The sequence below is a fragment of the Pseudomonas sp. Z1-12 genome (assembly GCF_051132015.1).
Taxonomy (GTDB): Bacteria; Pseudomonadota; Gammaproteobacteria; order Pseudomonadales; family Pseudomonadaceae; genus Aquipseudomonas; species Aquipseudomonas zanjanensis.
This window is the reverse complement of record NZ_CP071647.1, coordinates 2,468,167-2,582,467: the sequence shown is the minus strand read 5'-3', so window position 1 is coordinate 2,582,467 and position 114,301 is coordinate 2,468,167. Positions and strand designations below refer to the sequence as shown.

At 62.2% G+C, this 114,301-nt stretch carries 99 protein-coding genes, 3 pseudogenes and 2 riboswitches (1 of these 104 cut by a window edge); of the genes and pseudogenes, 54 read left to right on the top strand and 48 right to left on the bottom strand.

Annotated features, from left to right (window positions below; genetic code table 11):
• Window positions 1–169: 169 nt before the first annotated feature.
• Together J3P85_RS11475 and J3P85_RS11470 are read left to right on the top strand one after the other, a co-directional pair.
• Window positions 170–667: a hypothetical protein gene (locus J3P85_RS11475; RefSeq protein ID WP_250963690.1), complete on the top strand. Its 498-nt coding sequence runs from the start codon at window positions 170–172 to the stop codon at window positions 665–667.
• 92 nt (window positions 668–759) lie between these two features.
• The gene (locus tag J3P85_RS11470; protein ID WP_434705865.1) at window positions 760–2,409 is read left to right on the top strand and encodes an ATP-binding response regulator; all 1,650 of its coding nucleotides are present in this window, start codon (window positions 760–762) and stop codon (window positions 2,407–2,409) included.
• Here J3P85_RS11470 and J3P85_RS11465 read toward each other — a convergent pair.
• The 3 genes and pseudogenes from J3P85_RS11465 to J3P85_RS11455 all read right to left on the bottom strand — a co-directional run.
• Window positions 2,390–2,863: pseudogene (locus J3P85_RS11465) on the bottom strand (methyl-accepting chemotaxis protein); the annotation flags it as partial. The gene J3P85_RS11470 and the pseudogene J3P85_RS11465 sit on opposite strands and share 20 nt — an antisense overlap.
• A 162-nt stretch (window positions 2,864–3,025) precedes the next feature.
• A pseudogene (locus J3P85_RS11460) lies at window positions 3,026–3,655 on the bottom strand (PAS domain-containing protein); the annotation flags it as partial.
• A 174-nt stretch (window positions 3,656–3,829) separates the two neighbouring features.
• Window positions 3,830–4,735 carry a transcriptional regulator GcvA gene (locus J3P85_RS11455; protein ID WP_434706355.1) on the bottom strand — a complete coding sequence of 302 codons (906 nt, stop codon included), beginning with the start codon at window positions 4,733–4,735 and terminating at the stop codon, window positions 3,830–3,832.
• A gap of 112 nt (window positions 4,736–4,847) precedes the next feature.
• Between J3P85_RS11455 and gstA the strand changes: the two genes are divergently transcribed.
• Window positions 4,848–5,447, top strand: coding sequence for a glutathione transferase GstA (gstA, locus tag J3P85_RS11450; protein WP_434705864.1), 600 nt, complete (start codon window positions 4,848–4,850; stop codon window positions 5,445–5,447).
• Window positions 5,448–5,811: 364 nt separating this feature from the next.
• Here gstA and J3P85_RS11445 read toward each other — a convergent pair whose 3' ends face one another.
• Window positions 5,812–6,768 (bottom strand): threonine dehydratase, encoded by a 957-nt coding sequence (locus J3P85_RS11445; RefSeq protein ID WP_434705863.1) that lies wholly within the window; start codon window positions 6,766–6,768, stop codon window positions 5,812–5,814.
• Between the two features lie 93 nt (window positions 6,769–6,861).
• Here J3P85_RS11445 and J3P85_RS11440 point away from each other — a divergent pair, with 93 nt between their 5' ends.
• Window positions 6,862–7,665, top strand: a complete 804-nt coding sequence (locus tag J3P85_RS11440) for a helix-turn-helix transcriptional regulator (RefSeq protein ID WP_434705861.1) — start codon at window positions 6,862–6,864, stop codon at window positions 7,663–7,665.
• A gap of 192 nt (window positions 7,666–7,857) precedes the next feature.
• Here the strand turns inward: J3P85_RS11440 and J3P85_RS11435 are convergent, their stop codons facing one another.
• Window positions 7,858–8,622, bottom strand: coding sequence for an SDR family NAD(P)-dependent oxidoreductase (locus tag J3P85_RS11435; protein ID WP_434705860.1), 765 nt, complete (start codon window positions 8,620–8,622; stop codon window positions 7,858–7,860).
• A 390-nt stretch (window positions 8,623–9,012) separates the two neighbouring features.
• Window positions 9,013–9,609: a TetR/AcrR family transcriptional regulator gene (locus tag J3P85_RS11430; RefSeq protein ID WP_434705859.1), complete on the bottom strand. Its 597-nt coding sequence runs from the start codon at window positions 9,607–9,609 to the stop codon at window positions 9,013–9,015.
• Between the two features lie 512 nt (window positions 9,610–10,121).
• Here J3P85_RS11430 and J3P85_RS11425 point away from each other — a divergent pair.
• The 8 genes from J3P85_RS11425 (at window position 10,122) to J3P85_RS11390 (ending at window position 21,060) form a co-directional block, all read left to right on the top strand.
• On the top strand, window positions 10,122–11,135 hold the full coding sequence (locus J3P85_RS11425) for an SDR family oxidoreductase (RefSeq protein ID WP_250963677.1): 1,014 nt from the start codon (window positions 10,122–10,124) through the stop codon (window positions 11,133–11,135).
• A 79-nt stretch (window positions 11,136–11,214) separates the two neighbouring features.
• Window positions 11,215–12,735 carry a class I adenylate-forming enzyme family protein gene (locus tag J3P85_RS11420; RefSeq protein ID WP_434705858.1) on the top strand — a complete coding sequence of 507 codons (1,521 nt, stop codon included), beginning with the start codon at window positions 11,215–11,217 and terminating at the stop codon, window positions 12,733–12,735.
• Complete coding sequence (locus J3P85_RS11415) at window positions 12,725–13,336, top strand: HAD-IB family hydrolase (RefSeq protein WP_434705857.1); 612 nt, start codon at window positions 12,725–12,727, stop codon at window positions 13,334–13,336. Before J3P85_RS11420 ends, J3P85_RS11415 begins: the two co-directional genes overlap by 11 nt.
• A gap of 3 nt (window positions 13,337–13,339) precedes the next feature.
• Window positions 13,340–15,103 (top strand): FAD-dependent monooxygenase, encoded by a 1,764-nt coding sequence (locus tag J3P85_RS11410; protein ID WP_434705856.1) that lies wholly within the window; start codon window positions 13,340–13,342, stop codon window positions 15,101–15,103.
• 118 nt (window positions 15,104–15,221) lie between these two features.
• Window positions 15,222–16,301 carry a phosphopantetheine-binding protein gene (locus J3P85_RS11405; protein WP_434705855.1) on the top strand — a complete coding sequence of 360 codons (1,080 nt, stop codon included), beginning with the start codon at window positions 15,222–15,224 and terminating at the stop codon, window positions 16,299–16,301.
• A 77-nt stretch (window positions 16,302–16,378) separates the two neighbouring features.
• Entirely contained in the window at window positions 16,379–19,780 is a 3,402-nt protein-coding gene (locus J3P85_RS11400; RefSeq protein WP_434705854.1) for a beta-ketoacyl synthase N-terminal-like domain-containing protein, read from the top strand.
• Between the two features lie 57 nt (window positions 19,781–19,837).
• Entirely contained in the window at window positions 19,838–20,305 is a 468-nt protein-coding gene (locus J3P85_RS11395; protein ID WP_434705853.1) for an SRPBCC family protein, read from the top strand.
• Between the two features lie 56 nt (window positions 20,306–20,361).
• Window positions 20,362–21,060: an outer membrane protein gene (locus J3P85_RS11390; RefSeq protein ID WP_434705852.1), complete on the top strand. Its 699-nt coding sequence runs from the start codon at window positions 20,362–20,364 to the stop codon at window positions 21,058–21,060.
• Window positions 21,061–21,152: 92 nt separating this feature from the next.
• Here the strand turns inward: J3P85_RS11390 and J3P85_RS11385 are convergent, their stop codons facing one another.
• The 4 genes from J3P85_RS11385 to J3P85_RS11370 form a co-directional block, all read right to left on the bottom strand.
• Window positions 21,153–21,653 (bottom strand): GNAT family N-acetyltransferase, encoded by a 501-nt coding sequence (locus J3P85_RS11385; RefSeq protein WP_434706354.1) that lies wholly within the window; start codon window positions 21,651–21,653, stop codon window positions 21,153–21,155.
• 827 nt (window positions 21,654–22,480) lie between these two features.
• Entirely contained in the window at window positions 22,481–23,725 is a 1,245-nt protein-coding gene (locus tag J3P85_RS11380) for a saccharopine dehydrogenase family protein (RefSeq protein WP_250963669.1), read from the bottom strand.
• Between the two features lie 25 nt (window positions 23,726–23,750).
• On the bottom strand, window positions 23,751–24,848 hold the full coding sequence (locus J3P85_RS11375) for a carboxynorspermidine decarboxylase (protein ID WP_434705851.1): 1,098 nt from the start codon (window positions 24,846–24,848) through the stop codon (window positions 23,751–23,753).
• 250 nt (window positions 24,849–25,098) lie between these two features.
• The gene (locus tag J3P85_RS11370; protein ID WP_434705850.1) at window positions 25,099–26,034 is read right to left on the bottom strand and encodes a Ppx/GppA phosphatase family protein; all 936 of its coding nucleotides are present in this window, start codon (window positions 26,032–26,034) and stop codon (window positions 25,099–25,101) included.
• 209 nt (window positions 26,035–26,243) lie between these two features.
• On the opposite strand from J3P85_RS11370, the gene ppk2 reads away from it, so the two are divergent.
• From ppk2 to yghU, 9 genes are all read left to right on the top strand, one after another.
• Window positions 26,244–27,161: a polyphosphate kinase 2 gene (gene ppk2 / locus J3P85_RS11365; protein ID WP_434705849.1), complete on the top strand. Its 918-nt coding sequence runs from the start codon at window positions 26,244–26,246 to the stop codon at window positions 27,159–27,161.
• Window positions 27,162–27,485: 324 nt separating this feature from the next.
• On the top strand, window positions 27,486–28,337 hold the full coding sequence (locus tag J3P85_RS11360; RefSeq protein ID WP_186707370.1) for a putative selenate ABC transporter substrate-binding protein: 852 nt from the start codon (window positions 27,486–27,488) through the stop codon (window positions 28,335–28,337).
• Window positions 28,334–29,131 (top strand): phosphonate ABC transporter ATP-binding protein, encoded by a 798-nt coding sequence (locus J3P85_RS11355; protein ID WP_186729085.1) that lies wholly within the window; start codon window positions 28,334–28,336, stop codon window positions 29,129–29,131. The genes J3P85_RS11360 and J3P85_RS11355 overlap by 4 nt, the downstream gene beginning before the upstream one ends.
• Complete coding sequence (gene phnE, locus J3P85_RS11350; protein ID WP_186707368.1) at window positions 29,125–29,952, top strand: phosphonate ABC transporter, permease protein PhnE; 828 nt, start codon at window positions 29,125–29,127, stop codon at window positions 29,950–29,952. The genes J3P85_RS11355 and phnE (J3P85_RS11350) overlap by 7 nt, the downstream gene beginning before the upstream one ends.
• Complete coding sequence (phnE, locus tag J3P85_RS11345; RefSeq protein WP_186707367.1) at window positions 29,949–30,716, top strand: phosphonate ABC transporter, permease protein PhnE; 768 nt, start codon at window positions 29,949–29,951, stop codon at window positions 30,714–30,716. Before phnE (J3P85_RS11350) ends, phnE (J3P85_RS11345) begins: the two co-directional genes overlap by 4 nt.
• A 370-nt stretch (window positions 30,717–31,086) precedes the next feature.
• On the top strand, window positions 31,087–31,845 hold the full coding sequence (locus J3P85_RS11340; RefSeq protein WP_250963663.1) for a substrate-binding periplasmic protein: 759 nt from the start codon (window positions 31,087–31,089) through the stop codon (window positions 31,843–31,845).
• A 1-nt stretch (window position 31,846) separates the two neighbouring features.
• The gene (locus J3P85_RS11335; RefSeq protein WP_434705848.1) at window positions 31,847–33,190 is read left to right on the top strand and encodes a GGDEF domain-containing protein; all 1,344 of its coding nucleotides are present in this window, start codon (window positions 31,847–31,849) and stop codon (window positions 33,188–33,190) included.
• A 28-nt stretch (window positions 33,191–33,218) separates the two neighbouring features.
• Window positions 33,219–33,953, top strand: coding sequence for a substrate-binding periplasmic protein (locus tag J3P85_RS11330; RefSeq protein ID WP_434705847.1), 735 nt, complete (start codon window positions 33,219–33,221; stop codon window positions 33,951–33,953).
• Between the two features lie 43 nt (window positions 33,954–33,996).
• Window positions 33,997–34,836, top strand: coding sequence for a glutathione-dependent disulfide-bond oxidoreductase (gene yghU / locus J3P85_RS11325; protein ID WP_434705846.1), 840 nt, complete (start codon window positions 33,997–33,999; stop codon window positions 34,834–34,836).
• A 296-nt stretch (window positions 34,837–35,132) separates the two neighbouring features.
• On the opposite strand, the gene J3P85_RS11320 is transcribed toward yghU, so the two are convergent.
• Window positions 35,133–36,239: a hypothetical protein gene (locus J3P85_RS11320; protein WP_434705845.1), complete on the bottom strand. Its 1,107-nt coding sequence runs from the start codon at window positions 36,237–36,239 to the stop codon at window positions 35,133–35,135.
• 339 nt (window positions 36,240–36,578) lie between these two features.
• Here J3P85_RS11320 and J3P85_RS11315 point away from each other — a divergent pair.
• Window positions 36,579–37,685, top strand: a pseudogene (locus J3P85_RS11315) (FIST signal transduction protein); the annotation flags it as partial.
• A gap of 3 nt (window positions 37,686–37,688) precedes the next feature.
• Window positions 37,689–38,606, top strand: a complete 918-nt coding sequence (locus J3P85_RS11310) for a methyl-accepting chemotaxis protein (protein WP_434706353.1) — start codon at window positions 37,689–37,691, stop codon at window positions 38,604–38,606.
• A 366-nt stretch (window positions 38,607–38,972) separates the two neighbouring features.
• On the opposite strand, the gene J3P85_RS11305 is transcribed toward J3P85_RS11310, so the two are convergent.
• Window positions 38,973–39,368, bottom strand: coding sequence for a DUF4280 domain-containing protein (locus J3P85_RS11305; RefSeq protein WP_003202818.1), 396 nt, complete (start codon window positions 39,366–39,368; stop codon window positions 38,973–38,975).
• 198 nt (window positions 39,369–39,566) lie between these two features.
• Between J3P85_RS11305 and J3P85_RS11300 the strand changes: the two genes are divergently transcribed.
• The 3 genes from J3P85_RS11300 (at window position 39,567) to J3P85_RS11290 (ending at window position 42,776) form a co-directional block, all read left to right on the top strand.
• Window positions 39,567–40,634 carry a phosphotransferase family protein gene (locus J3P85_RS11300; RefSeq protein ID WP_434705844.1) on the top strand — a complete coding sequence of 356 codons (1,068 nt, stop codon included), beginning with the start codon at window positions 39,567–39,569 and terminating at the stop codon, window positions 40,632–40,634.
• Window positions 40,635–40,658: 24 nt separating this feature from the next.
• Complete coding sequence (locus tag J3P85_RS11295) at window positions 40,659–41,426, top strand: SDR family oxidoreductase (RefSeq protein WP_434705843.1); 768 nt, start codon at window positions 40,659–40,661, stop codon at window positions 41,424–41,426.
• Between the two features lie 234 nt (window positions 41,427–41,660).
• Window positions 41,661–42,776, top strand: a complete 1,116-nt coding sequence (locus tag J3P85_RS11290; protein ID WP_434705842.1) for a Gfo/Idh/MocA family protein — start codon at window positions 41,661–41,663, stop codon at window positions 42,774–42,776.
• A 157-nt stretch (window positions 42,777–42,933) separates the two neighbouring features.
• Here J3P85_RS11290 and J3P85_RS11285 read toward each other — a convergent pair whose 3' ends face one another.
• Both J3P85_RS11285 and J3P85_RS11280 read right to left on the bottom strand, forming a co-directional pair.
• Window positions 42,934–44,376, bottom strand: coding sequence for an FAD/NAD(P)-binding protein (locus tag J3P85_RS11285; protein ID WP_434705841.1), 1,443 nt, complete (start codon window positions 44,374–44,376; stop codon window positions 42,934–42,936).
• A 17-nt stretch (window positions 44,377–44,393) separates the two neighbouring features.
• Window positions 44,394–44,957 carry a helix-turn-helix domain-containing protein gene (locus J3P85_RS11280; RefSeq protein ID WP_434705839.1) on the bottom strand — a complete coding sequence of 188 codons (564 nt, stop codon included), beginning with the start codon at window positions 44,955–44,957 and terminating at the stop codon, window positions 44,394–44,396.
• 12 nt (window positions 44,958–44,969) lie between these two features.
• Here J3P85_RS11280 and J3P85_RS11275 point away from each other — a divergent pair, with 12 nt between their 5' ends.
• From J3P85_RS11275 to J3P85_RS11245, 7 genes are all read left to right on the top strand, one after another.
• Window positions 44,970–45,974 (top strand): DMT family transporter, encoded by a 1,005-nt coding sequence (locus tag J3P85_RS11275; protein ID WP_434576540.1) that lies wholly within the window; start codon window positions 44,970–44,972, stop codon window positions 45,972–45,974.
• A gap of 361 nt (window positions 45,975–46,335) precedes the next feature.
• The gene (locus J3P85_RS11270) at window positions 46,336–49,260 is read left to right on the top strand and encodes a monovalent cation/H+ antiporter subunit A (RefSeq protein ID WP_434705838.1); all 2,925 of its coding nucleotides are present in this window, start codon (window positions 46,336–46,338) and stop codon (window positions 49,258–49,260) included.
• Window positions 49,260–49,604: a Na+/H+ antiporter subunit C gene (locus tag J3P85_RS11265; protein ID WP_003202835.1), complete on the top strand. Its 345-nt coding sequence runs from the start codon at window positions 49,260–49,262 to the stop codon at window positions 49,602–49,604. Before J3P85_RS11270 ends, J3P85_RS11265 begins: the two co-directional genes overlap by 1 nt.
• Window positions 49,601–51,286, top strand: coding sequence for a monovalent cation/H+ antiporter subunit D (locus J3P85_RS11260; protein ID WP_434705836.1), 1,686 nt, complete (start codon window positions 49,601–49,603; stop codon window positions 51,284–51,286). The genes J3P85_RS11265 and J3P85_RS11260 overlap by 4 nt, the downstream gene beginning before the upstream one ends.
• Window positions 51,283–51,771, top strand: a complete 489-nt coding sequence (locus tag J3P85_RS11255) for a Na+/H+ antiporter subunit E (protein WP_411384988.1) — start codon at window positions 51,283–51,285, stop codon at window positions 51,769–51,771. Before J3P85_RS11260 ends, J3P85_RS11255 begins: the two co-directional genes overlap by 4 nt.
• Window positions 51,768–52,046, top strand: a complete 279-nt coding sequence (locus tag J3P85_RS11250) for a K+/H+ antiporter subunit F (protein WP_018612749.1) — start codon at window positions 51,768–51,770, stop codon at window positions 52,044–52,046. The genes J3P85_RS11255 and J3P85_RS11250 overlap by 4 nt, the downstream gene beginning before the upstream one ends.
• The gene (locus J3P85_RS11245) at window positions 52,043–52,396 is read left to right on the top strand and encodes a Na+/H+ antiporter subunit G (protein WP_434705835.1); all 354 of its coding nucleotides are present in this window, start codon (window positions 52,043–52,045) and stop codon (window positions 52,394–52,396) included. Before J3P85_RS11250 ends, J3P85_RS11245 begins: the two co-directional genes overlap by 4 nt.
• A 185-nt stretch (window positions 52,397–52,581) precedes the next feature.
• On the opposite strand, the gene J3P85_RS11240 is transcribed toward J3P85_RS11245, so the two are convergent.
• From J3P85_RS11240 to J3P85_RS11230, 3 genes are all read right to left on the bottom strand, one after another.
• Window positions 52,582–53,019: a DUF3995 domain-containing protein gene (locus J3P85_RS11240; RefSeq protein ID WP_434705834.1), complete on the bottom strand. Its 438-nt coding sequence runs from the start codon at window positions 53,017–53,019 to the stop codon at window positions 52,582–52,584.
• Between the two features lie 128 nt (window positions 53,020–53,147).
• Window positions 53,148–54,158 (bottom strand): ABC transporter substrate-binding protein, encoded by a 1,011-nt coding sequence (locus tag J3P85_RS11235; RefSeq protein WP_434705833.1) that lies wholly within the window; start codon window positions 54,156–54,158, stop codon window positions 53,148–53,150.
• 154 nt (window positions 54,159–54,312) lie between these two features.
• Window positions 54,313–54,762 carry a hypothetical protein gene (locus tag J3P85_RS11230; RefSeq protein ID WP_053122788.1) on the bottom strand — a complete coding sequence of 150 codons (450 nt, stop codon included), beginning with the start codon at window positions 54,760–54,762 and terminating at the stop codon, window positions 54,313–54,315.
• Window positions 54,763–55,189: 427 nt separating this feature from the next.
• Here J3P85_RS11230 and J3P85_RS11225 point away from each other — a divergent pair, with 427 nt between their 5' ends.
• The 3 genes from J3P85_RS11225 (at window position 55,190) to J3P85_RS11215 (ending at window position 56,102) form a co-directional block, all read left to right on the top strand.
• The gene (locus J3P85_RS11225) at window positions 55,190–55,426 is read left to right on the top strand and encodes a hypothetical protein (protein ID WP_434705832.1); all 237 of its coding nucleotides are present in this window, start codon (window positions 55,190–55,192) and stop codon (window positions 55,424–55,426) included.
• 124 nt (window positions 55,427–55,550) lie between these two features.
• Entirely contained in the window at window positions 55,551–55,781 is a 231-nt protein-coding gene (locus tag J3P85_RS11220) for a hypothetical protein (protein WP_250965570.1), read from the top strand.
• An 84-nt stretch (window positions 55,782–55,865) separates the two neighbouring features.
• The gene (locus tag J3P85_RS11215) at window positions 55,866–56,102 is read left to right on the top strand and encodes a DUF2789 family protein (RefSeq protein ID WP_434705831.1); all 237 of its coding nucleotides are present in this window, start codon (window positions 55,866–55,868) and stop codon (window positions 56,100–56,102) included.
• 199 nt (window positions 56,103–56,301) lie between these two features.
• Here the strand turns inward: J3P85_RS11215 and J3P85_RS11210 are convergent, their stop codons facing one another.
• From J3P85_RS11210 to J3P85_RS11145, 14 genes are all read right to left on the bottom strand, one after another.
• Window positions 56,302–57,906 (bottom strand): methyl-accepting chemotaxis protein, encoded by a 1,605-nt coding sequence (locus J3P85_RS11210; RefSeq protein ID WP_434705830.1) that lies wholly within the window; start codon window positions 57,904–57,906, stop codon window positions 56,302–56,304.
• 175 nt (window positions 57,907–58,081) lie between these two features.
• Window positions 58,082–58,486, bottom strand: a complete 405-nt coding sequence (locus J3P85_RS11205; protein ID WP_003202859.1) for a TraR/DksA family transcriptional regulator — start codon at window positions 58,484–58,486, stop codon at window positions 58,082–58,084.
• 327 nt (window positions 58,487–58,813) lie between these two features.
• Complete coding sequence (locus J3P85_RS11200; RefSeq protein ID WP_186710404.1) at window positions 58,814–59,836, bottom strand: ABC transporter permease; 1,023 nt, start codon at window positions 59,834–59,836, stop codon at window positions 58,814–58,816.
• A 144-nt stretch (window positions 59,837–59,980) separates the two neighbouring features.
• Window positions 59,981–61,534 (bottom strand): sugar ABC transporter ATP-binding protein, encoded by a 1,554-nt coding sequence (locus J3P85_RS11195; RefSeq protein WP_186729056.1) that lies wholly within the window; start codon window positions 61,532–61,534, stop codon window positions 59,981–59,983.
• A gap of 73 nt (window positions 61,535–61,607) precedes the next feature.
• Window positions 61,608–62,531 carry a sugar ABC transporter substrate-binding protein gene (locus J3P85_RS11190; RefSeq protein WP_434705829.1) on the bottom strand — a complete coding sequence of 308 codons (924 nt, stop codon included), beginning with the start codon at window positions 62,529–62,531 and terminating at the stop codon, window positions 61,608–61,610.
• Window positions 62,532–62,582: 51 nt separating this feature from the next.
• Entirely contained in the window at window positions 62,583–62,744 is a 162-nt protein-coding gene (locus tag J3P85_RS11185; RefSeq protein WP_434705828.1) for a hypothetical protein, read from the bottom strand.
• Between the two features lie 142 nt (window positions 62,745–62,886).
• Window positions 62,887–63,939, bottom strand: a complete 1,053-nt coding sequence (locus J3P85_RS11180) for a Gfo/Idh/MocA family protein (protein WP_434705827.1) — start codon at window positions 63,937–63,939, stop codon at window positions 62,887–62,889.
• A gap of 404 nt (window positions 63,940–64,343) precedes the next feature.
• Window positions 64,344–65,354: a Gfo/Idh/MocA family protein gene (locus J3P85_RS11175; RefSeq protein WP_434705825.1), complete on the bottom strand. Its 1,011-nt coding sequence runs from the start codon at window positions 65,352–65,354 to the stop codon at window positions 64,344–64,346.
• 29 nt (window positions 65,355–65,383) lie between these two features.
• Window positions 65,384–67,315, bottom strand: a complete 1,932-nt coding sequence (iolD, locus tag J3P85_RS11170) for a 3D-(3,5/4)-trihydroxycyclohexane-1,2-dione acylhydrolase (decyclizing) (protein WP_434705824.1) — start codon at window positions 67,313–67,315, stop codon at window positions 65,384–65,386.
• Between the two features lie 152 nt (window positions 67,316–67,467).
• Window positions 67,468–68,289: a TIM barrel protein gene (locus J3P85_RS11165; RefSeq protein WP_434705823.1), complete on the bottom strand. Its 822-nt coding sequence runs from the start codon at window positions 68,287–68,289 to the stop codon at window positions 67,468–67,470.
• 36 nt (window positions 68,290–68,325) lie between these two features.
• A complete protein-coding gene (locus J3P85_RS11160) occupies window positions 68,326–69,828 on the bottom strand; it encodes a CoA-acylating methylmalonate-semialdehyde dehydrogenase (protein ID WP_411384999.1) in 1,503 nt (500 codons plus the stop codon).
• Window positions 69,829–69,858: 30 nt separating this feature from the next.
• A complete protein-coding gene (iolB, locus tag J3P85_RS11155; RefSeq protein ID WP_411385000.1) occupies window positions 69,859–70,668 on the bottom strand; it encodes a 5-deoxy-glucuronate isomerase in 810 nt (269 codons plus the stop codon).
• Window positions 70,665–71,558: a myo-inosose-2 dehydratase gene (gene iolE / locus J3P85_RS11150; RefSeq protein ID WP_434705822.1), complete on the bottom strand. Its 894-nt coding sequence runs from the start codon at window positions 71,556–71,558 to the stop codon at window positions 70,665–70,667. The genes iolB and iolE overlap by 4 nt, the downstream gene beginning before the upstream one ends.
• Before the next feature lie 190 nt (window positions 71,559–71,748).
• Window positions 71,749–73,686, bottom strand: a complete 1,938-nt coding sequence (locus J3P85_RS11145) for a bifunctional 5-dehydro-2-deoxygluconokinase/5-dehydro-2-deoxyphosphogluconate aldolase (RefSeq protein ID WP_434705821.1) — start codon at window positions 73,684–73,686, stop codon at window positions 71,749–71,751.
• A 312-nt stretch (window positions 73,687–73,998) separates the two neighbouring features.
• On the opposite strand from J3P85_RS11145, the gene J3P85_RS11140 reads away from it, so the two are divergent.
• Both J3P85_RS11140 and J3P85_RS11135 read left to right on the top strand, forming a co-directional pair.
• Window positions 73,999–74,922: a MurR/RpiR family transcriptional regulator gene (locus J3P85_RS11140; protein WP_003202885.1), complete on the top strand. Its 924-nt coding sequence runs from the start codon at window positions 73,999–74,001 to the stop codon at window positions 74,920–74,922.
• A 30-nt stretch (window positions 74,923–74,952) separates the two neighbouring features.
• Window positions 74,953–75,564, top strand: a complete 612-nt coding sequence (locus J3P85_RS11135; protein WP_434705820.1) for a glutathione S-transferase — start codon at window positions 74,953–74,955, stop codon at window positions 75,562–75,564.
• A 510-nt stretch (window positions 75,565–76,074) separates the two neighbouring features.
• On the opposite strand, the gene J3P85_RS11130 is transcribed toward J3P85_RS11135, so the two are convergent.
• Window positions 76,075–77,100: a hypothetical protein gene (locus tag J3P85_RS11130; protein WP_434705819.1), complete on the bottom strand. Its 1,026-nt coding sequence runs from the start codon at window positions 77,098–77,100 to the stop codon at window positions 76,075–76,077.
• 360 nt (window positions 77,101–77,460) lie between these two features.
• Between J3P85_RS11130 and J3P85_RS11125 the strand changes: the two genes are divergently transcribed.
• From J3P85_RS11125 to J3P85_RS11080, 10 genes are all read left to right on the top strand, one after another.
• A complete protein-coding gene (locus J3P85_RS11125) occupies window positions 77,461–78,330 on the top strand; it encodes an esterase/lipase family protein (protein WP_434705818.1) in 870 nt (289 codons plus the stop codon).
• 97 nt (window positions 78,331–78,427) lie between these two features.
• The gene (locus tag J3P85_RS11120; RefSeq protein ID WP_434705817.1) at window positions 78,428–78,709 is read left to right on the top strand and encodes a peptidylprolyl isomerase; all 282 of its coding nucleotides are present in this window, start codon (window positions 78,428–78,430) and stop codon (window positions 78,707–78,709) included.
• Window positions 78,710–78,913: 204 nt separating this feature from the next.
• Entirely contained in the window at window positions 78,914–80,782 is a 1,869-nt protein-coding gene (locus J3P85_RS11115) for an extracellular solute-binding protein (protein WP_434705816.1), read from the top strand.
• Window positions 80,782–81,840: a microcin C ABC transporter permease YejB gene (locus J3P85_RS11110; protein ID WP_207961961.1), complete on the top strand. Its 1,059-nt coding sequence runs from the start codon at window positions 80,782–80,784 to the stop codon at window positions 81,838–81,840. The genes J3P85_RS11115 and J3P85_RS11110 overlap by 1 nt, the downstream gene beginning before the upstream one ends.
• Window positions 81,840–82,862, top strand: a complete 1,023-nt coding sequence (locus tag J3P85_RS11105; RefSeq protein ID WP_186710437.1) for an ABC transporter permease — start codon at window positions 81,840–81,842, stop codon at window positions 82,860–82,862. The genes J3P85_RS11110 and J3P85_RS11105 overlap by 1 nt, the downstream gene beginning before the upstream one ends.
• 26 nt (window positions 82,863–82,888) lie before the next feature.
• Entirely contained in the window at window positions 82,889–84,469 is a 1,581-nt protein-coding gene (locus J3P85_RS11100; protein ID WP_434706352.1) for an ABC transporter ATP-binding protein, read from the top strand.
• Window positions 84,470–84,613: 144 nt separating this feature from the next.
• Window positions 84,614–86,020 (top strand): sigma-54 interaction domain-containing protein, encoded by a 1,407-nt coding sequence (locus J3P85_RS11095; protein ID WP_434705815.1) that lies wholly within the window; start codon window positions 84,614–84,616, stop codon window positions 86,018–86,020.
• A gap of 312 nt (window positions 86,021–86,332) precedes the next feature.
• On the top strand, window positions 86,333–87,724 hold the full coding sequence (locus J3P85_RS11090; RefSeq protein WP_434705814.1) for a GntP family permease: 1,392 nt from the start codon (window positions 86,333–86,335) through the stop codon (window positions 87,722–87,724).
• A 7-nt stretch (window positions 87,725–87,731) separates the two neighbouring features.
• Window positions 87,732–88,508, top strand: coding sequence for a 3-hydroxybutyrate dehydrogenase (locus J3P85_RS11085; RefSeq protein WP_250965432.1), 777 nt, complete (start codon window positions 87,732–87,734; stop codon window positions 88,506–88,508).
• Window positions 88,509–88,735: 227 nt separating this feature from the next.
• Window positions 88,736–90,691, top strand: coding sequence for an acetoacetate--CoA ligase (locus J3P85_RS11080; protein WP_434705813.1), 1,956 nt, complete (start codon window positions 88,736–88,738; stop codon window positions 90,689–90,691).
• A gap of 271 nt (window positions 90,692–90,962) precedes the next feature.
• Here J3P85_RS11080 and J3P85_RS11075 read toward each other — a convergent pair whose 3' ends face one another.
• A complete protein-coding gene (locus J3P85_RS11075; protein ID WP_434705812.1) occupies window positions 90,963–92,078 on the bottom strand; it encodes a PilT/PilU family type 4a pilus ATPase in 1,116 nt (371 codons plus the stop codon).
• Window positions 92,079–92,210: 132 nt separating this feature from the next.
• Between J3P85_RS11075 and J3P85_RS11070 the strand changes: the two genes are divergently transcribed.
• Both J3P85_RS11070 and J3P85_RS11065 read left to right on the top strand, forming a co-directional pair.
• Window positions 92,211–94,748: a PAS domain-containing protein gene (locus J3P85_RS11070; protein WP_434705811.1), complete on the top strand. Its 2,538-nt coding sequence runs from the start codon at window positions 92,211–92,213 to the stop codon at window positions 94,746–94,748.
• Between the two features lie 48 nt (window positions 94,749–94,796).
• Window positions 94,797–95,072, top strand: coding sequence for a peptidylprolyl isomerase (locus tag J3P85_RS11065; protein WP_003182808.1), 276 nt, complete (start codon window positions 94,797–94,799; stop codon window positions 95,070–95,072).
• Window positions 95,073–95,218: 146 nt separating this feature from the next.
• On the opposite strand, the gene J3P85_RS11060 is transcribed toward J3P85_RS11065, so the two are convergent.
• From J3P85_RS11060 to cobW, 15 genes are all read right to left on the bottom strand, one after another.
• Complete coding sequence (locus J3P85_RS11060) at window positions 95,219–96,136, bottom strand: sugar kinase (protein WP_434705809.1); 918 nt, start codon at window positions 96,134–96,136, stop codon at window positions 95,219–95,221.
• A gap of 60 nt (window positions 96,137–96,196) precedes the next feature.
• Window positions 96,197–97,414, bottom strand: a complete 1,218-nt coding sequence (locus J3P85_RS11055) for an amino acid deaminase (protein WP_434705808.1) — start codon at window positions 97,412–97,414, stop codon at window positions 96,197–96,199.
• A 40-nt stretch (window positions 97,415–97,454) separates the two neighbouring features.
• Complete coding sequence (locus J3P85_RS11050; protein WP_434705807.1) at window positions 97,455–98,219, bottom strand: IclR family transcriptional regulator; 765 nt, start codon at window positions 98,217–98,219, stop codon at window positions 97,455–97,457.
• A 165-nt stretch (window positions 98,220–98,384) separates the two neighbouring features.
• Entirely contained in the window at window positions 98,385–98,774 is a 390-nt protein-coding gene (locus J3P85_RS11045; protein WP_186706691.1) for a RidA family protein, read from the bottom strand.
• A gap of 37 nt (window positions 98,775–98,811) precedes the next feature.
• Window positions 98,812–99,618: an amino acid ABC transporter ATP-binding protein gene (locus tag J3P85_RS11040; RefSeq protein ID WP_434705806.1), complete on the bottom strand. Its 807-nt coding sequence runs from the start codon at window positions 99,616–99,618 to the stop codon at window positions 98,812–98,814.
• The gene (locus J3P85_RS11035) at window positions 99,615–100,277 is read right to left on the bottom strand and encodes an amino acid ABC transporter permease (protein ID WP_053121514.1); all 663 of its coding nucleotides are present in this window, start codon (window positions 100,275–100,277) and stop codon (window positions 99,615–99,617) included. The genes J3P85_RS11040 and J3P85_RS11035 overlap by 4 nt, the downstream gene beginning before the upstream one ends.
• A gap of 9 nt (window positions 100,278–100,286) precedes the next feature.
• On the bottom strand, window positions 100,287–100,949 hold the full coding sequence (locus tag J3P85_RS11030) for an amino acid ABC transporter permease (RefSeq protein ID WP_434705805.1): 663 nt from the start codon (window positions 100,947–100,949) through the stop codon (window positions 100,287–100,289).
• 54 nt (window positions 100,950–101,003) lie between these two features.
• The gene (locus J3P85_RS11025) at window positions 101,004–101,852 is read right to left on the bottom strand and encodes a transporter substrate-binding domain-containing protein (protein ID WP_207961909.1); all 849 of its coding nucleotides are present in this window, start codon (window positions 101,850–101,852) and stop codon (window positions 101,004–101,006) included.
• A 412-nt stretch (window positions 101,853–102,264) separates the two neighbouring features.
• Entirely contained in the window at window positions 102,265–102,549 is a 285-nt protein-coding gene (locus J3P85_RS11020) for a type II toxin-antitoxin system RelE family toxin (protein ID WP_186729016.1), read from the bottom strand.
• A complete protein-coding gene (locus J3P85_RS11015) occupies window positions 102,539–102,787 on the bottom strand; it encodes a type II toxin-antitoxin system Phd/YefM family antitoxin (RefSeq protein WP_024616638.1) in 249 nt (82 codons plus the stop codon). Before J3P85_RS11015 ends, J3P85_RS11020 begins: the two co-directional genes overlap by 11 nt.
• Before the next feature lie 66 nt (window positions 102,788–102,853).
• Window positions 102,854–104,500, bottom strand: coding sequence for a phospholipase D-like domain-containing protein (locus J3P85_RS11010; protein WP_434705804.1), 1,647 nt, complete (start codon window positions 104,498–104,500; stop codon window positions 102,854–102,856).
• Between the two features lie 199 nt (window positions 104,501–104,699).
• Window positions 104,700–105,257: a vWA domain-containing protein gene (locus J3P85_RS11005; RefSeq protein ID WP_434706351.1), complete on the bottom strand. Its 558-nt coding sequence runs from the start codon at window positions 105,255–105,257 to the stop codon at window positions 104,700–104,702.
• Window positions 105,258–105,358: 101 nt separating this feature from the next.
• Window positions 105,359–106,363, bottom strand: coding sequence for an ATP-binding protein (locus tag J3P85_RS11000; RefSeq protein WP_434706350.1), 1,005 nt, complete (start codon window positions 106,361–106,363; stop codon window positions 105,359–105,361).
• A gap of 173 nt (window positions 106,364–106,536) precedes the next feature.
• Complete coding sequence (gene cobN / locus J3P85_RS10995; protein WP_434705803.1) at window positions 106,537–110,310, bottom strand: cobaltochelatase subunit CobN; 3,774 nt, start codon at window positions 110,308–110,310, stop codon at window positions 106,537–106,539.
• 3 nt (window positions 110,311–110,313) lie between these two features.
• Window positions 110,314–111,378 (bottom strand): cobalamin biosynthesis protein CobW, encoded by a 1,065-nt coding sequence (cobW, locus tag J3P85_RS10990; protein WP_434705802.1) that lies wholly within the window; start codon window positions 111,376–111,378, stop codon window positions 110,314–110,316.
• A 96-nt stretch (window positions 111,379–111,474) separates the two neighbouring features.
• Window positions 111,475–111,689, bottom strand: a riboswitch (cobalamin riboswitch).
• A gap of 198 nt (window positions 111,690–111,887) precedes the next feature.
• Window positions 111,888–112,111, top strand: a riboswitch (cobalamin riboswitch).
• A gap of 101 nt (window positions 112,112–112,212) precedes the next feature.
• Between cobW and J3P85_RS10985 the strand changes: the two genes are divergently transcribed.
• The 4 genes from J3P85_RS10985 to cobM form a co-directional block, all read left to right on the top strand.
• The gene (locus tag J3P85_RS10985) at window positions 112,213–112,401 is read left to right on the top strand and encodes a CbtB domain-containing protein (protein WP_434705800.1); all 189 of its coding nucleotides are present in this window, start codon (window positions 112,213–112,215) and stop codon (window positions 112,399–112,401) included.
• A gap of 11 nt (window positions 112,402–112,412) precedes the next feature.
• Window positions 112,413–113,108, top strand: a complete 696-nt coding sequence (locus J3P85_RS10980; protein WP_434705799.1) for a CbtA family protein — start codon at window positions 112,413–112,415, stop codon at window positions 113,106–113,108.
• The gene (locus J3P85_RS10975; RefSeq protein ID WP_434705798.1) at window positions 113,105–113,512 is read left to right on the top strand and encodes a cobalamin biosynthesis protein; all 408 of its coding nucleotides are present in this window, start codon (window positions 113,105–113,107) and stop codon (window positions 113,510–113,512) included. Before J3P85_RS10980 ends, J3P85_RS10975 begins: the two co-directional genes overlap by 4 nt.
• 78 nt (window positions 113,513–113,590) lie before the next feature.
• Window positions 113,591–114,301, top strand: partial view of a precorrin-4 C(11)-methyltransferase gene (cobM, locus tag J3P85_RS10970; protein ID WP_434705797.1) — the 5' portion only. Its footprint extends 36 nt past the window's final position; the window shows 711 of its 747 coding nt (coding positions 1–711); it begins with the start codon at window positions 113,591–113,593; its stop codon lies off the right edge, out of view.

The window sequence follows — 114,301 nt, the reverse complement described above, 5'->3', positions numbered from 1 at the left end:
AACCAACGCGCCATACAGACGCCGTGCCGTATCACTGTGCCTATTGGAAAGTTACGGCGTGCCAAGCCCGTGGATTAAATAAATCGCTCGACGGCGCAATGCTGGATCAACTTCACCGTCTGCCCGGCTGAAGTGGAAGGGTCCTGACATTAACTCAAGGAAAGCCATTATGTCCTTCAACTATGGAAAAACACTTGGAAATGGATTGGCACTGTGCGTGCTGGCGGGCGTACTTAACGGCTGTGCGAACACCGGGGACTTGGGTAAGTTGATGAACACCCTGAACCAGGGAACCCAAAAATACGACGTCACCTACCTCAAGCAAACGATCATTCCGGGCAAGACGACAAAAGGCCAGATCACGCAGATGTTCGGTGCGCCGACCAACGAGGAACTCAATTCGACCAGCACCAGCAACGAGTCGAACTGGACCTACGAAAAGAATGATGAGGGCCTCGATAAGTACATGAAGCTGGCCCACAAGTACGTGTCGACCGAAACGAGCCTGAAGATGTATGAAACCTCGGCGCAACTGGCCAAGGCACAAACAGTGGCCAATGACGTCAGCAGCGTGACCGGCACGAAAACAGGCCAAAGCCAGACCCAAGGTTCGGTATTGACCATCTATTTCATCGACGATGTCGTGAAGTACTACAGGGTCTACTGACGCAATGGCGCCATCCGTTGGGGACAGCGCCAACCTGTCCCCAACCTTCACCGAGGCTAGCGGCTACGCTTGGAGGCATCAGACGTCATGAGATGCCAAAGCCGGTGGAAAAGAACAGTGAACTCGACCAGGCCACCTTACGCCTGACCGTCAGCGCTTGTGCGCTCTTGTATATCGTCATCCTGGTCGGCCTGAATCCAGAAGACGCCGCCAGCTACGTGCCCATCATCATTTACATCGGCACGTTCATTTTCGTCTCGGTGTTCCTGCGCATGATCATCAAGCGCTGGCCAGGACACTTCTTCTGGCGACGCCTTTTCACGATGCTGCATGACTACACAGGCATCGCTTTCGCCATGGTGCTGGGAGGTGAAAGTGCACTGCCGATCTACGCAGCACTGCTCTGGGTAACCTTGGGTAATGGCATGCGCTTCGGCTCGCGCTACCTGGCGCTGGCCACCGTTATCGCGCTGTCGACCCTGGTGCTGATTTTCTGCCTTCAACCCTTCTGGCGCACCCAGCCCTACATGTTCCTCATGCTGATCGTCACCACCATCGTGGTGCCAGCCTATGCGCACATTTTGCTCAAGCGCACACGCATTGCCTCCGAGGAAGCGATTTCGGCCAACCAGGAGAAGTCGCGGTTCCTCGCCCAGGCCAGCCACGACCTGCGCCAACCGATCCACTCCATCGGCCTGTTCACCGCCTGCCTGCGTGACGCCAGGCTGGGCATGGAAGAACTGCGGCTGGTGGACAATATCGACCGCTCGCTGCACACCGTCTCGCAGTTGTTCCGTTCGATCCTCGATATCTACACCCTGGATCACGGCAAGCTGGTACCCCAGGCCGACACCATTCACTTGGGGGCTTTATTGCAGGACGTGGTCAAGCAGAACACCGAGGCGGCTCGCTGGGCCGGGGTCGAGCTGCGGCTGCGCGCCTGCCCTTATTGGGTCAACGTCAATCCGGGCATGCTGACCACAATGATCCAGAACCTGTTGTCCAACGCCCTCAAGTACGCGCCCGGCCAACCGGTACTCATTGGTGTGCGTCGCCAGGGCAAGCGCCTGGCCGTGGTGATCTACGACAAGGGCCGCGGCATCGCCGCCGAGCATCTGCCGCAAGTGTTCAAGGAGTTCTACCGCGTGCGCCATGTACGCGACAAGGATGTCGAGGGTCTAGGCCTTGGCCTGTCCATCGTCAAGCGCATCAGCCAGATCCTCGGTGTCGATATACACATCCGCTCCAAGGTCGGCCAAGGCACCCAGGTGGCAATCAGCGGCTTGGAACTGGCGGCTCCAAGGTTCATGGAACCCAAGGTAGCGCCCGTCCAGAATCGCCTGGACGGATTGCACGTGTGCTTGGTAGAAGACGACGCCAACGTGCTGATGGCGACGTCGGCGCTCCTGGAAAAATGGGGTTGCGAGGTTGAAACCCACAGCGACGGCGAGGGGTTGACCAGCGATTGCGACATTGTCATCGCCGATTTCGACCTGGGCACGAAAGTCTCGGGCGCCGAGTGCATTGCCGCGATACGCGAGCAGCGCGGCTGGCAGGTGCCGGCGTTGGTCATCACCGGGCATGAGATCGAGCGGATACGCCAATCGCTGCACAGCCTGAACATCTCGGTGCTGGCCAAGCCCGTGCGACCGCCCGAGCTGCGAGCGGTATTGCTCGAGCTCGTCAAGCGCATGGATCGCAGGGGCGTGGACTCAGCTCACCTCAACCCACCCAGCCGATAGCCGTCTTGGGAATCACCTCGGACTCGTCGAGCTTGGACGCAAACATGCTCACCGCATCGAGGGCATCGGTGGTCCCGTTCCGGATCTGCACGATGACCGATCCGGCCTGGTCTGCCAGGGTGACGCCGCGCAAGGCGCCCTCATGGGTCACGTTCATGCTCGCGACGGCATCGCGGGTTTCGGAGAGGATCATGCCGATCATTTCGGCGATCTCCGACGTGGAGCGACTGGTGCGCCCGGCCAGTTGCCGGACCTCGTCGGCCACCACCGCGAAGCCCCTCCCCTGATCGCCAGCCCGCGCCGCCTCGATGGCTGCGTTAAGGGCCAGCAGGTTGGTCTGGTCGGCGATGCCGCGAATGGTGTTGACGATGGCGGTGATCTCTTCCGAACGCGCCCCCAGTTGCCCAACCAGGCGCGCGGAGGCGCCGATGTTGTCGGCGATCTCGCGCATTTCCTTGGCGGTCTGATGGATCACCTGGGCGCCCTGCTCGGCCACCCGTTCGGTCTCGGCGGAGATGTGGTACGCACGGGACGCGCCGCGGGAATCCTCTTCGAATTTCTCTACCCGCTCGGTAATGTCACTGGCGAACTTCGCGATTTTGCACAACTTGCCTTCGGCGTCGTAGACCGGGTTGTAGCTGGCTTCCAGCCAGACGACTCTGCCGTTCTTGCCGAGGCGCTTGAATTGACCGCTGAAAAACTCACCGGCGTTGAGACGACGCCAGAAATCGCTGTACTCCGAGCTGCCCACCAGGCTCGGTTCGCAAAAGATCCGGTGGTGCTTGCCCTTGAGTTCAGCCAATGAGTAATTCATGACATTCATGAAGTTGTCGTTGGCGGTCAGGATGTTGCCGCCCAGGTCGAACTCGATGACCGCCATGGCCCGGTCGAGGGCCGCCAGCCGGCCACGGGTTTCGGCCTCAGCGGTCACTTTGGCAGTGACATCGAGTGCGTACTTGACCACTTTTACGACGCGGCCCTGTTCGTCCACCACCGGGTTATAGCTGGCTTCCAGCCACACGTTCTGGCCTGACGCGCTGCGGCGTTGAAACGTGCCGGAAACGAATTGCCCGGCGCGCAACTGGTTCCAGAATTCGCGGTATTCGGCGCTGCCCGCCAGCGCTGGGGTGCAGAAATCCCGATGGGACAGGCTGGTCATTTGCTCCCCACGGTAGCCCATCGTTTTCAGAAAGTTCTCGTTCGCCCGCAGCACCTTGCCGTCGGGACTGAATTCGATAACCGCCATCGACCGCTCAAGGGCGCCGACCAATCCTTTGTACGTTGCCAATTCGGCCGTCCTAGCCGTCAGTTCGTTTTTTAGAGTTTTATTAAACATGACGTACCCTCGGTGAACCCTGAAAGTAACCGGACCTTCTATTCATATCGGCGGGTTGGCTGGGGCCTGAACGGTACGGCGTAATTATGTTTCGGCGCCAAAACCCACCGCATCCATCAACCAGCTTCTAAAGGCCTGCACTTTTGGCGAATCGGCCAGTTCATGGGGGGTGACGAAATAGAAACCCAGGTCGGACCTCAATCGCAGATCAAAGGGTGCAACCAGTCGTCCAGCCCTCAGGTCATCCTCGACATAGGTCGAGCGACCGATGCACACGCCCAGGCCGTCCACCGCTGCCTGTACGGCCATCATGGCCAGGTCGAATGTCAGCCGGCTGCCTTCGGCCAGTTTTGTGGGCTGGCCGGCGGCGCTCAGCCATGCGTTCCAATCGCCGCTGGTCACCCCGCTGACTTGCAACAACGTGTGCTGGGCCAGGTCGCCAGGGGTCCGCAACGCGGTCGGACCTTGCAGCAACCTGGGGCTGCACACCGGGAAGATGTCATCGGCCATCAGCCAGTCGGCCCGCACGCCCTTCCAGTTGCCGACACCGTAACGGATGGCCGCATCGACACCGCCCTTGCGAAAATCCACCCGTTCAGTTGACGCCGTGACGCGCACATCGATAGTGGGACACGCCCGCTGGAACGACGCCAGCCGCGGCAGCAACCATTTGGAGGCAAATGAAACCAGCGTACTGATCGTCAAGACACTGTTGTTGCGGCTCTCCAGCAACATCCCAGTGCAATAGCGCAACTCATGGAAGGCCGAACGAACGCCGGGGAAATAGGCCTGGCCTTCGCTTGTCAGGGCCAAACCATCCTTGAGCCGCAAGAACAAGCGCACACCCAGCTCCTCTTCGAGCCGGCGAATTTGATGACTGATCGCTGTCTGGGTGACGTTCAGCTCTTCGGCAGCCTTGGTAAAGCTCATGTGTCGAGCTGCCGATTCGAAGGCTTTCAGGCCGTTCAAGGAGGGGATTCTGTCGGCCATGATGGGGGGCATGCTCATGAGATTTTGTCATACGCTAGCACTGAAGATGTCCTTTGAAAATGTTCCGGCCTTCACGGATTCTGCCGGCATGTCCCCCAGCCTTGAGGAAACCATGAAACTGTATTTCGCACCCCTGACCTGCTCATTGTCCCCGCACATCGTGTTGCGGGAATTGGGCTTGCCCTTTGAATTGATCCGGGTCGACAACAAGACCAAGCGCACCGCCGACGGACGCGACTTCCTTAGCATCAACCCCAAGGGTTACGTGGCCGCTTTGGTGCTGGATAACGGTGAGGTCCTGACCGAGGGGCCCGCCATCGTCCAGTATCTGGCCGATCGGGTCCCCGGGAATACACTTGCGCCGGCCAATGGCACTTGGGAGCGAGTTCGTCTGCAGGAATGGTTGAACTTCATCAGCACCGAGATCCATAGCGGCTGTGCCCCGCTGTTCAATGCCGATATCGCCGAGTCAACCAAGGCAATCTTCAGGGCAAGACTGTTCAAGCGCCTGGACTACCTCAGCCAGGCCCTTGAGCAAAAGGATTACCTGATGGGCCGCTTCGGCCTGGCCGACGCGTACCTGTTCACCGTTTTGACCTGGTTGCCGTTGTTCGATATCGCGATCGGCGACTGGCCGGTACTGGCGTCGTTCACGGCCCGAATCGCGGCACGTCCCAGCGTCCGGGCGGCGATGGCGGCAGAAGCGGCATAATCCATCCCAGTGCAAACTGACCCACCGCTATCGCGAGCAAGCTCGCTCCCACAAGGGTCGGCGGTGGATTCCGATTTCTTCAACGCCTCGGAACCACTGTGGGAGCGAGCTTGCTCGCGATGACGGCGGCACAGCCAACATCCTGCAAGCTGACCCACCGCCTTCGCGAGCAAGCTCGCTCCCACAAGGGTCGGCGGTGGATTCCGATTTCTTCAACGCCTCGGAACCACTGTGGGAGCGGGCTTGCTCGCGAAGATGGCGTTACATCCAACGTCTCCACCAACTGACCCACCGCCTTCGCGAGCAAGCCCGCTCCCACAGGGGATTGTGATGCATGCAACGCATACAGCCGCTCTGAACCTGTTCAACCAATCAACTTGGCATACACCGGCCGGTCGATATTCCCCCCGGTCAGAATCACCCCCACCTTTTTCCCCTGCATCGCTTCACGCTCCTGCATGAGCGCCGCCAAGGCCGCGGCGCCCGCACCTTCGGCGAGGTTGTGGGTGTCGGTGTAATACACCCGCATGGCCTCGGCAATTTCAGCGTCGCTGACCGCTACGATCCGCGCCGCAGCGGCACCGTAGATGGCCAAGGCCTCGGGAATGGGTTTGCGCACGGCCAGCCCGTCGGCAAAGGTATTGGCCGAAGGGGTTTCGCAAAGTCTTCCCGTTTCAAATGACGACTTCGCCGCGTCGGCCTCGGTGGACACGACGCCCACCACTTGCGTTTTCAGGCCCAAGGCATCGCGGGCGGCGATGACTGCGCAAATCCCCGATCCGCAGCCTATCGGCACGTAGACCGTATCCAGGTCCGGCACCGCCTGGAACAGCTCAAGCCCGTAGGTCGCCACGCCCTTGACCAATTCGGGATGAAACGGCGGCACCAGGTAGAGTCCCTGGGCGTGGGCCAAGCGTAAGGCCTCTTCGCGGGCCTCATCGAAATCGCGGCCATACTCGACCACCTCGCCGCCAAAGCCACGCATGGCGTTGTTCTTTTCCACCGAGTTACCTTGCGGCACGACAATCAGCGCTTTCAAACCCAAGGCAGTGGCCGCCAGCGCCAGGCTCTGGCCGTGATTGCCGCGCGTCGCCGTGACGATGCCTTTTGCCTCCGGGTGTTCGCGCTTGAGCCAATGCACGAAGGTCAGGCCACCGCGCGCCTTGAAGGCTCCGGTCGGGGTGTGATTCTCGTGCTTGACCCACACCGTGCAACCCAACCGTTCAGCCAGCAACGGCCAGGCGTATTGGGCAGTGGCGGGCATGAATTGATAGAGATGGCGGGCAGCCTGTTCGATGTCGTCGCGGGTCAGTGTGTGCATGATGGACCTCCAGGTTTTTGCCCAGTCTAATCAGCGCGCCATTGGCGGGCTTTCAGAAAACTGACCTGACTTTCGGGCCCGCTCTTCATTACTATGCGGTTCATGAGCCCGCGAAACCGCCAATCGCCGCCCCCACCTGAACCGGTCCGTCGTATCGAGGCCGGTCCCTGGGCGATCGAATTGCTGCCCGGCTGCGCCTACGCCACTCGCTATGTCGCGGCCCAGTCAGCCATCGGCTTTGCCTTCGACAGCCAGCGTGGCCTGCACGCCATCGGCAGCGACCGGGTCCGGCCGTTTGACGCGTTGCCCAACGGCCTGGCATTCGTTCCCGTCGGATGCGACGTGTTCTCCGAATCTCCCGCTGGCGGTGAATACCTGCGAGTCGTGCGTACCGACGGTATGGCGTTACCGGGGACGCATGCATTCAACAATCGCATTGACCCGCAGGCCATCATCCTCGCGTCGAGAATGCGCAGCGCGCTGTTGCGTGCCACCGCTGAGGACGATTGGGAAGCCTGGGCGCTCGGTTTGGCTGAACGCGTGACCGACCACAAAGCGTTTTCACCACGCCCTCAAGGCTCCATCACGGACGGCCGAATGCGCCTGCTCGACGACTTCATCGACGCCAGTCTCGACAGTCCGCTGGGGGTCCAGGCCATGGCGGGGCTGCTTGGTTTGTCCGAGGGTTATTTCATCCGAGCCTTCAAGCAGGCGACTGGCAAAAGCCCGCACAGCTACCTGATCGACCGGCGCCTCGCCAAGGCACGGGCGCTGATGCGTGACTCAACCGCCCGGCTGACCGACATCGCACACACCTGTGGCTTCAACTCCCAGGCGCACATGACCACGCTGTTCAAGCAACGCCTTGGCATCAGTCCGGCGCAGTTGCGCGGGTAGTTGTTCGGGCCTGATACACCGTTATCGCGAGCAGGCTTGCTCCCACATTCGATCGCCAGCAGACAGAACAGCCGTGGGCAACACTGCCCCCTGTGGGAGCGAGCTTGCTCGCGATGAGGTCCTGCCAGTTGGCATTGATACTGAATGAAAGACCGCCATCGCGAGCAAGCTCGCTCCCACAGGGGCCCCAGGCTAGCCGGCGGTGACGGTCATGCCACCATCCGCCATGACCACCGCACCGACCACAAAACTCGCACGGTCCGAGGCCAGGAACGCCACCACTTCGGCAATTTCTTGCGGCTGTGCAGCCCGGCCGATGGGCGCAGCTTCACCGTGCCGGGCGAGAAACGCCGGACCGTCCTCGACCACGTCATTGAGGATGTTGGTGACCACATCGCCAACACCGATGGCATTGACCCGAATACCCTGCTCGATGACTTCCAGCGCCAAGGTGCGCGTCAGTTGCGCCAGGGCACCCTTGGAGGCGGTGTAGGCAGCAATGGTCGGGAAGGCAAAATAGGACGCGTAGGAGGCGATGTTGACGATGGCCCCCGACTGGTTGGGCATCATCGCCTTGACCGCTTCGCGTGAGTGCAGGAAGGCGGCGGTGGCGTTGACCGCCTGGATGCGCTCCCAGTCCTGGCGCGTCATGTCGATCACTAACTTGTTGATGATGATCCCGGCATTGTTGACCAGGATGTCCAGCCGGCCGAACTGCTCGACGGCCAGGCCGACGGCGCGCTCGGCGGCGCCATCCGCGGTGATGTCGGCCTCCAGCGGCACCAGCCCCGGACGGGCCAGCTCATGGACGGCGGGGTTGATGTCTTCAGCCACCACCTTGGCGCCGCGGGCATGCAACAGCAATGCGACAGCCCTGCCGATGCCACTGGCAGCGCCGGTGACCAGCGCAACCTTGCCTTCGACTTCGTGGGAAATAGTGGGTTGGATATCGGTCATGATCGCTCTCCTGCGTGAGCGGGCAGACGAGACATTCGCCGGCCCGGCGCCCATGGGCGCTGTCGTTATCGACGGCCTCACTGTCTCCCATCGGCGGATGCCGGGCTTTCGCAGGCTTGCTGGGACTGTCGGGGTTTTGCGCGAATCTGTCCGTGAGGGCCAAAACCGTGCTCTAGCTGAACCATCGCCATCGCGAGCAAGCTCGCTCCCACAGGGGGTTGGCGGTGGATGAGCAAGTTGCAGGCGCCCCAAAAAAATGTGGAGCGAGCTTGCTCGCGATGACGGTTGCACCGTCAACATCATTTCATGAGCTGTTGATCCAGGCAGCGGCATCAGCGAACCAGATGCTGGACGCCAATCGCTGGCCTGTCGGGGATAAATAGCGGCGAACTACAAAGATTCTGCAGTCTGGATGAGCGAATTGAGCACCAGCTTTATTTCAATCGCCGGATCTTTATGCCCTTGCAAGATCAAGCCTTCGGCCAAGGCCGTGAAGGTCTTCGCAAGCGCGGCATGTTCCAGCGGTGGTTTCTTGCCAGCATGGTTGAATATGACAGTAATCAACTTGCCCAAGGCCTCGCTGTTTTCCTCATGCAAGTCGTAGTAATGCTGCGAGAACTCTTCATCACGCAGGGCAATCAATTGCAACTCGGCATCGAGGATCGCACAGCGGGTATTGTTCTTCAGGGTGTCGATATAGGCATTCAAGCCATGGCTCAACTGCTCCGACGAATACCCCGACGTCAGGGTCGTACTCAATCGATCGATTTCAACGCGCTTGAAGCGTTGAGTCAGTTGCAGGAGCAAGTCCGATTTACTGGAAAAATTGGAAAAGAAGGCGCCTTTGGAGAAGCCGGCCTCCTCGGCAATGACGTTGACGCTGGCGGCATGAAAGCCTTTGCTGATCATCAGCTCAGTAGCGGTGTCGAATAATTTGTCTCTTGTTATTTGCTGGCTCTCTTCTCGACCTAGTCTCTTTTTAATCACGCCCTCGGCTCCTTTGGCCAGTCAAAATATGCACCTGTATCTGAATGCGACGAAGCGATTACTCACTGTAGTGAACCCGTGTTCGCCATCATATCTTATACGCGCCTCATTCAATCATTTACATTTTAACTTTCAAAAAGTGCCATGTATGTGCCATGTAACCGGGACAGCCTGCCGTGATGCAAGATGGACTATGCAGTCACGTTTTTCACACCGGGAACAGGTGAATCCAAACCATCGAGGCTCGTTGCTCGCGAGCGGGTTGGCCCCGCTTTGACCTTCCTCAACGCCGAATTTTTCGCACCTTCATGCCACGCTGGCGGGTGAAAAAATCCGCGTAACGGCCGGTTCAGAGCCGTCGATTCGCTAGCTTTACGAAATACCGCTTGATTTTCAGATACCGAATGGTTTTTACTTGCGCCGTTGGTGGAGCCCAACGCCTGATCAGGGCATCGAGTCAGTGACACCGATCTCGATGCAATGACAGGTCACCTCACAGGAGCGGGATTTTAATGGAATATGCCTTCGTTACAGGCGCTACTGGCCTGCTCGGGAATAATGTCGTTCGTGCGCTGTTAAAACGAAACATCAAAGTAAAAGCCCTGGTTCGTTGCGCCGAGAAAGCCAGGAAACAGTTCAGCGGCCTGCCCGTGGAATGGGTCGAAGGCGACATGCTCAATGTCGACGCCTTCAGTCATGCACTGCAAGGGTGCGATGCCTTGTTCCATACGGCGGCATATTTCCGCGACAGTTACAAAGGCGGGAAACACTGGCAAAAACTCTATGACACGAATGTGACCGGCACCGAGCGCTTGCTGCAAGCCGCTTATGACGCCGGCATCCGTCGTGCCGTACACACCTCTTCCATTGCCGTGTTGAAGGGTAATAAAGATCAAGTGATCGATGAAACCATGTCTCGCAGTGAACAGGAGGCTGATGATTATTACTTGAGCAAAATATTGTCCGAACAGAAAGTCCAGCAATTCCTGGCGCAGCACCCGGACATGTTCATTGCCATGGTATTGCCAGGGTGGATGTTCGGCCCGGGGGATATCGGCCCGACTTCCTCAGGCCAGTTCCTGCTGGACTTTGTCGGACAAAAATTGCCCGGCGTACTTCCCGGCAGCTTTTCCGTCGTCGATGCCCGGGATGTGGCCGAACATCAAATCGCCGCCATCACCCGCGGCAGGTCTGGAGAGCGTTACCTCGCCGCCGGCAATCACATGGACATGAAGAGCATCTTCCAGGCGCTGGCCAGCGTCAGCGGCGTAAAAGCCCCTGAACGAAAAGTGCCTTTGTTCATGCTGCGACTGATCGCACTGATCTATGAAGGCTATTACCGGATTACCAAGAAGCCGGTACTGATCAGTACGTCTACGGTCAAGCTCATGGCGCAAGAACAAGACCGCACGCATTTCAGCCACAACAAAAGCTCAAGGGAGTTGCAATGCCAATTCCGCCCTGTCGCTGAAACCCTGACCGATACCCTGGACTGGTATCGGAACAACAACTACACAGATGCTTAATTGAGACCATTCATATAAAGCCTGCCTCTGTAGTACTTTTTTGACACGCCCTATATCCAAGGATTGAAGAGGTTGGTAAATGAAAAGCCTTTCATATAAAGAAGGTTTTCTGCATCGTTTTGTCGGTTTTTCGGAATCCTTTCCCGAGCAAGTTGCTATCCGGCACTTGGACACGGAAGAGGACACCGTTACTTATCGCGAGCTGCGCATCAAGGCCGAAGCCTGCAACGGCGCCCTGACGGCACTCGGTGTATTGCCGGGCGATAAAGTCGCGCTGGTGCTGCCCAACGGGGTGGCTTTCATCGCTTATTACCTGGCGACTATCGGGCGGGGTGCCATTCCGGTCATCCTCAACTACAAGTTGACCGCTTTTGAAATGAACAGTGTGGTCAGCCTCGCCAGGCCGACCCTGGTAGTCACGACCGAAGCGTTATGGGTGCAACACGACGAGATATTCCAGCCCAACAACGGCGTCAGACACGCCCTGGTGCTGGACGACGGGAGCGAACCTTCATTGCCCCTGCCCGCCAATGCAACGGCCGCCTCTCAATTGCCTCAACAGCTCGAACCCTTGTTGCTGCCCGAAGGCAATCCGATCGTCTCGGTGCAGTTTACCTATCGAGGCATCGGCAGGCCCCTGGCGGTTTCTCACCGCTACCTCGACCTGACGCAATCGAGCGATGGGCTGCACGAGCATTTTCACCTGCAAGGCGTCGGCTCCGTGCACCTGGTGACACTGCCGCTGTATGCCATCTTCGGCCTGTCGGTGATGATGGTGTTTCCCTTGAGCGTGGGCGCCACCCTGCTCATGACCAACACCCTGCTCAACCGGGACCTGGCAGAAGTCCTGTCCGAGCATCAGGTCACCTTTGCCTGCCTGGTGCCCGATGTCATTCGCTACTTCAATACGCGGCTGGCCAAACGCAAAGGCCCGCGGTTGCCGTTGCACCCGCAACTGATGATCTACTCGGGCGGCAGCCACCTGCCGGCCGATGAAGCCGAAAAGCTGGGCACGCTGCTGGGCTGCAATCCAGTGCTCCAGGGCTACGGTTTGACCGAAAGCATGCCGGTGATCGTCCAGAGTTCGATTGGCCCGGCCCACCGCGGCGCCATGGGCCAGCCGATCAGCGGCGTGGAACTGCGCGTCGTCGATGCCGAGGGCCAGGACGTGGCACCCGGGCGCATCGGCGAGTTACTGATCCGCGGCGCGATGGTGATCGGCGGCTACAACGATGCCGAGGACACCAATGCCCGATTCTTCCGCGACGGCTGGTTCCACAGCGGTGACCTGGTCTGGCGCGACGACGATGGGCATGTGTTTTTCTTTTGCCAACGCCTGCGCATCTCGAAGATCAAGGCGCAGATGGTCGACCTGGTGGAAATCGAATCCGTCGCCCTCAAGCACCCCGACGTGGTGCGCGCCAGGGCCTATATCGTCCCGGATCACAAGGAAGTCAACGTGCTGCACCTGTGCGTCGAAGGGACCGGCGAGCTGACCCAGAACGCGCTGAGCACCCTGCTCTCGCGCGACCTGTCGGGCTTCAAGCTGCCCAAGACCATCGAGATCATCCCGCTCAAGGAAGAGGCACATGCACACTAACAACACCCAACCGGTACTGGCCGTTTTTGACTTCGACGGCACACTGACCGACCGGCACACCTTCTGGCGCTACATGCGCTATATCGTCGGCACCCGTTCGTTCTGGCTGCGGATCATTCCCCTGCTGCCCAAGATGCTCAGCGTGATCCTGGGCATCACCCCACTGATGCAAGCGCGCCTGGCCTTCATTGCCTGTTACCTGGGCGGGCTGTCGCTGGAGCAAGAACGCGAGCACGCCAAATACTTCATCAGCGAACAGCTGCCGCTCTGGCTCAGGCCCGAGGCGTTGCGGCGACTGCAATGGCATCAGTCCATGGGGCATATCACCGCGCTGGTCAGCAACTCGCCGGAAAACTACCTGATCCCTTGGGGCCAGGCCGCGGGGTTTGACTATGTGTGCGGCACGCGCCTGGCCACGGCAAAAAACAAACTCACCGGCGGGATCGCCGGTACCAACTGTGTAGAGCGAGAGAAAGTCACGCGCCTCAAAGGCTGCCTGAGCAATCTGGATGATTTTTATATTTATGCCTACGGCGATTCATCAGGCGACGCTGATCTGCTCGGCATTGCCAACTCTCCCTTCTACAGAAACTGGTACTGATCGATGAACACGCTGAGCAACTTGGCCCCCAAGCATTTCAAGCGCCCTGACAGCGCCCCGACCGTCATGATCGTCGGCGCCGGGCCCATCGGCCTGTCCCTGGCAATCATGCTGAAAAAATGGGGCGTGGCGTTTCGCATCATTGAAAAGAACACCGGCCCCTCGACCGCGACCAAGGCGATGGCGATCCATTCCCGCACCCTGGAAATCTTTCGAGACCTGGGCGTTGCCGAGCAAGCCATCCACGATGGTTTCACGATCAACCAGTTTTCCGTGCAGTCGAACGCCAAGCGGGTGCTGAACTACAACTTTTCCTACCTGGACGCGACCTATCCCCTGCTCTTGAGCCTGCCACAGCCGCAAACCGAGAAGATTCTCCTGGAGCGGTTGAAGGAACTGGGCGCGGAGGTGGAGTGGAACACCGAACTGGTGGACATCGAAAACCTGCCGGGTTCGGTGCGCATGACGCTCAAGCATGCCGACGGCACCGACGAAACCTTCGCCAGTCGCTGGGTGGCCGCCTGTGACGGTGCTCGAAGCAACATCCGAAAACGCCTGGACATGACCTTCGAAGGTTCGTCCTATGACCGCTTCTTCATGCTCGCCGATGCCGATATCCAATGGTCCGGCAGCCAGGATGAGGGCGCGTTTTTCCTCGGTGCACAAGACGGTTACGTGGCGGTTGCGCCGATCAGCGCCCAGTCCCGTTATCGGCTGTTCATCGAAATGCCCTACAACCTGCCGCCAGAAGGCGAGCGCCCGTCGCTGAGCCTGGAGAACTTCCAGCGCCTGTGCGAAGGACGTGGGCAAAAGATGACGCTGTCCAATATTTCCTCGACGACCATCGCCTCGTTCCAGCATCGCCGCGTGCAAACGATGCAACAAGGCTCGGTGTTCCTGCTGGGGGACTCGGCGCATATCGGCAGTCCCATCGGTGGCCAATGGATGAACCTGGGGGTTTCCGAGGCTTATAACCTGGCCTGGAAAATCGCCTATGTCGATCAAGGCCTGGCGGATCCGTCCTTGCTCGACAGCTACAACGAAGAGCGTTATCCGGTTGCCCTGGAAGTCGAGAACACCGCCCACCGGTTGACGGGGCTGATTACCGTCCGGCGGCGCGCCCTGGTCTGGTTGCGTGACAACGTCCTGCCGTTGTTGAGCAACCGGAAAAAGGTCCAGCGCAAGTTGCCGTCCATGATTTCCGGTCATCAGTATCACTACGAAAAGAGTGATTACATCCAGGAATCGCTGACGAAGAAACAGCGCTACAACTGGAACAAGAAAGGTAAAAAAACTGAGTTCCCGAGCGCAGCGCCTCGCGCCGGGCAACTGGCACCCGATGTCGAGTTGTGGCAACTGCAAGGGCTGCCCACAAAACACTTGATCGACCTGTTCCACGGAACGTTCACGCTGTTGATCTTCAGCGCGGCCGATCAGTTTTCACCTTCATTGCCGGGCCATTACGCCTTGGCCGAGTCGGTGGAAAAGGACTACCCAGGCATCAAGGCTTATTGCGTGATCGATGCCCTGAGCAGCGCCGGGCTGCCACCCTGGCACTCGACACTGCTGGACCCCGATTGGCGACTGCACAAGCGCTACCACGCCAAGGCAGGCACGTTGATGCTGATTCGTCCTGACGGCTACATCGCGTTCCAAGGTGCCGATGCAATAACACTGGCGACCTATCTGAACGTAAGGTCCGGGTTGCTCAAGGGCGCCAGAAAAACCACCTCGTGTGAGATCAACGCAGTGGAACTCCAACTTTAAGTCTCCCCATGGCTACAGCCAATTTGCTTCATTGATATAAACAAGGCCCAGTCCTGGGCCATGATTTTTGATCTTTCTTTTGTATAGAAATATCGACCGACTTGGTTAGGAGAACCTGATGCGTTTGCAACTTAACGATGTGGTGCAGGAATTCATCGTGTCCAACGGGAGAATAGCCCACAGCTATTTCTCTCTGTCTGAAAAGATCATTGAGTCATTGTGCGAATCCAATGTCGCGAAGGAAGCGATATTGCTGCGCGTGTTGGAACAGGCCGAAACTGTCACGGCCCATTACTTCAATGCTCATCAACAAGTTCTCGAGGGCGTTTATGCCCACGGGATCGAAACCTCCGTCAGCCAGAATGTTGCAGTGCTGGAGCCTGTTCACGCTAAACCGACCATATTGGCCCCGATGCCCGTCGCCGAAACCGTCGCAGAGACATCGGCACTCAGCTACGGGCAATGGTTGCGCGGCGAAATCAGCGCCGTCACCGGCTTCCAAGCGCAACAGATCGACTTCGATCAAAGCTTCGAGAGCCTGGGGATCGACTCGCTGGGGCTGGTGGATATTTTCGAGTCCCTGGCCCAGCACTTCCCGGAAAAGAAAGCGCTCACCGCGCAGCTCTTCGATGCCCCTACCCCGACCGCCTTGCTGGCACGGCTTGAAGCCGATCCACAGGCGCCGGCGGTGGATGTCCAGGGTTGGGTACTCGACCAACTCGCGGCGATCACCGGCTTTACGGTTGAGCAGATCGACCCGACACAAAGCTATGAAAGCCTGGGCCTGGATTCGCTCGTGCAGTTGGATTTCCTCGAGTCGGTCGTCGCCCTGTGGCCACAGCTCAAGGCTCACAGTTCCGAGCTGGCCAATGCCAAGTTCCCGCAGGCAACCATTGCCCTGATCCAGGCCGCCCTGGCCGATCCGCAACCGCAAGCGGCGCCCTCACCTGCCGCGACCGCCACTCAAGGGCAGGCGGAAAACCTGCTGCTCAACGCCCTGTCGCCGTTGATCCCGGACGCCGCGCAGTCCATCGATATCCAGACGCCGTTCGCCCAACTGGGCCTCAACGGCTTCGCCCGAGAAGCGCTCTGCCATTCCATGGCGCAACAGTGCTCGGCCAGCGAGTTTGCCGGTGAAGCGTTGATGTCCCGTCGCACCCCTCAGGATGCCTTGTCGCTGCTGGCCAGACTGAGCTGAGCCCAGCAACGAGCAACAGGAATGGAATCCGGGTGACGAACCCGTCACCCAGCAGTTTGGCGATCAGGAGACAGGGTATGAGTGGCGCAGCAACAACAGCGGGCGATTTTTGCTTCAGCGCGATGGCGGGCGAGTTTCCAGGAGCGCCGTCAACGGAAGCGCTTTGGCAGTTGCTTTCCCAAGGGCAGGTCGCACCGATCGAATCGATGCCGACACGCTGGGACGTGGACAAGGCGTCGATCTATTCAACCAAGGCCGGCGAGAAAGATCGCACCTACCTGGACAGCGCTTTTTGCCTGACCGACGACGCTTCGACCCCGTCACGGCACGAAGGACGACAGGTCGCCATTGGCAAGAAAGTGCTCCAGACGCTGTTCAGCCAGCTGGCCGCACAGGGCTCGCCATTGAGTAGCGAACGTACGGCATTGGTGGTCGCGACATCTTGGAGTGACGAGAGCTATTTCGTCACCGGCATGTCTGGAAAACCTGATGCACCGCCGGGCTTTACCCCGGGTGAACAAGTCGCCGCGCTGGCCGCGGCCTTTGCCTTGGGTGGGCCGGCGCTATCGGTGGACACCGCGTGCAGCTCGTTCCCCTATGCCTTGGACATGGCCCAGGCACTGGTCAATAGCGGCCAAGCGGACAACGCGATTGTCATGGCCCTCAACACCGTGCTGCCGCCGGCGCTGTTCCTGGGCTTCTCGCAGTTGACGGCGTTTTCCGCGCGGGCGCGGATGGAAGCCTTCGGCCAGGCCGCCGACGGCATTGTACCGGGCGAATGTGCCGTTGCGTTCCTGGTCGAACCGCTCGCCCAGGCCCTGACCGCGCAGCGCCGTCCAATGGGCGTCTTGCGCGCCTTGGGCATGTCCGCCGACGGCGCCGAAGGCTCGGTGTTTGCCCCCGGCAAACAGGCCCAATACTCGGCTTACCAACGTGCTTATCGCGGCCTTGACCCAAGGGACGTGGACTACATCGAAACCCACGGCACCGGTACACCGCTGGGGGATGCGACGGAACTGGCGTCGCTGGACAGCTTCTTCGCACCCCATCGCACGGGCGGCGAGAAAATCACCATCGGTTCTATCAAGTCGGTCATCGGCCATCCCCTGGCCGCCGCCGGCGGCGCTTCGCTCGCCAAGGCCCTGATGATATTGCGCCACAAAGGCATTCCCCCGCAGCCGGGCTACCGCCCCAGCACAAAGGTCGATGCCACCTGCCTGCGACTCGCCACCCAGCAGGTACATCCTCTGGAGGCGCGTCAGTCGGCGATCCGGATTGGCATCTCCAGTTTCGGCTTTGGCGGCGCCAACGCTCACCTGGTGGTGGATGAATACGTTCCCAACGAGCGGCCTGCCGCAGCCCCCGCCAACACCTGCGGCGTGGTGATGCTGGACCTTGCCATCGTCGAGGCTGAGGCCGCGCTGGGTAGCCACCGTTCGTTGCAGGCATTCCAGCAGCAGCTCGACCAACCCGCGGCGCCTTCGGTCGTGTTCCCTTATGGGCGCTTCGTCGATTACACCCCGGCGCCCGGTCAGCCGTTGCTGGGCAAATTCCTCGCCCAGGACCACGTCATCGATATCGATGGCTTCGGCATGGGGCCCAAGCCGCTGGCCCACGTCGACCCGTTCAAACTGTTGATCACCGATCGCGTCAACCACTTGCTGCGACGCTTGCCGGGCGTGGCCGGCTCGCCCGGCACCGCGATGGTCATGTGCTGCAACATGGGCGGCGAGCGCTTCAGCAATGCCTACAGCAGCGCCCACAACTTCTTTTCGCGGACACACGGCGCGGCGCCGGGCGTCGAAGTGACAGACGTGGCAACCATGCTGCCGAACATGTTGTCCGGCTATCCGGCACAGATTTTTGACTTCAAGGGTTTCCATCAGACCCTGGTCGGCACCGCGGGCCTGTTCTGGCAAACCTTGCTGGCTTCGCCGCAATGGTTCGACAACGGCATCACCACCCTCCTGCTCGGTGCCGGGCGTTTTCTCAGCGGTGAGATCGAGGTCGAGCGCGCCCGGCGTACCGCGACACAACAGGGTGAAGGACTGGGGCTGCTGGCGCTGCGTCGCCATCAACCGCAGGCTACTGACAACCCCTTGCTGGTGATCCGCGCGGCGGTCCTCGCCCATGCCGCCGGCTCGCTGGAAGAGGCTTGCCGCTTGCTGGGCAAAGCGCCAAACCACTATTCGCATGTCGAAATCTGCGAGTTGCAGCCGGTTGCGACACCTGCCAGCGGATCGCTGCGGGACATCACCGGTTTCCTCGCCGAAGCCAGTGGTATCGAGACCCTGTTGGCGGTGATGTTGAAGGGCGCGACCCATTCCGTGATCGAGGTACGCGACGCCGGCAAACCAGTGATGTGGTTGTTTACCGAGCAGCTTCGCCAATGGAGCCCGACCACGACCGAGGCCATCAAGCATCCGTTCATGCTGCGCTTTGCCCATTCGTCATCCCAGGAACTGCAGCAGGTCATCACGCCTGTCAGCCTGGTCCGCGAGCCGCAGAACGATGGCGTCGACGTGCAACAGCTCAGCGACATGCTCACCAGTACCCTGCTCTCCGGGCTGCGGGTGCGGGTGCGCGCCATGGAAAGCCTGTTCGCCCTGCACCGTGGCGATACCGCCCAGCGCCCGACGCCCTGGCAGCGCAGCGCGGAACATAGCGTGATCACCAACGCCCGGCGCAGCCCTCAGTCGCTGCACGCCCAACTGGTGGTGAATGAAGCGCACCCGTATTTCTTTGACCATCCGCTGGATCACATCCCGGGCATCTTGTTGCTGGAGGGCGTGCTGCAATTGCTTGAGCTGGCCATGCCGCCGCTGAGCGGGCGGGTCGCCTACATCAAGACCCTGACGATCAAGTTCCAGCACTACGTACAGAAGCACGGCACGATCGATCTGCACATCGAGCAAGGCGAAGACCCCCAGGTGTTCAATGCCAAGGTCATGCAGGCCGGAAAAGTAATGTGCACGTGCGTGCTCGGGATGGCCTACAGCTCGGCGTTCGAGACGTCGCCGGCCAGCGAATTCACCGCCACGCCCTGCCGCGACAAGGCCCTGTTGCACAAGGCCCGTGCGGAAAACGTCATCGTCAGTGACATGAGTGGCGTCGCCCAGGGCCTGAGCGTGGACACGGTGAAACTGCCGCCGGAGCACTTCTTCCAGGCAGGCGATCCCCAGCACTATTCGATGGTGTATTTCCTCGAAGTGGCTCGCCAGTGCTACATGCAGATCGCCCACAGCCATCTGCGGATCCCGCTCAACACCCCAATGAACTTGCTGGCCTTGAGCTTCACCCTGGATCGGCCTATCCCCAGGAACAGCCCGCTGTCATTGGCGCCGCAGGCCGGTTTTGACGCTGCGCTCCAGGCCTTCAAGACCAACCGCATCTACATCGACCTGTTCAACCGGGGCGAAAAAATCGGACAAGCCAGCATTACCGCCCAAGTGCTGAGTCAATCCGCACCGGCAGCCTGAGCATTGAATGGATCTGCCACCCCGCATGACCGTGCCCCCCACAACCAAGGTGTCACCGTGAACGACGTCAACGTGCAAGTCATAGTCAAATCGCCCCCTTCTGAAATCTGGAAGCTCTGGAGCAACTTTCCCGAAGCACCGTTATGGGATACCGATGTTCGCCAGTGCCAACTCGACGGTCCGTTCCAGGCCGGAACGCGCGGCAGATGTGTCCTCAAGAATGGCTTGAACATGCCCCTGAGGCTGGAAGCCGTGAGCCTGCACGAAAGCTATCGCAACAGCGCACGGCTGCTCTGGATCGACCTGGAATTCGATCATCGGATGCGCCGGCTTTCAGCCGATGAAACCCATGTCATCCATAGCGCGAAGATTTCGGGGCCGTTGAGTTTCCTGTACCGCGCACTGCTGCGCAAAGCATTGGCCAGCGCGATGACCACCGCCCTGGACAACCTCTGCAGGCTGGCTGAACAACGGGCCGCCGCCCCGGCGCGGGGGAAAACCGCGACGCCGCTGCACCTGGTGTGAACGCCCTCGGACGTGTTTCGCCTACTTATCGATAACAGCAACATTTCGGATCTAGCATGAACCTACAGAAAAACACCCGCTATCTCGTCATGGGCATCGTTGGCCTGGGTGTGATCGCCCCAATGTCGAGTTTCGCCGACACGCTCGGCCCTTATGTCAGTGGCATGGGCGGCGTGAACTGGGTCGCTGAACAGGACCTTAACCAGAACGATCTTGATTTCGTCGAAATGGAATACAACCAACCGTTGCATTCCGGCTTCGCCACCGGCCTCGCACTGGGCTGGAGCTTCCCGACCGGGCTACGGCCCGAAGTGGAGCTGAGCTACCGCCGCAACACCCTGACCCAGTTCAATCAACGGGTCTACGAGGGCGGCGGCAGCATCGACGGCAAAGGTGAACAGGAAGCCACCAGCCTCATGGCCAACCTCTGGTATGACATCTCGAACCTGCCGGCCCCCTTGAGCCGCTTCACCCCGTATGTCGGCGGTGGCCTGGGCTACGCCGTGCTGACCATCACCGGCCTGGAAGCCGGTGGCGTCGAGTTCGGCGACACCCATCGCGACACCGTCTCGGCCTGGCAACTCGGCGCCGGGGTCGCTTATGAACTCAGCGAGCATTGGTCCATGTCCCTGGACTATCGCTACTTCAAGACCGGCGAAGCGCACTTCGGCGACATCCAGGGCCTGCCCCAAGGCGATGTGCAAACGGAGTACAACGCCCAGTCGTTGATGCTTGGCTTACGCTATTGGTTGTAGCTGGTAGACGGATCGGCGCCTCAGGTGCCGATTCGTCTCTCACGGCTTCGCTGTCCAAGCCTGGGGCCATTTACTACGGGTGAAACGCATCGCTAGATCGAAAGCACAAAGCGGCTTCCACTCTCGATGTCCTCGCCATCCGACGGCGCTCCAGGCACAAACCCGCACCGTTCAAGGACCTTCCTTGAGCCGACATTGCTCTCATAAACATAAGCCACCAACCGCGTGAGGTTCCAACGCATCCGTGCCTCTTGGATCAGATGTTTCAGAGCCAGCGTTGCCAGCCCTTGCCCGCAAGCGCGTTGATCAATGCGATAGCCCACCTCGGCGCAACCGTGTGATGAATGGATGCCTTTCAGATTCGCTCGCCCCACTATCCTCCCGTTGGAATCTTCGATGACAAACGGGTGCCAGGCACCCTCAGCGAAATCGGCCAGATAGCTTTCGATGTGATCGGCGACGCCCGTCAATGAATAAAAAGCCGGGGCGCGTGGGTCGATCTGCGACTCGAACCATTCACGGTTGTGGATTTCGAAGGCCAGCAGCGCTTGCGCATCAGCGCTCTCCAACTCGCGAATTCTGAATGGTTTCACTGATTGTTTCTCCGGGGCCTGGAAGCGCAATCGTAAGGTCGGATGATCGTTCATGACCAGGGTTTCTGCTTGAGCCGTCTGGCGCTGGGGGCTGCTGCGCCCGAAGCGTCGGACCGGCCCAGCGGGAGCAAGCTCCCTCGCCACAAAAGCGGCGCAGGTGCGTCCGTGAGAACAGATAGATGGAAAAATCCGAAAGGCCTTTGTGGCTATGCAGATGGATAACTCACGACTCCCCCAAGCCAAACACAACTCCGTGGCGAGGGAGCTTGCTCCCGCTGGGCCGGTCCGACGCTTCGGGCGCAGCAGCCCCAAAAAGCCGAATGCGATCTGCCTGAAACACCACTGGGTCTGGCTTGAGGTCGCTTCGCGCCCCAGCGGGAGCAAGCTCCCTCGCCACAAAAGCGGCGCAGGTGCGTTCGAGACAACAGATAGATGGAGAAATCCGAAAGGCCTTTGTGGTTATACCGGTGGATGACTCACGACTCCCCCAAGCCAAACACAACTCCGTGGCGAGGGAGCTTGCTCCCGCTGGGCCGGTCCGACGCTTCGGGCGCAGCAGCCCCAAAAAGCTCAATGCGGTCTGCCTGAAACGCCACAGGGTCGGGCTTCAGGGCCGCTTCGCGCCCCAGCGGGAGCAAGCTCCCTCGCCACAGGGTTCATTTGATGGGGACCCTAAACGAAAAATGCTCCGTACCTTTCGATACGGAGCATTTCTTCAAGACTCCCACTGATTGCCAGGTATTCACGCCTGGTTCAATCGCCTGCGGAATTCAGAGGGACTCTGCAGTTCCTATCGGGGAGTCGGAATGGAACCGGCCTGGCGTCCTTCAGGCGTTCTGGTTCCAGGGACGGTCTCCATGCTCGTCCTTGATACGCGTCGGCAAGCCCATCGCATCCAGCGCCTCGAGGAACGCCTCGGCAGGCAGCTCCTCGACGTTGACCATGCGCTGCACGTCCCACTCGCCACGGGCCACCAGCAAGGCTGCGGCCACGGGTGGCACGCCGGCGGTGTAGGAAATGCCCTGGCTGTCGGTTTCGGCGTAGGCGTCCTCGTGGTCGGCTACGTTGTAGATGAACATCTCGCGCGGCTGGCCATCCTTGGTGCCCTTGACCAGGTCGCCGATGCAGGTCTTGCCGGTGTAGCCCGGCGCCAGCGAGCTCGGGTCAGGCAGCACGGCCTTGACCACTTTCAGCGGCACGACTTCCAGGCCTTCGGCGGTCTTGACCGGTTGCTCGGAGAGCAGGCCAAGGTTCTTGAGCACGGTGAACACATTGATGTAGTGCTCGCCGAAGCTCATCCAGAAACGCACGTTGGGCACGTCGAGGTTCTTCGACAGCGAGTGCACTTCGTCGTGACCGGTCAGGTACAGGTTCTGCGAGCCTACGACTGGCAGGTCGTCGGTGCGCTTGACTTCGAACATGGTGTTGCTGGTCCACTGGCTGTCCTGCCAGCTCCAGACCTGTCCGGTGAATTCGCGGAAATTGATTTCCGGGTCGAAATTGGTGGCGAAATATTTGCCATGGGAGCCGGCATTGACGTCGAGAATATCGATCGAATCAATGCGGTCGAAATGCTGTTGTTGCGCCAGTGCCGCATAGGCATTGACCACACCCGGGTCGAAGCCCACGCCGAGAATGGCGGTGATGTTCTTCTCCTGGCACTCCTGGAGATGGTTCCACTCGTAGTTGCCGTACCAGGGCGGCGTCTCGCAGACCTTGCCCGGTTCTTCGTGGATGGCGGTGTCCAAGTAGGCCACGCCGGTATCGATGCAGGCACGCAGCACCGACATGTTGAGAAAGGCAGAGCCGACGTTGATGACGATCTGCGATTCGGTTTCGCGAATCAGCGCCTTGGTCGCTTCGACATCCAGAGCGTTCAGTGCAAAGGCCTTGATGTCGGCGGGTTGCTTGAGGCTACCCTTGGCCTTGACGCTGTCGATGATGGCCTGGCATTTGGAGATGTTGCGCGACGCGATAGCAATACGACCGAGTTCGTCGTTGTGCTGCGCGCACTTGTGGGCCACCACCTTGGCGACACCTCCTGCACCAATGATAAGTACGTTCTTCTTCAATTTCTTTATTTCTCCTTCCGCCAGCTCAAGAGAGGCTGGACAAGTAGTCGTCGTAAACAAACTCGCGAACCACCTCGACGCTGCCGTCGAGTTGCTTCACAACGATGGACGGCATCTTCAGGCCGTTGAACCAGTTTTTCTTGACCATGGTGTAGCCCGCTGCGTCGATGAACGACAGCCGATCGCCGATGGACAACGGACGATCGAATTTGTACTCGCCAAAGATGTCTCCGGCCAGACAGGATTTGCCACACACCATGTAGGTGTGTTCGCCCTCGCTCGGTGCCAGCTTGGCGTCCAGGCGATAGATCAGCAGATCGAGCATGTGCGCCTCGATGGAGCTGTCCACCACGGCGAGGTGCTTGCCGTTGTAGAGCGTGTCGAGCACGGTGACTTCCAACGACGCGCTCTGGGTGATCGCGGCCTCGCCCGGCTCCAGGTAGACCTGCACGCCATACTTTTGCGAGAAGGCCTTGAGCCGTGCGCAAAAGGCGTCCAAGGCGTAGCCCTCGCCGGTGAAATGGATGCCGCCACCGAGGCTGACCCACTCGACCTTATGCAGCAAGTGACCAAAGCGTTCTTCGATAGTGCCCAGCATCTCGTCGAACAGGCCGAAATCGCCGTTCTCGCAGTTGTTGTGGAACATGAAGCCGGAGATGTGCTCGATGACTTGCTCGATCTTCACCGGATCCCACTCGCCCAGGCGGCTGAACGGTCGCGCCGGGTCGGCCAGCAGGTAATCGGAGCTGCTCACCTGCGGATTGACCCGCAAGCCACGGACCTTGCCGGCGGACGCTTCGGTGTAGCGCTGCAATTGGCCGATGGAGTTGAAGATGATCTTGTCGCAGTTGGCGAGCATCTCCTCGATCTCATCGTCGGCCCAGGCCACGCTGTAGGCATGGGTCTCGCCGGCGAACTTCTGCCGGCCGAGCTTGAGCTCGTAAAGCGACGACGAGGTGGTGCCGTCCATGTACTGCTGCATCAGGTCGAACACCGACCAGGTGGCGAAGCACTTGAGCGCCAGCAAGGCCTTGGCCCCGGACTGCTCACGCACATAGGCGATCTTCTGCATGTTCGCCAGCAGCTTTTGTTTGTCGATGAGGTAGTACGGCGTTTTGATCATTTTCGAGGCCTCCGGGCAAGGCGAGCCAAAAAAGGATGCGCATTGTGCCTTCACTGACTGCAGATCGAAAGAGCGAAAAGCCCCGTTCGCGCAATCATCCCGATCCAGGCCGACGCTTTGCGATAACCGGACGTACCGGCCGCCCAGGCGACAAGAGGCTGGATCTGGCAACGGAGGGATAACCAAGAAGCGCTGACGCTCGACCTTGAGCCGTCACGGATAAGCGGCACGGCGGTACAACCGTTCGTGATCAGCTTTTATGCATCAGGCCATGAAGCACACCGAACCTGAGGCCCGCTTCGCTAGCGAGCATGTCTGTAATACCGAAGACCTTGAACGCCGCCAGCATGATCGCCAGGCCACCGGGCAGGATCCCCAGGCGATGGCGCTGCAAGCCGGCCAACCTGAGTTGATCGACATGCCCGACTTCCAGCAGCCGCAATGACAGGCGCAGCAACCCGCCGTAGGTGATGCCGCCTTGTCCGAAGTCGTTGAGGCCATTGGCCTTGAGCACCTTGGCCAACATCCGCGCTGTACCGGATGAGCCGATCACCTGCTGCCAGCCCTGCGCGCGATAACGCGCCGCCACTGCTTCAAATTGCAGGACGGCCACGCGTTCAGCCTCCAGCAGCGCCTGAGCGGTGATGCGTCCGCCCGGAAAGTAATGCGCGCCAAAGGTGCCACTGCCAATGGCAATGCTTTCCGTCAACAACGGTTGGGCGCCCTGCCCCAAGATCAGTTCGGTCGAGCCACCGCCGATGTCCACCACCAATCGCGTCTGTTCAACGCCGGGCACCGTATGGGCCACGCCGGCATACACCAGCCGGGCTTCTTCATGCCCCGACAGCACGTCGATCCGAAACCCCAGGTGCCGTTCGGCACTGGCCAGGAACAGCTGGGCATTGGCCGCTTCGCGCACGGCACTGGTCGCCACCGCCCGCACCCGTCCGGCTTCAAAGCCGCGCAGTTTCTTGCCGAATCGGGCCAGGGCCTGCCAGCCTCGATCCAGCGCCAGCTCGTCCAGCGCCCCGGCCTGCAAGCCCTCGGCCAATCGGACCGGCTCGCGCAAGGTTTTCACTTCCTGGATCACCATCTGTCGATTGCGCCTGACCGACTGGCCAATCATCAGGCGAAAGGCGTTGGAGCCCAGGTCAATGGCCGCGAACAGGGGGGCGTCGCCTTTCATAGCGGTATTCCTTGATTCATCAGCCAGCAGGCACAAGCGCTGCCGAGCATCCCACGATGATTTGCGAGGATCCTGCCACGGGTTCGATGACACCTGGATGACACTCCCTGTTTTAGCCAACGACAAACTCATGAAGCGTAGATGACGTCACTACTATGTAACAAACTGCAGATAGCGTGGATCGCGCCTCCACGACCGAGTTCTCCACCATGCTTTCAACCCAGGACACCTTGGTACAGCGCATCCACCGCGAGTTGCTCGATCACAGTGACGAAGAACTGGAGCTGGAATTGTCCGAAGACGGGCATGACCTGAACGCCCTGTTCGATGAACACGCCCCGCAAAGCAGCGAGAAGGAAAGCCGCCGACTGTATTTCAGCGAACTGTTCCGCCTCCAGGGCGAACTGGTGAAGCTGCAAAGCTGGGTCGTCAAGACCGGGCACAAGGTCGTGATCCTGTTCGAAGGACGGGACGCCGCCGGCAAGGGTGGCGTGATCAAGCGCATTACCCAGCGGCTCAATCCGCGGGTGTGTCGCGTTGCCGCCCTGCCCGCCCCCAACGACCGTGAACGGACTCAGTGGTATTTCCAGCGCTACGTTTCGCACCTGCCGGCGGCGGGTGAGATCGTGCTGTTCGACCGCAGCTGGTACAACCGCGCCGGGGTCGAACAGGTCATGGGCTTCTGCACCGACGACCAGTACGAAGAGTTCTTCCGTACCGTGCCGGAATTCGAGCGGATGCTCGCCCGCTCCGGCATCCAACTGATCAAGTACTGGTTCTCCATTTCCGACCAGGAACAGCACCTGCGCTTTCTCAGCCGCATTCATGACCCGCTCAAGCAATGGAAGCTCAGCCCCATGGACCTGGAGTCCCGTCGGCGCTGGGAGGCCTATACCAAGGCCAAGGAAATCATGCTTGAACGCACGCACATCGCCGAGGCTCCCTGGTGGGTGGTGCACGCCGACGACAAGAAAAAGGCCCGGCTCAACTGCATCCATCACCTGCTGGGGCAAATGCCCTATGAAGAAGTGGAACTGCCGACCATCGAGCTGCCGCAGCGGGTACGGCAGGAAGACTATTCCCGCAGCCCGACGCCCCCGGAGCTGATCGTGCCCCTGGTCTATTGAGACCCGCCTGGCAGGGACGCCCACCGGGGTGTCCCAAACTGCTCTGCCCTCGCGCATCTCCTGCCCGCCACATACCCATGTGGGAGCGAGCTTGCTCGCGATGGCGGAGGATCAGTTGCAAAGTTTGTGACTGACACCCCGCCATCGCGAGCAAGCTCGCTCCCACAGGAGTCTCCGCTATCAAGCCCCCACAAGGGGTTTGGGTGAGTTCATAGCCAGAAACGGTTAACATCCCTTTCCTTCGTCTACCCTCACAGAACGGCGTACCGCCCCTGTGGGCTGACGCTTCAATATTTCCTTGCCTTCCTGTATCGGAGATCCTTCATGCTCAAGCCGTCCTTGGCGTTGGCCGCTGGTGTTGCCCTGTCGTTTTGCAGTTGGCTGGCGCAGGCCGCCGACACCCTGAAAGTCAGCGCGATTCCCGACGAAGCCCCGACCGAGCTGCTGCGCAAGTTCAAGCCACTGGGGGCTTACCTGGAACAGCAGACCGGCATGAAGGTCGAGTTCGTCCCCGTGAGCGACTACCCGGCCGTGGTCGAGGCGCTGGCCACCGACCGGATCGACATGGCCTGGCTGGGTGGCTTCACCTTCGTGCAGGCGCGCCTGAAAACCGGCAACGCCATCCCCCTGGTCCAGCGCGAACAGGATGCCCAGTTCACCAGCAAATTCATCACCGCCGACCCTGCCGTCAAATCCCTGGCCGACCTCAAGGGCAAGAGTTTCGCCTTTGGTTCGGTGTCGTCGACGTCCGGCAGCCTCATGCCGCGCTATTTCATGCTCCAGGACGGCATCAAGCCGGAAACCTACTTCAGCCGCGTGGGTTATTCGGGCGCCCATGACGCCACCGTCGCCTGGGTCCAGGCCGGCAAGGTCGACGCCGGGGTGCTGAACGCCAGCGTCTGGGAAAAACTGGTCGCGGCCGGCAAGGTCGACACGGCCAAGGTCAAGGTGTTCGCCACCACCCCCACCTACTTCGACTACAACTGGACCGTGCGCGGAACCCTCGACCCGGCGTTGGCGGCCAAGATCAAGGCGGCCTTCCTGGCCCTCGATCCGGCCAACCCGAAGGACAAGGAAATCCTCGACCTGCAAGCCGCCAGCCGCTTCATCGAAACCAAGCCTGAGAACTACAAGGGCATCGAGGAAGCCGCGCGCGCCGCCGAACTGCTCAAATGACCCTGCAACTGACCCAGGTCAGCGTGACCCATGCCAACGGCGTCCAGGCGTTGCGGGGCATCGACTTGCACATCGGCGCCGGCGAACAGGTCGCGGTTATCGGCCCGTCCGGTGCCGGCAAGTCGAGCCTGCTCAACCTGCTGGCCACCGCCCTGCGCCCGGGCAGCGGCGAGGTGCAGCTGCTCGGCGAGCGTGCCTGGCAGCTGCCTGCCCGTCAGCGGCAGCGCTTGCGCGCGCGCATCGGCCTGATCCACCAAGCGCCGCCCCTGCCGCCACGCCAAAGGGTGGTCACGGCGGTCCTGGCCGGAAAGCTCGGTCAGTGGGGCATCGGTAAAAGCTTGTTGAATCTGCTGCACCCGCTGGACATTCCCGGCGCCAGGGCGGCATTGGCCCGGCTGGACCTGGGCGACAAACTGTTCGCACAATGCCAGCAACTGTCCGGCGGTCAACTGCAACGCGTGGGCATCGCCCGGGTGTTGTACCAGGCGCCGGAGGTGTTGCTGGCCGACGAGCCGGTTTCGGCCATGGACCCTGTATTGGCCGAACACACGCTGTCGGTGCTTTGCCAGCACGCCCGGGAACACAACGTGACCCTGGTCGCCAGCCTGCACGCGGTGGAACTGGCCTTGGCGCATTTTTCCCGGGTCATTGGCCTGCGTGAGGGGCAGATCCTGTTCGACCTGCCCACCGAGGCGGTCGACCGTCCGCTGCTCGACACGCTCTACGCCAACGATCAACTGCAGCCTTCACCAACGCCCCCTACTACCTTGAGCGTGCAGATCCCCCGATGCTGACACGCGATACCCGAGACCCCGCCACCCGCCCTCGCCTGCTGCTCAGCCTGCTGGCCCTTGTGCTGCTGTGGCCGGGCATCCGGTTCAGCGAATTGGACCTCAGCGTATTGGTGGCGAGTGACAGCCAGAGCGAGATGGGCCGCTTTGTCGCGGCCTTCTGGCCGCCCGCCCATGGCGACGAGTTCGTTGAACTGCTGTGGCAGGCCACCCTGCAGACGCTGGCCATCGCCACGGCGGGCATGGCCCTGGCGTTGCTGCTGGCGGTGCCCGCAAGCCTGCTGGCCAGCCGCGCCCTGTCACTGTCGGCGGCCTCCCGCGCCGGCCACCCGGGCTATTGGGGCCAACTGCTGCGCTGGCCGGTACGCGGCCTGTTGATCTTCTTGCGCAGCGTCCCGGAAATCGTCTGGGCACTGCTCTTCGTCCGCGCCGTCGGCCTCGGCCCAACGGCCGGCGTACTGGCGATCGCGATTACCTACAGCGGCATGCTGGGCAAGGTCTACGCGGAAATCTACGAATCGGTCGACCAGCGTCCGGCCCACGCACTCTTACAGTCCGGCAGCAGCCGACTCGCCGCCTTCTGCTACGGGATCCTGCCCAATGTCGCGGCGGAACTGTTGTCATACACGGTGTATCGCTGGGAGTGCGCGATCCGCGCTTCGGTGGTGATGGGTTTCGTCGGTGCCGGGGGCCTGGGCCAGCAGATGGACCTGTCGCTGCGCATGTTCGCTGGCGGAGAAGTGGCGAGCCTGCTGCTGACGTTCCTGGCACTGGTGCTGCTCGCCGATCAACTCAGCCGCCTGCTGCGCTGGAGGCTGGCATGAATCGCCTGATCAACGCGGCCATTGTCCTGTGCCTCGGCGCGGCGGTCATCGCCTCGTTCGTTTACCTCGGCATCGACCTGGGCGAACTCGGCGACAGTCGCAATCTGCACCAGATGGGCGCTTATGCGCAGCGTTTCTTCAGTCCAGACCTGAGCCCGGCCCATTTGAAGGCGATCGGTCACGGCGCCCTGGAAACCCTGGCCATGTCGGCCCTGGGCACCCTGCTCGCGGCGGTGTTCGGCCTGCTGTTGGCCTTGCCGGCAGCCGGGCGCTTTGGCTGGCCCCTGCAGAGCGCATCGCGCCTGGTGCTCAACGCCTTGCGTGCCGTTCCAGAACTGGTGTGGGCCGCGCTGATGGTCCTGGCCGCGGGGCTCGGCCCGAATGCCGGCACCCTGGCCTTGGCCCTGCACACCACCGGCGTGCTCGGCCGGCTGTTCGCCGAAGCCCTGGAAAATACCCCCTCGGAACCGGCCGACGCCATCCGCCTGCAGGGTGGCAACGCCGTGTTGGCGTTCTGTTACGGCACGCTGCCCAATCTCCTGCCGCAACTGCTGGCCTATGTCCTGTATCGCTGGGAAAACAATATCCGCATGGCCAGCGTGCTCGGCTTCGTCGGTGCCGGGGGCTTGGGGCAAATGCTCTACGTCAGCCTCAGCCTGTTCCAGGAAGCCCAAGGCAGCACGGTGATCCTGGCGATGCTGTTGCTGGTGTTGGCCGTCGATACGTTGAGCGGTTGGAGTCGCCAGCGTTGGGTCAAGGCTTGAGGGCGGTTACCTTGCGTTGATGTGGCATGAGCACAACTGCGCTCCCACAGGGTTACAGGCTCAGCCAAACCTACTCATCGTCTCGCCCACATAACCGTGGCGAGGGAGCTTGCTCCCGCTGGGCTGCGCAGCAGCCCCAACAAGCAGCATGCAATTGACCTGAAACACCCCACTGCTTGATTTCGGGGCCGCTTCGCGCCCCAGCGGGAGCAAGCTCCCTCGCCACCTTGGTGACAACCGTCGATGTGGCGGATACGCCGCTGGCGGTTTCGACGGGCCGGATTCAAGCCGGCGCCAGCCCAGCCGATAACCCTATCAATGATAGCCCCTGGCCTTGCCGGGCTCTGCCAGTTGCATAGGGTAATGATCAATGGGTTTGCCGCTGAATCGCCTGCTGATGTGGGGCGTCCTGATGTTCCTCGCTGCAAGCGCTTGCGCGGCAGAGACACCGCTGCGCATCGTGACGGAGGAGTTGCCGCCCTACAACATGACGCAGGACGGGCGCGTGACCGGCATGAGCACCGAGGTGGTCCAGGCCGTGCTCAAGGAAGTCGGCATGGACGCACCCATCCAGCCCATGCCCTGGGCCCGGGCCTACGAAATGGCGCTCAATGAAAGCAATGTGCTGATCTATTCGATCGTCCGCACGCCTGCACGGCAATCGCTTTTCCAGTGGGTGGGCACCATTGGCCCGACGCAGTGGTACATCTATTCCCTGGCAGACCGGCCGGTAAAACTCAACTCGCTGGCCGATGCCCATGGTCATCAGATCGCCACGGTCAATCAGGACGTGGGCGAGCAGTACCTGGTCTCGAAAGGCTTTCGCATCGGCGAAGACTTGCAGTCGAGCACCAAGTACGAACACAACTACCGCAAGCTCAAGGTCGACCACGTGGAGCTGTGGATTTCCAATGAGCTCAACGCGCTGTACCTGACGCGCCAGAACGGCGAAGACCCGGACAAGGTGCTGATCCGCTCCCTGGCGCTGCCCGAGCTGAGCAGCCCGGACGGCCTGAGCATGGCGTTCAGCCGCAAGACGCCGGCCGAAACCGTGGAGAAGTTCCGCGTTGGCCTTGAGACCATCCGGCGCAACGGGGTCTACGACGCCATCCTGCGCAAATGGTTATGACATGGGTAACCCTTTCCGCACGACGTCCTCCCTGCCACCAGAGACCAAGGCGTTCAGCTCCCTGGGCCGGCGCCTGGTGCTGGCAACGCTGTTGTTCTGCCTGGTCTTTACCCTGGCCATGGTCACCTGGCGCACCTGGCAGGCCTGGGAAAACAACCTGGCGGACATGAATTCGGAATTGGCCCTGATCGATCAGGTGTTCCAGAACACCCTGGCCTACGCCATTTGGGAACTGGACCGTGAATCCCTCGACCAGCAAATCACCAGCGTCGCTGCGGCCGCTCCCGTGGGTCGCGTGGTGTTGAACATCTTGCGCCCGGGACAAGCGCCGGAAGTCATCGAACTCAAGCGCTACGCCGTCGATCAATCGGGCGTGGTGCCGGTGCTGCATCGCCAGCTTATCGCCCACCCCTACGCCGGGGCCCATGAAAAAGTCGGTGAGCTGACCATTGAAGGCGACAATAACCTGCTGTGGGAGCGCCTTTGGAGCGAAGCACGCGGCATCGTCATCACCCAGCTCATCCAGTCCTTGCTGCTGGCGGGGTTGGTCATGACCATGTTCAACCGCCTGGTGACCGTGCATGTGGTGCATATCGCCCGTCACCTGGGTGAACTCGCGCCGCACACCCTCAAGCATCATCTCAAGCTGCAACGAGCGGTGCAGCGCCAGGACGAACTGAGCCTGCTCGAGTTCCAGGTCAATGAACTCCAGGACAATCTGCGCGCCCACCTCGAACGCCAACACTCGGACGAACTGGCCTTGGCCGCCAGCCGCGATCAAATGGCCGAACTGGTCGAGGCCCGCACCGCGGAACTGAAGGCGGCGAACCAGTCGCTTGAAGCGCTGTCCCGTCACGATGCCTTGACGGGCCTGGCCAACCGTCGCTACTTCGACGAATTGAAGGAGATCGAGTTTCGCCGGGCGATCCGCCACAACACCCCGCTGGCCGTGCTCATGTGTGACGTCGATTTCTTCAAGATCTACAACGACACCTACGGCCACATGCAGGGCGACCTGTGCCTGAAAGAGATCGCCGAAACCCTGCGCACTGTGTTCGGCCGCTCAGGCGAACTGACCGCCCGCGTAGGCGGCGAAGAGTTCGTCGTGGTCCTGCCCAACGTCGACGCGGCCCAAGCCTGCGAAGCCGCCCAACGCTTGCGCGCCAGCCTGGCGGAACGTGAGCTGCCCCACAGCGGTTCCAAGGTTTCGCCTTTCGTCACCGTGAGCATCGGCGTCGCCGTGCTGGACCCGCAGACCATGGACCATTTCGATCAACTGCTGCAACGCGCCGACCAGGCGCTGTACCGGGCCAAACACCAGGGACGCGACCGCGTCGCCCTGTAATTACTCTCGCGCGCCATGAGGTCTATCTATGCACTATCGCCTGATACTCTGCTCGTGCTTGCTACTCGCCTCGATCAGCCTGCACAGCCACGCCGACACAATCGAAGTCGTGACCGAAGACTCCCTGTACGCCCATCAGCGTGACGACAAGGTCATCGGGCCGGGCATTCGCATCGCCGAAGAAACGCTGAAAGGCGCGCAGCTCACCGATTACAGCCTGTCGCTGTACCCGTGGGCCCGGGCCTACGAAAAGGCGCTGCACGAGCCCAACGTGCTGATCTTCCCGCTGGACCGCACCCCGGCCCGCGAACAATTATTCAAATGGGTGGGTGAAATACATCGCGTGGCGAGCCGGCTCTATAAATTGCGCGACAATAAAGACATCGCCGTCAACAGCCTCGAAGAAGCCAAGCAGTACAGCATCGGCGTGGTGCGAAACGACGCCAAGCAGATCTACCTGCAACAGCGTGGGTTCACCCGGCTGGTCATCTCGGCCAACAACCACGACAACTTTGAAAAACTGCTGAATCGCCAGATCCAGTTACTGCCGATGCCGGAGAATACCGCGCGCCTGATGAGCAAGGATGCCCAGGTGGATTTCACTTCGCTGGAAGAGGTCTATACCCTCGACGAACAACCTCACAGAGTCCACTTGGCCTTCAGCCTGAGCACGTCGGATGACGTGGTCGCCAAGGCCCAACTCGCTTTCGAAAAACTCAAGGCGTCCGGTGAAGTCGCACGAATCATGAACGAACAGCGGTAGACTCTGGGGGATCACACCGCAAGCAACGATGAGGTATGTCCCGATGAGTAAAGCGTCCTACATTCCGCCCAAGGTCTGGAAAAACGACGCCCCGTCTGGCGGCCAGTTCGCCAGCATCAACCGCCCAGTCGCCGGGCCGACCCACGAAAAATCCTTGCCCGTTGGCAAGCACCCGCTGCAGCTCTACTCCCTGGCCACGCCCAACGGCGTGAAGGTGACCATCCTGCTGGAGGAGCTGCTGGCGCTGGGTCATGCGGGCGCGGAGTACGACGCCTGGCTGATCCGCATCAACGAGGGCGATCAGTTCTCCAGCGGCTTTGTCGAGATCAACCCCAACTCCAAGATCCCGGCCCTGCTGGACCGCAGCGTGGAACCCGCTATCCGTGTCTTCGAGTCCGGGTCGATCCTGCTGTACCTGGCGGAAAAATTCGGCGCCCTCCTGCCCACCGATCCGGCAGGTCGCACCGAAACCCTGAACTGGCTGTTCTGGCAGATGGGCTCCGCCCCGTACCTGGGCGGTGGCTTCGGGCATTTCTACGCCTATGCGCCGGAGAAACTCGAATACCCGATCAATCGCTTCACTATGGAAGCCAAGCGCCAACTCGACGTCCTGGACCGCCGCCTTGGCGAAAGCCACTACCTGGCCGGCAATGACTACACCATCGCCGACATCGCCGTCTGGCCCTGGTATGGGCAACTGGTGCGCAACAACGTGTACGGCGCCGCCGAATTCCTGAGTGCTCACGAATACACCCATGTGCAGCGCTGGGCTGAAGAGATCGCCAAGCGCCCGGCCGTACAGCGTGGGCAGCGGGTCAACCGCACGTGGGGCGATGAGGCGAGCCAAGTGCCGGAGCGGCATGCGGCTGGGGATTTGGGCTGAGGCCAGGTCCCATGTCGGATCGCTGGTAAGCCCGGTTTCTCGACTGCCACAAATCTCCTTGTGGGAGCGAGCTTGCTCGCGAAAGCGGTGGATCAGTTCGCCTCGATGCTGAATGTGCCGACGCCTTCGCGAGCAAGCTCGCTCCCACATTGGATGGGTGGTGAACCGCAGTTTCTCGACTGGCACCGCCCCCCTGTGGGAGCTTGCTCGCGATGGCGGTGGATCAGTTCGCCTCGATGCTGAATGTGCAGACGTCTTCGCGAGCAAGCTCGCTCACACAGTTTTTTATCCAATATTCAGCGATTGGCTTCCAACTTGTACCCATCGCCCGCTGACGCCGGGGTCGTTTCATTGGCCAGGGCAAAAATACACTCATCCAGATAAGGCCTGACATCCGCCCATTTCTTGCGATCAGCGATAAACCCCCGCAGCTTCTTACCGGCATCCACAACATCCGGTTCATGGGCCATCAACATGAGCCTGGCGACAGAACTGGCATCACTGCCCTTGTGCTTGGCATGATCCTGCCGCCCGTAAGAATGAAATCCCTCAATCCGCCCCAACACAGCCTCGGCGCCGCCCATGCACTTATCACCCAGCACCTCTTCACGCCGCTGCGCATGCCCCCCGGCAAAGCTGTCCTGGACAAGGTGAAGCAAGCTGCCAAACGCCACCTGATTCACATTCGCCCGCAACCATGGACGCCCCACCGCAAAAAGATCCTGCACCGTCTGCCCGTTATTGAAATGCTGATTCCAACCTTCGATCTGGATGTCTTTCAAATAGGTGTTGATGGGATAGGTTCCATCGGCAACCCCCCATACGAACTCAGCCCACATCATGATTTCACGCTTGGTCTTCTCCGGCGCGTCACCCTCTTGGGAAGCCATTGAATGCAAGAATTGCAGGTCGCCAAAATGCGAACGAGCGATATAGTTTCCCGTCCCCATGAACGCCATCGGATCAAGGGCGCTTTTGTCCTCTGCTTTCTCGAAGAGATTCACCCAGCATCGCGTCTGCGAAATAAAGCCAACCGAGTAACGCCCATTGCAGCCCTTGGTATTGGCATCTTCCGCACCCGGCATAAACACCGGATCATCGTTCCAGCGGACTCCGGCAATAACGTAGGCGCCTGCATTTTCCAGATTGGGGTTGCTGCAATCCTGCCAATCCCCGTCACACCCATAGATCTTCTGCGTCAGCGCCTCATGGGCAGGGTCGGAAAAGTTATGAAGCGCAAAACTGGCGAACGGCACCGTCGCCTTGTAGGAAACCCCGTATTTCTTGGCCATTTCCCGTTCAGCCAAGGTGCCATCTGGCGAAAGTTGAAAAGCGTTGGCCTGGCCGATGCAACCTAACAAAACACCCCAGGCCACTCCGGACACGGCGTTGTATTTTTTCATGGGTCGTCTCTGCAAAGGGCGATGGTGAGCAGGTCTCGTCTCGCGCCTGGGGTTGGTTGGGGTGGGCGTGATGAATGGCAAGATGCCATCGTCGATAGCATAGCGGTTGCGGCTTTGTCGTCCAGCAAGCAAGAACTGATTTTTCCGTAGGTTCCCGGGACCTATACGAAAGTCGCTAACCAACAGACGCAACAAACCCCAACCAAAAACCCCTATGGACCACCCCCGCAAGTAGCACAAGCTCACGCCCACACAAGCTCCCCAGCCGTGACCGCTACAGCGAAAGGACTCCCCACGCATCCCTCGTACGCATCACGTCGCGCTCAACCGAGTCCAGCCATGAACCTACCGAACCTCTTCAACAAAGCCCGAACCCGCACCCAAGGGACGGTCAGCGTGGCCTGCACTTCGGGTGAACTTGACCAAACGCTGGCCAACCTACGTATCACCCCAGTACTGATCACCGGTTTCATCTCCCCTCACCTGGACATCGACCAGATCGCCACCAAGATCAAGAAGCGCTTCGCCCACAGCACCATCAGCCTGTGCACGACCTCGGGTGAACTGTGCAACGCTGCGAACACGCTGTACTGCCAAACCGGCGAAACCTGGGATCGGGTAGTACTGCAGTTGTTTGACGCCAGTGTGATTGTGTCGGCCGAGGTGGTGATGGTGCCGCTGGAGTGCGAGGACATTCGCGGTGGCGGCAAGCGTTTGGCCATGCGTGAGCGAATCACGCGGTTGGTGAATAACATCAAGCAGGCGCAGGTGAGCACGCCCATTGATCATCGCGACACGTTGGCCTACGTGGTGTTCGATGGTCTTTCGGCTTCCGAGTCGTTCTTTATGGAAGCGCTGTATGAATCTGGCCGCTTCCCCTGCCTGTTCGTTGGCGGCTCGGCCGGTGGCAAGGCTGATTTCAAGAAGACCCTGATCAGTGATGGGCAGCGCAGTTATCAGAACCATGCGCAGATTGTCTTCCTGAAAACCGCGGCGGATGTGCGCTTCGGGGTGTTCAAGAGCCAGAACTTCCAACCGGCGGGACTGACGCTCAGCGTGCTGACCGCGTCGGTCGAAGACCGCACCATCGATCAGGTCATCGACAGCCGGGGCAATATCAAGAGCATGGTCCAGGCGCTGTGCGATGCATTCGAGTGCGGTGCCCAGGCATTGGAGAAGAAGCTGGCCGATTATTCATTTGCCATTCGCGTGGGCGAAGAGTTGTTCGTGCGTTCCATTGCCCGCATCGACCATCAACAGCAGATCATCCAGCTGTTCTGCGACGTGGCGCCTGGCGAAGAGTTGGTGATGGTCAAGCGCACGCCGCTGCGCGAGGCGACCCGGCTCGACTACGAGAAATTCCTCAAGGGCAAAGGCGGCCAACCGGTGGCGGCTATTCTCAACGACTGCATCCTGCGTCGGCTCAACAACAGCAGCGACCTGGGCAGCATGGCCGGTATTTTCGGGGATGTGCCGTTGGCTGGTTTCTCGACGTTTGGTGAAATCCTCGGCCTGAACCTGAACCAGACGCTCACGGCGATTTTCTTCTTCAGGGTCACCAAGGGCGCCGGTTTTGTTGACGAGTACGTCGATAACTTCATTGCCCACTATGGCGAGTTCAAGGCGTTTTTCCTGCGCCGCCAGATCAAGAAATTGGCGGGGCTGAACCATGTGGTGGTCAAGCAGATCAAGGCGTTCAAGCTGAATGATTTCAGCAGCGCCTTGGATACCCGCGGCCTGGACCCGACGATCCTGCCGGTGTTCGATGGCCTGACGGACCTGGGCCAGGTATTGGCGCAGGCCAGCCAGCAACAGGCGCAGATGGCGACGCAGATCAAGCATTACTCCGGCGAGCTGCACCTGTCGATGGATGACCTGACAGGCACGATCGACCGGCAACACAGCGTCGCCGAGCAGGCCGGCACGACCGTCGAGCAGTTGGCCACGCAAGCGGGTGAAGCGGTGGTCGGCGCTCGTGCCCTCGCCAGTTCGAGTTTGCGCATTCAGTCGATTGTCCAGGTCATCCAGCAAATCGCCGGTCAGACCAACCTGTTGGCCCTCAACGCCGCCATCGAGGCCGCGCGGGCGGGTGAGATGGGCAGAGGGTTTGCGGTGGTGGCCGATGAGGTCCGCAAGCTGGCGGAGATCACCCGCAAGAATGCGGCGGAAATCGGTGTGGACATTGATCTACTCTCGACGGAGATCCAAGGGGTCGCCCAGCAGATCGAAGACCAGTCCGTCGCTGTGAGCGCCTTGCGGGCGATGCTCGATGCCTTGGAAGACTCGAGCCGGACCACCGAAGGCACGGCGCAACGCACGAAAGCCATTGCGGATACCTTGACCGGGCTGACCCATGGCAATGCTTGAGATCGAATCGCCCAGACAGTGAATCGAGGGTAGCGCCCGCCACAGTTCCCCTTGTGGAAGATTCCTTTGTGGGAGCGAGCTTGCTCGCGATAGCGGTGGATCAGCTGGCATCAATGCTGACTGTGCCGCCGTCATCGCGAGCAAGCTCGCTCCCACAGTTTTTTGAGTCGCTCGCAGACATCACCATCCCCCTGAATCCCTTGTGGGAGCGAGCTTGCTCGCGATAGCGGTGGATCAGCTAGCATCAATGCTGACTGTGCCGCCGTCATCGCGAGCAAGCTCGCTCCCACAGTTTTTTGAGTCGCTCGCAGACATCACCATCCTCCTGAATCCCTTGTGGGATCTGCGGTGCTGCAGGTGTCACCGTCAGGGAATCAACATCTGCACCTGCCCCGGCACGACGATCTTGATCACCCCGGCCCAGGTGCACATCAAGGTGCTGTTGGCGTCGATGGCTGGCATGTTGCCCAGCAACAGGGTCGGGGCACCGCCGGGGATCCACGGGGCGGCGGTGGCCGGGATGCAGGGCATGGGGGTCAGCACGCCCAGGGCTGCCGCCGTGGCGGCGGCCACGGTGGGATTTGCCAGGCTCATGCACATGCCGAAAGTAGTGATGTTCACCAGCGGGATGTGATCCATGATGTTTGCCGCCGGCATCCCGCCAGTCAGCAGGCGATTGACCGGCAGCACATTGAGCACCGCCGGGGCTGCGCCGAAGCTGCATTGCAGGGTCGCGGTGCCACAGACTTGCGGGCATCCCATCGCGGTTGCTCCTTTGAAAGCGACAGACCCCAAAACCTTAGCTCGCCCCCATCCAACGCGCACGCCGCCATGCATCAAGCCCGCTGATTATCCGGCAACACGCTAACCTATAAGACCCTGGCGTGCTTGTGACGCCTTCCACGCGCCATTAGATTAGCCAATGATCGATGGCCTCCAAAATAAGCAGAAGGGATAAGCATGGCGTTTACTGATCAGTCCACCCGCGTGCGCGACGGTGAAGAACTCGATGCCAACCTGATCGACCCGTACCTCAAGGCCCACATTCCCGGCCTGACCGGCCTGCCGAAGATCAGCCAGTTCCCCGGTGGCGCGTCGAACCTGACCTACCTGCTGGAGTACCCCGAACAGGAATTCGTCCTGCGCCGGCCGCCGTTCGGCCACAAGGCCAAGTCCGCCCATGACATGGGCCGTGAGTTCCGCATCCTCAACCAATTGCGCGATGCTTTCCCGTACTGCCCCAAAGCCTATGTGCACTGCACCGACGAGTCGGTGATGGGCGCGGAGTTCTACGTAATGGAGCGGGTCGAGGGCATTATCCTGCGCGCCGAGCTGCCGCCGGAGCTGGGTTTTGACGCCGAGCGCACCGAAGCGCTGTGCAAGAGCTTCATCGACCGGCTCGTCGAACTGCACCGCGTCGACTACAACGCTTGCGGCCTGGCCGACCTGGGCAAGCCCGAAGGCTACGTGGCCCGGCAGATCCGTGGCTGGAGCGATCGTTATGAAAAAGCCCTGACCCCTGACGCGCCGAAGTGGGAAGCGGTCAAGGCCTGGCTCAACGACAAGATGCCCGCCGACCATCCGACGTCGAGCATCGTCCACAACGACTACCGCTTCGACAACGTGATCCTCGACCCGGAAAACCCGATGCGGATTATCGGGGTGCTGGACTGGGAGCTGACCACCCTTGGCGACCCGTTGATGGATTTGGGCAACAGCCTCGCCTACTGGATCGAGGCCGAAGACCCGGCGCCGGTACAACTGTTGCGCCGCCAGCCCAGCCACGCGCCGGGCATGTTGACCCGCCGTGAGTTCGTCGACTACTACGCCGAGCGCGCAGGGATCCGCATCGACAACTTCGACTTCTACTACACCTACGGCCTGTTCCGCCTGGCCGGTATCGTCCAGCAGATCTACTACCGTTTCTTCCACGGCCAGACCCAGGACAAACGCTTCGCGCAGTTCGTTCAGATGAACAAACTGCTGGAGCAGATGAGCCTGCAGGTCATCGCTAAATCCACGCTCTGAGCGCCCTCATAACAAGGAAACAGCATGTCCAAGACCCAGTTGTTCGACCTCGACGGTAAAATCGCCTTCGTTTCCGGCGCCAGCCGCGGCATCGGCGAGGCCATCGCCAAACTGCTGGCCCAGCAAGGCGCCCACGTGATCGTGTCCAGCCGCAAGCTCGACGGTTGCCAGCACGTGGCCGATGCGATCATCGCCGCCGGCGGCAAGGCCACCGCCATCGCCTGCCACATCGGTGAAATGGAGCAGATCAGCCAGGTCTTCGCGGGTATCCGCGAGCAGTTCGGGCGCCTGGACATCCTGGTGAACAACGCCGCCACCAACCCGCAATTCTGCAACGTCCTGGACACCAACCTGGGTGCGTTCCAGAAAACCGTGGACGTGAACATCCGCGGCTACTTCTTCATGTCCGTGGAAGCCGGCAAGCTGATGCGCGAGAACGGCGGCGGCAGCATCATCAACGTGGCGTCGATCAACGGCATTTCGCCGGGGATCTTCCAGGGCATCTACTCGGTGACCAAGGCTGCGGTGATCAACATGACCAAGGTCTTCGCCAAGGAATGCGCGCAGTTCGGCATCCGCTGCAACGCCCTGTTGCCGGGCCTGACCGACACCAAGTTCGCCTCGGCACTGGTCAAGAACGACGCCATCCTGAAGACCGCCTTGGCGCAGATCCCCCTCAAGCGCGTGGCCGACCCGAGCGAAATGGCCGGCGCGGTGCTGTACCTCGCCAGCGATGCGTCGAGCTACACCACGGGCGTGGCGTTGAATGTGGATGGTGGGTTTCTGTCCTGACAGCGGGCGCCATGAAAGACCTGTGAAATCCCCTGTGGGAGCGAGCTTGCTCGCGATAGCGTCGTATCAGTCACACAAGTACTGCTGACCTACCGCTATCGCGAGCAAGCTCGCTCCCACAAAGGGATCTTCAGCAATCATGGAAATGAATATTTATTCCAATATTTGCAATTAGCGAATATTTATTCCATAAAGAGCCCTTCTGAAAATAAAAACTCAAAAGGGCTCTTTCTCATGCGTGAACTCGGCATCGGTCTGATTGGCACCGGCTTCATGGGCCGCGCCCATGCCTTGGCATTCCACAATGCCAAGGCGGTGTTCGACCTTCCCTTGAACCTGAAACTGGCGGCCCTGGCCGACGCCGATCCGCAGCGTGCCCGGAAATGTGCCCAGAGCTGGGGGTTCGAGACGGCCCACAGCGACTGGCAGCAGCTGATCGACGACCCGAAGGTTCACCTGGTCGCCATCACCACCCCCAACCACCTGCACTTTCCGATGGCCATGGCCGCGTTGGCGGCGGGCAAGCCGGTCTATTGTGAAAAGCCGTTGGCGGTGTCCCTGGAACAGGCCGGGCAGATGCGCCAGGCGGCCAAGGCCGCCGGGGTGGTGACGCGGGTCGGCTACAACTACCAGCACAACCCGATGATTCAATGGGCGCAGGACATGATCCAGCGCGGCGAGCTGGGGCGGATCATCAGTTTCCAGGGCGAATTCAGCGAAGACTTCATGGCCGATCCGATCTCACCGTGGTCATGGCGTTGCGAAGCGAGCCATGCCGGTGGCGCGCTGGCGGACCTGGGCAGCCATTTGCTCGCCATGGCCCGGCACTTGTTGGGCGATGTCGAGGCCGTCTGTGCCGACAGCCAGACCGTGCACCACCAACGCCCTGCCAGCGCCGGCAACGCCGAACAGCGGGCCATCGCCGTGGATGATCAAGTCCATGGGCTGCTGCGTTTCGCCAATGGCGCCCGGGGCACGGTGAGCAGCAGTTGGCTCAAGCACGGCTACAAGAATCACCTGAGTTTCGAGATCAGCGGCACCCTTGGCACCCTGGCGTTCGATCAGGAGCGGTTGAATGAACTTCGCCTGTGCCGCGCCGGCCAGCCCGGCTTCCAGCGTTTGCTGGCCGGCCCGGATCTGCCCGGCTATGCCGCGTTCAGCCCTGCCGCCGGGCATCAGTTGGGCTACAACGAATTGAAGACATTGGAAGTGCAGGAACTGATCATGGCGCTGGCCGGCGAAGGCGCCGGCGGGACGGACTTTGACGAGGCCTGGGAAGTGGAGCGGCTGGCGGCGGCGATTCGCGTTGCGGCGCGGGAAGAACGTTGGGTGAAGGTGAGTGAGCTATAACCGCTCACCTGAGCGAACACCGTGGCGAGGGAGCTTGCTCCCGCTGGGCTACGCAGTAGCCCCAAAACCATTCACCCCGGTGTGTCAGGTTGATTGCATTTGGCTTCTTTGGGGTTGCTGCGCAACCCAGCGGGAGCAAGCTCCCTCGCCACAGGGTTCAACGCAGGGTTTGCAATTCAACTAGCCTTACTGCCAACGCCTTGGCCTGGCTCGCCACATCAGTCACCGCAGTGCTTTCCCACCACATCCCCCGCAGCGGCGGGCCCATGGCGAACAGGCAGCTGGCCGGTTCGCCTTCGGCATCCAGTACCGCACCATCAGCACGCGCGGCGATGCCCAAAGCCAACGGCCCCGGTTGGATCAATCCTCGAGCCAGCAACTGTTGTGGCAACGGTCGCGCAACACGACGCCAGTCATATTCGATGCCACTGGAGTTGATCAACGCGGCGCCCTGCACCACTTCCAATCCAGCCTCGCCCCGTCGACGAATATTGATCGCTACCGATCCTTCGCCAGACGCGGCCAGTCCCTTGAACGACGCCGCCTGAATCCGCAACCGCCCTTCCCCATGCAGGCGCGCCACCAGTTCCGCGCTCAACGGTGGCGAGCGATGGTGATGACTCTCCCACCACGGCCGCACATGCCGCACGAATTGCCGGCGCTGCACATCGCTGGCCTGATTCCACAAGCGCCCGATGTGCGCGCGTACGGTGTCCAGCGGCGCCTGCCAGTCGATCCCTTGGGCTTGGGCCTGGCGGCATTGCTCGCGCAGGGCGCGCATCAACTGGCGTGGCGAACGCAGGCTGTGATCTTCGGCGAGGAAATCCACCCAGGCGGGTGGCTGGCGGCGCACATGGGGCAACAGGCCATGGCGGGAAAACACTTCAATCGGCCCGCGATGGCCGGCCTGTTCCAGCGACACCACGGCGTCGACCATGGTCAGCCCCGAGCCGATGATCAGCACCGTGGACTGTGGATCGAGCTGGCGCATCGCAGCGACGTCCCAAGGATCGAGGGCTGCGGCGTTCAAGCCGCTGGATTCGGTTTGTGGAGTGCGGGCCGCCGGGAACATGCCGGTGGCCAGCACTGCAAAACGGCCACGCAAGCGTTGGCCGTCGTCCAGCGTCACCATCACGGCGTCGTCGGCGAGCCGCAGGTCCACGGCCTCCCCGCGCACGTGCTCGGCGGTCGAGCCATTTTGTGCGCCCAACTCACGAGCCTCGGCCAGACGTTGCTGCACATAGAGGCCAAACATCCCTCGGGGTGGAAACAACTCGCTGATGGGCACGTGCTGCTGATCCGACTCGGGCCAGCCGCCGGCCTCGATGAACGCGGTGAGCCATTGGGTCAGGTCATCGGCGTTGTCCGGGTCGACGCTCATGCGCGCCGCGTTGCCGTTCAAGGTGTGACCCAGTTCCACGGCACTGTAGGCCTCGCCCCGGCCCAGTTCGCTGCGCGGTTCGACGATCAGCACTTCGCGCCGGCCCGGCAGGCGCAGCAACTGCGCAGCCAGCATGGCACCACTCAGGCCGCCACCGATGATCAGGATGTCGGCTTCGCGGATGAGGCCGCTCCCCTGTCGCTCCAGCGCTGTGTCCATACCGCTCTCCCCAGGCATCAAATCACCACGTTGCGTACGAATCTCGCCGCCACCGAGCCATCGTTGCGATAGGCATGGGGCTGGTTGCTGGCGAACATGAAGAACTCACCAACGCCTATGCGGCGCTCTTCGCTGCCCAGCAGCAACGTCAGGCAGCCTTCGAATACATAAAGTTGTTCGCTCCATCCATCCGCGTCGCACTCGGAATGGTAATGCTCGCCCGGCTCCAGCCGCCATTCCCAGAGTTCTACCTCACGGCTGGCGGTGGCCTTGGCGAGCAACACAGCTTTGCTGCCCGGGATCACACCGGCCCAGACCAGTTCGTTGATGCGGCTCGAGTCGCGGGCTTCGGGGGCTTGGATCAAGTCGCTGAAGGCGACATCGAGGGCTTCGGCGACCCGGTCCAGGGTCGTCAGGCTGACGTTCTTTTCGCCGGCCTCGATGGCCACCAGCATCCGCCGACTGACCCCCGACAGCTCGGCCAGCGCCGCCTGGCTGAGCTCGGCGGCATGCCGCAGACGACGGATGTTCTGGCTGACGTGTTGCAGGACGGAGGCCCGCTGGCCGGATTCTTTGTGCACTATATTGCTCACATGGCAGGGTTGCGCATTATACTGCCCAACTTCGGGCGCATTGTGCGTCCGCCTCAAGTGGCGCGCAAGGTCATGGCATCGGTGAATTCCCCCCAAGCTTCCTCCCGTTTCTCAAGGTTCAGCAAGGCCGAATGCGTGCTGGTGCTGATTACCATGATCTGGGGCGGGACTTTCCTGTTGGTGCAGCACGCCATGACGGTCAGCGGGCCGATGTTTTTCGTAGGCCTGCGTTTCGCTGCCGCGGCCGCGTTTGTCGCGCTGTTCTCCTGGCGGCATCTGCGTGAGCTGACGCTGTTCGAACTCAAGGCCGGGTGCTTCATCGGCGTGGCGATCATGCTCGGCTACGGTTTGCAGACCGTCGGCCTGCAAACCATACCCAGCAGCCAGTCGGCGTTCATCACCGCCCTCTACGTGCCGTTCGTGCCCTTGTTGCAATGGCTGGTGCTGGGCCGGCGGCCAGGCTTGATGCCGAGCATAGGCATCATGCTGGCGTTCACTGGGCTGATGCTGGTGTCCGGTCCGGCCGGGGCCTCGCTGAATTTCAGCCCTGGTGAAATCGCCACGCTGATCAGCGCCATCGCGATTGCCGCCGAAATCATCCTGATCAGCGCCTATGCCGGCCAGGTCGATGTGCGCCGAGTGACCGTGGTGCAACTGGCGAGCACGGCGGTGCTGGCGTTCCTGATGGTGGTGCCGACCCAGGAAGCGATCCCGGATTTTTCCATGTTGCTGCTGGTCAGCGCCGTGGGCCTGGGGGCCGCCAGCGCAGCGATCCAGGTGGCGATGAACTGGGCACAGAAAAGCGTCTCGCCGACCCGCGCCACGCTGATCTATGCCGGTGAGCCGGTGTGGGCCGGCATCGCCGGGCGCCTGGCGGGCGAGCGGCTGCCGGCGATTGCATTGTTCGGCGCGGCGCTGATCGTGGCGGCGGTGATTGTCAGTGAGCTGAAGACCCGCAGCAAAGGTGTTGTCGAAGTGGATGAAGGGCTTGAGCGGGAACAGTGAGGCCGGTTACCGGCAATGGTGATTGAACCTGTGGCGAGGGAGCTTGCTCCCGCTGGGTTGCGCAGCGACCCCAAGGAAGCCGAATGCAATCAACCTGACACACCCGGGTGACTGGTTTCGGGGCTACTGCGTAGCCCAGCGGGAGCAAGCTCCCTCGCCACAGGGATAAAGCGCGCCATTGCGCAGGACCTCGCCCCAGCGGCTCCAATACGCGTGCTGATTCCTGAGCGGTGTCCCCTGCCCCAAACACGCAAAGTCAGAAAACTCCGCCTACCTTGTAGGATTCTGCGACACCCTTGCGGTTGGTGATCGGGAATACGCCACGTATGATCCCTCACAACCTTCCGCCGAATAGAAGCCTATGTCACTGATAGTTCTATTGCTTTTGCCCTTCATCGGCAGCTGTGTCGCGGCGCTGCTGCCGCATAACGCCCGTAACGCCGAATCACTGCTGGCCGGCCTCGTCGCCCTGGCCGGCACGGTTCAGGTGGCCTTGCTGTACCCGCAGATCGCCGACGGTGGCGTGATCACCGAGCGCTACACATGGCTGCCCAGCCTGGGCCTGGATTTCGTGCTGCGCCTGGACGGTTTCGCTTGGCTGTTTTCGTTGCTGGTGCTGGGCATCGGCACGCTGGTGTCGCTGTACGCCCGCTACTACATGTCGCCGGACGATCCAGTGCCACGCTTCTTTGCTTTTTTCCTGGCGTTCATGGGCGCCATGCTCGGGTTGGTGATCTCCGGCAACCTGATCCAGATGGTGTTTTTCTGGGAACTGACCAGCCTGTTCTCGTTCCTGCTGATCGGCTACTGGCATCACCGCGCCGACGCTCGACGCGGTGCCTACATGGCCTTGATGGTGACCGGCGCCGGCGGGCTTTGCCTGTTGGCCGGGGTGATGCTGCTCGGCCATGTGGTGGGCAGTTATGAACTGGACAAGGTCCTGGCCGCCGGCAACCTGATTCGTGACCACGCCCTCTACCCCATCCTGCTGCCGCTGATCCTGATCGGCGCATTGAGCAAAAGCGCTCAGTTCCCTTTTCATTTCTGGCTCCCCCACGCCATGGCCGCCCCCACGCCGGTGTCGGCGTACCTGCACTCGGCGACCATGGTCAAGGCCGGGGTGTTCCTGCTGGCGCGGTTATGGCCGTCGCTGTCGGGCAGTGAAGAATGGTTCTACATCGTCAGCGGCGCGGGGGCCTGTACGTTGCTGCTGGGCGCCTACTGCGCGATGTTCCAGAATGACCTCAAGGGCCTTTTGGCCTACTCCACCATCAGCCACCTCGGGCTGATCACCCTGCTGCTGGGCCTGAACAGTCCGCTGGCGGCCGTGGCGGCGGTGTTCCATATTCTCAACCATGCCACGTTCAAGGCGTCGCTGTTCATGGCCGCCGGGATCATCGACCATGAAAGCGGCACTCGGGACATTCGCAAGCTCAGCGGCCTGGTGCGGCTGATTCCGTTCACCGCGACCCTGGCCATGGTCGCCAGCGCGGCGATGGCCGGGGTGCCGCTGCTCAATGGTTTCCTGTCCAAGGAAATGTTCTTCGCCGAGACCGTATTTATTTCCGCCACGGCCTGGGTCGAGCTGGCGCTGCCGATCATCGCCACCATCGCCGGGACGTTCAGCGTCGCCTACTCCCTGCGCTTCACCGTGGACGTGTTCTTCGGCCCCACCGCCAGCGACCTGCCCCATACCCCCCACGAACCGCCGCGCTGGATGCGCGCGCCAGTGGAGTTGCTGGTGTTCACCTGCCTGTTGGTGGGAATCTTTCCGGCCCAGGTGGTCGGCTCGTTGCTCGCCGCCGCCGCGTTGCCGGTGGTGGGCGGCACGCTGCCGGAATACAGCCTGGCGATCTGGCACGGCCTGAACGCGCCGATGATCATGAGCCTTGTGGCCATGTCCGGCGGCATCGTCCTGTACCTGTTGCTGCGCAAGCAGTTCCGCCAAGGGCACATCAAGCATCCGCCGTTCATTGGCCGGCTCAGCGGCAAGCGCCTGTTCGAGCGCTGCCTGGTGCTGATGATGCGCCAGGGCCGGCGACTGGAGCGCAGGATCAGCACCCGGCGCCTGCAAGCCCAACTGTTTTTCCTGGTGCTGGCGGCAGTATTGGCCGGGCTGATCCCGATGTTGCACAGCACGCTGGTCTGGGGCGACCGGCCGAAGATTCCCGGCTCCATCGTCTTCGTGACCCTGTGGCTGCTGGCGATCGCCTGCGCCCTGGGCGCGGCCTGGCAGGCCAAGTATCACCGGCTCGCGGCCCTGACCATGGTCAGCGTCTGCGGCCTGATGACCTGCGTGACCTTCGTCTGGTTCTCGGCTCCTGACCTGGCCTTGACGCAACTGGTGGTGGAGGTGGTCACCACGGTGCTGATCCTGCTGGGCCTGCGCTGGCTGCCACGGCGGATCGAGGACGTCTCGCCGCTGCCCAACAGCGAGCGGCGCGCGCGTATCCGGCGCGTGCGGGACTTGCTGCTGTCCATCGCCGTCGGCGGCGGCATGGCGCTGTTGTCCTACGCGATGCTCACGCGGCAGACGCCCAACGACATTTCGTCGTTCTACTTGAGCCGGGCCTTGCCCGAAGGCGGCGGCAGCAACGTGGTCAACGTGATGCTGGTGGATTTCCGGGGCTTCGACACCCTGGGGGAAATCACCGTGCTGGTGGCAGTGGCCCTGGCGGTGTTCGCCCTGTTGCGACGTTTCCGTCCACCGAAGGAAAGCATGCAGCTACCAGCGCAACAGCGCCTGCTGGCGCCGGACGTGGTCACCGACCTGGTCAACCCGCGCCATGCCAGCGATACCGCCCTGGGTTTCATGATGGTGCCGTCGGTGCTGGTGCGCCTGCTGCTGCCGATCGCCCTGGTGGTGTCGTTCTACTTGTTCATGCGCGGCCACAATCAACCCGGTGGCGGCTTCGTGGCCGGGCTGGTGATGTCCGTCGCGTTCATCCTCCAATACATGGTCGCCGGCACTCAGTGGGTCGAGGCGCAAATGAGCCTGCGACCGCTGCGCTGGATGGGCACCGGGCTGTTGTTCGCCACCGCCACCGGCCTGGGGGCGATGGCCGTGGGGTATCCGTTCCTGACCACCCACACCTGGCATCTCGAACTGCCGCTGCTGGGGGATATCCACCTGGCCAGCGCGCTGTTCTTCGATATCGGCGTGTACGCGGTGGTGGTCGGTTCCACCCTGTTGATCCTCACCGCCCTGGCGCACCAGTCGGTCCGGGCCCATAAACCGGGCCTGCAACCCAAACCCGTCGCCACCGTCAAAGGAGCCACTGCCTGATGGAAGAAGTCATCGCAATCGCAATCGGCGTACTGGCCGCCTCCGGTGTCTGGTTGGTGTTGCGGCCACGGACCTTCCAGGTGGTCATGGGCCTGTGCCTGCTGTCCTACGGCGTCAACCTGTTCATCTTCAGCATGGGCAGCCTGTTCATCGGCAAGGAGCCGATCATCAAGGACGGCGTGCCCCAGGACCTGCTGCACTACACCGACCCGCTGCCCCAGGCACTGGTGCTGACCGCCATCGTGATCAGCTTCGCCATGACCGCGCTGTTCCTGGTGGTGCTGTTGGCCTCCCGGGGGCTGACCGGTACCGACCACGTGGACGGCCGGGAGCCCAAGGAATGATGTTGACGCCTCATCTGATCGCCGCGCCCATCCTGCTGCCGCTGCTGACCGCCGCGTTGATGCTGATGCTGGGCGAGAAGCACCGCCCGCTCAAGGCCCGGATCAATCTGTTGTCCAGCCTGCTGGGCCTGGGCATCGCCGTGCTATTGCTGCGCTGGACCCAGGGCCAGGCCCTGCCCGCGTCCATTGGTGTGTACCTGCCGGGCAACTGGCAGGCGCCGTTCGGCATCGTCCTGGTGGTCGATCGCCTGTCGGCGCTGATGCTGGTCCTGACCGGCATCATCGGCGTCAGCGCCCTGCTCTTCGCCATGGCCCGCTGGGACCGCGCCGGCGCCAGTTTCCATGCGTTGTTCCAGATCCAGCTGATGGGCCTCTACGGCGCCTTCCTGACCGCGGACCTGTTCAACCTGTTCGTGTTCTTCGAAGTGCTGCTGGCGGCTTCCTATGGCTTGATGCTGCACGGTTCGGGCCGGGCGCGGGTGTCGTCGGGCCTGCATTACATTTCCATCAATCTGCTGGCCTCGTCGTTGTTCCTGATCGGCGCGGCGCTGATCTACGGCGTCACGGGCACGCTGAACATGGCCGACCTGGCCCTGAAGATCCCGCTGGTGCCGGAGGCCGACCGCGGCTTGCTGCACGCCGGCGCCGGCATCCTCGCGGTGGCGTTCCTGGCCAAGGCCGGCATGTGGCCGCTCAACTTCTGGCTGGTGCCGGCCTACAGCGCCGCCAGCGCACCGGTGGCGGCGCTGTTCGCGATCATGACCAAGGTCGGCGTCTACACGATCCTGCGCCTGTGGACGCTGCTGTTCTCCGGCCAGGCCGGCGCCTCGGCGTATTTCGGCGCCGACTGGCTGGTCTACGGCGGCATGGCGACCATCGTCTGCGCCGCCATCGCCATTCTGGCGGCCCAACGCCTGGAGCGCATGGCGAGCCTGAGCATCCTGGTTTCGGCGGGGATCCTGTTGTCGGCCATCGGCTTCGCCCAACCGAACCTGGTGGGCGCGGCGCTGTTCTACCTGGTGAGCTCGACCGTGGCGCTCTGCGCGCTGTTCTTGCTGGCGGAGCTGATCGAACGTTCGCGCTCGGCCAATGAACTGTCCCTGGACGACGACTTCGACACCTTGCCGCGGCCGCTGGAATCCTTGCAGCCGCCCAAGGGCATCAACCTCGATGACGAGCAGAAAGTCGTGGTCGGCCAAGTGATTCCCTGGACCATGGCCTTCCTCGGCTTGAGCTTTATCTTTTGCGCGCTGTTGATCATCGGCATGCCGCCGCTCTCGGGGTTCATCGGCAAGCTGAGCCTGCTGAGCGCCTTGCTCAATCCCCAAGGATTCGGCGCCAGTGCCGGGGCGCCGGTGTCGAACCAGGCGTGGGGCTTGTTGGCGCTGCTGATCCTGTCGGGGCTGGCCTCATTGATCGCCTTCTCGCGCCTGGGCATCCAACGCTTCTGGACACCTCAGGAACGCCCGTCGCCGTTGCTGCGGCCGTTCGAATGCCTGCCGATCGTCGTACTGCTGGGCCTGGGCATCGCCCTGACCTTCAAGGCCGAGCCGTTGCTGCGCTATACCCAGTCGGCCGCCGACGCGCTGAACACCCCGGAACATTACGTAATGTCGGTACTCGCCACCCGCGCCGTGCCCAGCCCCGAAGCCCGCGCCGCGTTGCAGGAGGTACAGCCATGAAACGCCTGTTTCCCGCCCCGTGGCTGTCCCTGGCGTTGTGGCTGCTGTGGCTGGTGCTGAACGTGTCCGTCAGCGCCGGCCATCTGCTGCTGGGCGCTGCATTAGGGTTCCTGGCCCCGTTGCTGATGCGTCCACTGCGCCCGCGGCCCATCCGTATCCGCCGGCCGTGGGTGGTGTTGCGCCTGTTCCTGCTGGTAGGCCGCGACGTGCTGGTGTCCAACCTGGCGGTGGCCTGGGGGGTGCTGAACGCCGGGCGCCGGCCGCCTCGCTCGCGATTCATCAAGGTGCCGCTGGACCTGCGCGATGCCAACGGCCTGGCCGCGCTGTCGATGATCACCACGGTGGTTCCCGGGACCGTCTGGTCGGAACTGGCCCTGGATCGCAGCATCCTGTTGCTGCACGTGTTCGACCTGCCGGACGAGGCGTCATTCATCGCGCACTTCAAGGCCACCTACGAGCGCCCCTTGATGGAGATTTTCGAATGAGCCCGTTGCTGTCCAATGCGATCCTGTTGAGCCTGTTCCTGCTCTCCCTGGCGATGGTGTTGACCCTGTGGCGACTGTTCAAGGGCCCGTCGGCCCAGGATCGGGTACTGGCCCTGGACTACCTGTACATCGTGGCGATGCTGATGATGCTGGTGCTGGGCATCCGATATGCCAGTGACACCTATTTCGAGGCGGCGCTGCTGATCGCCCTGTTCGGCTTTGTCGGCTCGTTTGCCCTGGCCAAGTTCCTGTTGCGTGGCGAGGTGATCGAATGACCGGCGAACTGTCGATGTGGGTGGAAATCCCGGTGGCGATCCTGCTGGTGCTCAGCAGCTTTTTCGCCCTGGCCGGGGCGATCGGCCTGGTGCGCTTGAAGGATTATTTCCAGCGCATGCACCCACCAGCCCTGGCCTCCACATTGGGCGCCTGGTGCGTGGCATTGGCCTCGATCGTGTACTTTTCGGCGCTCAAGTCCGGGCCGGTGTTGCACGCCTGGCTGATCCCGATCCTGCTATCGATCACGGTACCGGTGACCACCCTGCTGCTGGCCCGGGCGGCACTGTTCCGCAAGCGCATGGCGGGGGATGATGTGCCGGCGGAAGTGAGCAGTCGCCGGACCGACTGACAGACATCTCGCCGCTACAGCTTTTGTGGCGAGGGAGCTTGCTCCCGCTGGGGTGCGCAGCAGCCCCAAGACCTGTCACCTCGGTGTGTCAGGCTGACTTGTGTTCAGCTTTTTAGGAGGGCTGCGCCCTCCAGCGGGAGCAAGCTCCCTCGCCACAACTGTGTTCGGCCGGGTGACGGCGTGAATCAGGCCCACGCCACCGTCAACAACCCGGCCCCGAGCACCACGCACAACGGCGAATAGATCCAGGTGTCGAGCCTGGCGAAGGTCGAGCCCTTGACCTCCTTGAAGAAACCCACCAGGTTCGACTCGCCAATGGCCCGGGCGAACATCAGCAAGGCAATCGCGCTGATCAGCCACTGCAACGCCCGATGGGTGACCGGCTGGGCCAGCAGGCCGACCCGCAGGCACACCAGCAGCGCAATCATCAGCAGCGCCAGGGCCACCAGCAACGTCAGCCAGCCCGAGGGGTCGAACGCCGGTCGCAACGCGTCTCCCTGCTTCACCGGCACCTGGGGCACCACCGCCAGGGCCGCCCACCGCCCGCCCAAGGCCCAATACATATGAATCAAGCTGATGGTCGCAAACACTGCGACCAGCGACCGAGCCAATAAAAGCGTCATTCGCCAGCCTCCTGAAAAAGGTTGAACAATCATCCTAGCTCGAATTTGGCATTTCGCTGGACGGGCGCAGGTTGCCAGTTTCCAGTGATTGATTCATTGCCCAGGATCAAGGGTTCAACCCGCTGGCACTAGAGGCTGGCAGACACCTTGTCGGCCACCTCCTTGGGCAGCCAGGCCTGCCAGACCTCAGGATGGGCCTTGAGGAACGCCTCGGCCGCTTCACGGGGTGGCGTGCGTTTCTCGCTCATGTCGGCCAGGGCCTTGTTCAACGGCTCGATGGGCAAGTCGACCTTGCTGAAGAACTCGGCAATGTCCGGGTATTGCTTCTGGAACGGTGCGGAGACACCAATCGACAGTTTCGAGGCCAGCGAGCGGGTCGGCTTCGGGTTGGGGTTGTCGGCGTCGGTCAGGGTTTTCCAGGCCTCGGCATCGAAAGGCGGCTCTTGCAACTGCACCAGCTTGAAGCGCCCGAGCAGCGGCGTGGGGGACCAGTAGTAAAACAGGATCGGCTTGCCCCGGCGGATCGTCGAGCTGATTTCCGCATCCAGCGCCGCCCCCGAGCCGCTGCGAAAATTCACGTAGCTGTCGGACAGGCCATAGGCCTTGAGCTTCTGCTTGTTGACCACCTCGGAGGTCCAACCGATGGGGCTGTTGAGAAAGCGGCCCTTGTCGGGGCTTTCCGGGTCCTTGAACACGTGCTTGTAGCGCGCCAGGTCTTCGACGCTGCGCAGGTCCGGCGCCAGGGGCTTGATGCCCTTGGCCGGGTCGCCCTTGATGACATACTCGGGTACCCACCAGCCTTCGGTCGCGCCTTTGACCGTATCGCCCAAGGCGACCACCTTGCCTTCGGCCTCGGCCTTGACCCACACCGGGCTGCGGCCGGCCCATTCCTCGCCGATCACCTGGATATCGTTATTGGCCAGGGCGGTTTCCAGGGTGATGGTGGTGCCGGGCAAGGTGTCGGTCTGCAACCCATAGCCCTTTTCGACGATGACCCGCAGGATATCGGTGATCAGGCTGCCGCTTTCCCAGTTCAAGTCGGCAAAGTGGATCGGCGCTGTGGCGGCCGACGCCGGAAGGGGTGAAACCAACACAGCGAAGGTGGCCCAGGCAGCCAGCCACTGTCGAACTCGTCTCATGCTTTGCACCTCATGCCAGATAAACAGCAATCCCTGAACGGCCCTGCGTAACGAAACGCAAGCCCCTGAATAGTTCAGTCAATTGACTGTAGCCGAGGTTCCAGCGAGATCTTGCAAAACTGTCAGCGGTTTGGGTGCACAGGCGCCGAAACGGTCACTCACTGGCCTTGAAAGTGACCAGTTCGCCCTTGCGCCACTTGGCGGCCTTGGCGGTTACCGCTTTCAAGGTCTTGGTCAAGCCTTCCTGTAGCTGTTCGTTGGCCGCGAACACGGTCACTACGCTGTGGCCTTCCTTGAACAGGATGGCCTGGCCACCGGGAGTCGTGACGAAGGCGTAATCGCCAAGGCCATAGACCGTCAGCTTGATTTCGCGAAAGCGGATTTCAAACTTGCCGCCTTCGCGACTGGGCAATACCGCGGCGCGAAAATGATCACCGACCTTGAGCTCCAGCCTGGGTTTGTCATCGACCACCAGGGCCGATTCGGTGTCGATTTCGGCAACATAAATACCTTCGGCGGTCTGCTCGGTGATGTAGACGAAACGTGACTGGAATTGTTTGACCAGTTTTGCCCGCAGGTCACCAAGTACAAATAACGCATGCATGTCGAGATTACTTACTGCCAAGGAAACATCCCCATCTTTGAAAAAGACCCGCCCCGCGCAAAGGACGGACCACGAGAACCCGTACCGACTGTAATGTCGTAATGGACCTGTCACTGAAATTCGAAATGAACGGCGCGCCCTGTCCCGGGCCGAGAGCAGACTAAAGGTTGCCGCTCTCGCCGTCTTTCCCGGGGAGTCGCCAGAGGCTGAAGGAAAACGCCACTCTGAGCATCGGAAAAGATGGGACTACTAACTTTAGGGAAATTTCTCACTTAAAAAAGCATTTTTCTGACATCGAGCCCAAAAAAAATTGCTTTAGATAGGCGCAACCGTCCACACGGCTCTGCCGATTCTAGAGCAGCTCAAGGCGTGGAGACTACTCGAAGTCGCCGGCAATTCGTCGGTAAATCATAAAAAGGAATTCATAATGATCGCTTTCCCTCCCCTGCCCCACCTCTTCGCCCCTTGCATCGCTGAAGCAGCCAACAGCTTTGACGGTGTCGATCGCCTGCCAATTTCGTTGATTCAACCGCGTTACCGGGTGGTCTTGGCCGGCAAGTGTTTTTTTCATATAGAAGAAACATCGACTGGACGTGTAAGAGGATTCCGAACCGACCATAACGAGGCCTGTCACCTGGCCAGGCGTCTCGAACAGAGCGCCTGAATGCCTCGGTCAATGACTTAACTCAGCCGCCGACGGGCAACTGCTGCCATACTGCCCGTCCAGCGAAGATCGTCGTCCAATGGCGGATCGCGCACCCATAATGATTTTGAGGAGCAGGCGCGACGTGACGGAATTTGATATTGGCGAATTTTTTATCCGGGGCGAGGCCAGGGAAGTCGAAGGCGAGTTCCAAGCGGTCATCGTAATGCGTGCCAAGCCGCCGTTGACCACCGTCACTTGCCACCAGGTGGAAAAGGATCGCTGGTTCAAGACTTCGCAAATCGCTGCCGAGGCTGCCAGGGAAGCGGCCAGGGCGCTGAAGGCCGCCGTGGACGAAGGCGCCTTGAAAGCCTGATTCCAATCGAACTCCTGATAAGCGCTTGCCTCAGATAAAGGAAGCACAGACGCGCCATGACGGCGCCGACCAGAGGAGACTTCCATGGAACAGCCTTCCCACGACCTCAAGACCCTGTTCGACCAACTCGGCCTGCCCTCCGATGGCAAGGCCATTGACGATTTTATCGTGGCCCACCCACTGCCCCCGGAAATCAAGCTGGTGGAGGCTGAGTTCTGGTCGGACCAGCAGAAAGAGCTGCTCCAGGAATGGCTGCTCGCCGACGGCGAAGAAGCCGTGCTGGTGGACCAACTGAATGTGCGCCTGCACGACGGCAAGTAGCGGCAAGGCCCATTAATAGCATTCACCACCGCTCTCGTGGCGAGGGAGCTTGCTCCCGCTGGGGTGCGCAGCAGCCCTTGGACCTGCCGCCTCGGTGGGTCAGGTTGAGGGGGGTCAGCCTTTGGGGCTGCTGCGCAGCCCAGCGGGAGCAAGCTCCCTCGCCACAAAAGCTTCCTTGTCACATCCGTGGCGCTGAGGTCTAGCGCGGCTTCTCGGGTTTGTAGCCCAAGCGCAAGCCGCCCCAATGACGTCCCTTGAGCATGATCGGTACGGACAGATCATGCATCAACTCCCCCGTATCCCGGGTGTAGGTCTGCAGCAGCACCGGTTGCTGGTGGCTGCCGCAGCGGATCCCGGTGCGATCGGAGAACTTGCGCTTGGTGCGGTTATTCAGCGTGTCCACCTGGGGATCGCCGGTCAGCGGCTGGCTGAAGACCTTATTGTGGGTCGGCACATAACCCTGCTGAGTGCAGGCAATCGCAAACACCAGGCCCTCGTGACGGGCCAGCAGCGGCTCCTGGATCGCCGGCAGGACCTGGTCGGTGTAGCGGTCGAAGCGGGTCTGGTATTTGGCCGGCTGGGTATTGGGGATCGGTTGATAGTTACGGTCGAACAAGTCCTCGAGGCTGACACGGCCCTGGTCGATATCGGCCTCGAACTGCGCGGCGATCTGGCTCGCCCCTTCCCGCGCGAGGTCGTAGACCCGTTGGTGATAATCGTCGAGGCCCACCTCGGCCAGGCGTTCGCTGATGGTTTCGGCCTGACCTTCCATCTGCACCGCCGCCTCGGCCAGGCGCTGGGTCTGCTGATCGCTGATGGACAGGTCGCTGCGCATCTGCTCGATGGCGTGGAACAGGCTGTCGAGTTGTTCGCGATTGGTGTCAGTGCCCTGGGCAATGGCACCGACCTGGGTTTCAACGCCTTCTGCAAGCCGGGCGATGTTCTCCAGGTGCTGGCCGGTGTGCTCGACCTGCTGCACGCCACTGTCCAGGTCGGCGGCCAGTTGGCGGATCTGCTCCACCACCTGGGCGGTGCGCTGCTGGATGTCGGCCACCATCACCCCGACTTCGCCGGTTGCCGCGGCGGTACGCCCGGCCAGGCCGCGAACTTCATCGGCCACCACCGCGAACCCACGGCCATGCTCACCGGCCCGGGCCGCCTCGATGGCCGCGTTCAGCGCCAGCAGGTTGGTCTGGCTGGCGATCGATTGGATCACCAGGCTGACCCGCTGGATTTCATCGCTGCGTACACTCAGGGCTTCGATCAATTCACGGCTGTCATTCGCCCGCTGGCTGAGCTGGTGCATGCGGCTGATGGACTCCACCAGTTCGCTGCGCCCGGCCACGCTGCTGCGATGGGCCTCGCTGGCGGCGCCCAGGGCTTGCTGGCTGAGTTGTGAAGTGGCCTGTTCAGTGGCGATCATCGATTCGGCATTGCTGACGATCTGCGCCGCCGCATCGAGTTGGGACTGGACCTTGCCGGCCAGTTGCTTGACCGAATAGGCAACACCGGCGGCCGACAGGGCGTTATGGCTGGTGGTGTAGGACAAGTCGCGGGTCAACTCGGCCAGGGTGTCGGTGCTGGGTGCGGCTGCCGCGGCCATGCGTGAACGCAGGCGCGGCAACCAGACGATCAGCATCACCAGCGGCAGGCCCAGGTACAGCGACCAGCCGCCCAAAGCCATGCCGCACAGCAGCAAGGCCAGGGCCAGGCTCTGCAAGGTCGGCGTCAGCCAGCGCGCCGCGCCGTTTGTTTCGGCTACCGAGGCCGGCACCGCACCCGCCAGCGTTCCGTCTGTCGCCATGTTCGTCACCCACATTCTCGTTGTTATGACCGCATTAAACGCCACTACCGAGCCATTATCCATGGTCCATTAGTCGTGTTCTTGCAGCAGGTCAACGGGAGTAGACGAACAGGTAGGCGAAAGCAAAAGATCGCGGCCTTCGTCAAAAGGTCGCGATCTTTTTGAACAACGCGAATCAGGCCTGACGCTGGTGCTTGTCGATCTGTTCGTGACGTTCCTGGGCTTCGATGCAGTACTTGGTGGTCGGGCTGATCAGCAGGCGCTTGAGGCCGATCGGCTCGCCGCTGTCGTCGCACCAGCCGAAGCTGTCGTCGTTGATGCGGTCCAGGGCCTGCTCCAGTTGAGGCAGCATGCGCTGGTCGCGATCGATGGCGTTGACCAGCCAGGTACGCTCTTCTTCTACGGAAGCAGCGTCCGCCGGGTCGGCCGGGGTGTCCAGGCTCTCAATGGCGATTCGGTTCTGTTCGATGCGCTCGTGGGTTTCGACTTTCATGTTCTGCAACAGCTTGGTGAAGAAAGCCAGCTGCTCGGCATTCATGTAGTCATCCGCCGGCATGGCCAGCAACTTTTCCTTTGTCATTGATTTCTCTATAAAAAAACGTGCATTAAGGCGAATTATGGAGCGTCCCGCAGCGCAGCTGCCACGCTCATCGGGAAAGGCGCCGTCTATTCCAAGCGCCACCCGGCACTCAATTTACGAGGGGCGGCAGTCTAAGGCCGAGTCGAGGCCTCAGCAACTGAAAACATAGGGAAAATGTCCGACAACCCCCTCAAATGTTCTCTGACAGGCTTTTGGCAGTCATCGGAGTGCGTTTATAACAAGAAATTCGGTGCAATTGCTGTATTAAGAAGACAAATGGCTACGCCACGCGGGTCAGGCGTGGCGCTTTGTCGCAACTTTCGGCTATCAGCGCTTGAGTTTGCGCTTGTTGCGGTACTGGTCGATGACCACCGCCACCACGATGATCAAGCCCTTGATGATGTCCTGGATGTAGGCGTCGACCCCGACGAAGGTAAAGCCGCTGGCCATCACCCCGAGGATGAGCGCCCCGATCACCGTCCCGGTGATGCGCCCCACCCCACCCGCCAGGCTGGTGCCGCCGATCACCGCCGCCGCAATCGCGTCCAGTTCATAGGACATGCCCATGCCCGCCTGCCCGGTCGCCGCCCGCGCCGAGGCCACCACGCCGGCCAACCCCGCGAGCAACCCGGCAATGCTGTAGACGATCACCAAGTGGCGCTTGACGTTGATGCCCGATGTGCGCGCCGCCTGCATGTTGCCGCCAATGGCGTAGGTGTACTTGCCGTACTTGGTGTAACGCAGGGCAATGTGGAAGATCACCGCCACCACCAGGAAGATGATCACCGGCATCGCGCCATGGCCAATGGCGGTATAGGAATCGGACAGCATGCTCACCGGCTGGCCTTCGGTGTAGTAGCGCGCCAGGCCTCGGGCCGAGACCATCATGCCGAGGGTGGCGATGAACGGCGGGATGCCGGTGATGGCGATGATGCTGCCATTGATCGCCCCGGCCAGCAGCCCGACCCCGAGCCCCGCCACCACCGGTATCCACACCGGCAAGTCAGTCAGCGAGGGAAACACCGCCCGGGCGAAGTCCGAGGTCTGGGCCAGGCTGGCGGCGATCATCGCCGACAGCGCCAGCACCGAGCCGGACGACAGGTCGATGCCGGTGGTGATGATCACCTGGGTCACGCCGATGGCCAACAGGCCGATGATCGACACTTGCAGGATCATCAGCACCAGGCGCTGGGAGTTCATCAGGAAACTCTGGTCACGCATGATCCAGCCGAACATTTCGAACACCAGGCCGATGCCGATCAGCACCAGGAAGATGCTCAGTTCCGTCGGCAACCGCCGCCGGGTCCTGTTCGGTGCTGCCGCGGGTTTGTTTTCCAGTATCGCGTTCATAGCCAATCACCTTTTTTGATCCGTGGCCAGGGAACGTGCTCCGCTGGGCCGCATAGCGAGCCGACACAGGGCCGCTTCGCGCCCCAGCGGGAGCAAGCTCCCTCGCCACATTCGCTCGACTTTATTTACCTGAGCCGAAAGGCATCAGGACAGGCCCGAGGCCAGTTGCATCACGCGTTCCTGGGTCGCTTCGCTGCGGTCGAGGGTGCCCATCAGGTCGCCTTCGTGCATCACCATGACCCGGTCGCTCATGCCCAATACTTCCGGCAGCTCCGAGGAAATCATGATCACCGCCATGCCTTCGCTGGCGAGATAGGCGATGAGCCGGTAGATCTCGGCCTTGGCGCCGACATCGATGCCGCGGGTCGGCTCGTCGAGGATCAGGATGCGTGGATTGGTCATCAACCAGCGCGCCAGCAAGGCTTTCTGCTGGTTGCCGCCGGACAAGGTGTCGATGCACTGTTCCAGCGACGGGGTCTTGACCCGCAGCTTCTTGCACATGTCCTCGCACAAGGCGCGCAGGGCTTTCTGTTGAATGAAGCCGTTGCCGACGTAATGGGGCAGCACGGCCATCTCCATGTTTTCCAGCACCGACAGGCACGGGAACAGGCCACTGAGCTTGCGGTCCTCGGTCAACAGCGCGAAGCCTTTCTCGATGGCCATGTGCGGGTCGGTGATGCGCACCGGTTGGCCGTCCAGGAGGATTTCGCCGCCGGTGCTCGGGGTCACGCCGAAAATCGCTTCGGCCACGTTGGTCCGGCCCGAGCCCATCAACCCGGCGATGCCCAGGATCTCCCCGGCATGCAGGTCGAAGGACACGCCTTTGAAGATGCCGTCCAGGCTCAGGTCGCGCACCGACAGCACCAACTCACCAATGGGTTGCTCGCGCACCGGGAACAATTGGCTCAGCTCACGCCCGACCATCATCGAGATCAGGCTGTCGCCGTCCATGCTGTCGGCCCGTTGCAGGCCGATATAGGCGCCGTCGCGAAACACCGCCACTTCATCGGCGATGGCGAACACTTCGTTCATCTTATGGGTGATGTAGATGATGCCTTTGCCCTGGGACTTGAGGTCGGCAATGATCGAGAACAGGTGGGCGACTTCGGTCTCGGTGATGGCCGAAGTCGGCTCATCCATGATCAGGATGTCGGAGTCATACGAGACGGCCTTGGCAATCTCCACCATCTGCCGCTCGGCAATGCTCAGGTTGCCCACCTGCTCCTCGGGGTCGAGCTTGATGCGCAGGCGCTCCAGCAGCCGGGCGGTGCAGCGGTGCATTTCGCCATGGTCGACCATGTGCAGGCCGTTGAGCTGCTCGCGGCCGATCCAGATGTTTTCGGCGATGCTCATGTGGGGCATCAGGTTCAGTTCCTGATGGATCATCGCGATACCGGCCTGCAACGCCGCCAGCGGCGTGTCGAACGTCACCGGTTTGCCGCGCAGGCGCAGCTCGCCGGCGTCCGGCTGGTAGATGCCGGCGATGATTTTCATCAAGGTGGATTTGCCCGCACCGTTTTCACCCATCAGGGCCAGCACGGAGCCGGGGCGCACCCGCAATTGAACATCGGACAAGGCCACCACACCGGGAAAGCCCTTGCTGACATTGACGACTTCCAGCAGGTACGGCTCATCAAGTAATACGTCCGGCTGGAAAGTCATGGCCGGGGCGCTCGAAGCAGTCGCTGAAGCGAACATGATCAGGTACTCCCTCGGCAAGGTGGCGTTGCAACCTTGCCTGCTTATTGTTGTGGTGGGACCGGGTTGAACGTCACTTGAACTGATCGACGTTTTCCGGCGTGATCAGGCGGTACGGCACCACGACGGACGCCATTTTCTCTCCCTTGGCCATTTTGACCGCCGTGTCGATGGAGCCATCGGCCTGGCCCTTGGCGTCCTGGAACACCGAGACCGCCATTTGGCCTTTCTTGATGGCGTTCAAACCGTCCGGCGTGCCATCGACCCCGGCAATCAATACGCTGCCTTTCTCTTTACCCGCTTGCTTGAGGGCCATGGCGGCGCCGATGGCCATTTCGTCGTTGTTGGACACCACCGCATTGAATTCACGGCCTTGGGTCAGCCAGTCGTTGACCAAGGTCATGCCCTTGTCCCGCGACCAAGTGCCGGTCTGCTCCTGCTCGATCTTGATACCCGGGTACTTGGCCAGCACTTCCTTGACGCCCTTGGTGCGGTTGGTGGTGGAGTTGTTGGCCAGGTCACCCAGCAGGATCACGATGTCGCCCTTGCCGCCCATCTTGTCGGCCAGGTATTGCATCTGCATGCGCCCGGCTTCGAGGTCATCGGAGGTCACGGTGACCACCCCTTCCGGCAATTTCGGATCGTCCGGGTGACGGTTGACGTACACCAGTGGGATACCGGCAGCCACCGCGGCCTTGGTGATGCGCTGGGTCGCGGCGGTGTCCACCGGGTTGACGATGAGCGCATCGACCTTCTGGCTGATGAAGCTTTCCACCTGGCTCAGTTGCTTGACCACGTCACTGCGCGCATCTTCGAACTGCAGGGTGACGCCATCGGGCAAGGACTTGGCTTTCTTGTCCATGGATTCGCGCAGGTAGGTCAACCAGGTGTCATCGAACTGGGACATGCTGACGCCGATCTTCAGGTCCGCCAGGGCAGCGCCGCTGGTGAGCATCAACGACAGGGCCAGCGAGGCGATACGGGTCTTGGTCTTCATGAACGGTCTTTCTCCACTTTTTTGTTGGTTTTATGGATAAGGCGTGACGGATCAGGAACGGGGCAAACGCACGATAGGCGCGCCGGGCATGCAACAGACCATGGCGCCCTTGCGCTGGATACACAGGGATTCGAACAGGGGAAGGACTGCGGACAGGCGCAGCAGATGTGGCAGATGTGGCAGGTGAAACGCAGAGCGGCTGAAGGTTTTCATCGACGGTACCTAGCTGTGTTTCTTGTTTTTGTTTCGTCTGTCGTCCGTTCAAGGCTGGCTTGGCAGGAGGCAGACAGGGTTGTCGGTAACCTGGAATCGACTTTATTGGAAAATATTTTCCATATCAACTGATTTTAGAATTTTATTCGTTTTTTATTCCATGCCCCACAGGCGTGGATAAACCCACCACTTCGCCCTGCTCGGCACTTTGCCTGGCCGCGTCGAGGATACGCGTGGTGGCCAAGGCATCACGGGCCTCCACCGGCAGCGGGCCAGCGTCCTGCAACGCGCTTTGCAGTTGTTGGTAGAACGCCAGCCAGCAGCCACGTTCGGAAGTCACCCGCTCGCGCTCGGTGCCGTGTTCGAACCAGCCCCAGCGTCGATGTTCTTCCGCCCCCCAGCGCTCGCCCTCGGTAGCCGGACTCAAGCCGGCCAGCGCCTGGGCCTCCTGCCCGTCCAGGCCTTCGACGGTGTAGCAGCCCTGGGTGCCGTTGACCCGAAAACGCGGGCGCGCTGCGTTTTGCACGCAATTGCCGCTCAAGTGGGAAATCACGCCGCTGGCATGGGTCAGGGACATGAAGAAGCCGTTGTCGAACACCTGGTTCGGCTGCCGATAATCCAGCTCGGCGTAGACCCGCACCACCGGGCCGAACAATTGCAGCGCCTGGTCCACCAGATGGCTGCCGAGGTCGCGCAGAAACCCGCCGCCGCTGCCTTTGCCCACCGACGTTGGCGAATAACGCTCGACACTGGATTCAAAACGGATGATTTGCCCGAGGGCACCAGAGGCCAGCAGTTTGCGCAGGGTCAGGAAATCCGAATCCCAGCGACGGTTCTGGTACACGCTCAGCGGCACGCCGCGTTGTTCGGCGGCCAACACCATGGCCTCGGCCTGGGCGGCGTCAGGGGCGAATGGTTTGTCGCTGACCACCGCCACGCCGAGTTCGATAGCCTGCATCACAATGGCCGGGCGACCGTCCAAAGGGGTGGACACCACCACCGCGTCGACGCCGGCCGCCAGCAATTGTTCGAGGGTGTCGAAGGCCTGGGCATCCGGGTGATCGCTGGTCAATTGTTGACGGCGCTCGGCGGACCGCGTCACCACGCCGACAAACGTAGCCCCTGGCAGGCTGCTGATCAGCGGCGCATGAAAGAACCGCCCACCCTTGCCGTAGCCGACTAGTCCGATTCGCATGAAAGCTCCTTATCTGGAAATAACGCCGGGCCCTGTGGGAGCGAGCTTGCTCGCGATGGCGGTGGATCAGACAGCATTGTATTGACTGACCCACCGCTATCGCGAGCAAGCTCGCTCCCACAGTTTGTTCCCTGGTGACTGCGGGAACTCTGTTCACCACAAATCCCTTGTGGGAGCCGAGCTTGCTCGCGATGGCGGCGAATCAGCCAGCATTGTGTCGACTGACCCGCCGCTATCGCGAGCAAGCTCGCTCCCACAGTTTGTTCCCTGGTGACTGCGGGAACTCTGTTCACCACAAATCCCTTGTGGGAGCCGAGCTTGCTCGCGATGGCGGTGGATCAGCCAGCATTGTATTGACTGACCCACCGCTATCGCGAGCAAGCTCGCTCCCACAGAGAATGAATCTAGCCGTAAAAACGCGGGCGCTCGGGCAAGTCGACCTTGACGATCTGCCCGCTCTGTTGCGCCTCGACACAAGCATCCGCCGCCACCGCCGCGGCAAACCCATCCCAGGCCGATGGTCCGCCCACTTGCCCGGCGCGCACGCCATCGATGAACGCCTGCAACTCGACGTCGTAGGCGGCGATGAAGCGGTCCTTCCAATCCATCAGGATCGCATTGGACAGCTTGGCGCCGCTGCGCAGTTGCACCTGGGACGGTTCCGGCAGCTTGGCGATGCCGGTCTCCCCCACCACTTCGCACTGGATGTCGTAGCCGTACTGGCAGTTGACGAACACTTCGACGTCGATGCGCGTGCCCCGGGCGGTTTCCAGCAGGACGATCTGCGGGTCCCGCAGGTGGGCCAGGGCCTTGCTGGTCTTGCGGGGGAACACCACTTGCACCGAGACGTAGTCATCAGCCAACAGCCAGCGCAACACATCCAGTTCATGAATCAAGGTGTCGGTGATCGCCATGTCGGTCTTGTAGTTCTCGCCCACGCTCGGGTTGCGGTGGGCGCAGTGCAGCATCAGCGGTTCACCGATCTGGCCACTGTCGATCACCGCCTTGAGCGCGCGATAGCCTTCATCGTACGGACGCATGAAACCGACCTGCACCAGGCGCTTGCCATAGGCCACTTCGGCGTCGACGATCTTGCGGCAGCCTTCGGCCGTGACCGCCAGGGGCTTTTCACAGAACACCGGCTTGCCCGCCGCAATGGCCGCCAGCACGAACTCTTCATGGCTCGGGCCCCAGGAGGTGACGAGGATCGCCTCCACGTCCGGCGCCTTGATCAATGCATGACCGTCGGGGTACACCTCGGCGGTCAATTTCAAGTCGGCCACCACCTTCGCCGCCTGAGCGAGGTTGATGTCGGTCACCGCCACCACCTGGCTGTTGAGCAAGGTCTGGCTGCAACGACGGATATGGTCCTGGCCGATGGCCCCGGTGCCGATGACGCCCAGCTTCAAAGACATTTGGAACTCCTTTCGTAGGGTTGGGGCAATCAGTATTGACGGGCCTTGGCCAGTCGTTCGTTGAGGGTCTTGGCGACGGCATCGGTGCGGGCGCTGGTGGACACTTGCGCCACGCCAACCCGCCACCACGACAGGTATTTGTGGATCATGGTCTTGGGCAGAACCTTGATGTCGATCAGCGTCGAGACCGTCTGGCGCCGGGCATCGGCCAGGGCTGCGTGCAGCTCATCCAGCGTCTTCACTTTGTAGGTCTTGCAACCGTAGGCCGCCGCGCTCATGGCGAAATCCACTGGCACGAAGGCGCCGTCGAGCTTGCCGGTCTCGGGGTTGCGGAAGCGGAACTCGGTGCCGAAGCTGTCCATGCCGTGTTCCATTTGCAGGTTGTTGATGCAACCGAACGTCATGTTGTCCAACAGCACCACGTTGATCTTGCGGCGCTCCTGGATCGAGGTCGCCAGTTCCGAATGCAGCATCATGTAGGAGCCGTCGCCCACCAACGCATAGACCTCTTTGTCCGGCTCGGCGAGCTTCACGCCCAGGGCGGCATTGACCTCGTAGCCCATGCACGAATAACCGTACTCGACGTGATAAGTGTCGACGCCCTTGCTGCGCCAGCTGCGCTGCAAGTCGCCGGGCAGGCTGCCGGCGGCGGCGACGATGATGGCGTCATCCGCCAAGGCTTGGTTGAGGGTGCCGAGCACGCGGCTCTGGGTCAGGCAGGAACCGGTGAGTTCGATGAATTCGCGAAACACCGCCGGGTCCATGTGGTCGTTGATTTCCGGGACGAAATCCTCGGCCTGGTAATCCGCCTGGTAGATACGGTCCACTTCGGCATCGAGCTGGGCCTTCGCATCGGCAACCTGCCCGCCCCATTCGGCACGATAATCCCCCATCGCGGCCGACAAGGCTTCCAGGCCCGAACGGGCGTCGGCCAACAGCTGCACGCCGTCGAGTTTCAAGGCATCGCACGGGCTGATGTTGAGGTTGAGAAACTGCACCTCGGGGTGCTGGAACAGCCACTTCGACGCGGTGGTGAAATCGCTGTAGCGGGTGCCGATGCCGATGATCAGGTCGGCCTCCTTGGCCAGCAGGTTCGCCGCCAGGCAACCGGTTTCGCCGACACCGCCGACGTTCAGCGGATGGCTGGACACGACCGCGCTCTTGCCGGCCTGGGTCTCGGCAAAGGGAATCTCGAAGCGCTCGGCAAACGCCTGTAGCGCGACGTTGGCGCCGGAGTAGCGTACGCCGCCACCGCAGATGATCAACGGCTTGCGCTTGCCCTTGAGCAACGCCAGGGCATCGCCGAGCATCGCTTCGGTGGCCGGCCGGCGGTCGATGCGGTGCACGCGTTTTTGCAGGAAGTAATCCGGGTAGTCGTAGGCTTCGGCTTGCACGTCCTGGGGCAGCGCCAGGGTCACCGCGCCGGTTTCGGCCGGGTCGGTGAGCACCCGCATCGCGTGAATCGCGGCGGTCATCAATTGCTCGGGGCGGTTGATGCGATCCCAGTATTTGCTCACGGCCTTGAACGCATCGTTGGTGCTGATGCTCAGGTCGTGGAACTGCTCGATCTGTTGCAGCACCGGGTCCGGCTGGCGACTGGCGTAGACATCGCCGGGCAACAGCAGCAGCGGAATGCGGTTGGCCGTGGCGGTGGCAGCGGCGGTCAGCATGTTCGCCGCACCGGGGCCGACCGACGAACTGCAGGCGTAGATCTTGCGCCGCAGATGCTGCTTGGCAAACCCGATGGCGGCATGGGCCATGCCCTGCTCGTTGCGGCCCTGGTGGACCACCAGGTCGCCGCTGTCCTGCTCCAGCGCCTGGCCCAGCCCCAGCACGTTGCCGTGGCCGAAAATGGTAAAGACCCCGGCGACGAACTTGCTCTGGACGCCATCGACTTCGATGTACTGGTTATCGAGGAATTTCACCAGGGCCTGGGCCATGGTCAGTCGTGTTGTGGTCATGCTTGCACCTTTTCAAACGCAACTCGGTCAAGTGTGGGAGCGAGCTTGCTCGCGATGGCGTCAGGTCAGCCAGCATCAATGTTGACTGACACACCGCTATCGCGAGCAAGCTCGCTCCCACAGGAGGGTTCTCCATCGTTCGGGGCGGCGGCTCATGCCTGCGAGCTTTGCAGGTGGTTCATGCTCGCCCCCAACGCCTGGCGAATGTCGGCCAATTCATGGACGCTCTCGGCAAATGGCTCGAAAGACAGGTAACCGTCATACCCGCCGCTGAGCAACGCCTCGATCTGCTTGGCATTGCCGAGGATGTCAGCCTCGCCCACCAGCACCCGGTGGCCGTCTCGAATGGTCGCCAATGGTGCCTGGGCATCCTCGACGCCGGAGATGTGCACCAGCCCGGTCAGTTCGGGGAAGAACTCCTGCTCGCCGGCCAGATGATGATGGAAGGTGTCGTGCACCAGGCGGAACACATCCAGCCCGCCGATGGCCTTGATCGCTTCCACCGCCGTGCGCTTGCGGCGCAACGAGCACTCTTCGAAACCCAGGGGTTCGATGAAGCCGTAGATGCCGAAGGCGCGCAGGATCGGCGCCAGTTCACTGAGGGCGGTACGCAGCCCAGCCGCACGCTCGGCTTCGCTGCGCGGGTCGGCGCGGTCATTGAGTGGGCACATCACCAGCCCCTCGGCGCCGCACTCGCGGGCGTAGTCGGCCAAGCGCACGGCCTGGGCGCGGCGCTCTTCGTTCCACACATCGAAGGGGTACAGGGCGTTGATCGACAGCACCTTGATGCCGCGGGCCTCGCACAATTCACGGACGCGAGCCGGCGGCATGCCGTCTTCGATCTCGACGCCCTTGAGGTCGTTGCGGATCTCGATGGCATCGGTTTTCAACGCCAGGGCCAAGTCGATGAACGCGGGCAGTGACAGGTGCGGGGCAACCATTCGGTTCAAGGCAAAACGCAGGGGCTTGTTCATTGTTGTTCTCCCTCCGGCAGTCATTCGAAAAATGCGTTATTGGGCAGTCGGCATGCTGAATTCAGGACCCTTGGCGATGCTGTCGGGCCAGCGCTGCATCACGCTCTTGTAGCGGCTGTAGAAGCGCAGGCCTTCTTCGCCGTAGGCATGGTGGTCGCCGAACAACGAGCGCTTCCAGCCGCCAAAGGAATGCCAGGCCATGGGCACCGGAATCGGCACGTTGATGCCCACCATGCCGACCTTGATGCTGCGGGCGAACGCCCGGGCGATGCCGCCGTCGCGGGTGAAGCACGACACGCCGTTGCCGAACTCATGGGCGTTGATCAGCGCCACCGCCGTGGCGAAGTCCGGCACACGGACGATCCCCAGCACCGGGCCGAAAATCTCTTGCTGGTAGATGCTCATCTCGGCAGTGACCTGATCGAACAGTGTCGCCCCGACAAAGAACCCTTGCTCCGCCCCCGGCACTTTGAAGCCTCGGCCGTCGACAATCAGCCGGGCACCCTCGGCCACGCCGGCATCGATGAAACCTTCGACCTTGGCCTTGTGCTCGGCGGTGACCAGGGGCCCCATGTCGGTGCCGGGTTGCTGGCCGTTGCCGACTTTCAACTGGTCGATGCGCGGCAGCAGGCGAGCGATCAGTTCGTCGCCCACATCGCCCACTGCCACAGCGATGGAAATGGCCATGCAGCGTTCACCGGCCGAGCCGTAGGCGGCACCGATCAAGGCGTCCGCCGCCTGGTCGAGGTCGGCATCGGGCATGACGATCATGTGATTCTTGGCCCCGCCCAGGGCCTGCACACGCTTGCCGTGGGCCGTGCCCTGCTGGTGGATGTACTCGGCGATGGGCGTGGAGCCGACAAAGGAAATCGCTTCGATGTCCGGGTGCTGCAACAGCGCATCCACCGCCACTTTGTCACCCTGGACCACGTTGAACACGCCGTCCGGCAGGCCGGCCTCGGTCAGCAAGCGGGCCATCAGCAAACTGGCGGACGGGTCGCGTTCCGAAGGCTTGAGGATGAAGCAGTTGCCAGCAACCAGCGCCAGGGGAATCATCCACAGCGGCACCATCACCGGGAAATTGAACGGCGTGACCCCGGCGCAAACGCCCAGGGGCTGGCGCAGGTTCCAGTTGTCGATGCCGCCACCGATGTTGTCGCTGAAATCGGTCTTGAGCAGGTTTGGCGCACCGCAGGCGTACTCGACGATTTCGATGCCGCGGGTGACTTCGCCGTGGGCGTCGGACAGCACCTTGCCGTGTTCACGGCTGATGATCCGGGCCAGTTCGTCGTGGTGACGATCGAGCAGTTCCTTGAACTTGAACATCACCCGCGAACGACGCAATGACGACTGCTCGGACCAGGCCGGGAACGCCGCCAGCGCCGAGGCCACCGCCGCGTCGACGGTACTCGGCTCGGCCAGGGCCACCCGCGCCTGCACCGCACCGGTGGCCGGATTGAAGACGTTGCTGGACCGCGGACTGTCGCTGTCCTGCACCTGACCGTTGATGTAATGGCCTACTACCGGGGCGTCGCTCATCGTGCTTGTTCTCCCTGCGTATGTGTGGGGTCAGAGATCCAGCAGCCAGCTGTGCTGCGGATCGTTGTGAAATTGCCAGACCCGCTTCGGGCCGGCCATGACGTTCAGGTAATACGACTCGTACCCGTAGGGCACGCTGACCGGGTGATAGCCCTTGGGGACGACCACCAGGTCGTTGTTCTCCACCGCCATGGCCTGGTCGATGCTGCGGTCGTCGGTGTAGACCCGCTGGAACACGAAGCCTTGGGACGGATTGACCTGGTGGTAATAGGTCTCTTCGAGGAAGCTCTGGTGCGGCAGGTCGTCGGTGTCGTGCTTGTGGGGCGGGTAGCTCGAGGAATGCCCCGACGGCGTGCGCACCTCCACCACCAGCAGCGAGTGCGCCGGTTCGCTGTCCGGCAGGATGTCGCAGACATAGCGGGTATTGGCGCCCTTGCCGCGCACGCTGCGCTTCATGCTGTCCGGGCGGATCAGCCGTGGGCCATGACTGTTTTGCGCCGAACCCGGTGCGGCGCACACGGCAATCTGCACATCGCTCAGGGCGGTGACCTGGGCCTGGCTGCCGGGCGGCAGGTAAGCGGCATAGGGTGATTTATCCTCGAACACCGACTGGCGATCACCGAGGTTGTCCCAATCGAAGGCCCCCTGCCCCGGCGCTTCGCCCTTGAGGCTGACGCGACCACTGAGCAGCACCAGGCACAATTCCTTGTCCCCGGCGGCCACTGGCAGGGTTTCACCGAGACGCAGGCGGTAGGCAGCGAAGCCGACGTATTCCAACTCGCCCGCCGGCAACTGGACCATGGTTCGGCCGCTGGATTGGCTCTTGATCAACAGGCTCATGACGGGCTCCTTTCGTTCAGCAAGGCGCGCAGGGTCTCGTAGCCCTTCTTGGCGTAGGCATAACTCGGGGCTACGGCAGGGTCCTGCTCGGCTTCCACCACCAGCCAGCCTTGGTAGTCGGCGGCCAGCAGCACGTCGAGCAAAGCGGCGAACTCGATGTCGCCATCCCCCGGCACGGTGAAGGTGCCATTGATGATGCAGTCGGGGAAGCTCCAGAGGTTGTTGCGCGCCAGTTGCACCACCGGTTTGCGCACATCCTTGAAGTGCACGTGGCAGACCCGCTCGATGTGTTTGCGCAGCACCTGCAACGGCTCGCCACCGCCCATGTAGCAGTGACCCGAGTCGAACAACAGGCCCACTTCGCTGCCGGTCAGGGCCATCAACTTGTCGATGTCCGTGGGCGATTCGACGTAGGCGCCCATGTGGTGGTGATAGGCCAGGCGCACGCCTTGGGACAGGGTGAAGCGCGCCAGTTCGGTGAGTTTGTCGGCGTAGGCTTGCCAGGCGTCATCCGTATGGAAACGCGGCCGCTCGACCAATGGAATCCGCTGGCCCTGGATGGAATCCGCCACTTCGCCGTAGACCAGCACCGTCGCGCCGTTCTGCGCCAGCAGCTCGACGTGGCTGGCGATGGCGTCGATTTCTTCCGCCGCCGAACGCCGGGCCAGGCGACTGGAATACCAGCCGGAAACCAGCGCCAGGTCATAAGGCCGCAGCACATCGCCGACGCCCTTGGCGTCCTTGGGGAATTTGCCGTTGAGCTCAAAACCTTCGTAGCCGATGGCCTTGCCTTCACTCAGCGCCGTACTCAACGGCGTCTCGCCGCCCAACGACGGCAAGTCATCGTTGCTCCAGGAAATCGGGTTGATGCCAATTCGAATAGCGGGCATGGCTGCACCTTTTATTGTTGTCTCTAATGTTCAACCGATCACCTGTGGCGAGGGAGCTTGCTCCCGCTCGGCTGCGAAGCAGTCGCAAAACCTATGGATGCGGTTTTACCTGTCGAATCAAGGGTGGCTGATTTGGGACTGCTTCGCAGTCCAGCGGGAGCAAGCTCCCTCGCCACAAAAGCCCTGTCCATCAAGCACGAGCACTGCGCCACGCCTCGATCAATTCCACAAACCTGCCCTGCACATCCCGGATCAGCGTTTCGTCGTCGATTTCCCCGGCCAGCCAGGCCCGGCTCGGTTCCTGGAAGATCGTGCGGCCCACGGCGAAACCGCGGCAGGTGGTGCTCCGACGGGCCTGGCGAAAGCCTTCGGCCAACGCGGCGGCCGGGGCGTTGAGGCCCAGCAGGACCACGCCACGGCAATACGGGTCGCGCTGTTGGATCAGCTCGTCGAGCTGCTGCCACTCCTGCGCGCCCTGGGCTTCGATCTTCCACCACGCCGGGAAGATACCCAGGTTGTAGAGGCGCTTGAGGGCACGATAGAGCACGTCCGGGTGCGGTGATGGGTGATCCTTGGGCGGTATGACTTCCAGCAGCAACTCGTGGCCGCTGGCCTGGGAGGCCTTGTACAGCCCCATCAACTGCGCCTCTTGCTCCAGGCGCAGCAGCGGTTCGTCGTCAGGGTGAAATTGCACCAGGCACTTGATGATCTGCTCCTGTGGCCAGGCGATCAGGTTGCTGCCAATGGAACGCCCATGTTCGAAGGCCAGCGGCCGCGAACCTTGCACCTCCACCGGCCGCGCCACCCACCAGCCGCGCCCGGTGGCAGCGTTCAGCGAATCCTGGCCGAAGCGCTGGTCGGCCAGCAGACCGACGTCAGCCTCGATGCCCTGGTGCCGCAGGTCGGCTTCGACCCGCGCCACCGCCTGGATGAACAGTTGCTTGAGTTCACCGATGCTGCTCAACTCGCGACCGCCCTTCTGGGCCAGTTCCACCAATTGTCCGCGATGGTCGAAGGCAAAGATGAACAACTGTTTCCAAGCCTTGCGGGGTACGCTGACCTGGTGCAGCCGTTGCAGCACGGCATCCTGGTCGGGCCGGGTGATCGGCACCGGGCTTTGGAATAAATAGTCGAGCTCGGCCCGGGTCGGCATCGCCGGGGCACAGGCATGGCGCGACACCACCAGGCCGCCGCAGGCATTGGCCAACTGACAGCAGCGTTCATCGCTGGCATCTTCCAGCCAGCCGGCAAGAAAGCCCGACATGAACGCATCACCGGCGCCCAGTACGTTCAAGACTTCGACCCGTACGCCTGGGTAAATCGCACCGTCTTCGAGCCGGGCCGGGATGGCGCCATGGATCACCGTGCAGCCCTGGGGGCCGAGCTTGACCACCAAGGTCGCCGCCGTCAGCGAGCGTACGGTGCGCAGCGCGGTCAGCAGGTCTTCGCTGCCGCCGGCGATGAGGAATTCTTCTTCGGTGCCGACGATCAGGTCGAAACGCGGCAGGATGCCTTGCACGTGCTGGCTGACCTTCTGGTCGGCGACAAACCGGGTTTCTCCGTCAGCCTTGGCCGCCAGGCCCCAGAGCACCGGCCGATAGTCGATGTCGAGGACGCGCTTGACCTGGTGCTTTTGCGCGTAGTCCAGCGCCTGGATACTGGCCTGGTAGACGCCATCGGTGGAGAAATGCGTGCCGGTGATCAGCAGGGCCTTGCTGGAGGCAATGAACGTTTCGTCGATGTCTTCGGCGCGAAGCGCCATGTCCGCGCAATTTTCCCGGTAGAACACCAGGGGGAAGGTTTCCCGGTCCTTGATCCCCAGCAGGACCATGGCCGTCAGGCGCTCGGGATCGACCTTGATGCCACTGACATCGCAGCCTTCGCGGGCCAGGGACTCCACCAGGAAGCGCCCCATGTGGTCGTCCCCGACCCGGCTCAGCATCGCCGACCGAAGCCCCAGGCGCGCCGTGCCGAACGCGATGTTGGCAGAGGAACCGCCCAGGTACTTGGCGAAGCTCGAAACATCTTCCAGGCGAGCGCCGACTTGCTGCGCATAGAGGTCGACGCCCAGGCGTCCCAGGCAGATCACATCCAATTGACGCCCACTGGCAAAACGAGTCTGGCCCATGCTGGCTCCTGTTATTTTTATCAGCCTGCGCTTGTCGCCGACACCGGCGCCAACGCTGTTGGTGAATGCAGACTAAAACGAGCCGCAGGCAAGAATCAATAATTATTCTATAAATTTTTTACGTGGAATATTTTTTCCAATACGCTATGACCCAAGCGAAGCAGACACAGTGCATCGTTTCAGCACTGTTGCAACATTAGTCCACCCATGATTTTCCCTGCGCCTACGCTGTAGACTGCGACCAGCCAACCTATTGTCGAGGGCCGGCCTTTTTTCGGGCCGCCCTATAAGAACAAGCCAGAAGGATTTCCTATGACCCGCCCCGATGATCTGCCGGCGCCGTCCGAGAGCGCGTCCGAACCCGCCCTCCCGAGCCCACCGATCAATGCCGAGCGCCTGTTGCAACTGATCACCGACGAATACGAAAGCCTGCCGCGCCAGCTCAAACGCATCGCCAGCTACATGAGCCAGCAGAGTGACCGGATCATGGTGGATCGCATTAGCGACATCGCCCGGGAATGCGAAGTGCACCCCTCGGCCATCGTCCGGTTTTCCCAGCGCTTCGGCTTCAGCGGGTTCAGCGAAATGCAGGCGTTGTTCCGCGAGGCCTACACCCACAAGACCACCCCGGTGCAGAACTACCAGCAGCGCATCCGCAGCATGATCGCCAACAAGTCGCAAAAGGCCAGCGGTGGCGACCTGGCCCGCGAATGCGTCAACGCAACCTTGTCGGGCATCGAGCGCCTGGGGTTGGAGCTGGACGACCAGGCGTTCGAAAAGGCCGTGGACCTGGTGGTCAACGCCGACAACATCTATGTGGTGGGTGTACGCCGTTCGTTCGCGGTTGCCGACTACCTGGTCTACAACCTGCAGCACACCAACAAGCGCATTCACCTGGTGTCCGGCCTGGGGGGCAGTTACCGCGAGCAGATGCGCAGCGTGCGGGCCAACGACCTGGTCATCGCCATCAGCTTCACGCCCTACGGCAAGGAAACCCAGCACTGCTTGCGCATCGCCCAGCATCACCAGGCCAAGACCCTGATCATCACCGACAGCAACCTTTCACCCTTGGCCAAACGGGCCAATGCGGTGCTGCTGGTGAACGAAGGCAGCTCGTTCGCCTTCCGTTCGCTGAGCGCCACGTTGTGCCTGTGCCAGGCGTTGTTCATCGCCGTGGCTTACCGGTTGGAACTCAAGGTCGATGAAATCCATGAACAGGTCGGGTTCGAGGATTAACACCCACAAGACTTTTCTGAAGGAGATGTCATGAAACTGATCGGCATGCTGGACTCGCCCTATGTGCGACGCGTCGCCATTTCCGCCAAGTGCCTGGGGGTTGCCCTGGAACACGAATCCGTTTCGGTGTTCAGGCATTTCGACCAGTTCCAGCGCATCAACCCGGTGGTCAAGGCTCCGACCCTGGTGCTGGACGATGGCAACGTGCTGATGGACTCGACGTTGATCATCGACTATCTCGAGGCCTTGGCCGCGCCGGGTAAAAGCCTGATGCCGGTCGACAGTGGGCAGCGGCTGCGCTCCCTGCGCCTGATTGGCCTGGCCCTGGCGGCGTGCGAGAAATCGGTGCAGATCTACTACGAACGCAACCTGCGCCCGACGGAAATCCAGCACGCCCCCTGGGTTGAACGCGTGGAAGGCCAACTGGCGGCAGCTTATGACTTGCTAGAGCAGGAACTGGGGAAACAGCCACTGGTCACCGATGGCACACTCGATCAGGCCGGTATTACCGTGGCGGTGGCCTGGAGCTTCACCAACCTGGTGGTGCCGGACCAGGTGCAGGGCAAGTCATTCCCGTCGATCAGCGCGTTCACCGCCTATGCCGAAGGGCTGGAGGCGTTTGTCAGTACGCCGATGGAATAACCGCTGTAAACAGGAAATCCTGGAGGCTACCAGAGTCCTTGTGGGAGCGAGCTTGCTCGCGATGGCGGCAGTTCAGCAGCATTGATGTTGCCTGACACACTGTCATCGCGAGCAAGCTCGCTCCCACAGTTTGTTTTCGGGCGACTGCGAAATAGGTATTCACTACAACTCCCACAGTTGGTCCTGGGTGTCTGCCGGATGGAGGCTCACCTCAGATCCCTGTGGGAGCGAGCTTGCTCGCGATGGCGGCAGTTCAGCAGCATTGATGTTGCCTGACACACTGTCATCGCGAGCAAGCTCGCTCCCACAGTTTGTTTTCGGGCGACTGCGAAATAGGTATTCACTACAACTCCCACAGTTGGTCCTGGGTGTCTGCCGGATGGAGGCTCACCCCAGATCCCTGTGGGAGCGAGCTTGCTCGCGATGGCGGCAGTTCAGCAGCATTGATGTTGCCTGACACACTGTCATCGCGAGCAGGCTCGCTCCCACAAAGGCGGCGCACGCCTTGAATCAGCCTGGCGCGCGGGAGCGGACCTGGACCGTCACCCACTCGGACCGCTGGCTGACGTCATCCAGGCGCTCGACCTGATAAAACATGCTCACCGACCTGTCGCGCTGTTCCTGCCAATAACTGGCAGGAATCACAAACTTGAGCGATTGACCTGCCGTGGCCTCGGTGATTTCGCGCTCAAGCACATGAGTGGAGTTGCCATCGCACTGCAACCAGACCCACTCTCCCACCTCAAGCCCGGGGTCATCAATGACGACCGTCACCCCTTCTTGCAGGTCGTCGACCTCCAGCCATCCGGCGTTCATTTCCAGGATCTGGAGCGCCTTCAGCGCAGGACGCCGCAGCGGACCGACGTGCAGCGACAACGGTTCGGCACGACGCACCGAATGCCCATGCCGGACAACATAGACCAAGGCCAGGTCGTGCCCTTCATGGGGAGCGATCAACGAATGATCGATCCAGAGCGATACCTTACGCCCCACCGCGTGGGCTTCTATGTCCAGCACATCGCGCCACAGCGCCTTGGAATCCTTGCTGGCCGTCAGGATCAAGCGATCGCCGACCGCCATCCTGGCGTAGGGCCGGATGCTCACCCAGGTTCCTTCAGGCACCCGGTTCGGATCGAGACTGCCACCCACCGCATCGTTGGCAATGACGGGGAGCAGTTGCGGCGCGGCATCGCCGATCCCCAGTTGCAGGTGTTCCGAAGCCAGCGCGCCCGGCAACCGTTTGCCCGTCAATTGGTAGGAGATTTCCAGCGAGCCACCGTCCAACTCGGCGATGTGTGGTTCGCGCACGACGAACACGACGTCTCGCCCCACTTGCCGTTCGGTGACGAACCCGGCCACTTCATGCCGGTAGGGTTCGCCATCGTTGTTGAGGCCGTGCCAACGCAGCAGCACCTCATCCCCGCACGTCATCATGGGATACGGCTTGACGGTAATCACAGCCTTGCGCCAAGCGGGGTTGATCACCCCGTCCCTGGCCGCCGCCAGGACCGGTGGTGGCAACCTGGTTTCGGACATTGAACGGGTTCGTTGAAGCGATGGATAGGTGATCATGTGCAAGCTCCAGTCCTTGGATGAAGGCACCGTTCCGATAACGGCGCCTGATGGAGCCATTAAAACCCGCCCGGGGCAAACCCACAGCCAGACAAGGCGACAGCGGCAGTGAGCCCTTGGCGCTCGGACCTGTAGCTGCAAACGACAACGGTTATCGGAAGTCTCCTACGCCTTTGAGCGCCACCGGGTTACTTCCCATTATTCCCACTGTTTTTATTCCGGTTTCCCTGAATCAGGGCGGTTCCTTCCTACACCGCACAGGATGAGCCTGCATTAGAGTGAAGTCGCAAATTCAAGGTGAACCTCTTCGAAAAAGGTACGAACATGCAACGGAATGCAACCACTCAATTTCCCATCCTGCTGGTCCATGGGTTGTTCGGGTTTGACCAGATCGGCGGCTTCGAACTTTTCCATGGCATCAAACAGGCCCTACGCGCAGGCGGTGCCCGGGTGTTCATCCCGTACTTGTCGGCCACCCACTCCAACGAGGCCAGAGGCGAACAATTGCTGGCGCAGATCGATCGGGTCCTGGCCGGCACCGGTGCTACTCGGGTCAACCTGATCGGCCACAGCCAGGGCGCGCTGGCCGCCCGGTATGCCGCCGCGCTGGCACCCGACAAAGTGGCCTCGGTCACCTCGGTCAGCGGCCCCAACCATGGCTCCGAACTGGCCGATTTCCTGCGCAAGGCCCTTACCCCCGGACGACTGCCTGGGCATGTGGCACGGGGTGTCGCCACGCTGTTCGCTGACTTCATCTCGTTGCTGGACGGTCAGGCGCAACTTTCGCCGGCCGCCGTCGCCGCGCTGGCGGCTATGACCACAGAGGGCGTTGGCGCCTTCAATGACAAATACCCCCAGGGCCTGCCGAAGCACTGGGGCGGGAACGGACCGGAGCGGGTCAATGGCGTGCGCTACTACTCATGGAGCGGCACGTTGCAAGAATCGATGGGTAAAGAACAGGAGCCTTTGCGGGCTTTCTGCCGCGCCTTTTCCGAATACTTCATCACCGAAGCCGGGCAGAACGACGGCCTGGTCGGGCGTTTCAGTTCGCACTTGGGCAGGGTCATTCGCTCCGACTACCCCATGGACCACATGGAGGCCATCAACCCTGGAAGCGGCAAGGCATGCTCGGGAACAGACCCCGCAGAGCTTTACCTGCGCCACGCCGAGCGCCTGCGCAAGGCCGGCCTTTGATCGCCGGGCCCAAGGTTTTGACGCAATTTTGACAACACCTCGTCGATGAATCCGGTAGGCTCAACACCTTTAAATACATTGAAAGGAATTTTGCCCCATGGCCAAAGCCACTGCCCGCCACATCCTGGTTTCCAGCGAAGACAAGTGCAACGAACTCAAGGCCAAGATCAAAGCCGGCGCCGATTTCGCCGAAGTCGCCAAGGCCAACTCTTCCTGCCCATCCAGCCGTCAGGGCGGCGACCTGGGTTCGTTCGGCCCGGGCCAGATGGTCAAGGAATTCGACACCGTGGTGTTCAGCGCACCGATCAATGTGGTCCAGGGCCCGGTCAAGACCCAGTTCGGCTACCACTTGCTGGAAGTCACCAGCCGCCAGGACTGATTCCGGTACAGAGACCCTTCACTCAAGGGTGATGTGATTCATTGTGGCGAGGGAGCTTGCTCCCGCTGGACTGCGAAGCGGGCCCAACCATTGGCGGCTGCTGCGCACCCGAGCGGGAGCAAGCTCCCTCGCCACAAGGGCTGGCGATTCAGCCGCCGCTCGCGTACAAATCATGTCAACGTTCACCCGGCTTTAAGGCTGACAATGCGACTGGCGTTTTCTTCACTGCTATTGACTGCCGCGGTCCTGCTCACAGGCGCCCCAGGCGTCGATGCAGCACCGCAACATGCCCTGACCGTCTATGGCGAACCCGCCAAATATGCCGAAGGCTTCGGCCACTTCGCCTACGCCAATCCCCAGGCCCCCAAAGGTGGGACCATGCGCCGCTCGGCCATCGAGATCGGCCACTTCGACCACATCCTGCCCTACATCGACAAAGGCATCGGCGTCAGCCAGATCGACGGGATGCTGTATTCGCCGCTGGCCCAGCGCTCGCTGGACGAGCCCTATACCGTTTATGGCCTGGTGGCGCAGAAGATGGAGCGTGCCGACGATGGCCTGTCCCTGCGCTTCTACCTGAACCCCAAGGCCCGCTTCGCCGATGGCAAGCCCATCACCGCCGAGGATGTGCGCTATAGCTTCGAGCTGCTGATGACCCAAGGCAGCCTGCGCTATCGCACCCAGTTCGCGGCGGTCAAGGACGTCGTGGTCGAGGGCGAGCGCACCGTGCGCTTCAACTTCAAGAACAACGAAAGCCGCACGCTGCCCCTGGACGTCGCCACCCTGCCGGTCTTTCCCGAACATTGGTGGAAGACCCGCGATTTCGCCAACGGCGGCGGCTACGAGGCCCCACTGGGCAGTGGCCCTTACCGAGTGAGCAAGGTCGATTCCGGGCGCAGCATCACCTTCGAACGCAATGCCGATTGGTGGGGCAAGGATTTGCCGGTCAGTCGCGGGCTCTACAATTTCGACCATTTCAGCATCGAATATTTCGGCGACACCGACGTCGCCCGCCAAGTGCTGCGCGGCGGTGCCTATGACTACAACCGCGAATTTTCCGCCACCGGCTATTCCATCGGCTATGACGGCCCGGCCCTGCAGGACGGGCGCCTGCAAAAGGCCCACCTGGCCAAAGAGGCGCCCCAGACCGCCCAGGGTTTTGTCTTCAACCTGCAAAAACCGCAATTCCAGGACCGCCGCGTGCGCCAAGCCCTGGCGATGCTCTGGGATTTCGAGTGGAGCAACCGCCAGATGATGCGCAACCTTTATGTGCGTCAGCAGAGTTTTTTCTCCAACACCGACCTCGCCGCCCGCAAACTGCCGGACGCCGGCGAGCTGGCGATTCTCGAGCCGTTGCGCGGGCAGATTCCCGACGAAGTTTTCACCCAGGTCTTCCAGGCCCCGAAAACCGATGGCAGCGGCGTGATCCGCGACAAACAACTGCAAGCCCTGGCCTTGTTGGAACAGGCCGGCTGGAAACCCGACGGCGACCGCCTGGTGAACGCCGAGGGCGAACCGCTGAGCTTCACCTTCCTGAACAGCCAGAACGGTATCGACCGCCTGCTGCTGCCCTACAAGCGAACCCTGGCGCAAATCGGCATCGACATGAGCATCCGCCGCATCGATGCCTCCCAGTACGTCAATCGCCTGATGAGTCGCGACTACGACATGATCATCACCGGCTATCCCGTCAGCACTTCGCCGGGCATGGAACTCTACAATTACTTCGGCTCGGCGGCCGCCAACGATCCAGGGGCGAACAACTACATGGCCTTGAAGAACCCGGCGGTGGACGCCCTGATCGACGGGCTGGTCAAGGCCAGCACCCAGGCCGACATGCTGCACCATGCCCACGCCCTGGACCGGGTGCTGCAATGGAATTACTACTGGATCCCCAACTATTACCCGCCGGGCAGCTCGACCGTGTGGTGGAACCGCTTCGGCATGCCAAAGGTCCAGGCCAGCAATGACGAAGCCATCGAAAGCTGGTGGGAAGTGAGCACCACGCCGCTGACCAACGAGCAGATGCGCGCCGAACGCCTCAGGCGCGGCACACCCGGAGGGCCGCATTGATGTGGGCTTATATCGCGCGGCGCCTGCTGCTGATCATTCCCACCCTGGTGATCATCCTGCTGGTGAACTTCGTCATCGTGCAGGCCGCACCCGGCGGCCCGGTGGAACAGGCCATCGCCCACCTGCAAGGCATCGGCGGCGGCAGCGTCGGCAGCTCGGGCGGTGAGATGACCGGCAGCTCCCGAGCCAGTCGCGGCCTCGACCCGCAGTTGATCAAGGACATCGAAAAACAATACGGCTTCGATAAGCCGGCCCATGAACGCCTGTGGCTGATGCTCAGCAGCTACGCCCGCCTCGACTTCGGCAAGAGCTTCTTCCGCGGCGCCACGGTCACCGACCTGATCCTGGAAAAAATGCCGGTGACCATCTCCCTTGGGCTCTGGGCGACCTTGATCACCTACCTGGTGTCGATCCCCCTGGGCATTCGCAAGGCCGTGCGCCACGGCTCGGCATTCGATGTGTGGAGCAGCACGGCGATCATCATCGGCTACGCCATGCCGGCGTTTCTTTTCGCGATGTTCCTGATCGTGATGTTTGCCGGCGGCACCTCGCTGAACTGGTTTCCGGTGCGCGGGCTGGTGTCGGACAACTTCGAGTCGCTGTCGACGCTGGGCAAGATCGCCGATTACTTCTGGCACCTGGTGCTGCCGGTCACCTCCCTGGTGATCGGCGGCTTCGCCACGCTGACGATCCTGACCAAGAACTCGTTCCTCAATGAAATCACCCGCCAGTACGTGGTCACCGCGCGAGCCAAGGGCATGAGCGAACGCCGGGTGCTGTACGGCCACGTGTTCCGCAATGCGATGCTGTTGGTGGTCTCGGGCATTCCCCAAGCGTTTATCAGCGTGTTCTTCGCCGGTTCCTTGCTGATCGAAGTAATCTTTTCCCTCGACGGCCTGGGACGCATGAGCTACGAGGCCGCCGTGTCGCGGGATTATCCGGTGGTGTTCGGCTCGCTGTTCATCTTTACGCTGTTCGGCCTGCTGATCAAACTCATCGGCGACCTCTGCTACACCCTGGTGGATCCGCGCATCGACTTCGCCGCGAGGAACGCCTGATGTTCAAGCTTTCCCCCTTGGGCCGCCGACGTTTCGAACGTTTCAAGAAAAACCGCCGGGGCTGGTGGTCATTGTGGCTGTTCATCGGCCTGTTCATCCTGAGCCTGGGCGGCGAGTTGATCGCCAATGACAAACCGCTGGTGGTCAGCTACCAGGGCTCGCTGTATTTCCCGGTGTTCAAGCGCCATACCGAACAGGAGTTTGGTGGGCAGCTGCCGTTCCAGGCCGACTACCGCAGCAGCTATGTGCAGAACCTGATCCACAAGGACGGCGGCTGGCTGTGGTTTCCACCGATCCCATTCAGCGACGACACGCCCAATTACGACCTCAACCAGCCGGCCCCGAGCCCGCCCTCGGCGGTGAACTGGCTGGGCACCGATGACCAGTCCCGGGACGTGCTGGCCCGGGTGATCTTCGGCGCGCGGGTGTCGATCCTGTTCGCCCTGGCCCTCACCACCATCAGCGCGTTGATCGGCATCGCCGCCGGTGCGTTGCAGGGCTATTACGGCGGCTGGGTGGATCTGCTCGGACAGCGCTTGCTGGAAGTCTGGTCCGGGCTGCCGGTGCTCTACTTGCTGATCATCCTGTCCGGCTTCGTCGAGCCGAATTTCTGGTGGCTGCTGGGGATCATGGCGCTGTTTTCCTGGCTGGCCCTGGTGGACGTGGTCCGCGCCGAGTTCCTGCGTGGGCGCAACCTCGAGTACGTCAAGGCCGCCAGGGCCCTGGGCCTGTCCGACCGCAAGGTGATCGTGCGGCATATCCTGCCCAATGCGATGAACGCCACCCTGAGCTACCTGCCCTTTATCCTCACCGGGGCGATCTCCACCCTCACCGCCCTGGATTTCCTCGGTTTCGGCATGCCAGCCGGCAGCGCATCGCTGGGCGAGTTGATCGCCCAAGGCAAGCAGAACCTGCAGGCGCCGTGGCTGGGTTTGACGGCATTTTTCACCCTGGCGCTGATTCTTTCCCTGCTGGTATTCATCGGCGAGGCGTTGCGCGACGCCTTTGATCCACGATCTTGAAAACAGCCATGAAGCGGAACCTTGAGATGAGCGACAACCTGATCGAAATCCGCGACCTGAGCGTGGCCTTCAACGACCAGACGGTGGTGCGCAACCTGTGCCTGGACATCCGCCCCGGCGAATGCCTGGCCCTGGTGGGCGAGTCGGGCTCCGGCAAGTCGGTGACGGCCCATTCGATCCTGCAATTGCTGCCCGAGACCGGCACTCGCACCACCGGCAGCATCCGCTACCGCGGCCAGGAGCTGCTGGGGGCCGAGGCCAAGACCCTGCGGGAGTTGCGCGGCAACCGCATCGCCATGATTTTCCAGGAACCGATGACCTCGCTGAACCCATTGCACAGCGTCGAAAAGCAGATCGGTGAAACCCTGATGCTGCACCGGGGCCTGGGCGGCAAAGCGGCGCGCCAGCGCATCTTGGAACTGCTGGCCCTGGTGGGCATTCAGAAACCCGCCGAGCGGCTCAAGGCCTACCCCCATCAACTGTCCGGCGGCCAGCGGCAACGGGTGATGATCGCCATGGCCCTGGCCTGCGAGCCGGAGCTGTTGATTGCCGACGAACCGACCACGGCGCTGGACGTGACCGTGCAGCGCAAGATCCTGCTGCTGCTCAAGTCCTTGCAGCAACGGCTCGGCATGTCCTTGCTGCTGATCAGCCACGACCTCAACCTGGTGCGCAGCATCGCCCAGCGGGTGTGCGTGATGCAGGCCGGGGAAATTGTCGAGCAGGCACCCTGCGAAACCCTGTTCAGCGCACCGAAACATCCCTACAGCTGCGAGCTGCTGCACGCCGAACCGGAAGGCGAGGCCCTGCCCCGGGACGAACGCGAAGACGTGTTGCAGGTGCGGGACCTGCGGGTGAGTTTTGCCTTGGGCGGCGGGCTGTTCCGACGCAAGGAATACTTGCGCGCCGTGGACGGCATCAGCCTGAGCATCCAGCGCGGCAAGACCCTGGGCATCGTCGGCGAATCCGGTTCCGGCAAGTCCACCCTGGGCCAGGCAATCCTGCGGCTGATCGAATCCGAAGGCAGCATCCACTTCCAGGGCCATGCCCTTGAACAGTTATCCCACAAGGCCCTGCGGCCGTGGCGCAAAAAGATGCAGGTGGTGTTCCAGGACCCGTTCGGCAGCCTCAGCCCGCGCATGTCGGTGCAACAGATCATCAGCGAAGGCCTCGAAGTCCACAGCCCGTCCAGCGCCGAGGTGTGTGAGGCGCAGGTGATCCAGGCCCTCAAGGAAGTCGGGCTCGACCCGCAGAGCCGCCACCGCTACCCCCATGAGTTTTCCGGTGGCCAGCGCCAACGCATCGCCATCGCCCGGGCCCTGGTGCTCAAGCCGGCCCTGATCCTGCTGGACGAACCGACCTCGGCCCTGGACCGCACCGTGCAGAAACAAGTGGTCGCCCTGCTGCGCCAGCTCCAGGAAAAGCACGGCCTGACCTACCTGTTCATCAGCCATGACTTGGCGGTGGTCCGCGCCCTGGCCCACGACATGATCGTGATCAAGGACGGCAAGGTGGTCGAGCAAGGCGCCAGCCATGACGTGTTCGACTCGCCCCAGCATCCCTATACCAAGGAGTTGTTGGCGGCGGCGCATCCGGGGTGGGCATAATGCGGCGCATGGCATAGCTTCGTGTCGCGCCCATCGCGAGCAAGCTCGCTCCCACACGGGTCTGCGTCGCGCTGAAGATCAAATGTGGGAGCGAGCTTGCTCGCGATGGGGGCCTGACAGGCAACACACAACCCGGATCCGATCATGAACCCCACCGAAAGCCTCAAGGATTACAAGCGCGTGCGCACGCTGGCGATCCGTTCGTTGTTCGAGATCATCGAGCAGTCCAGCGAAGGCACGGTGATTGTCGACCGTGACGCGAATATCGTCTGGATGAACGAGCGCTACGCCCGTCGTTTCGGCCTGAACTCGGCGCAGGAAGCGATTGGCCGGGCGTGCGAGAGCGTGATCCCCAGCAGCCTGCTGCGGGAAGTGGTGCGCACCGGGCGGCCGATCCTGCTGGACATGCAGGACACCCCCAAGGAGCCGCTGGTGGTGATGCGCCTGCCGATCCACGACAGCGCGGGTGCGGTGATCGGTGCCATCGGTTTTGCCTTGTTCGATGAATTGCACAGCCTGTCACCGATGCTCAAGCGCTACCTGAGCATGCAGGAAGAGCTGGCCTCCACCCGTTCGCTGCTGCGGGCGCGGCAAACCAAGTACAACTTTGCCCATTTCATTGGCACCAGCAGCGCCGGCCTTGAGGTCAAGCGTCGTGCCCGGCGCAGCGCCAGCGCCGATTCGCCGGTGCTGCTGCTCGGCGAAACCGGCACCGGCAAGGAACTGCTGGCCCAGGCCATCCACAGCGCTTCGCCGCGGGCACACAAGCCGTTCGTCAGCATCAACAGTGCAGCGATTCCTGAATCGCTGCTGGAAGCCGAGTTCTTCGGCACCGCGCCAGGGGCCTTTACCGGGGCCGACCGCAAGGGCCGCGCCGGCAAGCTGCAGATCGCCCAAGGCGGCACACTGTTCCTCGACGAAATCGGCGACATGCCGTTGCCGCTGCAAAGCAAACTGCTGCGCGTGCTCCAGGAAAAGGAATACGAACCAGTGGGCTCCAACGAGATGCTGCAAAGCGACGTGCGGGTGATCGCCGCCACCTCCATGGACCTGGAGGCGGCGATCAAGCGTGGAGAGTTCCGCGCCGACCTGTATTACCGCCTCAACGTGCTGCCAATCCACGTGCCGCCGTTACGCGAACGCCTGGATGACTTGCCGGCCTTGAGCGAAGCGATCCTGGAAGAGCTGCGCAGCCAGCACGAACTGAACCCCGCCGCCCTCGACCTGCTGCGACAACACGCCTGGCCGGGGAACATCCGCGAGCTGCGCAATGTGCTGGAACGGGCCGCGCTGCTCAGCGATGACTTGGTACTCACGGCAAAGGACATCCGCGCGGCCATCGGGACGTTCACGCCGGTGGCGCGGCCAGCGGACGTGAGCGTCGATCCCCTGCCCCACGAAACCTTCAGCCAGGCCCGGGCGCGCTTCGAGCGGCAATTGATCGAAACCACCCTCGCGCAATGCGGGGGCAAGGTGGTCGAAGCAGCCGAGCGGTTGGGGCTGGGGAGGTCGACGCTGTACAAGAAAATGGTGGCGTTGGGGATTGCATAGTCTCAATAAGGAGACTTATTTTCTCTATTGGTAGACTGCTGATTGGAGAGCGCTTCGCGCTCATCGCGAGCAAGCTCGCTCCCACAGGGGGCCGGGGTTTTCCTGGAATACCCGGTCAACCTGTGGGAGCGAGCTTGCTCGCGATGAGGCCAGCCCAGCCCCTAAAAATCTCCGATTAGAGACAAATCTTTCAACCCACCCCTATAAACACAAACAAAACCCTTATATTTCAGCCAGTTACACACCTGGCACAAAACTCGCTATAGCCCCGCCACCGCTTCACCACAACAATAACAATCCAGGAGACACACCATGAGTGTGATCATTGCCTTGGCAGCTCTCACGCTGCTGATGGTCGCCGCCTACCGTGGCTACAGCGTTATCCTCTTCGCCCCCATCGCCGCCCTCGGTGCCGTCCTGCTTACCGACCCGTCCGCCGTCGCCCCTGCCTTCACCGGGGTGTTCATGGAGAAAATGGTCGGCTTCATCAAGCTCTACTTCCCGGTGTTCCTGCTCGGTGCGGTGTTCGGCAAGCTGATTGAGTTGTCGGGATTCTCCCGCTCCATCGTCGCCGCGGCGATTCGCTTGCTGGGGACGCGCCAGGCCATGCTGGTGATCGTGCTGGTCTGCGCCGTGCTGACGTATGGCGGCGTGTCGCTGTTCGTCGTGGTGTTCGCGGTGTACCCGTTCGCCGCCGAGATGTTCCGCCAGAGCAACATTCCCAAGCGGCTGATCCCGGCCACCATCGCCCTCGGCGCGTTCTCGTTCACCATGGACGCCCTTCCCGGCACGCCGCAGATCCAGAACATCATCCCCAGCACGTTCTTCAACACCACCGCCTGGGCCGCACCATGGCTGGGCGTGATCGGTACGGTCTTCGTGTTCAGCCTCGGCATGCTGTTCCTGCAACGCCAACGCAACAAGGCCCAACGCGAGGGCGAAGGCTACGGCACCGAGCTGCGCAATGAACCGGAAACCGCCGAAGACATCAAACTGCCGAACCCGTGGATTGCCGTTTCGCCGCTGCTGGCGGTGGGGGTCATGAACCTGCTGTTCACCCAGTGGATTCCCCAGTGGTATGGCAAGACCCACAGCCTGGCGCTGCCGGGGATGACCGCCCCGGTCACCAGCGACATCGCCAAGCTCACCGCGATCTGGGCGGTGCAGGCGGCGTTGCTGGTGGGCATTATCATGGTCCTGCTGTTCGGCTTCCGGGCCATTCGCAGCAAACTGGCCGAAGGCAGCAAGAGTGCGGTGGGCGGTGCGTTGCTGGCGGCTATGAACACCGCGTCGGAATACGGCTTCGGCGCCGTCATCGCGTCCTTGCCGGGCTTCCTGGTGCTGGCCGACTGGCTCAAGAGCATTCCCAACCCGCTGGTCAACGAAGCGGTGACCGTCACGCTGCTGGCGGGCATCACCGGCTCCGCCTCGGGCGGCATGAGCATCGCCTTGGCGGCGATGTCGGAAACCTTCATCAGCGCCGCCCACGCCGCCAACATTCCCCTGGAAGTGCTGCACCGGGTGGCTGCCATGGCCAGCGGCGGCATGGACACCCTGCCCCACAACGGCGCGGTGATTACCCTGCTGGCGGTTACCGGGCTGACCCATCGCGAGGCCTACAAAGACATTTTCTGCATTACGCTGATCAAGACCCTCGCGGTGTTCTTCGTGATCGGCGTGTTCTACGCCACTGGCATTGTGTGAGGTTCCCATGACAACCCCTCTTTCGGGCAAGACCGCCCTGGTCACCGGCTCCACCAGCGGCATCGGCCTGGGCATCGCCCTGAGCCTGGCCAAGGCCGGCGCCAACCTGATCCTCAACGGCTTCGGCGATGCCTCGACGGTGATCGCCGAGGTGAAACAGTTCGGCGGCAAGGTCGGCCATCACCCGGCCGACGTCAGTGACCCGGCACAGATCGCCGACATGCTCGCCTACGCCGAGCGTGAGTTCGGTGGCGTGGACATCCTGGTGAACAACGCCGGGATCCAGCACGTGGCCGCCGTGGAGGATTTCCCGGTGGAGCGCTGGGATTCGATCATCGCCATCAACCTGTCATCGGTATTCCACGCCACCCGCCTGAGCCTGCCGGCCATGCGGGCCAAGGGCTGGGGACGGATCGTCAATATCGCTTCGGTGCATGGCCAAGTCGGTTCGGTGGGCAAGGCGGCGTATGTCGCGGCCAAGCATGGGGTGATCGGCTTGACCAAGGTGGTCGGCCTGGAAACCGCCACCAGCAATGTGACCTGCAACGCCATTTGCCCGGGCTGGGTGCTGACGCCGCTGGTGCAAAAACAGATCGATGATCGCATTGCCACGGGCGTCGACCCGCAACAGGCACAGCACGACCTGTTGGCCGAGAAACAGCCGTCCCTGGAATTCGTCACCCCGCCGCAACTGGGGGAACTGGTGTTGTTCCTGTGCAGTGAGGCCGGGAGCCAGGTGCGGGGCGCGGCGTGGAATATCGATGGGGGGTGGTTGGCTCAATAGATACGCAACCTTGTGTGGTGAAAGCGCTCTTTGTGGCGAGGGAGCTTGCTCCCGCTCGGCTGCGTAGCGGCCGCCTATTGGGTCTGCTTCGCAGCCCAGCGGGAGCAAGCTCCCTCGCCACAGAAGCAACCTGGCTACAGGAAGCACCGTTTCACCGCTTGCTCCCTCGCCACAAAGTGCGCCTTGTGCTGCAATGTTCATAAGCCCGAAAAAACAAGAGGCACCCCATGTCCGACATCCTTTGGCAACCCAGCCCCGAACGCATCGCCCAGTCACGCATGGACGCCTTTCGCCGGTTCGCCAACGCGCGGCATCAGTTGCAACTGAACGACTACCCTGCCCTGCACGCCTGGAGCATCGACCAGCGCGAGGCCTTCTGGCAGGCCATCGTCGACTTCTTCGAGATTCGCTTTCACCAAGCCCCCGACGCGGTACTGGTGGAGGGTGCGCAAATGCCCAGCGCCCAATGGTTCCCGGGCGCCACGCTGAACTTCGCCGAACACCTGCTGCGCCGCCGCGATGACGCCCTCGCCGTGGTGGCGCTGGACGAAAACGGCGGCCAGGAGCAACTGACCTGGGCCGAACTCGCCGCCCAGGTCGCCGGCCTGCAAAAAAGCCTGCAAGCGGCCGGCGCTACCCAAGGTGACCGGATTGCCGCCTGCATGCCCAACACCTGGCAGACGTTGGTGGGAATGCTCGCCAGCACCAGCCTGGGCGCCATCTGGTCGTGCTCATCGCCGGATTTTGGCACCCAGGGCGTCATCGACCGCTTCGGCCAGATCGAGCCCAAGGTGTTGATCACGTGCGCGGGTTATCGCTATGCCGGGAAAACCATCGACCAGCGGCCCAAGATCAACGAGATCCTTGAACGATTGCCATCATTGCAGCAGTTGATCGTGCTGCCTTATGCCCAGCCTGAGGCCCGCGTCGAGGACTTCAAGACCTCGGCCGCCGTCGCGTTGTGGAACGACTTTTACCGAAGCGGTGGCGAACCGGAATTCGTCAGTGTCCCGTTCGACCACCCGCTGTACATCCTGTACTCCAGTGGCACCACCGGCGTGCCGAAGTGCATCGTCCATGGCACTGGCGGCGTGCTGCTGCAACACGTCAAGGAACATGGCCTGCACGTCGACCTCGGCCCCGAGGATCGGTTGTTCTACTACACGACCTGCGGCTGGATGATGTGGAACTGGTTGGTGTCGGCCCTCGCCGTGGGCAGCGCGGTGGTGCTCTACGACGGCTCGCCGTTCCACCCCGGTCCCGCGCGCTTGCTGGACCTGATCGATCAGCAGCGCATCAGCGTGTTCGGCACCAGCCCCAAATTCCTCGCAACCCTGGAAAGCGAGGGCCTCGATCCACGGAAAACGCATCGCTTGGACAGCCTGAAAACCCTCCTGTCCACCGGCTCGGCACTGGCGCCCCATAGCTACGACTACGTGTACCGGGACTTCAAGCCCGACGTCTGCCTCGCCTCGATGTCCGGCGGCACCGACATTGTGTCGTGCTTCGTCAACGGCAACCCGCTGTCAGCGGTCCGCCGGGGCGAAATGCAGGGCAAGAGCCTGGGCATGGCCGTGCAGGTCTGGAACGAGGCCGGCACGCCGGTCATCGGTGAAAAAGGTGAATTGGTGTGCACCCGGCATTTCCCGGCGATGCCCATTGGTTTGTGGAACGACCCTCGGCAGGAAAAACTTCGCGCGTCCTACTTCGCCCAGTTCCCCGGGGTATGGGCTCAGGGTGACTACGCCGAGGAACTGCCCCACGGCGGCCTGTTGATCCATGGACGCTCCGACGCCGTGCTCAACCCGGGCGGTGTGCGCATCGGCACCGCGGAAATCTACCGGCAGGTGGAAAAGGTCGAGCAGGTGCTGGACAGCGTCGCCATCGGCCAACAATGGCAGGGTGATGTCCGGGTGGTGCTGTTCGTGCGCCTGCGTGATGGCGTGATGCTGGATGAGGCCTTGGAACAACGGATTCGCCAGGTCATCCGGGCCAACACCACACCACGGCATGTGCCGGCGAAGATCCTCGCCGTCACTGATATCCCGCGGACCATCAGTGGCAAGGTGGTGGAGTTGGCGGTGCGCAACGTGGTGCATGGCGAAGCGGTGAAGAACACCGATGCCCTGGCCAACCCCGGGGCGCTGGAGCAGTTTCGCGATCGGCCGGAGCTGGTGAGCTGACCGTCAGGGCCTCATCGCGAGCAAGCTCGCTCCCACAATGGATCTCCGGTGAAACGCGGGCCACTGTGGCGAGGGAGCTTGCTCCCGCTGGGCTGCGAAGCGGCCCCCATTGGGTCGCCTCGATCATTCCAATAGACCGCGCAAGCCGTTTTACGACGGCTGCGCCGCCGAGCGGGAGCAAGCTCCCTCGCCACAAGGTGAGTGTTTGCCTGGAATAGTCAGTCTCTGAGCATCAGAAAAGCGAGATTGCCCGCGGTGCACGATCACCTGATCAATCCATCAACCCCCACTCACCCGCCGACGGATCAGCCGGCGCCGCCGCGCCCGACTCGCTGTGCAGCTTCAAACGCAGCCGCAGGTTGTTCGCCGAGTCGGCATTTTTCAGCGCTTCCTCCTCGTCGATGGCCCCTTCGACTACCAGGTTGAACAGCGCCTGGTCAAAAGTCTGCATGCCCAGTTCCTCCGACTTTTCCATGATGGACTTGAGCTCGCCAAGTTCGTTGCGCCGGATCAGGTCGGCCACCGTCGGTGAACCCAGCATCACCTCCACCGCCGCCCGCCGCTGGCCGGTGCGGGTGCGCACCAGACGCTGGGAAACGAACGCCTTGAGGTTGTTGCCCAGGTCGTTCAATAACTGCGGCCGGCGTTCTTCCGGGAAGAAATTGATCACCCGGTCCAAGGCCTGGTTGGCGTTATGGGCATGCAAGGTGGAAATCACCAAGTGCCCGGTGTCGGCGAAAGCCAGGGCATGCTCCATGGTTTCCCGATCGCGGATCTCGCCGATCAGCACCACATCCGGTGCCTGGCGCAACGTGTTCTTCAGGGCGGCATGAAAACTGCGGGTGTCGACACCGACTTCCCGTTGATTGATGATGGATTTCTTATGCCGATGGATGTACTCCACCGGATCCTCGATGGTGATGATGTGACCGCTACTGTTGCGATTGCGGTAATCGATCAACGCCGCCAGGGAGGTCGACTTGCCCGAGCCTGTCGCACCGACGAACAGCATCAAGCCCTGTTTCTGCATGATGGTGTCCAACAACACCCGGGGCAGTTTCAGGTCTTCGAAGCGCGGGATATCCAGCTTGACGTTGCGAATCACCATGGACACGTCGTTGCGCTGCTTGAAGATATTGACCCGGAACCGCCCGACGCCCGCCAGGGAGATCGCCAGGTTCATTTCCAGTTCCCGATCGAACTCAAGGCGCTGTTCGGCGTCCATCAAAGACTCGGCGAGACGGGCAATGTCGCCGACCTTGAAGGCCTCGTTAGCCAAGGGCTTGATCACCCCTTCGAAACGCGCGCATGGCGGCGCACCCGTGGACATGTAAAGGTCGGAACCATTCTGGCTCGCCAGGATTCGCAACAACGGATCGATTTCCATGGACTGAAACTTCCGCGAGACATCAATGAAACAAGCTGAGCCGAACATGAAATCTTTCAGCCCCACTCGCACTTACCTTCCTCAAAGGATAGTAGACGCCGTGGTACAGACACGACAGGCAGGGAGCGCGTGATGAACGCGACACCCGCCGGCAGCGATACACAACGCCTGGTCAGCCAGGTGGACTGGGCCCAGACCCCGTTGGGCACCGCCCGGGACTGGCCGCAGAGCCTGCGCACCGCCGTGGACATCGTGCTCCATTCGCCCATGCCCATGGCCTTGCTGTGGGGCGCGCAGCTGTCCCACCTCTACAACGACGCCTTCGGCCGACTGGCTGGTGACAAACACCCTCGGGCGTTTGGCCAGCCGACCCATGCAGCATGGCCCGAACTCAAAGGCACGACCGAAGGGATTTATCAGCGGGTGTTACAAGGCCAGACCCACACTTGCCGCGATCAGCGCTGGCGTGTGCCCTTCGCCGGCCGTCTCTGCGATGTCTGGCTGGACCTGACCTACAGCCCGGTGCGTGACGAAAGCGGCAGCGTCGCCGGCATTCTGGTCACCGCCATCGAAACCAGCGAGCGACGCCGCCTCGCCATGGAGTTCGAGCGGCGTTCCGAGGCCAGCCTCAAGGCCCAGCACGAAAGCGAAGAACGCCTGCAACTGGCCTTGGCCGCCGCCGACGCGCTGGGCACCTGGGATTGGGACATCAGCGAGGACCGCTTTATTGCCGACGCGCATTTCGCCCTGTTGCATGGCGTCGATCCGGACCTGTCGCGACAATTGCCCATCAGCGCCTATCTTGAAGGCGTGCATCCCGAAGACCGGGCGATGGTTGCCCGCAGTATCAAGCACTGCATCACCCACGGCACCGAATACGCCGAGGAGTACCGGCTGCTGCAGCCCGATAATGAGTTGCGCTGGGTGTATGTGCGCGGCCGCTGCTACAAGGACCGCCACGGCCGGCCCAAGCGCTTCCTGGGCGCGGCCCTGGACCTGACCGAACGCAAGCGCACCGAGCAGGCCCTGCGCCAGAGCCAGACCGAGCTGCAACTGATCATCAACGCCATGCCGATTCTCATCAGCTACGTGGACCGCGAGGAGCGTTTCCGGCTGAACAACAGCGCCTATTTGGACTGGTACGGCATGACTCCGCAGGAGCTCTACGGCAAGACCATCCGCGAAGTGCTCGGCGATGAGGCCTATGCCGCCCGCGCCCAACAGATCGCCGACGCCCTGGCCGGCAAGCCGTGCAGCTTTGCCGTGCAGTCGGACCATCGCGACGGTCGTCCGCGCCATTCCTTGATCAACTACCTGCCGCGCCACGGCGCGGACGGTGCGGTGAACGGCTTCTACATCTTTGTGATCGACGAAACCGAGAGCCGGAAAACCGAGGAAGCCCTGCGCAACCTCAACGAAACGCTGGAGGAACGAGTCATCGCTCGAACCCAGCAACTGGCCGAGGCCAACCACCGGCTGCAGAGCGAGATGTTCGAACGCGAGCGCGCCGAAGAAGCCCTTCGCCATGCGCAGAAAATGGAAGCCGTGGGCCAGCTCACCGGCGGCATTGCCCATGACTTCAACAACATGCTGACCGGCATTCTCGGCAGCCTCGACCTGATGCAACGCTACATCGCCGCTGGCCGTGCCGCCGAGATCGGCCGCTTCACCGAAGCGGCGGTGTCCTCGGCCAACCGCGCCGCGGCCCTGACCCATCGGTTGCTGGCGTTTTCCCGTCGCCAATCCCTGGACCGCAAGCCGCTGGACGCCAACGAGCTGGTGCGCTCGCTCGAAGACCTGCTGAGCCGGACCACCGGCGATCACATCGTGCTGCGCCTGCAACTGGCCAATGAGCTGTGGCCGGTCAGCACCGACGCCAGCCAGTTGGAAAACGCCCTGCTCAACCTGGTGATCAACGCCCGCGATGCGATGCCCGAGGGCGGCGAATTGATCGTCGAAACCGCCAACGTCTACCTCGACGGCACGGACATCAACACCCTGGAACCGGTCAAGGCCGGCGACTACGTGATGATCGCCGTCAGCGACAACGGCAGCGGCATGACCCCCGCCGTGCTGGCCAAGGCCTTCGATCCGTTCTTCACCACCAAGCCCATCGGCCAGGGCACCGGCCTGGGCTTGTCGATGATCTACGGGTTTGCCCAACAGTCCGGTGGTCACCTCAACCTGGACAGCGTGCCGGGCCAGGGCACGCGGGTGCAGCTGTACCTGCCGCGCCTGCACGTTGCGCCGGCCCAACAACCCGCCACGCCGGAGACGGTCGAGGCACCACCGGCCATCGCTGGGGAAACCGTATTGCTGGTGGAAGACGAACCCGCCGTGCGCATGCTGGTGCTCGACCTGTTGAAGACCTTGGGCTACACCGCACTCGAGGCCCAGGACGCCATGATGGCACTGCCCCTGCTGGAATCGGAGCAACGCATCGACCTGTTGGTGACCGACGTCGGGCTGCCGGGCATGAATGGCCGGCAACTGGCGGAAATCGCCCGCCAGCACCGCCCGGGGCTCAAAGTGCTGTTCATGACCGGCTACGCGCAGAAAGCCGCCGAACGCCAAGGGTTCCTCGAACAGGGCATGGACATGGTCGCCAAGCCCTTCACCCTCGATCTGCTGGCCAACAAGATTCGGACGATGATCAACCATGGCGGCTGACTTGAGGCATAATCGCCGCCCCGTCGCACCCTTCAGGTCACCGCTGCAATGAAAGCCCAAGCCCGCCATATCCTGGTGAAAACCGCCGAAGAAGCCGAACAGCTCAAGCAACGCATCGCCAAGGGCGAAGCTTTCGATGTGCTGGCCAAGAAATACTCCACCTGTCCCTCGGGCAAGCGCGGCGGTGACCTGGGCGAAGTACGGCCGGGGCAGATGGTCGGGGTGATCGATGCGGTGATTTTCAAGAAACCACTGCGGGTGGTGCATGGGCCGATCAAGAGCAAGTTTGGTTATCACCTGGTGCAGGTGTTCTACCGGGATTGAAGTGAATTGCCCTGACAACGCGATCCTGTGGCGAGGGAGCTTGCTCCCGCTGGCCTGCGCAGCAGGCCCATTTTTGCGACTGCTGCGCAGCCGAGCGGGAGCAAGCTCCCTCGCCACAAAGGCATAGCCTGATTTCCAAGGAGATGTCAGTCCTTGGGAATCAACGCCCCCGGTACTTGGATCACCCGGCTCGCCAACCGATGCCCCGCCTCGGCCGCTGCCACCGGGCTGCTGCCCAGCAAGCGGCTCGCCAGGTACGCGGCGCTGAAGGAATCTCCCGCCGCCGTGGTGTCGACTACACGCTCTACCCGCACGGCAGGCACTTCATAAGATTGCCCATCGCAACGAATCAAACAGGCCTCGGCACCGCGCTTGAGCACCACTTCCGGCGTGCCCAATTGCGCATACGCAGCGAATACCGCCTCGTCATCGACATGGCCGAACAGCGCCTGTTCGTCATCCACGGTCAACAGCGCCAGCTCCACGTAAGGCAGTACGCTGCGATACGCCAGGCGGGCCGCCTCGACCGAGGCCCAGAGCCGTGGTCGGTAGTTGTTATCGAACACCACCTGGGCGCCGCGGCGCCGTGCCTCGATCAGGGCCTCAATGAGTTTGCGCCGCCCCTGCTCCCCGAGCACCGCCAGGGTGACGCCGCTGAAATACAGCACATCGTAATCCGGCAATGCGGCCAGGATCGGTGCGGCGGCCGGGGTGGTAAAACACTCGCGCACCGCCGCTTCGTTGCGCCAGTAGAGGAATCGCCGCTCGCCCGCCGCATCGGTCTGGATGCAATACAGGCCCGGCAGGCGTCCAGGCAAGCGTTGGACCCTTTGCAACCCGATGTTTTCTTCGGCCCAGCGCTCACACATGGCATCGCTGAAACTGTCGTCGCCCAAGGCGGTGACGTAATCCACCGCTCCCCTGTCGCCCAAGGCGCGGGACAGGTACACGGCGGTGTTCAGGGTGTCGCCGCCGAAGCTTTGCAGCAAGCTGCCGTCGGCGCGTTGTTGCAGTTCGATCATGCATTCGCCGATCAGGGCGATGCGGGGTTTGGAGTTGCTCATGGATGTTCCTGATGGTTCGGTGGTGTCGGGCGGGCCGCTATCGCGACTCGGTCTCAAGCCTCAGAAACAAGTCTCCATGCCCTCGACTACCTGCAACCGCTCATCCACCAGGCACCCCACTCGCCACTTATCGAACGTCAGGCACGGGTGGGAAGTCCCAAACGAAATGATGTCGCCCACACGCAGCTCAACCCCCGCCGCCACCGTCATGAACGCATGCTGGTCCATTACCGCCGTCACCTTGCAAGCGCTGACATCATCCCCCACCACCGCGTCCGATCCGGGCGTGTAGCGCTTGAGCGGCACCGGTAATCCGGCGTCGTAGGCGACGTCGCGCTTGCCCAGGGCGATCACCGCGAAGCCCGGCTCCGGCAGCGATTGCACATGGGCCCAGACCTCCAGGGCCGGGTGCAGGCCTTCGTGCAGGTCGCTGCGGCGCTCCAGCACGCAGCACTGGGCCTCTTTGTAGATGCCATGGTCATGGGCCACGTAGCTGCCGGGCCGCAGCACGCTGAGGAACCGCCCGTGGGCATTCTGGGCTTCGAAGGATTCGGCGATCAGGTCGTACCAGGCCGACCCCGAGGCGGTGATGATCGGTTTGTCGATGGCGAAGGCACCACCGTCCTGCAACTGCACCGCCAGCCGTACCAAGGAGGCTGCGAACGCGCGGATGCCGCTGATGGCATGGTCGCCGTGGATCACCCCTTCGTAGCCTTCGATACCGGCCAACGCCAGTGCCGGTTGACTGCGAATCGCCTCGGCCAGGGCCAGCACCTCGGCCTCGGTCCGGCAGCCACACCGGCCACCGACCACGCCGTACTCGATCATCACATTGAGCCGCACGCCGCGAGAAGCGAAGTAAGCGCCCAGGTCAGCGACGTTGTCCGGATGATCCACCATGCAATGGAATTCGAACGCCGGGTCGGCGAGCAGATCGGCAATCAGCGCCATGTTTGGCGTGCCCACCAATTGGTTGGCCATCAACACTCGGCGCACGCCATGGGCGTAGGCGGCACGGGCCTGCACGGCGGTGGCGAGGGTCAGGCCCCAGGCGCCGGCCTCCAACTGTCGGCGAAACAACGCGGGGGTCATGCTGGTCTTGCCGTGGGGCGCCAGTTCGGCACCGCTGCGGGTGACGAAATCCTGCATCCAGCGGATGTTGTGCTCCAGGGCCGCGCGGTGCAGCACCAGCGCTGGCAGGCTGACGTCCCGCAGCAGGTGGGCGCCGACGGTGGCAGCGCCCTTCTCGACGCCGGCATTAAGGATGGCAGATGACATGTTCGAACTCCTCGCGCACGGCTGCTAGTGCCGTTGCTGTCTATTCATTGATGCGACGGGCCAGGTTGTTGGCGCTTTCGATCAGCACCCGGCGGTAGTCGGCGTAATTGTTCTTGGCGTCCGCCCGTGGGGCGACGATGCACAGGGTGGCGATGGCCACGCCGCCGGGGTCTTTGACCGGTGCGGCGAAACAATGGGTGAAGGTATCGGCGACGCTGTCGAAGGAGAAAAAACCATCGAGGCCGGCCTGGCGGATTTCCTTGAGAAACTGCTCCAGGGGCAGGCGCTCGCCGTCCGGCAGGATGAAGTCGTCGGGGTCGATCAAGTCGACGATTTGCTGGTCGCTCAGATGCGCCAGTAGCAGGCGCCCGGACGCGGTCCATGGGATCGGCGCGTTTTCACCAATGTCCGAGGATATGCGGAAATGCCGCTCGCCTTCTTTCATCAGCGCGACGGTGTATTTGCGTCCGTTGAGCAAGCACATCTGCGCCGTTTCCCGGGTCTGGCGCACGATCTCCTGCAAGGCCTGGTCGGCCTCGCGGCTCAGGTCGAAATGCCGCAGGTGCGCCTGGCCGAGGAAATACAACTGGCGGCCCAGGTAGACGTGACCGTCCTTGCCCACCGGCTCGAGGATGCGTCGCTCCAACAGCGACGCCACCAGTTCATAGACCGTGGACTTGGGGCTGCCGACGCCGCTGGCAATATCGTTCGGGCGCAGCGGCTGGCCGATTTCCTTGAGAAAATCGAGGATATCGAACGCCCGATCCAATCCCCGGGCCCGGCGTTTGATGGTGTCTTCGGTCATGTTTTCGGTTCCTGAAATTTCACCCATAGTCGCATGTATCTTTACTGTGGCGAGGGAGCTTGCTCCCGCTGGCCTGCGCAGCAGGCCCAGTTTCTCGCGACTGCTGCGCAGCCGAGCGGGAGCAAGCTCCCTCGCCACAGAAGCGAATTTTCCAGAATATCGTGTTCAGCCTTTTTTCTTGTAGGCAATGCAATCGATCTCGACCTTGCAATCGACCATCATGCTCGCCTGCACACAGGCCCTGGCCGGAGCGTGTTCGGGGTTGAAGTATTCGCCGAACACTTTGTTGAAACTCCAGAAGTCCCGCGGGTCCTCCAGCCATACGCCGCAGCGCACCACATCTTCCAGGCCGTAGCCGGCCTCTTCGAGAATGGCGACCAGGTTCTTCATGGTCTGGTGGGTCTGCTCGACGATCCCGCCGACAATGATCTCGCCGTTCACCGCCGGCACCTGACCGGACACGTGCAGCCAGCCATCGGCCTCCACGGCGCGGGCGAAGGGCCGGGGCTGGCCGCCGCCTGCGGTGCTGCCGGTGCCGTAACGCGTAATGCTCATGGGTATCTCCTTGTTGAATGATTGAAAGCTGAATGGATTAAAAACGGGTGTTCTTGAGGAATTCCGCCAGACGCGGCGATTGCGGCCGCTCGAACAGCTCCTTGGGTGGCCCTTGTTCTTCGATGCGGCCCTGGTTCATGAACACGATCTTGTCGGAGACCTCGAAGGCGAAGCGCATTTCGTGGGTCACCAGCAGCATGGTCATGCCGTCTTCGGCCAAGCCCTTGATCACGTTCAGCACCTCACCGACCAGCTCCGGGTCCAGGGCCGAGGTGACTTCGTCGAACAGCATCAGGCTGGGGTTCATCGCAATCGCCCGGGCAATCGCCACGCGTTGCTGCTGGCCGCCGGACAACTGGCCGGGAAAGTGGTCGCGCCGCTCCAACAGGCCGACCCGCTCCAGCCATTTTTCGGCCAGGGCCACCGCTTCGTCCTTGTGCAGTTTTTTCACCTTGAGCAGGCCCAGGGTGACGTTCTGCAACGCGGTCAGATGTGGGAACAGGTTGAACTGCTGGAAGGCCATGCCGGTCATGGCCCGATGGCGGGCGATGACTTTCTCGGCGTGGCGCACACGCTTGCCAGCCACCTCGTCATAACCGATGGACTCGCCGTCGAGCATGATCCGGCCGCCCTGGAATTCTTCCAGCATGTTCACGCAACGCAGCAATGTGGTCTTGCCCGAACCGCTGGAGCCGATCAGCGTGACCACATTGCCGCGCTGCATGCTCAGGTCCACGCCCTTGAGCACTTCCAGCGGGCCGTATTGTTTGCGCAGGCCGCGAATGTCCAGCAGCGGTTGGGCGTTTGAGAGCTTTGTACTGGAGAGTTTCGAAACGTCAGTCATGGCAACGCCACCCGCTTTTCAATGTGCCGTCCGAGCAATTCGATGGCGTAATTGATGATGAAAAAGAGAAACCCGGCGAACAGGTAAAATTCCAACGTCATGAAGGTCCGGGCGATGATCTGCTGGGTGCTGAGCAGCAACTCGGCGACACCGATCACCGACAGCAAGGTCGAGGCCTTGACGATCTCCGTGGAGGAATTGACCCAGGTCGGCAAGATCTGCCGCAACGCCTGGGGCAACAGCACGTAACCCAGCGCCTGGTAGAACGTCAGGCCGATGGCCTGGCTCGCTTCCATCTGTCCACGGGGCAATGCCTGCAAGGCACCGCGCACGATCTCGGCCACGTGGGAGCCGCAGAACAGCGTCAAGCCCAGCACGCCGGCCTGGAACGCGCCGATCTGCCAGCCCAGGGCCGGGGCCATGTAGAAGCAGGCCAGCACCAGCACGAACACCGGCGTGCCGCGGATCAGGTCGACGTAGAAGCGAAACGGCGCGCGCATCCAGACACGGCCGTACGTCAACGCCAACCCGGCGACGACACCGATCAAGGTGCCCAACACAATCGCCAGCAGCGAACACTGCACGCTGGTCAGGAAACCGGCCCACAGGGTGTCCCGGGCGACCCACAACTCATGCAACCAACTGGGGGATTCGTACATGGGAGACTCCTAACGGCGGATCGCCAGGCGCTGCTCGAAATACCGCAGCAGCATGGCAATGAGGTAACAGGCCGCGACATACAGGGCCGTGGTCACCAGCCAGGTTTCGATCACCCGGTAGCTCTCCACGTTGATCTTGCGGGCGTAGTAGGTCAGCTCCGGCACGGCAATCGCCGCCGCCAGGGAGGTGTCCTTGAACAGCGAGATGAAGTTGTTCGACAAGGCCGGCAATACGTTGCGCAGCATCACCGGCACGGTGACGTAGGCCTTCACCTGCCACTCGCCCAGGCCGATGGCCAATCCCGCTTCACGCTGCCCCTTGTGAATGCTCAACAGCCCGCCGCGAAACACTTCGGTCAGGTAGGCCCCGGCGTACAGCGAGAGCGTGATGACGAACGACGGCAGCTTGTCCAGGCGAATGCCCAGGCTCGGCAAGGCGAAGTAGATCAACAGGATCAGCACCAGGATCGGCGTATTGCGGATCACCGTGACATACACCGACGCCAGCACCCGCAACACCCGATGCTTGCTGAGCAGCGCGAACGCCATCGCCAGGCCGATCACGCAACCGATGGCGATCGACACCAGCGCCAGGGTAAGCCCCAGGCCGAGCCCCGCCAGCAAGGTGTCGAAATCGCGCCAGACGGCGGCAAAGTTCAACTGATAATTCATGGTCGGCACTACCTTCGACGGTGCGCCCACAAAGGGCGCCCAGGGCTCACAGGGTCATTTGAATTCAACGGGGAAACCGATCGCCGGCGACGGCAGCTCGACGCCGAACCACTGCTTGAACGACGCCGCGTAGGTGGGGAACTCCACACCGGTCATGGCCTCATGCAAGGTGGTGTTGACGAAGTTCAGCCAGTCCTGGTCGCCGCGCTTGACCGCGCAGGCGTAGGTTTGTGGGCTCCAGGCGTAGGCCGGGCTGCGGTAGCGCCCTGGGTTCTGCACCATCAGGTATTTGACCGAGGACTGGTCGGTGGCGGCGGCATCGGCGCGGCCGGAGTTCACCGCCTGGTACATCAGGTCGACGCTGTCGTACTGGTCGACCTTGGCCTTGGGCAATGCCTGGTGCACGAGTTCTTCGGCGTACACGTTCTGCAGTACCGCCACGGTAACGTCGTCATCCGCCGCCTTGAGGTCTTCGATTTCCTTGTACTTGCTGTTGGCCGGCAGCAGCAGGCCCACGCCTTCGCGGTAGTACGGCAGGGTGAACGCCACTTGCTGGGCGCGACTGGCGGTAACGGTGATGAACTGGCAGCTCATGTCGACCTTGTCGGTTAGCAGGTTGGGAATCCGCGCATCGGACGACTGCACCACGAACTCGACTTTCTCCGGGTCGTTGAACAGGCCCTTGGCGACCATCCGCGCGATGTCGATATCGAAGCCCTGCAACTTGCCATCCGCTCCCTGGAAGTGCCACGGCGCATTGGTACTGCCCGTGCCCACGATCAATTTCCCCCGCTGCAGCACGCTGTCCAGCTTGCTGTCGGCCGCCTGAGCGACCCCCATGGCAGCCGTCGTGGCCACGAAGAGAAAAACACACGCTTTGAACAAGGAAGGTCGGCGTTGCATGGCAAGCACTCCAGAGTGAGTTTATTCCGCTATACCGGAACATGGTATGTAACAACGGAATAGACAGCAGAAAGTGTGCCACAGGCTTGAGGGCCCTGGGAGAGAAAAATAGAAATTGAGGGAAATCAGGGAGATGGGAAAAACAAGTGGGCGGACGGTGACGTCTGCCTGCAAACACTGTTGCTACCGTCGGCCACGACGCACGGGTAACAAGGCCTCAAACCGGGTACTCGGCGCCCCCGGCGCACCGAAACGGAACCACTCTGGAATGTGTGAATGATTACCCTGTGGGAGCGAGCTTGCTCGCGATAGCGGTGGATCAGCCAAGGTTGATGCCAACTGACCTGACGCCATCGCGAGCAAGCTCGCTCCCACAATGGTTTTGCGGCGTTCTTGGGAAGACAAACATCACCTATTGGCGCCTGGCGGCCTCGTCATATACCTGGCCGCGCTCGCGCTTACCTACCGCGATCACCGTAACGACCAGCAAATCATCTACTACCCGGTAAACCAATCGATAGCCTGCATTGCGCAGCTTGATTTTATAAGCGTTGCCCAACCCGTGCAGTCGGTCAGCCTGGACGTGCGGATTTACCAGTCGCTCCTCAAGCTTTTTCTTGAATTGCTCCTTGAGTGTTGCTCCCAGCTTTTGCCATTCCTTCCATGCTTTATCGGAAAACTCCAGCTCATAGGTCATCAAGAGAAACCTTGATCGTTGGATCATTTTCACGCTCGCGGCAAAGAGCGACCAACTCCATGTCTTCAAGCCGATCCATCATGGCTTCATATTCCCGAGCGGGGACACAATAAAAAGCCGGCTCGTTGCGGTTGAGGATCGCTACGGACAATCCCCCACCAGCGGCAACGGTGCCCATCGGATTCTTCTTGAGTTCGGAAATGCTGGCTACCACTTGAGAAAGCACGATGTGTGTCATGACGGGAGTCCTTGAGTACTCTTAATGGCGCTAAAAATAGCACCCTAAAACATCTCTTGCCACTGCTTAACGCCCGCAAAACCTCACCCTGGACAACATCCGCAAATCCCCCTCGCGGTAATAGTCATCGCTCCAGCTGTCATCCACTGCCAGCGGCTTGACCTGCTTGAGGGCGAGTTTTTTCGCGAAATAACGAAAGCGGTAGTGCTCGTAGAAACGCAGCAGTTCCAGCCCGTAGCGGTCGGCCAGGTCGGTGTCGCCCTGGATGATCAGGTAATTCTCGTCGTTGCCACTGCTGGCCGCGGCGCTCAGGTTGTGGCTGCCGCTGAGGATGGTCGGCGTGTCGCTGGTGAAGTCGGTGACGATGGCCTTGGTGTGCACCAGCAGGTTGCCCTTCTGACCTTTCATATTTTCCCGCAGCCAGCCTTCCAGGCCGGTGTTGAGCAACGCGGTGGCGGCGAACTCGGCGGTGCGGTCGGCATGGAAGCCGGTGATGCGGCTCCGGGTGTTTTGCAGGCCGTAGCGCAGCACATCGTCATTGGGTGCGCCGAGCAAGGCATCGAGGATGCGGTCGGGCAACACGAAGGCGGTGACGAACAACAGGTCCTTTCGCGCCCCCTTGATGATGTCGACGAAACGATCCAGATCGCCCTCCCCGGTGCGTGGCGAGAACCCGGCGAACAACGCCTCTTGGGGCGCCATGGCGTTGTTCAGGTTCAACCATTGGCGAGTGGCATCGACATCTTGGGGGGTCGCCCAGATTTGCTCGAACACCTTGAGGTAGCTGCTGCTGATCCGAGGATCGTCCAGCACATGCACGACGTTGGCCTGGCGGTAGACACCGTTGGCGGTGAAATTGGTGCTGCCGCATAGCACGGCCTCGGGTTGCAATGAACCGCTGCCCTGCACCTTGCTCAGCACAATGAACTTGTTGTGGAAAATATTGTGGGTGATCCGCCCACGTTTGTTGGCCGCCGGCATGCTCTCCAGGCTGGCTTCGTTGCGTGCCGTGGTGTCGTCCCCGGGCTCGGCGTGATACAGCACTCGCACCCGGGCGCCGCGAGCGTGAGCGGCGGTCACCGCATCGACGATCACCGGCAATTCGTATTCATAGATAGCGACGTCCAAGGCCCAGCTGGCATCCAGCGCCCGGTCGATGAAACCGATCAAGCGCCCCAGCAAACCGTTTTCCAGCCAGCGACGCGGGGCATCGGGCCAGTCGTCGATGGACAGGTGCTTGTTGGCGTCGATCAGCGCGTCCAGTTCCGGAAACTTGCGCTGGAACGCCTGGCTGGCGGCCACGGCACGGTTGAAAATCACGCGCTGGTTGGTCGGTTGCCCGTCGTCGCTGGTGACGGTGACGTCCAGGGATTCGCCCAACTGCGGTGCCTCGGGGCTGCCATAGGCCAGGTGCACACGGTAATGGATCGTCACGCCGGGGTTGACGGCGTAGTCGGCCCAGCGAAATTTCTGCAGGGGCGCCTTGTCGCTGGGGGTGGCGTGGAACTGGGGAAAGGTATGGGCCTTGTCGGGGAAGGTCAGGCTGTTGAACAGGAACAGCCAGGGCTTGTTGCCCTGCTGCTTCTCGATGGCAAAGCCCAGCAAGCCCTGGCGCCGGTGTTCAGCCAGGTCCATGGCAAGCAGCACGCCGTTGGTGCCGGCATAAGCCTTGACCCGAAAATCGTCCTGGGGATTGGTGACGAGTACGCGCATGGTTCACTCCTGTGAGGGGCTGGCTGAGCATAGTGCAGTGATGCGGGTTCGCTGGGCAGGTCATTGGAACCAAGAGGATGCCATCGCGAGCAAGCTCGCTCCCACATGGGTTTCGCTGTGAACACATGAATGATGAACACCTCGGCCCCCTGTGGGAGCGAGCTTGCTCGCGATAGGGCCCTGACAGTCACAGCACATTTCAATCGGCCTCATCGATATGCCGATACTCAGCCCCCAACAACCCCGCCAACTGCCGGGCCCGGCCCAGGCGAATCGGGCCTCTTTCAATGTCAATCAACAGGCACGGGCAATCGAGGGCCGGCGGTGAAAGCCCTTCCTTGACGCGTCCGTCGGTCATTACCAGCACCCGTTGCTGCTCCGCCGGGTAGCGCTTGCGCCGCGCCACCAGCCAGCGGCCGGCCTCGTTCATCGCCGCCAGCAACGGCGTTCCGCCCCCTGCACCCAGGCCATCGAGCCAGTCGCGCAGACCGGCCGAGGCCTTTAGCCCCTGCACCTGCCAGTTCGGTTGCGTGCCGCTGGCTGTCAGCAGCGCCAAGCGGGCGCGTTGTCGGTAGGCGTCGTCGAACAATTGCGCCAACAGGCCTTTGCCGTCACTCAAGGCGCGATGACGCCGGGTCGAGGCCGACGCATCGACGATGACCAGCCACAGCTCATGGGGAGACCGATAGCGATCGTGCCAACGCAAATCTTCATGTCGGCGTGGTCGGCCGTTGAGCAACGTCCCCGGCCAGTTCACCGCGCCACTGGCCGCCGCTTTGCTCCGGCCCTGACGGCCCTGGTCGAGACTTCCGGCGCGGGGTCTGGCATTCGCCCCCGCCGGCGAACGGGGGCGAATGCCTAGGGCTTTTTTGGCCAGCTCGGCACATCGCGCCGGGACCCGGTCGGCAATGCCCGCGCTGGCAGGTCGCCCCACTGGCCCTGGCCTTCGTTGGGTTCAGTGGTTTTTTCCGCCCCCGTCGGTGCCTGGGACGGCGCCGGTGCCGGTGCCGAATGCCCGCGCCGCCGATGCCGCAAGGCAAACTCGGCGACGGCATCGATGTCTTCATCGGCAATCGCCGCGGCGCCGCGCCAGGCGGCATGGGCCCGGGCCGCCCGCAGCCAGACCAGGTCGGCGCGCAAGCCATCGACCCCAGCGGCAAAACAACGTTCGGTGATCTGCGCCAGCGCCGCATCATCGAGGGCGATTCCGGCCAAGCGCTCGCGCGCCTGTTGGCAGCGTTCGCGCAACTGCTGTTGAGCCGTTTCCCACTCTGCGCAGAACGCCACCGGATCGCTGTCGAAATCCAACCGCCGCCGGATGATCTGGCCGCGCTCGGCCGGTGCGGTGTGACCATCGAGCGCGACGTTCAGGCCGAAACGGTCGAGCAATTGCGGACGCAGCTCGCCCTCTTCCGGGTTCATGGTGCCGATCAGGACAAAGCGCGCCGAGTGCCGATGGGAAATGCCGTCACGCTCGATCAGGTTGGTGCCGCTGGCGGCCACATCAAGCAGCAGATCCACCAGGTGATCGGGCAGCAGGTTCACTTCATCGACATACAGTACGCCACCGTCGGCCTTGGCCAATACGCCGGGAGAAAACTGCGCGCGCCCCTCCCCCAACGCCGCGTCCAGGTCCAGGGTGCCCACCAGCCGCTCTTCGGTCGCACCGAGGGGCAAGGTGACGAACTGACCGCTGGCCAGCAGATCCGCCAGGCCCCGGGCCAATGTGGACTTGGCCATGCCCCGCGGACCTTCGATCAGCACACCGCCGATTTTCGGGTCGATGGCGGCCAGGCACAGGGCCAGTTTCAAGTCATCGGCGCCGACCACGGCGGAGAGTGGGAAATGGGGGGTGTGGGTCATGTTGAATGTCTCATGCATGTGAGAGAGTCCCTGTGGCGAGGGAGCTTGCTCCCGCTCGACTGCGCGGCAGTCGTCATTCTGAAAGGGCACTGGGACCTCAGGTTCCGGGGGCTGCTGCGCAGCCCAGCGGGAGCAAGCTCCCTCACCACAAGGGCTGGTCTGTGGTCCTCATTTCAGCCATCTTCTTCTATGTCCAACAACAAGTTCTCCAGCGCCTCGCGATACGCCCCCGGTGCCTGCCACATCCCTCGCTGCTGCGCTTCGAGCATGCGCTCGGTCATGTCCCGCAGGGCGTCGGGGTTGTGCTGGCGAACGAAATCCCGGGTGTCCGGATCGAGCAGGTAGGCATCGGCCAGCAAGGCGTACTGATGGTCATCGATCAAATGCGTTGTGGCATCGAAGGCAAACAGGTTGTCCACCGTCGCCGCCAGTTCGAACGCGCCTTTGTAGCCGTGCCGCTTCACGCCGTCGATCCACTTCGGATTGGCCGCGCGGGAGCGGATGACCCGGTTGAGCTCTTCCTTCAGGGTACGGATCCTGGGCAAGTCCGGCTGGCTGTGATCGCCATGGTAACTGGCCGCCGCATCGCCACTGAGGGTCTCGACCGCCGCCAGCATGCCGCCTTGGAATTGGTAGTAATCATTGGAGTCGAGCAGGTCGTGCTCGCGGTTGTCCTGGTTCTGCAACACCGCCTGCACCTGGCTCAAGCGCCGGGAGAACTGCTCCCGGGCGGCGGTGCCTTCATCGCTGGCACCGTAGGCGTAGCCGCCCCAGTTCAGGTACACCTCGGCCAGGTCCTCGCGGCTCTGCCACAAACGACCGTCAATCGCACCCTGCACGCCCGCGCCATAGGCACCGGGCTTGGCCCCGAAAATCCGCCAGCCGGCCTGGCGCGCCGCGGCTTGCGGCTCAAAACCCGACGCCTGCAAGGCTTCGCGCTCGCTGCGCACCTTGGCCGCCAAGGGGTTCATGTCGTCCGGCTCATCGAGGGCGGCGACGGCCTGCACGGCGGCGTCGAACAAGCGGATCAGGTTGGCAAAGGCATCCCGGAAGAACCCGGACACCCGCAACGTGACATCGACCCGGGGCCGGTCCAGCAGGCTCAACGGCAGGATCTCGAAATCATCGACCCGCTGGCTGCCGGTGGCCCACACCGGACGCACGCCCATCAACGCCATGGCCTGGGCGATGTCGTCACCGCCAGTGCGCATCGTGGCGGTGCCCCACACCGACAGGCCGAGCTGGCGCAGGTGATCGCCGTGGTCCTGCAAGTGCCGTTCAAGGATCAGGTTCGCCGACTGGAAACCGATGCGCCACGCCGTGGTGGTGGGCAGGTTGCGCACGTCCACCGAGAAAAAGTTGCGACCTGTGGGCAACACGTCCAGACGCCCGCGGCTCGGCGCGCCGCTGGGGCCGGCCGGCACGAAGCGCCCGCCCAGGGCATCGAGCAGGCCACGCATTTCCGCCGGGCCGCAGGCGTCCAGGCGCGGGGCCACGACGGACCGCAGGTTTTCAATAATGTCGAAAACCGTCTCCCAGCCCACCCCCTCCAGTGGCTCGACGACACCGTCCAGCGCCCGCTCGATCAACTGCGCCGCGAACAGCTCCAGGCGCTCGCGGGTATCACCAGCGGTGCGCCAAGGCTCGGTACTGACCTGACGCAACGCGTCGGGGCGTTCACCCGCCCAGGGCTCGGCCAAGGCACAATCCAGCGGATCGAAACCCAGCCCGAACGCCTTCGCCAGCGCTCGCAGCAGGCTCGACTGGGCGCCTTTGCCGTCGCCCCGGGGAATGCGCAGCAACGCCAGCAACGTATCGATGCGCAGCCGCCCGCTGGGCGACTCGCCAAAAACGTGCAGGCCGTCGCGGATCTGCGACTCCTTCAAGTCGCACAGGTACGTGTCCAGGCGTGGCAGCCAGATCGCCGCGTCGGCATTGCTATCCAGGGCGGCATCCAGTTGCAGCTCGCGGTCGATGTGCGTCTCGCGCACCAGGTTGAGGATGTCCCGCTGCAGCTCCCGGGCGCGGCGCGGATCGAGCAATTGCGCCTCGTAGTATTCGTCGGCCAGCAGCTCGAGGTTACGCAGCGGCCCATAGGTTTCGGCCCGGGTCAGCGGCGGCATCAAGTGGTCGATGATCACCGCCTGGGTCCGTCGCTTGGCCTGGGCGCCCTCGCCCGGATCGTTGACGATGAACGGATAGATATTCGGCAGCGGCCCCAGCAGCACGTCCGGCCAGCAGTTCTCCGAGAGCCCGACGCCCTTGCCCGGCAGCCATTCGAGGTTGCCGTGCTTGCCGACGTGGATCGTTGCGTGGACGCCGTAGGCGTGGCGCAACCAGAAATAAAACGCCAGGTAACCGTGGGGCGGCACTAGGTCCGGGTCGTGGTACACCGCGCTCGGATCGACCTGATAACCCCGCGCCGGCTGGATGCCAACAAACGTCAGGCCCAGGCGCAGGCCGGCGACCATCAGGCGCCCGTCGCGGAACATCGGGTCCTGCTCGGGTGTGCCCCAGCGCGCCAGCACCGCTTGGCGATTGGCCTCGGGCAGCGCGTCAAACAGGGATTGGTAGGCATCGAGAGCCAGACTCTGGTGACAGGGGCGCAAGTCGAGGCTATCCAGGTCGTTACTGACCCCGCCGAGCAATTGCTGGATCAACGCAGTGCCGCTCGCCGGCAGTTCGGCCGGCAGTGGATAGCCCTCGGCCTGCAAGGCCCGCAGGATATTCAGCGCCGCCGCCGGGGTGTCCAGGCCGACACCGTTGCCGATGAGCCCATCCCGGGTCGGGTAGTTGGCGAGGATCAGCGCCACCCGCTTTTGCCCATTGGGCAGGCGCGCCAGGGTAGTCCAGCGCTGGGCCAGTGCGGCGACAAAATCCATGCGCTCGGGCACGGCGCGGTAGCAGACCACGTCGCTCTGGCTGCGTTCGCTGCGCCAGGCCAAGTCCTTGAAACTGATGGGGCGGCTGATGATTCGTCCGTCCAGTTCCGGCAAGGCAATGTGCATCGCCAGGTCCCGTGGCCCCAAGCCCTGCTCGCTGGCACGCCAGCCGGGTTCGTTGTCCTGGGCGCAAATGGCCTGGATCACCGGGATATTGCGGCGAAACGGTCGCAAATGCGGAGCTTCGGGGCTGGATTGAGCGAAGCCGGTGGTGTTGAGGATCACCCCCGCTTCCACCTCGTCCAGCCAGTCCTCGACCCGCGCAAGGCAAGCCGGCTCCTTCAGGCTGGCCACGGCAATCGGCAGCGGATTGAGCCCCGCCGCTTGCAGGCGCTGGCAGAACACGTCGATGAACGCGGTGTTCGCCGCTTGCAGGTGGGAGCGATAAAACAGCACCGCCGCCACCGGTTGCCCGGCGCTCCAGTCGGCTTGCCAATCGCCGAGGCTGGCGCTGGTTTTCGTCGGGTGATAGATGGCCGTGCGTGGCAAGGCCTGCGGCTCGCTCCACGGATAATCGCGGCCGAACCATTGGCTGCCGAGGTTGTGAAACAGGTCCAAGGCATTGCCCAGGCCACCCTGGCGCAAGAACTGCCAGAGCCGGTCACGGTCCTCGACGGCCACGTTGCTCAGGTCACTGAGCTCCGGGTCCGGACGGTCATCCCCCGGCACCAGGATCAGCTTCACCCCGCGTCCGGCCAGTTCCATCAGGCGTTCGATGCCGTAACGCCAATAGCCGATGCCGCCGTGCAGCGACAACAGTATGACCTTGGCGTGTTGCAGCACGTCTTCGAAATACAGGTCCACCGAAGCGTGGTTCTGCACCTGCATCGGGTTGGCGAGGCGAAACTGCGGGTAGTCGTCCGGCAACTGCCGCGCCGCTTCGGCCAATAGCGCCAGGCTGGAGTCGCCGCTGCACAGGATCACCAGTTCGGCTGGGGTTTGCCCCAGGTCGGCAATGTTGTCATCCGACACGAAACCGCCGGGCTGGGTCCTGAGCAGGTGCATGGCTTAGGCGCTGAGGGCGGCGCGCAATTGCGCTTCGAGCAGCGCGGCATCCAGAGCCTGGCCGATCAGCACCAGACGGGTGACCCGCGCTTCCTCGGCGCCCCACTGACGGTCGAAATGCTTGTCGAAACGCGTGCCGACGCCCTGGATCAACAGGCGCATCGGCTTGTTCGGGATCGCCGCGAAACCCTTGACCCGCAGCACGCCGTGCTGGACCACCAGTTGCGACAGTGCATCCAGCAGCAGGCTTTCGTCGGCCTGGGGCAGTTCGATGGAAATGGAATCGAAGGCGTCATGATCGTGGTCATCGTCGTCGCCGTCATGGTGATGGTCGTGATGGCTGTGGCGACCGTCGATGTGTTCTTCGGAACCGGCGCCCAGGCCGATCAGCACGTCCAGTGGCAGCCGACCGCTGCTGGCTTCGATGACCTTGACCGCTGGCGGCAGTTCTTCGGCGACTTCCAGGCGCACCTTGGCCAGGTCTTCAGGGCTGATCAGGTCGGCCTTGTTGAGGATCACCAGGTCGGCGCTGGCCAGTTGGTCGGCGAACAATTCGTGCAGCGGCGATTCGTGATCCAGGTTCGGGTCGAGTTTGCGCATGGCGTCGACCTGGTCGGGGAAGGCGGCGAAGGTACCGGCGGCCACAGCCGGGCTGTCCACTACGGTGATCACCGCATCGACGGTGCAGGCGCTGCGAATTTCCGGCCACTGGAAGGCCTGGACCAGTGGCTTGGGCAGGGCCAGGCCAGAGGTTTCAATGAGGATGTGGTCGAGGTCGCCACGCCGGGCCACCAATTCACGCATCACCGGGAAAAATTCTTCCTGCACCGTGCAGCACAGGCAACCGTTGGCCAGTTCGTAGACGCGGCCGCTGGCTTCTTCTTCGGTGCAACCGATGGTGCACTGTTTGAGGATCTCGCCGTCGATGCCCAGCTCGCCGAACTCGTTGACGATCACGGCGATGCGCCGACCCTGGGCGTTGTCGAGCATGTGCCGCAGCAAGGTGGTCTTACCCGAGCCGAGGAAGCCGGTGACGATGGTGACGGGAAGTTTGGCCAGTGTTTTCATCGGATGCCCTTTGGCAAGGTGGCGGGCAAACGGGACGACAACCGCTGGCACAGGCGCACGGAAGATTTCGCCACCGGATCACCCCGCCCGGTTGTAGTGAGAATCTGTTTCGAGGCAGGTCTCCTGGCTGACGGCGGGCCGGTCTTTCGACTGGCAATTGCTGCGCCTTCCCGTGCGCCTTTGGTAAAAGGGCATGCACAGTGGCCTTGCAGAAACCTCACCGTTCACAGTTGCGGGGGCAGCCGCGGCTTGGACCGCGTTCCCTTCTTAGCTCCGGCGCATGCCGAAGAACCTCGAAGGCGCAAGGCTACGCAGGGTGCGGGGGCGGGTCAATCGCCAGAGCGTTTTGCGGTGCATGGACGGGCCTCATCGCGAGCAAGCTCGCTCCCACATTGGTTCTGCATCGCCCTCAAATTTAGGGCCCGGCGAAGATCCTGTGTGGGAGCGAGCTTGCTCGCGATGGATGCGACTCGCTGCGAGAATTGACGCCTGGACCCCACCCATGCTCTCCTGTGCGCCTAGTTACGGGTGCCCTTCACAGGGTGAAACGGGAAACCGGTGAATCGTGTGCTTTACTCCAAGCCCACGTCAGTCCGGTGCTGCCCCCGCAACGGTAAGCGAGCGAAGCGTCTGAACCACTGTGTCCACGGACATGGGAAGGGTGACGCTTGCAGGCCAGGCACAAGCCCAGCCCCTCGTGAGCCCGGAGACCGGCCCATGACTCAAGCATCAACAAACCCGCGGTGGGCGGGCGCTGTTCGAACCTTGGCGGGCTTTCGCCCGGGGTCTCATTGCGCTCGCATCCCCCACGGAACAAAAACAGAGGGAAGCGCCATGTCGACCATCAGCAGCACCGCCCGCTCCACCAGCAGCACCACCACCCTGAGCCAACGCCTGAGCGTCGCGATCCTGGCTTCGATCCTGGGGGCGGGGTTGGTCTATTTCACCGGTTTCTCCCACATCGAAGCGGTACACAACGCCGCCCACGATACCCGCCACAGCGCCGCCTTCCCCTGCCATTGAGAACCGACGACATGATCAAGCGTATCGCCCAGACCGCCGGTTTCAGCGGTTTGCTGGCCGCCCTGCTGTTGACCCTGTTGCAGAGTTTCTGGGTATCGCCGTTGATTCTCCAGGCGGAAACCTTCGAGAAGGCTCCGACGACCGAAGTCCACGAACACGCCGACGGGGCCGCCCATACCCATGACGCCGAAGCCTGGGAGCCGGAAGACGGTTGGCAGCGGGTACTGTCCACCACCGGCGGTAACCTGGTGGTCGCCGTGGGTTTTGCCCTGATGCTGGCGGGCCTGTACACCTTGCGCGCACCGACTCGCACCTCCCAAGGCCTGCTCTGGGGCTTGGCCGGTTATGCCACTTTCGTCCTGGCACCGACCCTCGGCCTGCCCCCGGAGTTGCCCGGCACCGCAGCGGCCGACCTGGCCCAGCGACAAATGTGGTGGATTGGCACCGCAGCGTCCACGGCGGTGGGCATTGCCTTGATCGCCTTCGGCCAGCATTGGCTGCTCAAGGTACTGGGCGCGGCGACGTTACTGGTGCCCCACGTCATCGGCGCACCGCAACCGGAAGTCCACTCGATGCTGGCGCCCGAAGCGCTTGAGAGCCAGTTCAAGATCGCCTCGCAGGTGACCAACGTCGCGTTCTGGCTGGCCCTGGGCCTGATCAGCGCCTGGCTGTTTCGCCGTGGCGACCAAGCCCACCACGACGCATGAGCGCCGCGCCGGTCCTGGTGATCGGCCTGGGCTGCCAGCGCGGTTGCCCGGCCAGCACGCTGCGGGCCTTGCTCGAACAGACGTTGCTGGCCCACGGCATCGAGCTTCACCAGGTGCGGGCCCTGGCCAGTATCGACCTCAAGCGTGACGAGCCCGGGTTGTTGGAACTGGCCGCGCAGTTGGGCTTGCCGCTGACCTGCTTCAGTGCCGAACAATTGGCCGAGTACGAGCCGCGGCTCAGTCACCGTTCCGAGATCGCCTTCGAGCGAACCGGTTGCTACGGTATCGCCGAAAGCGCTGCCCTGGCCTTGGCCGACCAGTTGGGCACCACGACGCCGTCAACACTGCAGATTCCCCGACAGAAAGGCCCCCAATGCACGTTGGCATTGGCGGTCGTGGGGTAAAACCCGATAATCGGCGCCCAGGATCATGAGCGATACTCATCTGGGCGACGCTCACCCACCTTTCTCAGGAGCCGGTCAATGACCGTGTACTTCATCGGCGCCGGCCCCGGCGACCCGGACCTCATCACGGTCAAAGGCCAACGACTGATCCGCCAGTGCGCGGTGATCATCTACGCCGGCTCGCTGGTGCCGACCGCCGTCCTCGAAGGCCATTGTGCCGAACAGGTGATCAACAGCGCCGAGCTGCATCTGGAACAAATCATCGAATTGATCAAGAGCGCCCATCTCAAGGGCCAGGACGTGGCCCGGGTACACTCCGGCGATCCGAGCTTGTACGGCGCCATCGGCGAGCAGATTCGCTGCTTGCGGGAACTGGGCATCCCGTTCGAAATCATCCCGGGAGTAACCGCGACCTCAGCCTGCGCCGCCCTGCTGGGCGCCGAACTGACCTTGCCGGACATCTCCCAGAGCCTGATCCTCACCCGTTACGCCGACAAGTCCCCGATGCCCGCCGGGGAGGAACTGGGCAGCCTGGCCCAGCACGGGGCAACCATGGCGATTCATCTGGGGGTCAATCACCTGGAAAAGATCGTCGACGAACTGCGACCCCACTATGGCGGCGATTGCCCGATTGCGGTGATCCACCGGGCGACCTGGCCAGATCAGGATTGGGTGATGGGGACGTTGGACGATATCGCGACAAAGGTACAAGCCAAGGGCTTTCGCCGCACGGCGCTGATTCTGGTGGGACGGGTGCTGGGCAACGATGTGTTCAGCGAGTCCTCGCTG

Excerpts from the sequence above, each read along its gene's own strand:
- gstA (WP_434705864.1), top strand. The coding sequence starts at position 4,848 with ATGAAACTGTATTTCGCACCCCTGACCTGCTCATTGTCCCCGCACATC.
- J3P85_RS11110 (WP_207961961.1), top strand. The coding sequence starts at position 80,782 with ATGTGGGCTTATATCGCGCGGCGCCTGCTGCTGATCATTCCCACCCTG.
- J3P85_RS11415 (WP_434705857.1), top strand. The coding sequence starts at position 12,725 with ATGCACACTAACAACACCCAACCGGTACTGGCCGTTTTTGACTTCGAC.
- J3P85_RS11300 (WP_434705844.1), top strand. The coding sequence starts at position 39,567 with ATGGCGTTTACTGATCAGTCCACCCGCGTGCGCGACGGTGAAGAACTC.
- J3P85_RS11055 (WP_434705808.1), bottom strand. The coding sequence starts at position 97,414 with ATGTCATCTGCCATCCTTAATGCCGGCGTCGAGAAGGGCGCTGCCACC.
- J3P85_RS11225 (WP_434705832.1), top strand. The coding sequence starts at position 55,190 with ATGATCGCTTTCCCTCCCCTGCCCCACCTCTTCGCCCCTTGCATCGCT.
- J3P85_RS11355 (WP_186729085.1), top strand. The coding sequence starts at position 28,334 with ATGACCCTGCAACTGACCCAGGTCAGCGTGACCCATGCCAACGGCGTC.
- J3P85_RS11310 (WP_434706353.1), top strand. The coding sequence starts at position 37,689 with ATGGCCGGTATTTTCGGGGATGTGCCGTTGGCTGGTTTCTCGACGTTT.
- J3P85_RS10975 (WP_434705798.1), top strand. The coding sequence starts at position 113,105 with ATGAGCGCCGCGCCGGTCCTGGTGATCGGCCTGGGCTGCCAGCGCGGT.
- J3P85_RS11205 (WP_003202859.1), bottom strand. The coding sequence starts at position 58,486 with ATGACAAAGGAAAAGTTGCTGGCCATGCCGGCGGATGACTACATGAAT.
- J3P85_RS10985 (WP_434705800.1), top strand. The coding sequence starts at position 112,213 with ATGTCGACCATCAGCAGCACCGCCCGCTCCACCAGCAGCACCACCACC.
- J3P85_RS11285 (WP_434705841.1), bottom strand. The coding sequence starts at position 44,376 with ATGGACACAGCGCTGGAGCGACAGGGGAGCGGCCTCATCCGCGAAGCC.
- J3P85_RS11025 (WP_207961909.1), bottom strand. The coding sequence starts at position 101,852 with ATGCAACGCCGACCTTCCTTGTTCAAAGCGTGTGTTTTTCTCTTCGTG.
- iolE (WP_434705822.1), bottom strand. The coding sequence starts at position 71,558 with ATGCCCGCTATTCGAATTGGCATCAACCCGATTTCCTGGAGCAACGAT.
- J3P85_RS11400 (WP_434705854.1), top strand. The coding sequence starts at position 16,379 with ATGAGTGGCGCAGCAACAACAGCGGGCGATTTTTGCTTCAGCGCGATG.
- J3P85_RS11160 (WP_411384999.1), bottom strand. The coding sequence starts at position 69,828 with ATGAGCGACGCCCCGGTAGTAGGCCATTACATCAACGGTCAGGTGCAG.
- J3P85_RS10980 (WP_434705799.1), top strand. The coding sequence starts at position 112,413 with ATGATCAAGCGTATCGCCCAGACCGCCGGTTTCAGCGGTTTGCTGGCC.
- J3P85_RS11010 (WP_434705804.1), bottom strand. The coding sequence starts at position 104,500 with ATGCGCGTACTCGTCACCAATCCCCAGGACGATTTTCGGGTCAAGGCT.
- J3P85_RS11295 (WP_434705843.1), top strand. The coding sequence starts at position 40,659 with ATGTCCAAGACCCAGTTGTTCGACCTCGACGGTAAAATCGCCTTCGTT.
- J3P85_RS11240 (WP_434705834.1), bottom strand. The coding sequence starts at position 53,019 with ATGACGCTTTTATTGGCTCGGTCGCTGGTCGCAGTGTTTGCGACCATC.
- J3P85_RS11045 (WP_186706691.1), bottom strand. The coding sequence starts at position 98,774 with ATGAGCATTACGCGTTACGGCACCGGCAGCACCGCAGGCGGCGGCCAG.
- J3P85_RS11370 (WP_434705850.1), bottom strand. The coding sequence starts at position 26,034 with ATGAAAGGCGACGCCCCCCTGTTCGCGGCCATTGACCTGGGCTCCAAC.
- J3P85_RS11475 (WP_250963690.1), top strand. The coding sequence starts at position 170 with ATGTCCTTCAACTATGGAAAAACACTTGGAAATGGATTGGCACTGTGC.
- J3P85_RS11200 (WP_186710404.1), bottom strand. The coding sequence starts at position 59,836 with ATGAACGCGATACTGGAAAACAAACCCGCGGCAGCACCGAACAGGACC.
- J3P85_RS11290 (WP_434705842.1), top strand. The coding sequence starts at position 41,661 with ATGCGTGAACTCGGCATCGGTCTGATTGGCACCGGCTTCATGGGCCGC.
- J3P85_RS11405 (WP_434705855.1), top strand. The coding sequence starts at position 15,222 with ATGCGTTTGCAACTTAACGATGTGGTGCAGGAATTCATCGTGTCCAAC.
- J3P85_RS11130 (WP_434705819.1), bottom strand. The coding sequence starts at position 77,100 with ATGTCCGAAACCAGGTTGCCACCACCGGTCCTGGCGGCGGCCAGGGAC.
- J3P85_RS11255 (WP_411384988.1), top strand. The coding sequence starts at position 51,283 with ATGAAACGCCTGTTTCCCGCCCCGTGGCTGTCCCTGGCGTTGTGGCTG.
- ppk2 (WP_434705849.1), top strand. The coding sequence starts at position 26,244 with ATGCTTTCAACCCAGGACACCTTGGTACAGCGCATCCACCGCGAGTTG.
- J3P85_RS11250 (WP_018612749.1), top strand. The coding sequence starts at position 51,768 with ATGAGCCCGTTGCTGTCCAATGCGATCCTGTTGAGCCTGTTCCTGCTC.
- J3P85_RS11235 (WP_434705833.1), bottom strand. The coding sequence starts at position 54,158 with ATGAGACGAGTTCGACAGTGGCTGGCTGCCTGGGCCACCTTCGCTGTG.
- J3P85_RS11105 (WP_186710437.1), top strand. The coding sequence starts at position 81,840 with ATGTTCAAGCTTTCCCCCTTGGGCCGCCGACGTTTCGAACGTTTCAAG.
- J3P85_RS11425 (WP_250963677.1), top strand. The coding sequence starts at position 10,122 with ATGGAATATGCCTTCGTTACAGGCGCTACTGGCCTGCTCGGGAATAAT.
- J3P85_RS11145 (WP_434705821.1), bottom strand. The coding sequence starts at position 73,686 with ATGGGCCAGACTCGTTTTGCCAGTGGGCGTCAATTGGATGTGATCTGC.
- J3P85_RS11165 (WP_434705823.1), bottom strand. The coding sequence starts at position 68,289 with ATGAACAAGCCCCTGCGTTTTGCCTTGAACCGAATGGTTGCCCCGCAC.
- J3P85_RS11375 (WP_434705851.1), bottom strand. The coding sequence starts at position 24,848 with ATGATCAAAACGCCGTACTACCTCATCGACAAACAAAAGCTGCTGGCG.
- J3P85_RS11090 (WP_434705814.1), top strand. The coding sequence starts at position 86,333 with ATGAGTGTGATCATTGCCTTGGCAGCTCTCACGCTGCTGATGGTCGCC.
- yghU (WP_434705846.1), top strand. The coding sequence starts at position 33,997 with ATGAGTAAAGCGTCCTACATTCCGCCCAAGGTCTGGAAAAACGACGCC.
- cobN (WP_434705803.1), bottom strand. The coding sequence starts at position 110,310 with ATGCACCTGCTCAGGACCCAGCCCGGCGGTTTCGTGTCGGATGACAAC.
- J3P85_RS11330 (WP_434705847.1), top strand. The coding sequence starts at position 33,219 with ATGCACTATCGCCTGATACTCTGCTCGTGCTTGCTACTCGCCTCGATC.
- J3P85_RS11275 (WP_434576540.1), top strand. The coding sequence starts at position 44,970 with ATGGCAGGGTTGCGCATTATACTGCCCAACTTCGGGCGCATTGTGCGT.
- J3P85_RS11410 (WP_434705856.1), top strand. The coding sequence starts at position 13,340 with ATGAACACGCTGAGCAACTTGGCCCCCAAGCATTTCAAGCGCCCTGAC.
- J3P85_RS11070 (WP_434705811.1), top strand. The coding sequence starts at position 92,211 with ATGAACGCGACACCCGCCGGCAGCGATACACAACGCCTGGTCAGCCAG.
- J3P85_RS11455 (WP_434706355.1), bottom strand. The coding sequence starts at position 4,735 with ATGGCCGACAGAATCCCCTCCTTGAACGGCCTGAAAGCCTTCGAATCG.
- J3P85_RS11065 (WP_003182808.1), top strand. The coding sequence starts at position 94,797 with ATGAAAGCCCAAGCCCGCCATATCCTGGTGAAAACCGCCGAAGAAGCC.
- J3P85_RS11115 (WP_434705816.1), top strand. The coding sequence starts at position 78,914 with ATGCGACTGGCGTTTTCTTCACTGCTATTGACTGCCGCGGTCCTGCTC.
- J3P85_RS11435 (WP_434705860.1), bottom strand. The coding sequence starts at position 8,622 with ATGACCGATATCCAACCCACTATTTCCCACGAAGTCGAAGGCAAGGTT.
- J3P85_RS11100 (WP_434706352.1), top strand. The coding sequence starts at position 82,889 with ATGAGCGACAACCTGATCGAAATCCGCGACCTGAGCGTGGCCTTCAAC.
- J3P85_RS11190 (WP_434705829.1), bottom strand. The coding sequence starts at position 62,531 with ATGAAGACCAAGACCCGTATCGCCTCGCTGGCCCTGTCGTTGATGCTC.
- J3P85_RS11470 (WP_434705865.1), top strand. The coding sequence starts at position 760 with ATGCCAAAGCCGGTGGAAAAGAACAGTGAACTCGACCAGGCCACCTTA.
- J3P85_RS11215 (WP_434705831.1), top strand. The coding sequence starts at position 55,866 with ATGGAACAGCCTTCCCACGACCTCAAGACCCTGTTCGACCAACTCGGC.
- J3P85_RS11305 (WP_003202818.1), bottom strand. The coding sequence starts at position 39,368 with ATGGGATGCCCGCAAGTCTGTGGCACCGCGACCCTGCAATGCAGCTTC.
- J3P85_RS11335 (WP_434705848.1), top strand. The coding sequence starts at position 31,847 with ATGGGTAACCCTTTCCGCACGACGTCCTCCCTGCCACCAGAGACCAAG.
- J3P85_RS11060 (WP_434705809.1), bottom strand. The coding sequence starts at position 96,136 with ATGAGCAACTCCAAACCCCGCATCGCCCTGATCGGCGAATGCATGATC.
- iolB (WP_411385000.1), bottom strand. The coding sequence starts at position 70,668 with ATGAGCCTGTTGATCAAGAGCCAATCCAGCGGCCGAACCATGGTCCAG.
- J3P85_RS11135 (WP_434705820.1), top strand. The coding sequence starts at position 74,953 with ATGAAACTGATCGGCATGCTGGACTCGCCCTATGTGCGACGCGTCGCC.
- J3P85_RS11440 (WP_434705861.1), top strand. The coding sequence starts at position 6,862 with ATGCGGTTCATGAGCCCGCGAAACCGCCAATCGCCGCCCCCACCTGAA.
- J3P85_RS11185 (WP_434705828.1), bottom strand. The coding sequence starts at position 62,744 with ATGAAAACCTTCAGCCGCTCTGCGTTTCACCTGCCACATCTGCCACAT.
- J3P85_RS11420 (WP_434705858.1), top strand. The coding sequence starts at position 11,215 with ATGAAAAGCCTTTCATATAAAGAAGGTTTTCTGCATCGTTTTGTCGGT.
- J3P85_RS11125 (WP_434705818.1), top strand. The coding sequence starts at position 77,461 with ATGCAACGGAATGCAACCACTCAATTTCCCATCCTGCTGGTCCATGGG.
- J3P85_RS11260 (WP_434705836.1), top strand. The coding sequence starts at position 49,601 with ATGATGTTGACGCCTCATCTGATCGCCGCGCCCATCCTGCTGCCGCTG.
- J3P85_RS11075 (WP_434705812.1), bottom strand. The coding sequence starts at position 92,078 with ATGGAAATCGATCCGTTGTTGCGAATCCTGGCGAGCCAGAATGGTTCC.
- J3P85_RS11360 (WP_186707370.1), top strand. The coding sequence starts at position 27,486 with ATGCTCAAGCCGTCCTTGGCGTTGGCCGCTGGTGTTGCCCTGTCGTTT.
- iolD (WP_434705824.1), bottom strand. The coding sequence starts at position 67,315 with ATGACCACAACACGACTGACCATGGCCCAGGCCCTGGTGAAATTCCTC.
- J3P85_RS11265 (WP_003202835.1), top strand. The coding sequence starts at position 49,260 with ATGGAAGAAGTCATCGCAATCGCAATCGGCGTACTGGCCGCCTCCGGT.
- J3P85_RS11030 (WP_434705805.1), bottom strand. The coding sequence starts at position 100,949 with ATGAATTATCAGTTGAACTTTGCCGCCGTCTGGCGCGATTTCGACACC.
- J3P85_RS11040 (WP_434705806.1), bottom strand. The coding sequence starts at position 99,618 with ATGACTGACGTTTCGAAACTCTCCAGTACAAAGCTCTCAAACGCCCAA.
- J3P85_RS11445 (WP_434705863.1), bottom strand. The coding sequence starts at position 6,768 with ATGCACACACTGACCCGCGACGACATCGAACAGGCTGCCCGCCATCTC.
- J3P85_RS11210 (WP_434705830.1), bottom strand. The coding sequence starts at position 57,906 with ATGGCGACAGACGGAACGCTGGCGGGTGCGGTGCCGGCCTCGGTAGCC.
- J3P85_RS11050 (WP_434705807.1), bottom strand. The coding sequence starts at position 98,219 with ATGACCGAAGACACCATCAAACGCCGGGCCCGGGGATTGGATCGGGCG.
- J3P85_RS11270 (WP_434705838.1), top strand. The coding sequence starts at position 46,336 with ATGTCACTGATAGTTCTATTGCTTTTGCCCTTCATCGGCAGCTGTGTC.
- J3P85_RS11000 (WP_434706350.1), bottom strand. The coding sequence starts at position 106,363 with ATGACCCACACCCCCCATTTCCCACTCTCCGCCGTGGTCGGCGCCGAT.
- phnE (WP_186707368.1), top strand. The coding sequence starts at position 29,125 with ATGCTGACACGCGATACCCGAGACCCCGCCACCCGCCCTCGCCTGCTG.
- J3P85_RS11340 (WP_250963663.1), top strand. The coding sequence starts at position 31,087 with ATGGGTTTGCCGCTGAATCGCCTGCTGATGTGGGGCGTCCTGATGTTC.
- J3P85_RS11180 (WP_434705827.1), bottom strand. The coding sequence starts at position 63,939 with ATGCGAATCGGACTAGTCGGCTACGGCAAGGGTGGGCGGTTCTTTCAT.
- J3P85_RS11175 (WP_434705825.1), bottom strand. The coding sequence starts at position 65,354 with ATGTCTTTGAAGCTGGGCGTCATCGGCACCGGGGCCATCGGCCAGGAC.
- J3P85_RS11020 (WP_186729016.1), bottom strand. The coding sequence starts at position 102,549 with ATGACCTATGAGCTGGAGTTTTCCGATAAAGCATGGAAGGAATGGCAA.
- J3P85_RS11120 (WP_434705817.1), top strand. The coding sequence starts at position 78,428 with ATGGCCAAAGCCACTGCCCGCCACATCCTGGTTTCCAGCGAAGACAAG.
- J3P85_RS11320 (WP_434705845.1), bottom strand. The coding sequence starts at position 36,239 with ATGAAAAAATACAACGCCGTGTCCGGAGTGGCCTGGGGTGTTTTGTTA.
- J3P85_RS11095 (WP_434705815.1), top strand. The coding sequence starts at position 84,614 with ATGAACCCCACCGAAAGCCTCAAGGATTACAAGCGCGTGCGCACGCTG.
- J3P85_RS11015 (WP_024616638.1), bottom strand. The coding sequence starts at position 102,787 with ATGACACACATCGTGCTTTCTCAAGTGGTAGCCAGCATTTCCGAACTC.
- J3P85_RS11140 (WP_003202885.1), top strand. The coding sequence starts at position 73,999 with ATGACCCGCCCCGATGATCTGCCGGCGCCGTCCGAGAGCGCGTCCGAA.
- J3P85_RS11390 (WP_434705852.1), top strand. The coding sequence starts at position 20,362 with ATGAACCTACAGAAAAACACCCGCTATCTCGTCATGGGCATCGTTGGC.
- cobW (WP_434705802.1), bottom strand. The coding sequence starts at position 111,378 with ATGAAAACACTGGCCAAACTTCCCGTCACCATCGTCACCGGCTTCCTC.
- J3P85_RS11230 (WP_053122788.1), bottom strand. The coding sequence starts at position 54,762 with ATGCATGCGTTATTTGTACTTGGTGACCTGCGGGCAAAACTGGTCAAA.
- J3P85_RS11245 (WP_434705835.1), top strand. The coding sequence starts at position 52,043 with ATGACCGGCGAACTGTCGATGTGGGTGGAAATCCCGGTGGCGATCCTG.
- J3P85_RS11035 (WP_053121514.1), bottom strand. The coding sequence starts at position 100,277 with ATGTACGAATCCCCCAGTTGGTTGCATGAGTTGTGGGTCGCCCGGGAC.
- J3P85_RS11195 (WP_186729056.1), bottom strand. The coding sequence starts at position 61,534 with ATGTTCGCTTCAGCGACTGCTTCGAGCGCCCCGGCCATGACTTTCCAG.
- phnE (WP_186707367.1), top strand. The coding sequence starts at position 29,949 with ATGAATCGCCTGATCAACGCGGCCATTGTCCTGTGCCTCGGCGCGGCG.
- J3P85_RS11080 (WP_434705813.1), top strand. The coding sequence starts at position 88,736 with ATGTCCGACATCCTTTGGCAACCCAGCCCCGAACGCATCGCCCAGTCA.
- J3P85_RS11085 (WP_250965432.1), top strand. The coding sequence starts at position 87,732 with ATGACAACCCCTCTTTCGGGCAAGACCGCCCTGGTCACCGGCTCCACC.